Annotated in this window: 80 protein-coding genes (1 of these 80 running past the window's edge); 50 read left to right on the top strand and 30 right to left on the bottom strand. The window is 72.2% G+C overall.

The features are described 5' to 3' along the window. A protein-coding gene (gene eccCa, locus Aau02nite_RS08920) for a type VII secretion protein EccCa (RefSeq protein WP_212987837.1) crosses the window boundary here: on the bottom strand, positions 1-2,624 show its 5' portion. 1,354 nt of this gene lie to the left of the window's left edge; 2,624 of the gene's 3,978 nt are visible here — the first part of the coding sequence; the start codon lies at positions 2,622-2,624; the stop codon falls past the left edge of the window. 171 nt (positions 2,625-2,795) lie between these two features. Between eccCa and eccD the strand changes: the two genes are divergently transcribed. Further along, complete coding sequence (eccD, locus tag Aau02nite_RS08925; RefSeq protein ID WP_212987838.1) at positions 2,796-4,232, top strand: type VII secretion integral membrane protein EccD; 1,437 nt, start codon at positions 2,796-2,798, stop codon at positions 4,230-4,232. Positions 4,233-4,289: 57 nt separating this feature from the next. On the opposite strand, the gene Aau02nite_RS08930 is transcribed toward eccD, so the two are convergent. Beyond that, positions 4,290-4,793, bottom strand: coding sequence for an inorganic diphosphatase (locus Aau02nite_RS08930; protein ID WP_023562899.1), 504 nt, complete (start codon positions 4,791-4,793; stop codon positions 4,290-4,292). Between the two features lie 515 nt (positions 4,794-5,308). Between Aau02nite_RS08930 and dacB the strand changes: the two genes are divergently transcribed. From dacB to Aau02nite_RS08965, 7 genes are all read left to right on the top strand, one after another. Next, positions 5,309-6,742, top strand: a complete 1,434-nt coding sequence (gene dacB, locus Aau02nite_RS08935) for a D-alanyl-D-alanine carboxypeptidase/D-alanyl-D-alanine endopeptidase (protein WP_246595009.1) — start codon at positions 5,309-5,311, stop codon at positions 6,740-6,742. A gap of 60 nt (positions 6,743-6,802) precedes the next feature. Further along, positions 6,803-7,861, top strand: coding sequence for a zinc-dependent metalloprotease (locus tag Aau02nite_RS08940; RefSeq protein ID WP_212987840.1), 1,059 nt, complete (start codon positions 6,803-6,805; stop codon positions 7,859-7,861). A gap of 221 nt (positions 7,862-8,082) precedes the next feature. Next, positions 8,083-9,036 (top strand): tRNA lysidine(34) synthetase TilS, encoded by a 954-nt coding sequence (gene tilS / locus Aau02nite_RS08945; RefSeq protein ID WP_246595013.1) that lies wholly within the window; start codon positions 8,083-8,085, stop codon positions 9,034-9,036. Positions 9,037-9,163: 127 nt separating this feature from the next. Then, the gene (gene hpt / locus Aau02nite_RS08950; protein ID WP_212987841.1) at positions 9,164-9,739 is read left to right on the top strand and encodes a hypoxanthine phosphoribosyltransferase; all 576 of its coding nucleotides are present in this window, start codon (positions 9,164-9,166) and stop codon (positions 9,737-9,739) included. Between the two features lie 380 nt (positions 9,740-10,119). After that, the gene (ftsH, locus tag Aau02nite_RS08955) at positions 10,120-12,153 is read left to right on the top strand and encodes an ATP-dependent zinc metalloprotease FtsH (RefSeq protein WP_212987842.1); all 2,034 of its coding nucleotides are present in this window, start codon (positions 10,120-10,122) and stop codon (positions 12,151-12,153) included. After that, positions 12,150-12,821, top strand: coding sequence for a GTP cyclohydrolase I FolE (gene folE, locus Aau02nite_RS08960; RefSeq protein ID WP_438841115.1), 672 nt, complete (start codon positions 12,150-12,152; stop codon positions 12,819-12,821). The genes ftsH and folE overlap by 4 nt, the downstream gene beginning before the upstream one ends. 28 nt (positions 12,822-12,849) lie before the next feature. Then, on the top strand, positions 12,850-13,251 hold the full coding sequence (locus tag Aau02nite_RS08965) for a RidA family protein (RefSeq protein WP_212987843.1): 402 nt from the start codon (positions 12,850-12,852) through the stop codon (positions 13,249-13,251). A 120-nt stretch (positions 13,252-13,371) separates the two neighbouring features. Here the strand turns inward: Aau02nite_RS08965 and Aau02nite_RS08970 are convergent, their stop codons facing one another. The 3 genes from Aau02nite_RS08970 to Aau02nite_RS08980 are packed head-to-tail and all read right to left on the bottom strand — an operon-like array spanning position 13,372 to position 16,907. Further along, the gene (locus Aau02nite_RS08970) at positions 13,372-13,632 is read right to left on the bottom strand and encodes a hypothetical protein (protein WP_212987844.1); all 261 of its coding nucleotides are present in this window, start codon (positions 13,630-13,632) and stop codon (positions 13,372-13,374) included. A 12-nt stretch (positions 13,633-13,644) separates the two neighbouring features. Beyond that, complete coding sequence (locus Aau02nite_RS08975) at positions 13,645-14,325, bottom strand: hypothetical protein (protein ID WP_212987845.1); 681 nt, start codon at positions 14,323-14,325, stop codon at positions 13,645-13,647. Beyond that, the gene (locus tag Aau02nite_RS08980; RefSeq protein ID WP_212987846.1) at positions 14,322-16,907 is read right to left on the bottom strand and encodes an FtsK/SpoIIIE domain-containing protein; all 2,586 of its coding nucleotides are present in this window, start codon (positions 16,905-16,907) and stop codon (positions 14,322-14,324) included. Before Aau02nite_RS08980 ends, Aau02nite_RS08975 begins: the two co-directional genes overlap by 4 nt. Positions 16,908-17,062: 155 nt before the next feature. On the opposite strand from Aau02nite_RS08980, the gene Aau02nite_RS08985 reads away from it, so the two are divergent. After that, a complete protein-coding gene (locus tag Aau02nite_RS08985) occupies positions 17,063-17,599 on the top strand; it encodes a hypothetical protein (RefSeq protein WP_246595010.1) in 537 nt (178 codons plus the stop codon). A gap of 4 nt (positions 17,600-17,603) precedes the next feature. Here the strand turns inward: Aau02nite_RS08985 and Aau02nite_RS08990 are convergent, their stop codons facing one another. From Aau02nite_RS08990 to Aau02nite_RS09020, 7 genes are all read right to left on the bottom strand, one after another. Next, entirely contained in the window at positions 17,604-18,191 is a 588-nt protein-coding gene (locus Aau02nite_RS08990; protein WP_212987847.1) for a hypothetical protein, read from the bottom strand. Between the two features lie 11 nt (positions 18,192-18,202). After that, positions 18,203-19,354: a M23 family metallopeptidase gene (locus tag Aau02nite_RS08995; protein WP_212987848.1), complete on the bottom strand. Its 1,152-nt coding sequence runs from the start codon at positions 19,352-19,354 to the stop codon at positions 18,203-18,205. After that, a complete protein-coding gene (locus Aau02nite_RS09000) occupies positions 19,351-19,902 on the bottom strand; it encodes a hypothetical protein (RefSeq protein WP_212987849.1) in 552 nt (183 codons plus the stop codon). The genes Aau02nite_RS08995 and Aau02nite_RS09000 overlap by 4 nt, the downstream gene beginning before the upstream one ends. A 6-nt stretch (positions 19,903-19,908) precedes the next feature. After that, on the bottom strand, positions 19,909-21,873 hold the full coding sequence (locus Aau02nite_RS09005; RefSeq protein ID WP_212987850.1) for an MFS transporter: 1,965 nt from the start codon (positions 21,871-21,873) through the stop codon (positions 19,909-19,911). A 1-nt stretch (position 21,874) separates the two neighbouring features. Next, complete coding sequence (locus Aau02nite_RS09010; protein WP_246595014.1) at positions 21,875-25,492, bottom strand: ATP-binding protein; 3,618 nt, start codon at positions 25,490-25,492, stop codon at positions 21,875-21,877. 244 nt (positions 25,493-25,736) lie between these two features. Next, complete coding sequence (locus Aau02nite_RS09015) at positions 25,737-26,099, bottom strand: hypothetical protein (RefSeq protein WP_125811387.1); 363 nt, start codon at positions 26,097-26,099, stop codon at positions 25,737-25,739. 15 nt (positions 26,100-26,114) lie between these two features. Continuing rightward, positions 26,115-26,408, bottom strand: coding sequence for a hypothetical protein (locus Aau02nite_RS09020; protein ID WP_212987851.1), 294 nt, complete (start codon positions 26,406-26,408; stop codon positions 26,115-26,117). A gap of 389 nt (positions 26,409-26,797) precedes the next feature. Here Aau02nite_RS09020 and folP point away from each other — a divergent pair, with 389 nt between their 5' ends. The 7 genes from folP to Aau02nite_RS09055 all read left to right on the top strand — a co-directional run bounded on the left by folP (position 26,798) and on the right by Aau02nite_RS09055 (position 31,246). Next, positions 26,798-27,625 (top strand): dihydropteroate synthase, encoded by an 828-nt coding sequence (gene folP / locus Aau02nite_RS09025; protein WP_212987922.1) that lies wholly within the window; start codon positions 26,798-26,800, stop codon positions 27,623-27,625. Next, entirely contained in the window at positions 27,622-27,981 is a 360-nt protein-coding gene (folB, locus tag Aau02nite_RS09030) for a dihydroneopterin aldolase (RefSeq protein ID WP_212987852.1), read from the top strand. The genes folP and folB overlap by 4 nt, the downstream gene beginning before the upstream one ends. Next, positions 27,978-28,505 (top strand): 2-amino-4-hydroxy-6-hydroxymethyldihydropteridine diphosphokinase, encoded by a 528-nt coding sequence (gene folK, locus Aau02nite_RS09035; RefSeq protein WP_212987853.1) that lies wholly within the window; start codon positions 27,978-27,980, stop codon positions 28,503-28,505. The genes folB and folK overlap by 4 nt, the downstream gene beginning before the upstream one ends. Positions 28,506-28,540: 35 nt before the next feature. Further along, positions 28,541-29,020 (top strand): DUF3180 domain-containing protein, encoded by a 480-nt coding sequence (locus tag Aau02nite_RS09040; protein ID WP_212987923.1) that lies wholly within the window; start codon positions 28,541-28,543, stop codon positions 29,018-29,020. A 76-nt stretch (positions 29,021-29,096) separates the two neighbouring features. After that, complete coding sequence (locus tag Aau02nite_RS09045) at positions 29,097-30,359, top strand: ABC transporter permease (protein ID WP_212987854.1); 1,263 nt, start codon at positions 29,097-29,099, stop codon at positions 30,357-30,359. A gap of 31 nt (positions 30,360-30,390) precedes the next feature. Beyond that, positions 30,391-30,675, top strand: a complete 285-nt coding sequence (locus tag Aau02nite_RS09050) for a hypothetical protein (RefSeq protein WP_212987855.1) — start codon at positions 30,391-30,393, stop codon at positions 30,673-30,675. 79 nt (positions 30,676-30,754) lie between these two features. After that, on the top strand, positions 30,755-31,246 hold the full coding sequence (locus tag Aau02nite_RS09055; RefSeq protein WP_212987856.1) for a hypothetical protein: 492 nt from the start codon (positions 30,755-30,757) through the stop codon (positions 31,244-31,246). 160 nt (positions 31,247-31,406) lie between these two features. On the opposite strand, the gene Aau02nite_RS09060 is transcribed toward Aau02nite_RS09055, so the two are convergent. Next, positions 31,407-32,420, bottom strand: a complete 1,014-nt coding sequence (locus Aau02nite_RS09060) for an ABC transporter ATP-binding protein (protein WP_212987857.1) — start codon at positions 32,418-32,420, stop codon at positions 31,407-31,409. Positions 32,421-32,422: 2 nt separating this feature from the next. Between Aau02nite_RS09060 and Aau02nite_RS09065 the strand changes: the two genes are divergently transcribed. The 4 genes from Aau02nite_RS09065 to Aau02nite_RS09080 all read left to right on the top strand — a co-directional run bounded on the left by Aau02nite_RS09065 (position 32,423) and on the right by Aau02nite_RS09080 (position 36,936). After that, positions 32,423-33,163: an ABC transporter permease gene (locus Aau02nite_RS09065; protein WP_212987858.1), complete on the top strand. Its 741-nt coding sequence runs from the start codon at positions 32,423-32,425 to the stop codon at positions 33,161-33,163. After that, a complete protein-coding gene (locus Aau02nite_RS09070; RefSeq protein WP_212987859.1) occupies positions 33,160-33,876 on the top strand; it encodes an ABC transporter permease in 717 nt (238 codons plus the stop codon). The genes Aau02nite_RS09065 and Aau02nite_RS09070 overlap by 4 nt, the downstream gene beginning before the upstream one ends. 162 nt (positions 33,877-34,038) lie before the next feature. After that, entirely contained in the window at positions 34,039-35,037 is a 999-nt protein-coding gene (locus Aau02nite_RS09075) for a glycine betaine ABC transporter substrate-binding protein (protein WP_212987860.1), read from the top strand. A gap of 111 nt (positions 35,038-35,148) precedes the next feature. Then, positions 35,149-36,936 (top strand): hypothetical protein, encoded by a 1,788-nt coding sequence (locus tag Aau02nite_RS09080; protein ID WP_212987861.1) that lies wholly within the window; start codon positions 35,149-35,151, stop codon positions 36,934-36,936. A 7-nt stretch (positions 36,937-36,943) separates the two neighbouring features. Here the strand turns inward: Aau02nite_RS09080 and Aau02nite_RS09085 are convergent, their stop codons facing one another. Together Aau02nite_RS09085 and Aau02nite_RS09090 are read right to left on the bottom strand one after the other, a co-directional pair. Next, positions 36,944-38,086 (bottom strand): NADH-quinone oxidoreductase subunit D, encoded by a 1,143-nt coding sequence (locus Aau02nite_RS09085; RefSeq protein WP_212987862.1) that lies wholly within the window; start codon positions 38,084-38,086, stop codon positions 36,944-36,946. After that, complete coding sequence (locus Aau02nite_RS09090; protein WP_212987924.1) at positions 38,083-39,138, bottom strand: SAM-dependent methyltransferase; 1,056 nt, start codon at positions 39,136-39,138, stop codon at positions 38,083-38,085. Before Aau02nite_RS09090 ends, Aau02nite_RS09085 begins: the two co-directional genes overlap by 4 nt. 147 nt (positions 39,139-39,285) lie before the next feature. On the opposite strand from Aau02nite_RS09090, the gene Aau02nite_RS09095 reads away from it, so the two are divergent. The 11 genes from Aau02nite_RS09095 (at position 39,286) to Aau02nite_RS09145 (ending at position 51,499) form a co-directional block, all read left to right on the top strand. Next, positions 39,286-40,173, top strand: coding sequence for a Rossmann-like and DUF2520 domain-containing protein (locus Aau02nite_RS09095; protein ID WP_212987863.1), 888 nt, complete (start codon positions 39,286-39,288; stop codon positions 40,171-40,173). After that, on the top strand, positions 40,170-41,003 hold the full coding sequence (panC, locus tag Aau02nite_RS09100; RefSeq protein WP_212987864.1) for a pantoate--beta-alanine ligase: 834 nt from the start codon (positions 40,170-40,172) through the stop codon (positions 41,001-41,003). Before Aau02nite_RS09095 ends, panC begins: the two co-directional genes overlap by 4 nt. Next, entirely contained in the window at positions 41,003-41,431 is a 429-nt protein-coding gene (panD, locus tag Aau02nite_RS09105; protein WP_212987865.1) for an aspartate 1-decarboxylase, read from the top strand. The genes panC and panD overlap by 1 nt, the downstream gene beginning before the upstream one ends. 91 nt (positions 41,432-41,522) lie before the next feature. Then, positions 41,523-42,458 carry a septum formation family protein gene (locus Aau02nite_RS09110; protein ID WP_212987866.1) on the top strand — a complete coding sequence of 312 codons (936 nt, stop codon included), beginning with the start codon at positions 41,523-41,525 and terminating at the stop codon, positions 42,456-42,458. Between the two features lie 62 nt (positions 42,459-42,520). Further along, a complete protein-coding gene (locus tag Aau02nite_RS09115) occupies positions 42,521-44,167 on the top strand; it encodes an L-aspartate oxidase (RefSeq protein WP_212987867.1) in 1,647 nt (548 codons plus the stop codon). Further along, positions 44,164-45,018, top strand: coding sequence for a carboxylating nicotinate-nucleotide diphosphorylase (gene nadC / locus Aau02nite_RS09120; protein ID WP_212987868.1), 855 nt, complete (start codon positions 44,164-44,166; stop codon positions 45,016-45,018). The genes Aau02nite_RS09115 and nadC overlap by 4 nt, the downstream gene beginning before the upstream one ends. A gap of 117 nt (positions 45,019-45,135) precedes the next feature. Further along, the gene (locus Aau02nite_RS09125) at positions 45,136-45,894 is read left to right on the top strand and encodes a type III pantothenate kinase (protein ID WP_212987869.1); all 759 of its coding nucleotides are present in this window, start codon (positions 45,136-45,138) and stop codon (positions 45,892-45,894) included. 54 nt (positions 45,895-45,948) lie between these two features. Beyond that, positions 45,949-47,457, top strand: a complete 1,509-nt coding sequence (gene lysS, locus Aau02nite_RS09130; protein WP_212987870.1) for a lysine--tRNA ligase — start codon at positions 45,949-45,951, stop codon at positions 47,455-47,457. A gap of 132 nt (positions 47,458-47,589) precedes the next feature. Next, a complete protein-coding gene (locus Aau02nite_RS09135; protein WP_212987871.1) occupies positions 47,590-47,943 on the top strand; it encodes a histone-like nucleoid-structuring protein Lsr2 in 354 nt (117 codons plus the stop codon). A gap of 355 nt (positions 47,944-48,298) precedes the next feature. Next, positions 48,299-50,821: an ATP-dependent Clp protease ATP-binding subunit gene (locus tag Aau02nite_RS09140; protein ID WP_212987872.1), complete on the top strand. Its 2,523-nt coding sequence runs from the start codon at positions 48,299-48,301 to the stop codon at positions 50,819-50,821. Positions 50,822-50,926: 105 nt separating this feature from the next. Further along, positions 50,927-51,499, top strand: coding sequence for a DUF4291 domain-containing protein (locus Aau02nite_RS09145; protein WP_212987873.1), 573 nt, complete (start codon positions 50,927-50,929; stop codon positions 51,497-51,499). 46 nt (positions 51,500-51,545) lie between these two features. Here the strand turns inward: Aau02nite_RS09145 and Aau02nite_RS09150 are convergent, their stop codons facing one another. Further along, positions 51,546-52,448 carry an HhH-GPD family protein gene (locus Aau02nite_RS09150; RefSeq protein WP_212987874.1) on the bottom strand — a complete coding sequence of 301 codons (903 nt, stop codon included), beginning with the start codon at positions 52,446-52,448 and terminating at the stop codon, positions 51,546-51,548. A 25-nt stretch (positions 52,449-52,473) separates the two neighbouring features. Between Aau02nite_RS09150 and Aau02nite_RS09155 the strand changes: the two genes are divergently transcribed. The 3 genes from Aau02nite_RS09155 (at position 52,474) to Aau02nite_RS09165 (ending at position 54,386) form a co-directional block, all read left to right on the top strand. Then, on the top strand, positions 52,474-52,977 hold the full coding sequence (locus Aau02nite_RS09155) for a glycine cleavage system transcriptional repressor (protein WP_212987875.1): 504 nt from the start codon (positions 52,474-52,476) through the stop codon (positions 52,975-52,977). Further along, positions 52,974-53,525, top strand: coding sequence for a peptide deformylase (locus Aau02nite_RS09160; RefSeq protein ID WP_212987876.1), 552 nt, complete (start codon positions 52,974-52,976; stop codon positions 53,523-53,525). Before Aau02nite_RS09155 ends, Aau02nite_RS09160 begins: the two co-directional genes overlap by 4 nt. 81 nt (positions 53,526-53,606) lie before the next feature. After that, positions 53,607-54,386 (top strand): adhesin, encoded by a 780-nt coding sequence (locus tag Aau02nite_RS09165; RefSeq protein ID WP_212987877.1) that lies wholly within the window; start codon positions 53,607-53,609, stop codon positions 54,384-54,386. A 23-nt stretch (positions 54,387-54,409) separates the two neighbouring features. Here Aau02nite_RS09165 and Aau02nite_RS09170 read toward each other — a convergent pair whose 3' ends face one another. The 6 genes from Aau02nite_RS09170 to Aau02nite_RS09195 all read right to left on the bottom strand — a co-directional run bounded on the left by Aau02nite_RS09170 (position 54,410) and on the right by Aau02nite_RS09195 (position 59,810). Next, entirely contained in the window at positions 54,410-54,937 is a 528-nt protein-coding gene (locus Aau02nite_RS09170; protein ID WP_212987878.1) for a GNAT family N-acetyltransferase, read from the bottom strand. Continuing rightward, positions 54,934-55,365 (bottom strand): DUF6924 domain-containing protein, encoded by a 432-nt coding sequence (locus Aau02nite_RS09175; RefSeq protein ID WP_212987879.1) that lies wholly within the window; start codon positions 55,363-55,365, stop codon positions 54,934-54,936. The genes Aau02nite_RS09170 and Aau02nite_RS09175 overlap by 4 nt, the downstream gene beginning before the upstream one ends. A gap of 13 nt (positions 55,366-55,378) precedes the next feature. Next, the gene (gene disA, locus Aau02nite_RS09180) at positions 55,379-56,563 is read right to left on the bottom strand and encodes a DNA integrity scanning diadenylate cyclase DisA (protein ID WP_438841113.1); all 1,185 of its coding nucleotides are present in this window, start codon (positions 56,561-56,563) and stop codon (positions 55,379-55,381) included. A 100-nt stretch (positions 56,564-56,663) separates the two neighbouring features. After that, positions 56,664-58,085: a DNA repair protein RadA gene (radA, locus tag Aau02nite_RS09185; RefSeq protein ID WP_438841114.1), complete on the bottom strand. Its 1,422-nt coding sequence runs from the start codon at positions 58,083-58,085 to the stop codon at positions 56,664-56,666. Positions 58,086-58,124: 39 nt separating this feature from the next. Then, positions 58,125-58,892 carry a hypothetical protein gene (locus Aau02nite_RS09190; RefSeq protein WP_212987882.1) on the bottom strand — a complete coding sequence of 256 codons (768 nt, stop codon included), beginning with the start codon at positions 58,890-58,892 and terminating at the stop codon, positions 58,125-58,127. 81 nt (positions 58,893-58,973) lie between these two features. After that, positions 58,974-59,810 (bottom strand): UbiA family prenyltransferase, encoded by an 837-nt coding sequence (locus tag Aau02nite_RS09195; protein ID WP_212987883.1) that lies wholly within the window; start codon positions 59,808-59,810, stop codon positions 58,974-58,976. 46 nt (positions 59,811-59,856) lie between these two features. Here Aau02nite_RS09195 and Aau02nite_RS09200 point away from each other — a divergent pair, with 46 nt between their 5' ends. The 4 genes from Aau02nite_RS09200 (at position 59,857) to Aau02nite_RS09215 (ending at position 63,320) form a co-directional block, all read left to right on the top strand. Then, positions 59,857-60,582 carry a methyltransferase domain-containing protein gene (locus tag Aau02nite_RS09200; protein WP_212987884.1) on the top strand — a complete coding sequence of 242 codons (726 nt, stop codon included), beginning with the start codon at positions 59,857-59,859 and terminating at the stop codon, positions 60,580-60,582. After that, positions 60,579-61,739, top strand: a complete 1,161-nt coding sequence (locus Aau02nite_RS09205) for an acyl-CoA dehydrogenase family protein (RefSeq protein WP_212987885.1) — start codon at positions 60,579-60,581, stop codon at positions 61,737-61,739. Before Aau02nite_RS09200 ends, Aau02nite_RS09205 begins: the two co-directional genes overlap by 4 nt. Before the next feature lie 63 nt (positions 61,740-61,802). Beyond that, on the top strand, positions 61,803-62,855 hold the full coding sequence (locus Aau02nite_RS09210) for a type III polyketide synthase (protein ID WP_212987925.1): 1,053 nt from the start codon (positions 61,803-61,805) through the stop codon (positions 62,853-62,855). A gap of 9 nt (positions 62,856-62,864) precedes the next feature. Next, entirely contained in the window at positions 62,865-63,320 is a 456-nt protein-coding gene (locus tag Aau02nite_RS09215; RefSeq protein ID WP_212987886.1) for a DUF6023 family protein, read from the top strand. Positions 63,321-63,402: 82 nt separating this feature from the next. Here the strand turns inward: Aau02nite_RS09215 and Aau02nite_RS09220 are convergent, their stop codons facing one another. Next, positions 63,403-64,176, bottom strand: a complete 774-nt coding sequence (locus Aau02nite_RS09220) for a hypothetical protein (protein ID WP_212987887.1) — start codon at positions 64,174-64,176, stop codon at positions 63,403-63,405. Between the two features lie 332 nt (positions 64,177-64,508). On the opposite strand from Aau02nite_RS09220, the gene Aau02nite_RS09225 reads away from it, so the two are divergent. The 4 genes from Aau02nite_RS09225 to Aau02nite_RS09240 are packed head-to-tail and all read left to right on the top strand — an operon-like array spanning position 64,509 to position 67,402. Then, complete coding sequence (locus tag Aau02nite_RS09225) at positions 64,509-64,994, top strand: CarD family transcriptional regulator (protein WP_026206027.1); 486 nt, start codon at positions 64,509-64,511, stop codon at positions 64,992-64,994. A 57-nt stretch (positions 64,995-65,051) separates the two neighbouring features. Next, positions 65,052-65,774: a 2-C-methyl-D-erythritol 4-phosphate cytidylyltransferase gene (gene ispD / locus Aau02nite_RS09230; RefSeq protein ID WP_212987926.1), complete on the top strand. Its 723-nt coding sequence runs from the start codon at positions 65,052-65,054 to the stop codon at positions 65,772-65,774. A gap of 13 nt (positions 65,775-65,787) precedes the next feature. After that, a complete protein-coding gene (gene ispF, locus Aau02nite_RS09235; RefSeq protein ID WP_212987927.1) occupies positions 65,788-66,267 on the top strand; it encodes a 2-C-methyl-D-erythritol 2,4-cyclodiphosphate synthase in 480 nt (159 codons plus the stop codon). Between the two features lie 43 nt (positions 66,268-66,310). Beyond that, positions 66,311-67,402, top strand: a complete 1,092-nt coding sequence (locus Aau02nite_RS09240; protein WP_212987888.1) for a tetratricopeptide repeat protein — start codon at positions 66,311-66,313, stop codon at positions 67,400-67,402. 9 nt (positions 67,403-67,411) lie between these two features. Here the strand turns inward: Aau02nite_RS09240 and Aau02nite_RS09245 are convergent, their stop codons facing one another. Then, a complete protein-coding gene (locus Aau02nite_RS09245) occupies positions 67,412-68,599 on the bottom strand; it encodes an ROK family transcriptional regulator (RefSeq protein ID WP_212987889.1) in 1,188 nt (395 codons plus the stop codon). A 285-nt stretch (positions 68,600-68,884) separates the two neighbouring features. On the opposite strand from Aau02nite_RS09245, the gene Aau02nite_RS47285 reads away from it, so the two are divergent. Continuing rightward, complete coding sequence (locus Aau02nite_RS47285; RefSeq protein ID WP_212987890.1) at positions 68,885-70,120, top strand: chitosanase; 1,236 nt, start codon at positions 68,885-68,887, stop codon at positions 70,118-70,120. A gap of 57 nt (positions 70,121-70,177) precedes the next feature. Here Aau02nite_RS47285 and Aau02nite_RS09255 read toward each other — a convergent pair whose 3' ends face one another. Further along, positions 70,178-71,332 carry a homogentisate 1,2-dioxygenase gene (locus Aau02nite_RS09255; RefSeq protein WP_212987891.1) on the bottom strand — a complete coding sequence of 385 codons (1,155 nt, stop codon included), beginning with the start codon at positions 71,330-71,332 and terminating at the stop codon, positions 70,178-70,180. Between the two features lie 77 nt (positions 71,333-71,409). Here Aau02nite_RS09255 and Aau02nite_RS09260 point away from each other — a divergent pair, with 77 nt between their 5' ends. From Aau02nite_RS09260 to Aau02nite_RS09275, 4 genes are read left to right on the top strand one after another with little or no spacing between them, the layout of a single operon-like run. Beyond that, positions 71,410-72,255, top strand: a complete 846-nt coding sequence (locus Aau02nite_RS09260) for a hypothetical protein (RefSeq protein ID WP_212987893.1) — start codon at positions 71,410-71,412, stop codon at positions 72,253-72,255. Then, entirely contained in the window at positions 72,252-73,376 is a 1,125-nt protein-coding gene (gene fahA / locus Aau02nite_RS09265; RefSeq protein WP_212987894.1) for a fumarylacetoacetase, read from the top strand. Before Aau02nite_RS09260 ends, fahA begins: the two co-directional genes overlap by 4 nt. A gap of 38 nt (positions 73,377-73,414) precedes the next feature. Next, positions 73,415-73,873, top strand: a complete 459-nt coding sequence (locus Aau02nite_RS09270) for an SRPBCC family protein (RefSeq protein WP_212987895.1) — start codon at positions 73,415-73,417, stop codon at positions 73,871-73,873. Between the two features lie 15 nt (positions 73,874-73,888). Then, positions 73,889-75,013: an outer membrane protein assembly factor BamB family protein gene (locus Aau02nite_RS09275; protein ID WP_212987896.1), complete on the top strand. Its 1,125-nt coding sequence runs from the start codon at positions 73,889-73,891 to the stop codon at positions 75,011-75,013. 100 nt (positions 75,014-75,113) lie between these two features. Here the strand turns inward: Aau02nite_RS09275 and Aau02nite_RS09280 are convergent, their stop codons facing one another. Continuing rightward, on the bottom strand, positions 75,114-76,226 hold the full coding sequence (locus Aau02nite_RS09280) for an ROK family protein (protein WP_212987897.1): 1,113 nt from the start codon (positions 76,224-76,226) through the stop codon (positions 75,114-75,116). A gap of 46 nt (positions 76,227-76,272) precedes the next feature. Between Aau02nite_RS09280 and Aau02nite_RS09285 the strand changes: the two genes are divergently transcribed. Then, the gene (locus tag Aau02nite_RS09285; RefSeq protein ID WP_246595011.1) at positions 76,273-77,481 is read left to right on the top strand and encodes an MFS transporter; all 1,209 of its coding nucleotides are present in this window, start codon (positions 76,273-76,275) and stop codon (positions 77,479-77,481) included. Here the strand turns inward: Aau02nite_RS09285 and Aau02nite_RS09290 are convergent. Together Aau02nite_RS09290 and Aau02nite_RS09295 are read right to left on the bottom strand one after the other, a co-directional pair. Then, positions 77,384-78,145, bottom strand: coding sequence for a response regulator (locus Aau02nite_RS09290; protein ID WP_212987899.1), 762 nt, complete (start codon positions 78,143-78,145; stop codon positions 77,384-77,386). The genes Aau02nite_RS09285 and Aau02nite_RS09290 overlap by 98 nt on opposite strands. Then, a complete protein-coding gene (locus Aau02nite_RS09295; RefSeq protein WP_212987900.1) occupies positions 78,142-79,461 on the bottom strand; it encodes a sensor histidine kinase in 1,320 nt (439 codons plus the stop codon). The genes Aau02nite_RS09290 and Aau02nite_RS09295 overlap by 4 nt, the downstream gene beginning before the upstream one ends. A gap of 155 nt (positions 79,462-79,616) precedes the next feature. Here Aau02nite_RS09295 and Aau02nite_RS09300 point away from each other — a divergent pair, with 155 nt between their 5' ends. Together Aau02nite_RS09300 and Aau02nite_RS09305 are read left to right on the top strand one after the other, a co-directional pair. Then, a complete protein-coding gene (locus Aau02nite_RS09300; RefSeq protein ID WP_212987901.1) occupies positions 79,617-80,342 on the top strand; it encodes an ABC transporter ATP-binding protein in 726 nt (241 codons plus the stop codon). Continuing rightward, the gene (locus tag Aau02nite_RS09305; protein ID WP_212987902.1) at positions 80,336-82,597 is read left to right on the top strand and encodes an ABC transporter permease; all 2,262 of its coding nucleotides are present in this window, start codon (positions 80,336-80,338) and stop codon (positions 82,595-82,597) included. Before Aau02nite_RS09300 ends, Aau02nite_RS09305 begins: the two co-directional genes overlap by 7 nt. 92 nt (positions 82,598-82,689) lie before the next feature. On the opposite strand, the gene hisC is transcribed toward Aau02nite_RS09305, so the two are convergent. Both hisC and Aau02nite_RS09315 read right to left on the bottom strand, forming a co-directional pair. Further along, a complete protein-coding gene (hisC, locus tag Aau02nite_RS09310; protein ID WP_212987903.1) occupies positions 82,690-83,766 on the bottom strand; it encodes a histidinol-phosphate transaminase in 1,077 nt (358 codons plus the stop codon). Further along, positions 83,763-84,570, bottom strand: an 808-nt coding sequence (locus Aau02nite_RS09315; protein ID WP_212987904.1) for an RDD family protein, incomplete at its 5' end; no start/stop codon positions are given. The genes hisC and Aau02nite_RS09315, both read right to left, overlap by 4 nt.

An 84,570-nucleotide genomic window follows, 5' to 3' on the forward strand; every position in this document is an offset into this window, starting at 1 on the left:
CCCAGCGAGCCACCGCCGAAGTCCAGGCAGTAGACCTGCACCTCGGCCGGGGTGTGGGTGAGCGCCAGCCCGCAGATGAGCGAACGCAGCGCGGTCGACTTGCCGGACTGGGCGCCACCGACGACGGCCACGTGTCCGGCGCTGCCGCTCAGCTGCAGCCACATGACGTCGCGCAGCTGCTCGCGCGGCTTGTCGATCAGCGCGACGGGCACCTGCAGGGCGCCGTGCAGCTCGGGGTTGGCGAAGGCGAGGCCGCGGACCGGGTCCACGGTCACCGGGCCGAGCAGCTCGTCCAGCGCGGCCGACTGGTTCAGCGGCGGCAGCCACACCTGGTGGGCCGGCGGGCCCTGGCCGTTGAGCCGGGCCACCATGACGTCGAGCAGGCTCTCGCCGGCCGGGGTCTCCTCGGGCACCGGCTTGGCCGGCTCGACCGGCTTGGGGGCGGGCACGTAGTGCGTCGAGTAGGACAGCACCTGCGGCGCCGAGCCGTCGCGGGCCGCGCCGGGACCGCCGCTGCCGGCCTTGCGGAACGCTCCGGAGACGTACGCGGCCTTGAACCGCACCAGCGGCTCGGTGCCGAACTTCAGGTAGCCGTGGCCGGGCGAGCGCGGCAGCTCGTACGCGTCGGGCACGCCGAGCACGGCCCGCGACTCCAGCGCGGAGAAGGTCCGCAGACCGATCCGGTACGACAGGTGGGTGTCCAGCCCGCGCAGCCGGCCCTCCTCGAGCCGCTGGCTGGCCAGCAGCAGGTGCACGCCGAGCGAGCGGCCGAGCCGTCCGATCTGGACGAAGAGGTCGATGAAGTCCGGCTTGGCCGAGAGCAGCTCGGAGAACTCGTCACAGATGACCAGCAGCGACGGCAGCGGCGACAGCGCCGCACCGCCGGCCCGCGCCTTCTCGTAGTCGCGCAGGCTGGCGTAGTTGCCGGCCTTGCGCAGCAGCTCCTGGCGGCGCAGCAGCTCGCCGTCGATGGCGTCCACCATGCGGTCGACCAGCGGCAGCTCGTCGGCGAGGTTCGTGATCACGGCGGCGGTGTGCGGCAGCCGGTCCAGCGATGAGAAGGTCGCGCCGCCCTTGAAGTCGACGAGCACGAAGTTCAGCGTCTCGGAGGAGTGGGTGGCGGCCAGCGCCAGCACCAGCGTGCGCAGCAGCTCCGACTTGCCCGAGCCGGTGGCCCCGATGAGCAGGCCGTGCGGGCCCATGCCGTCCTGCGCGGACTCCTTGAGGTCCAGCTCGATGGCGCCGCCGTCGGCACCGAGGCCGATCGGCACCCGCAGCTTGTCCCGGTTCGGCCGGGGCAGCCAGGCCTGGGCGACGCTGAACGAGTCCGGGTCGCCCAGGTTGAGCAGCTCGGCCAGGCCCATCTCGGTGGCCATCGGGCTGTCGGTGGAACGCGACATGGCGGCGAGGCGCAACGGCGCCAGCCGGCGGGCGACGGCCTCGGCCTCCTCCTCGCTGAGCCGGTCCGGCGTGCCGACGTCGGCGGCGTGGTCCATCGCGTACGTGTGCAGCTCGTGCTTGCCGTTGCCCGGCTTGACCTCCAGCACCAGCAGCGAGCGGTCCAGCAGCCGGGGTGGCACGTCGTCGAGGTCCAGCACCGTGACGCCGTCGATGCCGTCGTCGAGCTGGGTCGCGCCCTTGAGGTCGGCGCCGTCGAGCACGATCACCACGTGCGGACCGTTGCCGCTGCTGCCGGCCGGGTTGAACCGCGGCCGGTTGCCGATCACGTCCTCGAGCAGCTTCTCCAGGTCGGGCCCGGCGCTGGCCACGAGCCGGACCTGGCCGAGCCGGTCGGTGCGCGACGGGTGCAGGTTGTGCGGCAGCCACTTGACCCATTCCCACATCGCGCGGCGCTCGGGGCCGGCGCAGACGGCGATGATCAGATCGTCCGGCGCGTGGAAGACCGCCAGCTGGGCCAGCACGGCGCGGGTCAGGGCGCGCGCGTCGGCCTCGCCGGTGGGACCGTGGCCGCGCATGAAGACCCTTGCGAAGCCGCGCAGGGACACCGCGACCGGCAGGTCCGGGACCACCGAGTACGCGTCCAGGAACCGGCGCAGCGCACCGGCGGTCATCGGCTCGAGGTCCTCCAGCGGCCGGGTGACCGGGGGGATCAGCGGCGTGGCCAGGGTCTGCGGGCCGACGGCGAGCCGCACGACACCGAAGTCCGGGTCGGCCGAGCGGCGTTCCCAGACCCGGTGGCTCTCGGCGGTCGACCAGAGCTGCTGCGGGTCGGGGTGGCGATAGAACAGGCCGAGGCGCTGCTTGCTCGCGGTGTCCCGGACCCGCCGGCGCAGACCGGACAGATGCCGCAGATACTCCCGGCGGGCGGCCATCATCTCGGCCTTCTTGGGCCCGCCGCTGCCGCCGAAGGAGGTGGCCAGCATGGCCAGCGACGAGATACCGAACAGGCCGCCGACCACATAGGAGAAGGCGCCGCCGCCACCGCGGCCCATCATCATGGCCATCGCCACCGAGCCGCCGAGCATCGGCAGCACCATCAGCGCCTGGGTCCACCGCCCGCCGACCGCCTGCGGGATCTCGGGGGGCGGATCGACGGCGAGCTCGCCGGTCGGGATCTCCGGCGCCGGCCGCCGGGCAGCCCGCTTGATCACCACCGTGCTCATACCGAGAGAGTCCCTTTCATTCGCAACCGCCCGCCTTGCGCACATCATCCACTTTGGCGAGTGGTGGCTGTGCCCCGTCCGCATGACCAGCGACCGGTCACCGCGCAGGGCTCATGGTAGGTAAAGTCCCCTCAGTTCCGCAGCCTCGTCACCATCGATGGGAAATACGGCATGAGTGTCGGCTTGGCCCGAGTCACGATCAGCGCGCCGCAGCGCCGGGTCGACGTGGCGCTGCCCGAGCACGTACCGCTGGCCGAGCTGCTGCCCGAGGTCCTCCGGCACGCCGGCGAGGGGCTGGCCGACGACGGCGAGAAGCACGGCGGCTGGCTGCTGCGCCGCACCGACGGCGTCGCCCTGGCCACCGCCCAGGGCCTGTTCCCGCAGGGTGTCCGGGACGGTGAGGTGCTGCACCTGGTGCCGGCCCGGGACAACTGGCCCGAGCTGGAGTACGACGACGTCGTCGAGGCCATCGCCGAGGGCGCCCGGCGCCGCGGCACCATCTGGTCGCCGGCCTCGACCCGCACGGCCACCCTGGCCGGGTGCGCGGTGCTGCTGGCGGTCGCCCTGCTCACGGTGGTCACGGCCGGTCCGGCCTGGGGCGGCGCGGCCTTCTTCGGGCTCGGCGTGGGCCTGCTGCTCGCGCTCGCCGGCATCACGGCCTCCCGGGCGTACGGGGACGCGCGGGCCGGGGCGGTCCTCGGTGGCTGCGCGCTGCCGTACGCGTTCGTCGGCGGAGCCGTGCTGATCGCCTCCGGTGACCCGGTCGGGGTCTTCGCGCTGCTGCCCTGGCTCGGCGGCCCCGAGCTGCTGACCGGCTCGGTGGCGCTGCTGCTGGTCGCCGCCCTGGGCGCGGCCGGCGTGGCCGCGTCCCTGCGGGTCTTCACCGCCGGCATCATGATCGGCCTGTTCGGGGCGCTGACCGCCCTCGCCGCCCTGCTCACCTCGGCCGCCGGCGCCGCGGCGATCCTGCTGTCCGCCCTGATCTGCGGGATCGGCGCGCTGCCGCTGCTGGCGATCCGGCTGGGCAAGATGCCCACCCCGCCGGTGACCCTGCCCACCGGCAGCGAGGCGGAGCAGACCTTCACCGGCGCCCCGGCCGGCGGTTCGGCCCTGGCCGCGGCGCGGGAGCGGCCGGACCGGGCCCGGGTCTTCGCCGCGGTCAGCCGCACCGAGGAGCTGCTCACCGGGCTGCTGCTCGGGCACGCGCTGCTCTGTGCGGGTGCCTTCGTGGTGCTGGCGTCCGCCGGCGGTCTGTCCGCGCAGATCCTGACCGGTCTCGCGGTGGCGGCGTTGCTGCTGCGCTGCCGGCTCTTCGTGACCCTGCGCCAGCGGCTGCCGCTGATCTCCGCCGGGCTGTTCGGCCTCTTCGTCCTGGGGGTGGACCTGCTGTGGGGTGCGGGCGAGGCGATGCTGCTCGGCCTGGGCGTCACCGTCCTGCTGGTGGCGCTGGCCGTGGTCGCCGCCGGAGCGACCTGGACCCGCCGGCCGCCGTCGCCGTATCTCGGGCGGGCCGCCGACCTGCTGGACACGCTGGCCGTGGTGGCGGTCATCCCGGTCGCCTGCGCGGTCCTCGGCCTCTACGGCATGGCCAGCAACCTCAGCATCTGACCCGGACACGAAGAACGCGGCGGCCGAGCTACCCGGCCGCCGCGTCCCGCTGTCGGATCAGTGACCCTCGTCGTGGTGCTCCGCGGCCTCCGCGCGCTTGAACGACGCCCGGATCTCCTCCTCGGCCTCGACGCGGCCGGTCCAGGTCGCGCCCTCGACCGACTTGCCGGGCTCGAGGTCCTTGTAGACCGTGAAGAAGTGCTGGATCTCCATCCGGTCGAACTCGCCCAGGTGGTGGATGTCGCGCAGGTGCTCCTGGCGCGGGTCCTCGTAGGGCACGCAGAGGACCTTGTCGTCGCGGCCCTTCTCGTCGGTCATCCGGTACATGCCGATCGCCCGGGCCCGCACGAGGCAGCCGGGGAACGTCGGCTCCTGGATGAGCACCAGGGCGTCCAGCGGGTCGCCGTCCTGCCCCAGAGTGCCCTCGATGAACCCGTAGTCAGCCGGATACTGCGTCGCGGTGAAGAGCGTCCGGTCCAGTCGGATCCGGCCGGTCTTGTGGTCGACCTCGTACTTGTTCCGCTGGCCCTTGGGGATCTCAACCAAGACGTCGAAATCCATCGTTCGCTCCCTTGTTAGCCCCGCATCGGACCCGGCAGGGCGTGGCGACGGAGCGGGAGCAGGAATCGGCCCCGAGGATCCGCGCGCACCGGTGTGCCGGATGTTTGTAGTCTCCCCTAAGTCTGACGCCACGTACGGAGGAGGGGCTCGTGGGGAGGCAAGATTCACAGAACACTCCTGAGTACGACGGCGTGTCGGGACCGGAGAACGGTCATCTGCCGGTAGGGCGCGCCAGTGTGCCGCCGGCCGGATCGCCGGTGACACCGCCCGCGCCACGTCCCGCGGGCACCACGTACGGTCGCGCCTCGGTCCCGCTCAACAGCGCTCAATCCCAGCCCCAGGCTGCTCAGGGGCCCTCTGCGCCCCAGCCTGTCCCGGGGTCCGCACCCGCGGTCCAGCCCCCGGCGGCCCCGACGGGTCAGCCCGGCGGTCCGGCACCGGGCCCGGCGGGTCCCCCAGCCGGGGGACCGGCAGCGGCGGAGCCGGGTACGGGCAAGTCGCGGCGTACCGTCGTCTTGTCGCTTCTTGCAGCCCTCGTGCTGGTCGTGGTGGCCGCGGCCGGAGTGCTGGTGGTCCGGCCCGGTCCGGTGGACGGCTGGCTGGCGGGCGACCCCACGTCGAGCCCCTCGGCGGCCGCCACCCCGGACCCGATGCCGACGCCCGTGCTGGCCGCGGCCGACACCTCGGGCACGGCGCCCACCGCGGCCGGGGTGAGCGCCGCGATCACCCCGCTGCTCAAGGCCGGCCCGCTCGGCCCGCGGGTCAACGTCTCGGTCGCCGACGCCGCGACCGGGGAGTCCCTGTTCGAGCAGAACGCGGACACCATGACCACCCCCGCCTCCACCACCAAGCTGCTCACCGCGGCCACCGTGCTCGCGGCCCGGGGCCCGGCCCACCGGCTGGCCACCCGCGCGGTGGCCGGCGCCGAGCCCGGCGAGGTCGTGCTGATCGGCGGCGGCGATGCCACCCTCTCGGCCGGCGCCAAGGGCCAGTTCCCCGGCGCGGCCCGGCTGGACAAGCTGGCCGGCCAGGTCGAGAAGGCGCTCGGTGGGCAGGCCCCGACCAAGGTCACCGTCGACATCTCGCTGTACGAGGGCCCGCTCACCGCGCTCGGCTGGGACGGTGACGTCATCGGCGGCGGTCAGGTGGCCAAGATCCAGTCGCTGATGACCAACGCCGGCCGGATCGAGCCGGTGCACAACGAGTTCGGCGGCGACCCGCGTTTCTCGGACCCGGCGCTGGCCGCGGGCCGGGCCTTCGCCGAACACCTCGGCGTCGCGACGGGCACGGTGAAGAAGGGCAAGGCGCCCGCCGCCGTGGAGTCGGGCGCCCCCTCGGCCGCGCCCTCCGCGGCGGCCGGCGCGGCTCCGGCCCCCGGCGCGGAGCTGGGCAAGGTCGAGTCGCCGCCGCTGGTGCACGTGGTCGACTGGATGCTGGAGCAGAGCGACAACGTGCTCGCCGAGGCGCTGGCCCGCGAGGTCGCGCTGGCGGCCGGCCAGGCGGCCTCCTTCGAAGGGGCGGCCCAGGCGATGATCGCCAAGCTGGGCGAGCTGGGTCTGCCGGCCGGCGAGGCCGAGCTGTCCGACGCCAGCGGCCTGTCCCGGCGCAACCGGATCAGCCCGAACCTGCTGACCGAGGTGCTCAAGCTCGCCGCGAGCGGCAAGCACGCAGAGCTCAGCGGCATGTTCGGCGGGCTGCCGGTGGCCGGCTGGTCCGGCACGCTGCGCACCCGCTTCGTGACCCCGGCGCCCAACCGGATCGGCCAGGGCCTGGTCCGGGCCAAGACCGGCACGCTGACCGGGGTCAACACGATCTCCGGCCAGCTGGTCACCGCCGACGGCCGGCTGCTGGTCTTCGCGATCATGGCGGACCGCACCGGCGAGTCGGTCGCCGCCCGCCAGGCGCTGGACCGGATCGCGGCCAAGCTGGTCACCTGCGGGTGCACCTAGGCCGGCCCTAGGGGATTTCTCAGGGCCGGCGGCTGGTCGGGCGCGGGTACGGTGGTCAGCATGGCGCAGTTCGTTGACTGGGATCTGGCCGCCGCCACCGCGGGCGCGCTGTCGAAATCCGGACCCGCGGTGTCCTACGAGGAAGCCACCCAGGTGGTGGCGCAGCTGCGCGATCTGACCGAGGAGGCCGCGGGACACGTCGCGGCGTACACCGGGCTGACCGCCCAGGTCGAGGCTCCACCGGTGCGGGTCGTCGACCGCAAGGACTGGGCGGCGGTCAACATCGCCGGCCTCAAGCACGTGATCATTCCGCTGGTCACCAGGCTCTCCGGGGACAAGCAGCCCGGAGCGGTGGCCGACGCGATCGGCTCCCGGGTCACCGGCGTGCAGGCCGGCACCGTGCTGGCCTACCTGTCCGGCCGGGTCCTCGGTCAGTACGAGGTCTTCTCCGCCGAGCCGGGCCAGCTGCTGCTCAACGCCCCGAACATCGTCGAGGTCGAGCGCAAGATCGGCGCCGACCCCCGCGACTTCCGGCTCTGGGTCTGCCTGCACGAGGTGACCCACCGCACCCAGTTCACGGCCGTGCCGTGGATGCGCGGCTACTTCCTCGGCGAGGTCCAGGCGTTCGTCGACGCCTCGCAGAACGGCGAGCACATCCTCGAGCGGATGCGCCGCGGGGTGGCCACGCTGTCGGACGCCCTGCGCGACCCGGACAGCCGGTCCTCGGTCATCGATCTGGTGCAGACCCCCGCGCAGAAGGCGGTCCTGGACCGGCTGACCGCGCTGATGACCCTGCTGGAGGGGCACGCCGAGTTCGTCATGGACGGGGTCGGCCCCGAGGTCATCCCGTCGGTCGAGTCCATCCGGGCCAAGTTCAACCAGCGCCGCGAGAGCGGCAACCCGCTGGAGAAGGCGATCCGCCGGCTGCTCGGCATCGAGGTCAAGATGCGGCAGTACGCGGAGGGCCACAAGTTCGTGCACGGCGTGGTCGAGCGGGTCGGCATGGCCGGCTTCAACAAGATCTTCGACTCGCCGCTGACCCTGCCCCGGCTGGACGAGCTGGGCGACCCGGACGCGTGGGTGGCCCGGGTGCACGGGCCGGTCGGACTGGCTTCCTAGCGGTCCCGGCCGTGGCCAGGATCGCGCCTTCGGTCGCGGCTGTCCGCAACGCGGTCCGCCGGGCGCTGCGCTCCGGCGTGGGGCTCGACGCGGCCGCTGCTGATGGCGCGGGACCGAGCGTGGCCGTAGCCGGCGGTGCGGGACCGAGCGTGGTCTCGGAAACGGCGGCCGGGACGGTCTCCGGGTCGGGCCTGACGTCGCTGCCCGAGCCCGGGTCGGGCGTGGCGTCGCTGGCTGAGTCCGGGCCGGGCGTGGCGTCGCAGCCGGCGCCCGGGCAGCTTGTTCTTGTCGCGTGTTCCGGTGGGGCCGACTCGCTGGCCCTCGCTGCCGCGACAGCTTTCGTCGCGCCCCGCCTCGGCCTGCGGGCCGGGCTGGTGACCGTCGATCACGGATTGCAGGAGGGCTCCCCGGCCCGGGCCGCTGCCGTCGCCGACTGGGCGCGGTCCGCCGGGCTGGGTCCCGTGGAGATCGCCACGGTCGACGTGACCGGCCGCCCCGGAGGACCCGAGGCCGCCGCCCGGGACGCCCGCTACCAGGCACTTTCCGCCGTCGCGGCACGAACCGGCGCGGTGGCGGTGCTGCTCGGGCACACCCGGGACGACCAGGCCGAGACCGTGCTGCTCGCGCTGGCCCGGGGCGCGGGGCCGCGCGGGCTGTCCGGGATGCCGTACCGGAAAGGGGTCCTGCTCCGGCCGCTGCTGGACGTCACCCGGGCCGAGACCCGCAAGGCCTGCGCCGCGCTGGGCCTCGCGGCCTGGGAGGACCCGCACAACACCGACCCGGCGTACACCCGCTCCCGGGTCCGGGCCGACGCCCTGCCCGCGCTGATCGCGGCGCTGGGGCCCGGGGTGGTCGCCAACCTGGCGCGGACCGCCTCGCTGCTCGCCGCGGACGCCGGCTATCTCGACGGGGTCGCCGCCGAGGCGCTCGGCGCGTGCCGGTCGGGCACCGGCCTCTCGGTGGGCGCGCTGGCCGCCCTGCCCGCGGCCATCCGCAGCCGGGTGCTGCACGCCTGGGCCCGCGAACTCGGTGCTCCCGGGGCCGCCCTCTCGCACCGGCACGTCCTCGCCCTGGACGCGCTGGTGACCGGCTGGCACGGCCAGGGGCCCGCGTCGCTGCCGGGCGGGATCGTCGTGGGTCGCCGAGCGGGTGACCTGGTGCCCGCCGGCTTGTGACAGTTGTCACTGACTGTGCTGCCGGGCCAGACGCCGTGGCCTGATTCGCCCCATAACCTGCGCTTGGACGGGCACGGACCGCTGCCCCCGGCCACGACCGGCCACGTTCATGCGGCACGCTAGGCGCATGGCAGACGGCTCCTGGTACGACGCCGACATCGACCGCGTGATCATCTCCGAGGAGCAGATCCGCGAGAAGACCGAAGAGCTGGCCAAGCAGGTCGCCGCGGACTACGCGGACGCAGAGGGCGGCATCCTGCTGGTCTGCGTGCTCAAGGGCGCGGTCATGTTCATGGCGGATTTCGCGCGTGCGCTGGGCCGGCAGGGCCCCTCCTCCGAGATGGAGTTCATGGCCGTCTCGTCCTACGGCTCCGGGACCGCGTCGTCGGGGGTGGTGCGCATCCTCAAGGACCTGGACCGCGACATCACCGGCCGGCACGTGGTCATCGTCGAGGACATCGTCGACTCCGGTCTGACCCTGTCCTGGCTGATGAAGTACCTGCAGTCCCGGCAGCCGGCGAGCGTCGAGGTGGTGGCGTTGTTCCGCAAGCCGGACGCGATCAAGGTGCCGGTGCCAACCAGGTACGTGGGTTTCGACATCCCCAGCGAGTTCGTGGTCGGCTACGGACTGGACTTCGCGGAGCGTTACCGCGAGGTCCCGTACGTCGGAGTGCTCAAGCCCGAGGTGTACGCCCGTAGCTGAACGTCTCCCAGCCGACTCTCAGGAATCGGCGGCATGGTCCGCAACCGGACTGTATTGTCCGATTCTGTGCCTGTTTAACCGGGGCTCCGGCATGAACAGGCGGTGACCGCAGGGGTCCCGGAGGCCGGGCTGGACCAGTCGCGGGAGGCAGCCACGGTGTACGGTCGAGTGACCGATGGCGCAGTGTCACAAGCGCCGGAGGGGTCGGATCGGTAGCGGTCGCACCGGTGGAGTTTGCCGGAGCGGCTTCAGGTTATCGATGCGGCGATGTCTCCACCGCGGGAAAGCCTTCACCGGCACCCGCCGGCGGAGGCAAGTCAACCCAGGTGACCAGGACGCCGATCAGGAGGGTCCGGGCGCGTCAGGCGCCCGACAACAGTATGGAACGTACGCGTTTCTTCCGCCGCCCGGTGGTCTGGATCATTCTGGTGATCATCGGTGCGATTGCGCTGAGCTCATTCTTCACCAGTGGTCCGAGCTACCAGCGAGTTGATACTTCCGTCGTCCTCGAGCGACTCAACCAGCCCGGCATCAAGAAGGTCATCCAGGAGGACAAGGAGCAGACGCTCCAGCTCGAACTGGCGACACCGGAGCGGTTCGACGGCAAGTCCACGGACAAGATCGAGACCCAGTATCCGTACGAGATCTCGGACGAGATCTGGGCCGACGTCCAGGAGGCCAAGGCCGCCGGCCGGATCACCGGCACTGTCGACGCCAAGGTCTCCGGCGACAGCATTCTGCTGAGCCTGCTGATCAACCTGCTGCCGATCGCCATCCTCGTCATCCTGCTGCTGCTGTTCATGTCGCAGATGCAGGGCGGCGGCTCCCGGGTGCTCAACTTCGGCAAGTCCAAGGCCAAGATGCTGACCAAGGACATGCCCAAGACGACCTTCGCCGACGTGGCGGGGGCCGACGAGGCCGTCGAGGAGCTCCACGAGATCAAGGACTTCCTGCAGAACCCGGCGAAGTACCAGGCGCTGGGGGCCAAGATCCCCAAGGGCGTGCTGCTCTTCGGCCAGCCCGGCACGGGTAAGACCCTGCTGGCGCGGGCCGTCGCGGGGGAGGCCGGGGTGCCGTTCTACTCGATCTCCGGGTCCGACTTCGTCGAGATGTTCGTCGGTGTCGGCGCGAGCCGGGTCCGCGACCTCTTCGAGCAGGCCAAGACGAACGCCCCGGCGATCGTCTTCGTCGACGAGATCGACGCGGTCGGCCGGCACCGTGGCGCCGGCATGGGTGGCGGTCACGACGAGCGCGAGCAGACGCTCAACCAGCTGCTCGTCGAGATGGACGGCTTCGACACCAAGGGTGGTGTCATCCTCATCGCCGCCACCAACCGGCCGGACATCCTCGACCCGGCGCTGCTGCGCCCGGGCCGGTTCGACCGGCAGATCCCGGTGGACAACCCGGACATGGAGGGTCGCAAGGCCATCCTGCGGGTGCACGCCAAGGGCAAGCCGTTCACGCCCGACGTCGACCTCGACTCGGTGGCCCGCCGCACGCCCGGCTTCTCGGGTGCCGACCTGGCCAATGTGATCAACGAGGCCGCGCTGCTCACCGCCCGTAACGAGAAGCGCGCGATCTCGAACCACTTCCTCGAGGAAGCGATCGACCGGGTCATCGCCGGCCCGGAGCGGCGCTCCCGCGCGATGAGCGACAACGAGAAGAAGATCACCGCCTACCACGAGGGCGGGCACGCGCTGGTGGCGTACGCGCTGCCGCACTCCGCGCCCGTGCACAAGGTGACGATCCTTCCCCGTGGCCGCTCGCTGGGGCACACCCTGGTCCTGCCGACCGAGGACAAGTACACCCAGACCCGGGCCGAGATGATCGACACGCTGGCGTACGCGCTGGGTGGCCGGGCGGCGGAGGAGCTCGTCTTCCACGAGCCCACCACCGGGGCCGGCAACGACATCGAGAAGGCCTCCGGCCTGGCCCGCGCCATGGTGACCCAGTACGGCATGAGCTCCAAGCTCGGCGCCGTCAAGTACGGCACCAGCGGCGACGAGCCGTTCATGGGCCGCAACATGGGTCACGAGAAGGACTACTCGGACGCGGTCGCCGCCGACATCGACTCCGAGGTCCGGGCCCTGATCGAGCTGGCCCACGACGAGGCCTGGGAGATCCTGGTCGAGTACCGCGACGTCCTGGACACGATGGTCCTCGAGCTCATCGAGAAGGAGACCATCACCCAGGAGGACATGAACCGCATCTGCGCCCGGGTGCAGAAGCGGCCGCCGATGGCCCCGTTCAACGGCTTCGGCAAGCGGCTCCCGTCCGAGGCGCCGCCGGTCCTCACTCCGGCTGAGCGGGACAAGCTCAAGGCCCAGGCGGAAGCCGACGGCCAGGTCGCCGTGGGTGGCGTCAACCCGAACGCGGGCAGCACGCCGAACGGCTCGGTGGAAGGCAACCACTGATCACCGACGGCAGCTCGACGGAGCCCAACGACTCCGACGAGCCTGACTACCTCGCCGCGCGTCTGGTCGACGGCAAGCTCACCGGTACCCCGGTCGAGCAGGCCGTCGACCTGGCCCGCATCGAGAAGGCGGTCCGGGAGATCCTCATCGCCATCGGTGAGGACCCGGACCGCGACGGTCTCCAGCGCACCCCGGCCCGGGTGGCCCGGGCCTACGCGGAGCTCTTCGCCGGTCTGCGGGTGGACCCGGCCAAGGTCCTCACCACGACCTTCGAGGCCAACCACGAGGAGCTCGTGCTCGTCCGCGACATCGAGCTGATGAGCCTGTGCGAGCACCACCTGCTGCCGTTCAAGGGCGTCGCGCACATCGGCTACATCCCCGGTGTCGACGGCCGGATCACCGGCCTGTCCAAGCTGGCCCGGCTCGTCGAGGTCTTCGCCCGCCGCCCCCAGGTGCAGGAACGGCTCACCTCGCAGATCGCCGACCTGCTGATGGAGAAACTCGCGCCCCGGGGCGTCATCGTGGTGCTCGAGTGCGAGCACATGTGCATGGAGATGCGCGGCATCCGCAAGGTCGGCGCCCGCACAGTCACCTCGGCCGTCCGCGGCGCGTGCCAGAGCGACGGCAAGGTCCGCGCCGAGGCGATGGCGCTGATAAACGCGCGCTGACCGCGGGCCGATTCGCGATACTGGCGCGATGCTCGAGAAGTTCAACCCCGCCGGTGTCCACGAGCCGCCCGGCTACAGCCACGTCACCATCACCTCGGCCGGCCGCCTGGCCCACCTGGCGGGCCAGTGCCCCCTCGACGTCACGGGCCGGATCGTCGGCCCGGGCGACTACGAAGCGCAGACCGACCAGGTCATCGCCAACTGCCTGGCCGTGCTGGCCGCGGCCGGCGCGAAGCCGGCGGACGTGGCCCGCTCGGTGATCTACGTGGTGAGCCCGGAATCGGCCGTGCTGGCCGGCGTATGGGACAGGCTGATGGCCTCAGAGCTGGCACCCGCCTTCACCACGGCGAGCACGCTGCTGGGCGTGGCGGCGCTCGGCTTCGGCGGCCAGCTCGTCGAGATCGATCTCACCGCGGCCCTGCCCGACTAGGCCGCGCCGGCGGCACTGGCCGCGCCGCGGGCACTGGCCGCGCCGGCGGCACCGGTCGCGCCGGCCGCGCCCGTGGGCGCGACGAGGCCGGGACGGCGCACGGCCGCCGCGACTGCCTCGCTAGACGATCATGCGGTAGGCGTCGGCGCTGTCCATCGCCGACCGGGCCAGGGTCTGGGCCTCGTCCAGGCGGGTCCGGGCCTGCTCCAGCTGGGCGATCGCGGTGGCGACCGACGGATGGAACGAGCCGATGGCCGTCATCCGCAGCAGCGCCAGCGCGTCGTCGAGCTGGTCCGTGACCTGCTGAATGCTCGCCACCGCCCGCTGCGTGCCGTCCACGGACGCCGCCACGTTGGCCTTGACCTCTTCGACGCTGGCCATGTCAGCCCCTTCTCACCGGATGAACGCGAGCAGACCGACACCCATGCAGGTCAGCAGCACGGGCGTCAGGCAGGCGATCGCGCCGACGATCGGCGTGCGGTCCACCTTCGCCGGGCCGCCGCCGTAGACGAAGCCGATCGTCAGCCAGCCCAGCCCGAACGCCAACAACGGCATGCTCAGCCCGCACAGCAGCGCGTACGTGGGCAGGGAGCCGGACGGTGCGATCAGGTAGAGCACGATCTGGACGATCAGCACGGCGGCGGCGAACGGGCCGTACACCAGCAGGTTGCGCGCCCACGGCCGCCACGGCGCCGCCGGTCCGGAACCGTTGAGCATGGCCGCGTCGGCCGCGTCCGCGGTGCCGCGAGCCTGCCGCAGCGCCACCAGGATCGCCTCCGGGCCGGCCGCGACGCTCTGTGCCGCCAGGGCACGTTCGCCGGGCTGGGCGGTCAGCGAGGCCACCGGGACGCCCAGGTCCTGCACCAGCCGCGCACGCTGCGGCGCCAGTCTCGCTCGGACCGACGCCAGCTCCTGCTGCGCGGCCTGCAGGGTGGCGGCCTGCTCGCCGGCGGTCGAGGCGGCGGCCCGCCGGACGGCGTCGAGTCGCTGCGCGGCCGCCACATAGGCAGCCCAGGGCCCGGGCTCACCGTGCGGATCCGGAACGGCGTCGAAGCCGTCGGTGCGCTCGGTCATGCCTGGTCACTCTCGGGCTCGACGAAGGGCACGATCGTCACCGTACGGTCCGCGTGCCGGTCGTGCAGCAGGGCGCGGTTCTCCCGCGGCTGCCAGTCCAGCGACTTGCCGACCATCATGCAGACGTCCTGCTGCGGCACGTTGAGGAAGATCAGGCCGGCCACGTCCTCCCGGCCCGCGCTGCCGCCCGTCTCCTCGCTGAACCGGCGCAACCCGCGCCACCACGACAGCAGGTGCACGCCCCGCCCCGGCCCCTCCCGCAGCACCCGGCGCAGCGACGGCAGCGTTCCCGGGCTGACCGCGTCCATGCCGAACACCACCCGGTAGCCGGGCCGCTCGAGATCCAGCTCCGCGGCCAGGCCGGCCGCGTCGACCACGACCACCTCCTGGCGGTGGCCGATCTCGACGGCGAGGGCCTTGGCGATCTCGTCGCCCTCGGCGACCAGCGAGGAGATGACAAACCTGGTGGTACGGGGTGAGTGGAACGCCGCGACACTGCGGGCCGCCGCCTCCAGCACCTCGGCACCGTCCGGCCGCGAGCCGAAGACCGCCAGGTGCCGCCCCGGCGACGAGTCCAGCGGGAACGCCGCGGTCGACAGGCCGACGTCGATGACCCGGCCGAGCAGCGCCGCGGGGCGTCCACCGCGGCCGGCCAGCGCGGCCCGGTAGGTGGGGTCGTCAGCCAGGTGCTGGCGGGCGTAACCGGCGAAGATGCGCGGCGGGGTGGCCTCCGGGTCGCGGGCACCCCACAGCTTGTGCCGCAGGTCGCTGAGCACGGCCCGGTCGGCGTGCGGATCCGGGAAGCGCACGATGCGTTCGTGGCCCCGGGTGGCGCCCCGGGGGCCGCCGAGCCCGCCGGCCGTGTTGACCACTGCTGTGCCCAGGGGCAGGCCGGCCGCGGAGTCGTTGGTGGGCTCCAGGACGTCGCCGCCGCCCGGGAGTGCGATCCGCACCGGGAACTGGCCGAAGATCGAGTCGCGTTTGGCGTACAGGGCCTCGACGCCGAGCACGGTCTGGCTGGCCAGGATGAGGTGGATGCCGTACGAGCGGCCCTTGCGGGCGAGCGACTCCAGCAGCTGGACCGCCTCGGCGGCCATCGGGTCGTTGCCGGCCAGCAGCACCTGGAACTCGTCGATGACGCAGAGGATGCGGGGCATGGGACGGCCCCGGCCCTCCTCGGCGGCGACCGCGCGCAGGTCCGCGAACCGGGTCACCCCGGCCCGCTTGTACGCCACCGAGCGGCGGGTCATCTCCGCGTCCAGCTCGCGCAGCACGGCCAGGCCGTACTCCCGGTCGGACTCGACGCCGACGGCCCGGGCGTGCGGCAGCCAGGTGCGGTCCCGCTGGGTGGGCACGAACTCGGCGAACGACACGCCCTCTTTGAAATCGAGCAGGTAGAGGCCCAGCTCGTCGGGGCTGTAACGGGTGCCGAGGCCGTACAGGACGTTGATCAGGAAGGCCGTCTTGCCGGCGCCGGACCGGCCGCCGACCATCCAGTGTGGAGTCAGATCGTTGAAACGCAACACCAGCGGCGTGTCGCCGTCGTGACCGACCGTGGTGCCGATCCCGTCGGCGGCGTCGCCGGTCCAGATCTCGTCACCCGGATCCGGCAGCAGGTCGGCCAGCGTCACCTGCGAAGCGGCGGCCGAGTGCGCGGCCAGCTCCCGGCACACCGCGTCGACCAGGTGCGGCGGCGGGTCGTCGTCGAGGAAGACCGGGGCGTTGAGCCACAGGGCCTCCGGGATGGACCCGAACGTCACGCCGGGCGGGTCGCCGACCACCGCGTACGGATTGCGGAGCGACACCTGGGTGGTGCGGGGCAGCGGCGCCTGGGTCGTCTCGGCGGTCAGCGGCGGCGGGGGCCAGCCGGCCACGATCAGGTGCAGGCCGGACTCCGGCCCCTGCTGCGCCAGCGCGGCGATCCGGACCAGGTCGGCGCCCTCGGTCAGCTCGGGCAGGCTGGCGATGACCAGGAGCATCATCCGGTCCCGCCGGCCCCGGCGGACCGCGCCACCCCGCACCGGACGCAGCCACTTCTCGGCCTCGGTGAGCACGTCCCGCAGCTGCGCGCGGTCGGTGGCGGTCGGGGACAGCAGACCCGCGTCGGCGAGTGCCGCAAAAGGGGAGAAGACGGTGCCTCCGCCCGTACCGTCAACGGCGCGGACCAGCAGCGACCCGGCAGGCGCAGCAGCCAGCAGGCGCAGCAGCAGGCAGCGCAACAGCCCGGCGACCCGCGGGTCGCGGGCGTCCGCGTCGACGGTGAGATGCCCGGTGCCGAGCAGCGGGATCACGGCCGGGAAGCGCGCGTCGTCGAGCGGCTGCGCCATCCCGAGCCGCACGAACTGCGGAGGATAGGAGCCACCCAGTGGAGTGGTCGCCGACTGCGCGTCCAGCGGCGCACCGAGCCAGCCGGGAGCCAGCTCACTCGCGGCGGCCCGCAACTCCTCGGCGAGATGATGCTGCTCGAGCGGGTCGGCAGCGGAAGGCGCCTGCGACTCCAGGGCCGCGGCAGCCGCCTCGGCGGTGGCCTCCGCCTGGCGGTGCATGGCAGCGGCCTGATCGATGCGCCGCGTCGACTCCACCGCCTCACCTCCGTCTGTGCGCTCAAACCGTACCTTGCACCGGCCGGGGGATGCCGTTGCGCAGCCGATGCGCAATTCTCCCAGTACGGGCAGAGCGACCCACCCGGCGGGCTGCCAACCGCACGTCCACAGCGGAACGCACTAACCTGATAGGGGTGCAGCCCCCGAACCCGACCCCGCCACCGGTGGTGCCACCGCCGGGTCCGGCACCCGCCGCGGGAAAGCCACGAAACCGGCGCCTCCGGCTGATCCTGGCGATGGCGGCGGGAATCATGGCACTGCTCTGCCTGGGCGGAATCGGCGTGTTCATCTCGTTCTACGACGAGGCCACCAAAATCGAACGGGCAGCCCCCGACGCAGTGGTCGACCAGTTCCTGAGGGCTTATCTGGTCAACCGTGATGATCAGGAGGCTGAGCTTTTCACCTGCAAGAACGGCTTGGACCTCGCGGCCATCTCCACACTGCGCACGGATCTGGTCGCGCGGGAGAAGGAGTTTGATGTCAACGTCAGCGTCAGTTGGAGCACACTGACGGTTTCCGGCTCCGAGGAGGGCCGTCGGACGGTCACCACTGACCTCCTCATCACCGGGTCCTCAGGCGGGACTGCGCGGAGCCGGAGCTCGGAGCCGTGGTCCTTCTCGCTGATCGATGATGACGGCTGGCGGGTTTGCAGCTCTGCCAAGCTGCCGTAGCGAGCTACTCGACCCAGAGCAGGTGCACCGGCACCTCGAGCGTCCGGGGCGCCCTGCCGCTCCACCCCCAGCGGTACCAGTCCAGTTCGGTCGTCACGCGCGCGCAGATGTCACCCTCGTCGCTGGTGTGCAACTCGGTGACCGCCCGCAGATCTCGCCGTTCACCACCGTCCTCCAGCAGCTGGACGACCCGCCGTCCGGTGAGAGCGGCTGCGTCCAGCGCGGCGACCGGATTCCGGCGCGGAGGCTCGTCGAGCGACACGAGGCGTGACACGACGTCGCCGGGTGCCGCGTTGAGGGCCGCCATCCCGAGCTCCTCGACCCACACCCGCTCGACCGGAACCAGCGGCGCGAAGACCTCTGTCTGCTCCGCCTCGGCGCGATACCACTCGGCCTCCGGCATCACCGGCACATAGGTCCTGCTGCCCTGCACGACCTTCTCATCGGCCCGCAGGTCACCACGCCAGCCGTGACCGGGCAGCCCGATGAGCACCCGACGGCCCCGCAGTTGGCCGGCCATGATCGCCGCCGTCGGCACGACCGGTCGTGGCGGGTCCGGAGTCCACTCCGAGCCGGTGAACGGGTCGGGCATCGCACCACCGGTCACTGCGACGCACCCAGGGGTGAGCCACGCTGGGCCATGAACTGCACCGGATCCACCGCACTGGCACTGGACCGGTCGTTGTTGAGGTGCACCTCGAAGTGCAGGTGCGGGCCCGAGGAGTTACCGCTGTTGCCGCTGGTCGCCACGACCTGACCGGCGACGACCTTCTCGCCCACCTGCACACTCGGCCGGCGGACCAGATGGCAGTAGCGGGTCATGATCTTGCCGGGATGCCGGATCTCCAGCATCCAGCCGCAGCCCCCCTTGCCGGGGTAGCCAGCCACATCACAGTCCTTCCTCCCGCTGAACGTCTCGTCGCACTTGATCCGGGACACGACCCCGCTGGCGACCGACCGCACCGGGTTGCCGGTGCCGATGATCAGGTCCACGCCCTGGTGGCGCGGCCGGCTCGCGGTGCGGAAGCCAGAACCCACAACCATCTTCTGACTTCGCTTCAAGCCTTTGCCGCTGGCCGCGAGCGGGCTGGTCCAGCCGGAAGCGGACACCTCGCCGATCTCGGGGCAGGTCATGGCGAGCGAGTTTCCGACCGCGTTCGCCGCGCCGTCGGCGAGCATGTTCACGATCTGAGTGGCGAGGGGCTCGTGCTTGGCATACGCACCGGGATAGGCGCTGATCTGCACCCGCTGGGCGGCCCGGGTCAGCGCCAGGTTGTCCCAGTTCTTGACCTTCCGCAGTTTGCCGTAGAACTTGGTCGCTGCGTAGACCGGGTCCGTAACCTGAGCCGGCGAGCCCCAGCCGCTGCTCGGCCGCTGCTGGAACAGGCCAAGTGAGTCATGGTCGTTCCGCTTGCCGAGGTGACCGAGGTTGCGCAGATTGGACTCCTGCATCGCCGTCGCCACCGCGATCACCCAGGCCCGCGGAGGCAGCTTCAGTTGCTTGCCGACGCTGATGATGATCGCCGCGTTCTTGACCTGCTCGGCGTTGTACGGCCCGATATCGGGCAGTTCGTCCTCCGGATCGATCGGACCGCCCGCGCCGCAGTTCGCACTGAGGAGACTGAGGTTCTCCTCCGCCGGGTCGTCGAACTCGCCCATCAGCAGCGCGCTGACGGCACCCCCACAGCAGAGCAGCGCGAGCGTGGCAGTCAGGGCGACGAGCAAAGCCACCCCACGCGGCCGCGGCAGGTTCACGAGCCCTCCCAATCGACGTCGTCCACCAGCCAGCGCCCGTCCGGGGCGACCAACTGCAGCGTCAGCTTTCCGGAGTTGACCGTCACGACCGCGTTGACGAGGCCGTCGCCGATCGGTACCAGGGTGGGCCGGCCGACGACCTTGTCGGCGGGCACGTCGGCCGGGTCGACCCCGTTCAGTTCGGCGGCGAGATCCTGAGTCGTGTTGGGCACGAGCCCGTCGTGCCAGGTCTCCGCGGAGACGTTCTTGTGGTCCACCCAGGCCGCAGCGAACGCGTACGCGACCGCTTCGGGCTCGGCGCTGCCCGGGCTGGTGGTGGGCGACGGCGGCGCGTCATCGTCGACGATGACGCCGTCATCGTCGTGGCTCGGGTCGATCGACGCCGTCGGGCCGGGCGGGACCCGGTCAGTGATTGGGGCAGCGGTATTGCCGTCGGAGAAGATCCGGCCGACCCCGACGATTGCCAGTACCAGCACGGCTATCACCAGGGCGACGCCCCACCGGGACCGGAAGAGTCCGGTGAGGCTTCGTTCCAGCAATCTCGGCATCGGCGGTCACTTCGCCTCGGTGCGTACCCGCGGGGACGCCGGTTCTTCCCGGGTCGTGCTCCCGGTCTCCGGCCGGTAGATGGCGAAGGAGGCGGGCCGCTCAGCCACATCCGGCTCGGTCCAGGTGGCCGACCGGCGCTGCCGCATCGCGGACGCGGTCACCGGGACCGGAGCACGGTCGCCCGGCTCAGTACTCTCGCGGATCGTCTCGTTGCCGTCCGGCCGCACCGTCGGAGCCGCGCTGCCGCGGTCCGGCACCAGCGTCTGGGCGCCACGCCCGGCCGAACCGTGCGAGGGATCTTCCAACCGGGCCTCGGGCCGCAGGTTGCTCTGGTCGACGTAGACGGTGCGGCCCTTACCGATGAGGGGTTCGTTCGTGCCGCCCGGTTCGGCCACGTCGAGCTTGGCGGCCTCCCGCATGTCCCGGAAGAACCGGCGATGCCACGAGCCGGCGGAGGTGATGGCGGCGGTGCCGTCCTTGCCGCCGAGCTGGGTGATCCGCCGGTACGGCCGCAGCAGCAGCCAGCCGACCACGCCGACCAGCCAGACCAGAACGACCTGCAACCAGCCTGCCAGGCTGGCGGTATTCATGATCAGGTCCACGGCGAAGAGGTAGATAGCGGCGCCGGTGCCGAAGATGGCGATGTTGAAGATGGCCGCGACGACGGCGTTGCCGAGGCGGCGGATGCCCGAGCTGGCCGGCCGCAGCAGGCCCACCGTGCCCAGAATCGGTGCGGCGATGACCGCCCAGCGGAAGATCAGGAAGCCGAGCAGGACCAGCAGCGACGCGGTCAGGTCGAACATGGCGAACATGAAGGCCGCCAGCACAGCGATGAACCCGGCACCGATCCGGTCCATGCCGTTGGCGCCCTGGAGGTACTCGTAGGCCTCCGGATCCTCGGTCTTGATCGTCTCGGCGACCTTCTCCCACTGCTCATTCTTTGCGGAGATGGTTGGCTGCCGGGTGTCCGGGTTGTCGCGCATCTTCTGCACTTCATCCCAGGTGAAGGAACGTGCGTCGTAGAGCGCCCGGCCGTACTTCTGCGCCGTGAGGCTGTCCGCGGAGCCGAGAACGCCGCGGAGCCAGTTGCGGTAGAGCATCGTCTCCGTGACGGTGTCGCTGGCGCGAACCGCCGGCGGCCGATTGTCGTCACATGCGCCAGGCGTGGGGTTGTCGCACTTGTCGGCGGGAAGGTTCTGGGCCCGTGGCCCGACGGCGTCGTGCACCACACCTAGGGTGGTGATCAAGCTCTGGTCGGCGATGTTCGCCGACTTGACCGGCCATGCGGCGATGGCAGTCACGGCGACCATGATCAGGATTGCCCAGCCGGCTGTCGTCGTTGCCGCGCCCATGTCGGCCTGCTGCGACCGCCAGATCAGGTAGAGACCGACCACAGCGAGGGTGATGACGCCGAAGACGCTGAAGACCTTCTCGTAGACCGCCTTGGTGGCCTGATCGACGAGCGGGTCCGCCCAGCCCCACAGAGCCTGGGGGTCCCATGCCCGTTCCCGCAGAGCGTTGGAAGCGCCGACGACCGCGGTGGCAATCATGAACTCGCCGTTGGCCACCGTGGTCTCGAACTTGCTCGCCGGTTCCACCAGTGCGGAGGCGCAACCACCGGCCTGGTCATAGGTCGAGAACGTGTAACCGGCGTAGCCGTACTGGCTGTAGATGCCCTGAGGACCATTCAGCTTGGACGAGGCGGGCCGCTCAGCGAACCAGCCGGCCAAGCCGGAGTTCGGGGCGCTCGGCGTGGGCGCCTTGAGACAGGTCGCGCCCTCCTCGACCTCGACGGTGAGCCGGGCGACGCACCCTTTGAGGTCGTTGCTCCATTCCTCGACGCTGCAGGCGCCGCCTGGGGCCTGTAGTGGCCCGGCGCTGGCAGGGGATGGTGCGGCGACCGCCCAGCCGATACTCGCCACCACCGCCACGAGCATCGTCAGCACCAGCGCGCATCCCCGCCGAACCATCTCAGACCTCCAGGTCGGACAAGGACGGAATCGCCGTCGGCGTCGCTTTCGCGGCCGCCGGGGTCGTGTCGAGGTAGTCCAGCAGGCCGTCGACGTACGACACGTCCACCCGGACCTTCTGCACCCGGCCGTCGACGTCGCGCATCACGAACTCGCGGAAGCCCAGGCGGGCCGACGACGAGGTGTCCGCCTGCGACAGGGAGGCCAGCGTCGCCTCGTAGCCGTCGTGGACCGGGACCCGGAGCAGGCGTAGCGCCTCCGAGGCGATTTCCTGGTCCTCGGCGATGCGGCCCACGAAGACCGTCGACACCAGGTTCTGCACGTCCAGGCCGAGGATGTCGCGGGGGTTCTGGGAGGCCACGAACGCCGCCAGGTTCCACTTTCGCGAGTCGCGGGCCAGGCGGACCAGGAACGACCGGCCTGAGCGCCAGCCCTCCATGAAGTGGGCCTCGTCCAGGCCGACCATCTTGCGTGAGGCCATCGAGCCGCCGTAGCAGCGCCGGACGGCCAGGCGGTGGGCCGTGTGCAGCATCGGCAGCGCCAGGGATTCCTCGGCCGACCAGTACTCGCGTTCGATCTTCATGTCCGGCAGGCGCAGGCCCGCCATCGTGATGACCGTCAGCGCCGAGTCCGCGCTGAGCAGATGCGCCGGGGGGCGGCCGAAGAACAGCAGCGCCAGGGGCATCTCGGCGGTGTCCAGGAGCAGGTTCGCCAGTTCCTTGCCGTCGTCGTCCAGGCCCTGCAGGCAGGCGATCACGTCGTCGAGGGTGGAGGTCTCCTCGGCCGGCACCTGGCGGACCGCGTGCCGCAGCAGCGTCGCGGTGGACGCCTCCTTGGCCACCTGCGGCGGGACCAGCATCGAGCAGATGTCCTGGACCAGCATGCGGCGCTCGGCCCGGGCGTTGGAGACAGCGATCTCGTACTCGCGGTCGCCGCCGGCGCCGGCCGCGAACTCGCTGCGGACCGGGGTCGGGATCAGCGCGTACGGCGCCAGCGTCCCCTGCTCCGAGCCGGTCAGGTTCAGCAGCCGCGAGTACGGCCGCAGCTCCGGCATCGCGCACAGCCGGGCCAGCGGGCCGGACGGGTCGAGCAGGGTCACCTGCACACCGCGGCGCGCGTTCAGGTAGCCCAGCGCGCCCATCAGCGTGGACTTGCCACCACCGGGCTCCGCGACCAGCACGCCCAGCCCGGAGCGTTCCCGGACCTCCATCGGGAAGTGCAGGTCCAGGAAGACCGGCCGGCGGCACGTTCCCGACGTACGCCCGATCAGGTCTCCCCGCCGGTCACCCACCGTCGACGCGGCCTGGGGCAGCGCCGCGGCCAGCAGCTTCACCGGCATCCGGCGCACGTAGCCGGTGTTGGCGATCGGCTCGCCCGGGATGAACTCGCGGGCCAGTTGGTCCTGGTTCTTCGGGTGCTGGAGCGAGATGCGCAGCTCGCGGGAGTAGAGCTGGATCAGGCGCCGGGCCCGTTCCAGGCACTCCTCGCGGGTGCGGCCGCCGACGGCGATCCGGTGCCAGCCGTGCGCGCGGGCCGACTCCACCGGCAGGCCGGTGGTCATCTCGTCGCCGATGACCAGCGCGCGCTTGGCCAGGCGTTCCAGCTCGGGCGGGGCGTCGATGCCGTGCTCGGCGTAGTCGAGCTGCTGCGAGCGGATCATCCGGAGCCGGTGCTCGAGGTTCTTGAAGGAACTGTTCGAGCCGAGGATGTCGATGCGCGAGGAGAGCTCCATCGGCCACGGCAGCCGCTCGTGGAAGTGCATCCACGGCTCGTGCTTCTCCGGGATCTCCAGCGGCTCCATCCGGCCGACGGACAGCACGGCGACGTGCCGTTCCTCGCCGGTCATCCGGTTGACCAGCTTGACCGTCGAGCCGTACGGGGTGCGGTAGCGCTCCACCTGCTCGGTCAGGGCGAGCAGGTCACCGCGCTCCCAGTGGCCGTTCGAGATCGGCGACAGCGGGCCGGGCGGGGACATGCAGAGCGCGACCGAGCGGAACAGCAGCCATTCCAGCTCCTGCGGAGTGACCCGCCGGCCACGCATACCGAACGCGTTCAGCACCTCGTCGAACTGCTCGACCGTGCGGCCGAGCTTGCGTCGTTCCCCGTCGGAGGTGCCCTTTCCGAACATCCGCAGGATGCGCTCGGAGAAGGTGTCGCCGAGCGAGCGGCGTGCGAACGTCACGCCCAGGTAGGTCTGGCCCTCGGCGTGGTTCACCGAGAGCAGGTGCCGCTGCGCCGCCACGAGGTGGTCCGACCAGGACGTGGCGCCGGCGACGTCGGGCAGCGGCTTGGCCGTGTGCGAGTCGACTGTGCGGGCCCACTCGTCGGCCGGGAAGGGCCGGTTGGTGCGCCGTAGGTGCAGCCGGAAGCCGGCCAGGCCCGCGTACTGCTCGGAGATGGCGGAGAGCAGCGCCTCGCGCTCGGCGTCGGGCCGGAAAGCCCAGCGGACCTCGGGCAGCGAATACCACGCCGTCACGGTGCTCTGGGTGAACGTCAGGTGCCCGGCGATCTCGCTGATCTCCAGCTCGATGGACGGGTCGCGGTCGCTGAACTTGAGCTTGTGCGGGCGCAGCGGCGCCGCCTTGACCTCGTTCTTCTTCGGCCGCACGGCCGGCAGGTTGGCCGGCTCCTTGCGGCGGCCGCGGCGCTTGGCCGGAGCCTTCTCCGGCATCGGCGCGGGCAGGTCGGCGCGGGCGTCGGCCTCGGCCGGCGCAGCCGGGTGGTACGCCTCGACGGCGGCCACGGGAGTCACTCCGGGAGCTGCCGTGGTCTGCCACAGGGGCGGGGACTGCACTGGCGCGGTCGCCGGGTAGGCGCCGGGCTGAATCTCCTCCGGCCAGTCCTCGAAGTCGGACTCGGGCGCCTGGCGTTCGTCGTAGAAATCGGCCTGCGGCCCGCTCGGCGCCCGCATGAAGGGCGAGACCGGCGCATCGGCCGGCGGAGTGCCGGGCCCGGCACCATTCGACGACGGAACGGGCGGCAACGCGATCGCCGAATCCCCACCGTGACCGGAAGACTGCCCGTTATGCCCGGACGGCTGCCCGTTGATGCCGGAGGCCGGCTCGGCGAATGCCGGCGCAGTCCCGTCAGGACCGGGGGCCGCACCCCGGGCGCCCGCCCCGAAACCCGTCAGAGCCGAAACAGAGCCGTTGGAAGCCGGCACGAACCCGTCAGAAGCCGCCGCAGACCCAGCAGCACCCGACACGCCCCCGGCGGAACCTGAGGCAGATCCAGCGGGACCGGAGACGGATCCACCGGGACCCGAGACGGACCCGGTAGAACCTGAGCCAGATGCAGCAGGGCGCGGCGTGGGTTCGCCAATGCCCGAATCCGGGCCGGCGGAAGCCGGTGAGGGGCCTGCTGAGGCCGACGTGGACCCAGCGGGAGCCGACGAGGTCCCGGCGGGCCCTGCGGCAAAGCTGGTGGGCGCCGAGGCCGGGCTGGTCGGTGCGGCCGGAGGTGCGGAGGTCTGCCGGTTCGCGTCCGCACCGTCGAAGTCGAACCCGAAGTCGAAGTCCACGTCCGGGTCGTCGGCGGGCGGCTCCGGCTCGGCGGCCGGTGCCGCCGGCTGGGCCGGTGTGCCGCCGAAGAGATCGAGGAACGGCGAATCGATGTCCATCGGGTCGACCGGCGGAGCGCCGTTGGTGCGCGGGCGTACCGGCTGCGGGGCCTGGAAGACCGCGACGGCACCGTGGCCCGGGCCCGGCACCTGCTCGAGACCTTCCTCCGGAGAGTGATTATCCGATCGCACAGCGTTACTCTGCCTGCCCGGAAGCGACGAGTCCGCGCGGGAATGCCCGGGCGGTGGGGTAGCGGTCATGAACGGGCCCCGTTCGGGCATGCGATGAGAGCGGCGAAACTGGTCATACCAACTCCTCCCGAACCCTGATGCGCGTGGCGACGAGTCTCGGGTCGCGCTGTTCGACGGCCGGCTCGCGGGTGCGGCGCCAGTCGGTGAGCGCGGTGCGGATGACCATCCGGGCCGGGCGGTCGGGGTCGACGTGCCGGAACACGTAGGAGGTGGTGACCATGGCCAGCGCGATCTCCCAGGCGGGGAAGGCGTCGATCTCGAACGTGATGAGGTAGTGCAGAAAAACGAACAAAGGCACTAGTAGGACGAACATCCCATACTGCGCATACGGCAGGTGCATGGGCAGCGTGTATCCGGGCGGGCCCAGATAGACAAGGCGTGCCCGGTAGATGTCGTCATCGGTGCGCAGCCGCATGTGTCCGCCCGCGGCTCAGGCGAAGATGAGGCTGATGAGGTAGTCGCCGACGAAGAACAACGTCGCGGCACCGGCGATGAACGCGAGGCCGACGATGGCGATCGCGGAGCTGGTGAGCACCTTCGAGATCTCGCCGCGGCTGGCGCGGCCGATGAAGATGATGCCCAGGACGGCGAGCAGGATCGGCGCGATGTTGCTCGCGAAGAAGGTGACGACGCCCTCGGTGTTGATGCCCTTGGGCTCGGGGGCGGCCAGGGTGCTCTGCTGCAGGGCCGCTGCGACCTGCGTGGCGATCTCTGTGGCGATCATCGGTAAACCTCCCGGGTGCCCGGCGTGAGGGCGCCGAGCACACTGCAGTTGTAAAGCCTCGCTGACGGCAACGCCCATATGGTGCTACTTCCAGCTCACCGCGTCGAGTGAGCTGGTCAGGGCGCTCCTGTCCTACCCAAAGCCCGTCTGCTCTCTTCGGTCCTTCAATGATGCCCAGTTCCGAAGAGTACGGGCCGTACTTCTTACCTACAAGCTGCCTGATTCGTTACCCAAGGTAAAGACATGACTGAAGATGAGTCACGTGGCATCGAACACATGTACTAAAGCGCGAGGCCCGGTACCTTCTTCTCGTGACTGAGCCGACCGGTAGCGCAACGACCGCGCAGGTCAGCGGCGATCCGCTGCTGCAGCAAGATCACCCGGTCGTGATGGGCGTCCTCAACGTGACCCCGGATTCCTTCTCCGACGGGGGCCGGTATGCCGATGTCGACGCCGCTGTCAAGCACGCCGTTGCGCTGCGCCGGGACGGAGCCGACATCATCGACATCGGCGGCGAATCCACCCGGCCGGGGGCCGACCGGGTGGACGGTCCGACCGAGATCGCCCGGGTGCTTCCGGTGATCAGGGCCCTGGCCGGCGCGGGCGTGCCGCTGAGCATCGACACCACCCGGGCCGAGGTGGCCGCCGCCGCCCTCGCCGCCGGGGCCGTGGTGGTCAACGACGTCTCCGGCGGGCTGGCCGACCCCGCCATGGCCGCCGTGGTGGCCGAGGCCGGCTGCCCGTGGATCCTCATGCACTGGCGCGGGCACTCCCGGCGGATGCTCGACCTGGCGCACTACGACGACGTCGTGGCCGAGGTCCGCGCCGAGCTGCTGCAGCGGGTGGACGCCGCGGTCGCCGCGGGCGTCGACCCCGGGCGGCTGATCCTCGACCCCGGCATCGGCTTCGCCAAGCGCCCCGAGCACAACTGGGCGCTCAGCGCGCACCTGGACGAGCTGATCGCTCTCGGTCATCCGGTGCTCTTCGCGGCCAGCCGCAAGACGTATCTCGGCCGGCTGCTCGCCGGGCCGGACGGCGAGCCGCGGCCGGTGGACGGCCGCGAAGCGGCGACGATCGCCACGTCGGTGCTCGCGGTGGCCGCCGGGGCGTGGGGGGTGCGGGTGCACGACGTACGCGCGACCGTCGACGCCCTGGCCGTGTGGCGCGCCACCGGCAGCCCGCGCATTTCAAGATCAACAACCGGGGGTACGCCGTGAGCGACCGCATCTCCCTGCACGGCCTGCGCGTCCGGGGCCACCACGGGGTCTTCGACTTCGAGCGCCGCGACGGCCAGGACTTCGTGGTCGACGTCGAGCTCGAGCTGGACCTCGCCAAGGCGGCGGCCGGCGACGATGTCACCGACACGGTCCACTACGGCGAGTTGGCCGGTCGCCTGGCCGAAGTGATCGCCGGCGAGCCGGTCAATTTGATCGAGACCCTGGCCGAGCGGCTCGCGGCGGTATGCCTGGCGGACGCCCGGGTCACCGCGGCCACGGTCACCGTGCACAAGCCCCAGGCGCCGATCCCGCTCGAGTTCGCCGACGTGGCGGTCACCGTACGGCGGACCCGATGACCCGGGCGATCCTCTCGCTGGGCAGCAACCTCGGCGACCGGTACGCATACCTCAGAGCCGCCGTGGAGCAGCTCGGCGAGAGCGTCGTCCTGGTCTCGGGGGTCTACGAGACGCCGCCCTGGGGTGACGTCGACCAGCCGGCGTACCTGAATGCCGCGGTCCTGGCCGTGGACCCGGCAGCGGATCCGTCCGGCTGGCTCACCCGGGTCCGCGCGGTCGAGGAGGCGGCGGGCCGCGTCCGCGATCCGGAGCGGCGCTTCGGCCCCCGCACGCTGGATGTGGACGTGATCGCGGTGTGGCACGACGACGGCACCCCCGTGCTCAGCGACGATCCCGAGCTGGCCCTGCCGCACCCCCGGGCGCACCAGCGGGCGTTCGTGCTCAAGCCGTGGCTGGATCTGCAGCCCTACGCCCAGCTGCCCGGGCACGGCTGGGTGACCGACCTGCTGAACGCCCCGGAGCTCACCGCCGACGCGAACGCGCTGACCCCGCGACCCGATCTGCCGTTAGAGTCACCAGAGTGAGCAGTAACCCCGGCGGTGGCGCACCCGATCCGTCGATGCGTCCGACCAGCCTGTCCGTCCTGGTGGTCGCCGGGCTGGCCGCCGCCGCGGTGGGCTGGCTGCTCCTGAGCGCCCTGTACGCGCAGATGCCCCGGCTGCCCTGGCTGCCGATCATCGTGCTCGGCGCGCTGGCCGTCATCGAGGCGACCCTCGCGCAGAACACGGCGGCCCGGATCCAGCGCAAGCCCGGCGCCGGCCGGGTCGACCCGCTGGCCGTCGCCCGGTTCGCGGTGCTGGCCAAGGCGTCGTCGCTGGCCGGCGCACTGTTCGGCGGCTTCTCGGCCGGGCTGCTGGCCTGGCTGGCGCTGGAGCCGACCCGGGCTGCCCGCGACGACGTCCCGGCTGCCACCGCCGGGGTGGCAGCGGCGCTCGCGCTCGTCGGCGCGGCGCTGTGGCTGGAACGCTCCTGCCGGGTGCCGGAGAAGCCCGATCACAAGGACGGCGGAGGGCCGGGACAGCAGGCCGGACGGTCCTGATCGAGTCCGATCCGGGACTTGAACCGAGGGCCTCTCGTTTCCGTATGCTGTGCCGGCGGCGAAGGAGGTGTGCGGGATGGCCTACGACGAGACCACATATCGGCGTAATGCCGGTGACCAGGGCGAAAGCGACCCGGCGGCGTACCGGGCCGGCCTCGCGGCCACCGACTTCCGGGCCCGGCGGCGCGACCTCGATCCGGACGAGAGCGAGGGCGCGCAGCTCGTCGAGCCGGCCGGTGACCCCGGTCGCCGCGGCGGGGACTTCGACGACGGCCGTGACCGGCTGGGCATCCACATCGGCTGGGAGATCGTCCTGCTGCTGGCGGTCGCCGCGATCGCGTACCTGCTCTACCGCCTCGACCCGGCCAGCCTGCGCCGGCCCGCGCTGGACACCCTGCTCATCACGGGTGCCTCGATCGGCCTGCTCGCCCTCGGCGCCGGCCTGACGCTGCGCGCCGGCGTGCCCAATCTCGCGGTCGGCCCGATCGCCCTGGGAGCCGCGCTGCACTTCGCCGAGAACGGCGACGAGGGCCTGGTCCAGGCGGCCGTGCCGGCGCTGATCATCGCCGCCGCGGGCGGCCTGGTCGTGGCCGTCCTCGTGCTCGTGCTGCACGTGCCCGGCTGGGCGGCGACACTCGCCGCCGCCATGGGCGTCGTCGTCTACGCCCAGCTGCGCACCGCGCCGGTCACCGTCCAGGCCGGCTACGACCCGGCCGACCAGGCGTTCTACCTCTTCGGCGGTTTCGCGCTGCTCGCCGTCATCGGCGGCGCGCTGGGCACCGTCATGCCGATCCGGCGGCTCGTCGGCCGGCAGCGACCGGCCGGCGACCCGGCCCTGCGGCGCGGGGTGGCCGCGGCGTTCCCGGTGGTCGCCGCGCTGGTGCTCTCGTCGGTCTTCGCGGTCGGCGCGGGCGTCCTCATGGCGGCCCAGTCCACCGCGCCGATCGCGCCCGGCACCGGCCTGGAGTGGACCGGTCTGGCCTTCGGCGCGGCGCTGCTCGCCGGCACCAGCGCGTACGGCCGGCGCGGCGGCATCTTCGGCACGCTGCTGGCGGTGGCCGGGCTGACGCTCTTCCTGGACTACGCGGCCCGCCGCGACTTCGACATCGCGCTGTTCGCGATCGCGGGCTGCGCGGTCGGCGGTGGCCTGATCGTCACCCGGCTGGTCGAGACGTACGGGCGCCCGCTGCCGATGCCCGCGACGGCGGACTGGAACGCCGCCGCGTCGGCCGGCACCACGTGGACCCCGAACATGCCGCAGACCTGGTCCACCTCGGCCGAGCCGCCGGACAGCAAGCCACTGCGCTGGGACGAGGGCCCATGGGGCAGTACCCGTTGAGGGTGCGCCGTTGCGCCCTATGCTGGCTGACATGACCGACTCGACCTTCGCCGAACTGGACGCCCTGCCCACCGAGGAGCTGCGTGAGCGGGCCTTCGCGAAGGCGCGGGAGCGCCGCGACCTGAGCTTCTTCTGGTCCGTGTTCAAGCACCTGCCGGACGCGGACGATGCGGCGACGCTGGACGGCGCGCCGAACACGGTGGGCCCGACGATCGAAGAAGCGGTCGCGCTGTGGCGTGAACTGACCGGACACGGGTACGGGGAGCAGGAGCCGTTGCTTCGGGCAGCCTTCATCGATTACCTGCAAAAGCACTGAGACCACCGCAAGGCATACATTCACGGATATCAGTCCCGACGCGTTTGGTGAGCGGAATCCGCTGGGAAATAGCGGGTTCATGGCTCTCACCAACCGCTACAAAACTGCGCCCGGCGCGGGCACGATAGCCGCGCTGATACTGGTCCTGGTCTTCGGCAGCCCGTGGTACTCCGACTGGGCCCAGGACAACACCAACCCGGAGACCGCCGGCGGCTGGTGGCTGCGCCTGCTGGCGTGGCCGCACTGGCGGTTCGACTCCGACGACTCGCTGCGCGCGATCGTGATCGGCGACCTCAAGGCGATCCTGGTGGTCGTGCTGACGCTGGTCTTCCTCTACCTGCTGCCCGGCTCGCAGCTGGCCCGGGCCCGCGGCACGATCAGCCAGTTCTTCGCCGGCTGGGCGTCCTACGTCTTCGCCGGTGGCTTCGCCGCCCTGCTGACCACGCTGTTCCTGGCCAACCCCTCGCTGCTGGGCGCGTTCCGCACCGCCGGGGAGGGCGCCACCTACGGCCTCTTCGTCGGCTGGATCATCGGCCTCGCGACCCTCGGTGGCCGGCGCGGCACCCGGTAGAGCCTTCCCCGGCCCGGCGTGCGGCGTACCGCGCCGCCGTACGACCCGGGCCCGCCGCGGCACCAGGTGACCGCCGCCCCCGCGGCCACCGCACCGCCGCGACACCCCGCGGCGTGACCGGACGGTTCCCCCCGTCATCCGGTCACGCCGCGGCTCGCTGTCAGGCCGGCGCCGCCGCTTCCGCGTTCGGCGCGTCGAAGAGGGCCGAACGGGACACCGCACCGACCGGCTTGCCGTCGGAGACCACCACGACGTTGAGCGAGTCGCTGGTCAGCATCGCGGCGAGCGCGTCGTAGAGCGTGCCGGACACGTCGACCGTGGGCAGGCGCCCGATCTCCTCGATCTGTCCGACCGGGCGCATGGCGTCGCGGACCGGCGTCACGGCCAGCCGCCGTACCCCCCGGTCGGTGCCGACGAACTCGCTCACCGTCGCCGACGCGGGCCTGCTGAGCAGGTCGGCCGGGGTCGCGTACTGCATGAGCCGGCCGCCCTCGGCCAGCACCGCGATCCGGTCGCCCAGCCGTACGGCTTCATCGATGTCGTGGGTGACCAGCACGATGGTCTTGCGGACCGCCGCCTGCAGCCGGAGGAACTCCTCCTGCAGCCGGCCGCGCACGATCGGGTCCACCGCGGAGAACGGCTCGTCCATGAGCAGCACCAACGGGTCGGCGGCGAGCGCCCGGGCCACGCCCACCCGCTGGCGCTGACCGCCGGAGAGCTCGTGCGGATAGCGGCCGCCGTAGCGCTTCGGGTCCAGCCCGACCAGCTCGAGCAACTCGTCCGCGCGGTCCTTGATCCGCTTGCGGTTCCAGCCCAGCAGCCGCGGCACCGTGCCGATGTTGGTGCGGATGCTCTGGTGCGGGAAGAGCCCGACGTTCTGGATCACGTAGCCGATCTGGCGGCGCAGCTCGACCGGGTCCTGCGCCGAGACGTCCGCGCCGTCGATCAGGATCCGGCCCTTGGACGGCTCGATCAATCTGTTGATCATGCGGAGCACGGTGGACTTGCCGCACCCCGACGGCCCGATCAGCACGGCCAGCTCACCCGCCCGCACCTCCAGGCTGATGTCGCCGACCGCCACGGTCCCGTCCGGATAGACCTTCCCGACGTTCTCGAGCGTGATAGACGCCGCGGTCCGGCCAGCGCCGGAGTCGTTGATCGCGGTAGCGTCCACGTATGTCCTTCCTGTCGGGGGTCCCGGTGCCGGCGTGGCCCCTCGCTGCTCCCGGGGAGCTGGCCGCACCCGCCGATGACGGGCCGGGAAATCCGTGGTTCTCGTGGCGCTATGTCCATGACAATGCCGGCGAGATCCTGTCCGCACTGCAGTTCCACGCGGGTCTCACCGCCCGTGCGGTGATCATCGCGCTGATCGTCGCGTTGCCGCTCGCGGTCGTCTCCTACTGGTGGCGACCACTGACCGGCCCGATTCTTGCACTCTCCGGCGTCCTCTACACGATCCCGTCGCTGGCACTTCTCGCCCTCGTCGCCCCGGCGGTCGGCACCACCAGCGACACATCGGTGCTGATCGCGCTGGTGCTGTACGCGCTGCTGGTGCTCACCCGCAACTCGCTGGCCGGGCTCACCCAGGTCCCGGCCGAGGTCCGCGACGCGGCCGCCGGCATGGGGTACGGGCGCCTCGGCCGGCTGTGGCGCATCGAACTGCCGCTGGCCCTGCCCGGCATCCTCACCGGCCTGCGGCTGGCCACCGTCTCGACCGTGGCGCTGGTCACAGTCGGCTCGCTGATCGGCAAGGGCGGCCTGGGCGAGATGATCCTCGGCGGCTTCCGGAACAACTTCTACAAAGCCGAGATCATGACCGGGACGCTGCTCTGCGTCGGCCTGGCGCTGGTCCTCGACCTGGCGCTGGCGGGAGTCGGCCGGCTGCTCACCCCGTGGACGAGGGAGCGCAGCTCGTGAACTACTTCCAAGAGGGCTTCGTCTGGCTCAACGACCCGCTCAACTGGACCAACCCCGGCGGGCTGTTCGACCGCCTCCAGGAGCACCTGCTGATCAGCCTGTGGGCGGTGCTGCTGGGCTGCGCCATCGGCTGGCCGCTGGGCATCTGGCTCGGGCACCGCGGGCGGGGCGGCGGCGCGGTGCTCACCTTCGCCAACCTGACGCTGGCCATCCCCACCCTGGCCCTGCTCACCATCCTGCCGCTGACCCCGCTCGGCTTCGGCCAGCCCCCGGTGGTCGTCGCGCTGGCCGTCTTCGCGGTGCCGCCGTTGCTGGCGAACGCGTACACCGGGCTGCGCCAGATCGACCCGGAGACGCGGGAGGCCGCCCGGGGGATGGGGCTCTCCGGCGGTCAGTTGCTCCGGCGGGTGGAGCTTCCGCTGTCGGTGCCGTACCTGGCGGCCGGGCTGCGCACCGCGGCCGTGCAGGTGGTGGCGACGGCCGCGCTGGCCGCGTTCGTCAACGGCGGTGGGCTCGGCGAGATCATCTCCGCCGGCTTCGGGATCGGGATGAGCAACGGCGGCGGCGGGCAGATCGTGGCCGGCGGCATCGTTGTGGCGCTGCTCGCATTGCTGGTGGAAGCGGTGCTCGCAGGCGTACAACGACTGGTGACACCGGCCGCGCTCCGGACGGACCGGCACCGCCGGCCGACCGCGGCGGCCCCGGCCGGGTAATGGTCTCGCATCGTTACGAAACTTGTCGCACCCTGCGAGTAGGAATGAACGTGGGTCGCTCAGCGCGCCCGGCAAACTGAAAAACACGGGCATCGGACACCGACTGCCCGTCGGACACGCGGCGCGGCCATCTGGCCGGGCCGGGACACAGAAGGCGGCAGTATGCGTCGACACCTGCTCTTGACGGCCGGCACCCTCATGACCGCCGCCGTCATCCTCGCCGGTTGCGGGGAGTCCGGATCCTCCGGCACGGAAGCCCCCGCGAGCTCCGCCGCGGGCAACGGCTGCGCCCCCGTCGCCGGCGACAAGCTGGTCGTCCTCACCGACGACAAGAACCTGCAGAACACCGACAACATCGTCCCCGCGATCAACAAGAAGGCCTCGTCGCCGCAGCTCATCGCCGCTCTCGACAAGGTCTCCGCGGCGCTCGACACGACCAAGCTGATCGAGCTCAACAAGGCGGTCGACATCGACCGCAAGTCGTCGAAGGCGGCGGCGGAGGAGTTCGCCACGGCGAACTCCATCACCACCGGCATCGAGAAGGGCTCCGGCGGCGACCTGACGGTCGGCGCGGCCAACTTCAGCGAGAACGCGACCCTCGGCGAGCTGTACAACATCGCGCTGACGGCCGCGGGCTACAAGGTCAAGGTCCAGCAGATCGGCAACCGCGAGCTGTACGAGCCGGCCCTGGAGAAGGGCGACATCGACGTCGTCCCGGAGTACGCCGCCACCCTGGCGACGTTCCTGTCCGGCAAGGTCGACGGCAAGGACGCCAAGGACCCGTCCTCGCCGCAGCTCGAGACCACGATGACCAACCTCACCGCCCTCGGCGAGAAGGTCGGCCTGGTCTTCGGCAAGCCCTCCACGGCGCAGGACCAGAACGCCTTCGCCACCACGGAGGCCTTCGCCACCAAGTACGGCGTCAAGACCCTGTCCGAACTGGCCGCCAAGTGCTCGGGCGCGGCGACCGTCCTGGGTGGTCCGCCGGAGTGCCCGCAGCGGCCCAAGTGCCAGCAGGGCCTCGTCGACACCTACAAGTTCCAGGCCGGCAAGTTCAGCTCGCTCGACGCGGGCGGACCGCTCACCAAGACCGGCCTCAAGCAGGGCACCATCAGCGTCGGCCTGGTCTTCAGCTCGGACGGCGCACTGGCCGCCGGCTGACACCCGGCCGATCAGCCCGGTCGAATCACCCCGGATGCGGGGCATCGCGTGAGCGATGTCCCGCATCTGCCCGTTTCGTGACGGGTGCCGCTCTGGGTAGCATCTGCGACCATGCCTGACCGGGACCCCGAGGGGCCGCACAACGCCCGCCTCCTCACGGTGCTGATCTGGGCCGGCGTCGGCCTGGCCCCGGTCGCCGCCCTCGTCGCCCTGCTCGGCGGCGACGGCTCGATCCGCTTCGCGGTGCTGCTCGTCGCGGTCTGCGTCGTGCTCATCGGCGCCGCGCTGCTGGTCCGCAACGACCCGGTGCTGCTGGAGATGGACGCCGAGGACCAGATCAAGGCGATGCGCGACGAGCTCCGGGAGGAGATCGCCGCGAACGCCCGGGGGACGGGTCAACGGGTCAAGGCCCTGCAGGACGAGATGACCCGGATGCGCGCGGCCGGCTCGCCGGCCACGGCTCTGGCTCCGGCGGGGGCACGGCCGATGGGTGCCGCGCCGGTGGGTGCCGCGCCGGTGGGTGCCGCGCCGGTGGGCGCAGGGTCGGCAGGTGTCCGGCCGATGGATGGTGGTCGGCCGGAGGCTGGGCATGCGACCGGTGGTCGGGCGTCGGCCGCCGTGCCGAGGCCGCCCGCTGCAGCTGGGCCGGGGCGGTCTGGTGGTCGGGTGCCGGAGGCGGGTCGGGAACCGGGAGTGGTCGGTGCCGGTGGGCGGGCGTCGGCCGCTGTGCCGGGGTCGCCGGCTGCGGCTGGGCCGGGGCGACCCGGCCGCCGGGTGCCCGATAGGGATCGTGAGTCCGGGCAGGTCAGCACGGACGGCCGGGCGCCCGGGAGGGGTCGTGAACCCGGGTTGGCCGGCGGCCGGGTACCGGACGGGGGACGTGCGCCCGGGCCGGTCAGTGCCGGAGCGCCGGTGGTGGCGACCGCGTCTGTCGCTCCGGCCACGAGCCCCACGTCGGCGGCCCGGGTCTCCGGAGCCGCTGCGGCCTCCGTGCCCGTAGCGGTGGCATCGGTCCGGCCCGCAGCAGCGGCCCCCCGTCAGCGCGGCGCCGCGATGGTGCCGCCGCCGACCGGTGGTGGCCATGCCGCCCCGGCGGGGCAGGGCGGCCCCTACGGCCCAGGACTGTCCGGATCGGCGTGGGCAGAGCGCGGCGCGGACGCCGAATACGACGCCCCCGACGCCGACGGCGCCTACGCGGCTGAAGCCCCGGCAGGGCGGCGGCCGTCCCGGCGGCACGCGGCGCCCGACACAGGCACGGACATCGCCCGCTACGGCCTGACCGAGTTGCCGACACCGGAGGCGCCCAGCTACGGCGCCGCGCCCTTCGGCAACGGCTACGACGTGCCAGGCTACGACGGACAAGCGGCCTTCGACGCTCAGCCGGGCTACGACGGACAAGCGGGCTACGACCCTCAGCTGGGCTACGACGAGCAGCTGGGCTACGACAAGCAGCTGGGCTACGACGCTCAGCTGGGCTACGACGCTCAGCTGGGCTACGACGCTCAGCTCGGCTACGACGAACAGACCGGCTACGACGGACAAACCGGCCATGGCGGCTACGGCCAGCCCGGTGCCGCGGCCTGGACCGCACCCGCCGACTACGACTACGCCGATCCCGCGGCCCAGGACCAGGCCGGAACCGGCGGCTACCACTACGCCGACCCCATCGCTGACGACCGGTCGAGATACGGCGGCGCGGACTCGCCCTTCTTCGCCCAGGACGCGTCCGGCGGTTTCCTGCTCGACAACGAGGACCCGCAGCCGGGGACGGAGGACGCGGAGCCCGGCCAGGCCAACACCTATGGCCGGCCGGTGAGCGACAACCAGTACGGCCCCGATCCCATGGCCCCGCAGCACGGCTGGGCGCCGCGCAGCCACGAGCCGCGGGGCAGGCGGTAGCAGCCGGCTACTTGTCGATGTCCCCGACCACGAAGAACATCGAGCCCAGGATCGCGATCAGGTCCGGCACCAGGCAGCCCGGGATCAGGGTCGCCAGCGCCTGGACGTTGGCGTACGACGCCGTGCGCAGCTTCATCCGCCACGGGGTCTTCTCGCCGCGGGACACCAGGTAGTAGCCGTTGACGCCGAGCGGGTTCTCGGTCCACGCGTACGTGTGGCCCTCGGGCGCCTTGACCACTTTGGGCAGGCGCACGTTGACCGGGCCGCTGATCTGGTCCACCCGGTCCAGGCAGGCCTGCGCCAGGTCCAGTGACACGTACGCCTGGTCCAGGAGCACCTCGAAGCGGGCGTGGCAGTCCCCGGTCGTGCGGGTCACCACGGGCACGTCGAGCTCGTCGTACGCCAGGTAGGGCTCGTCCCGCCGCAGGTCCATGTCCAGGCCGCTGGCCCGGGCCACCGGGCCGGAGGCGCCGTACGCCGCGGCCTGGTCGGCGGTCAGCACGCCGACGCCGACCGTGCGGGCCAGGAAGATGTCGTTGCGCCGGATCAGCCGGTCGATGTCCGGCATCCGGCGCCGGACCTCGTCGATCGCCGTGCGGGCCCGGGACGTCCAGCCCGCCGGGACCTCCTCCTTGAGGCCGCCGACCCGGTTGAACATGTAGTGGATCCGGCCGCCGGAGACCTCCTCCATGACCGCCTGCAGCGTCTCCCGCTCGCGGAACGCGTAGAACATCGGCGTGATCGCGCCGATCTCCAGCGGGTACGAGCCGAGGAACATCAGGTGGTTGAGCACCCGGTTCAGCTCGGCGAGGGCCATCCGCAGCCAGGTCGCGCGCTCGGGCACCTCGATGCCCATGAGCCGTTCCACGGCGAGCGCGACGCCCAGCTCGTTGGAGAACGCCGACAGCCAGTCGTGCCGGTTGGCCAGGACGATGATCTGCCGGTAGTCGCGCACCTCGAACAGCTTCTCGGCGCCGCGGTGCATGTAGCCGACGATCGGCTCGCAGGACACCACGCGTTCGCCGTCGAGGGTGAGCTTGAGCCGCAGCACGCCGTGGGTGGACGGGTGCTGGGGGCCGATGTTGAGCACCATGTCGGCCGTGTCCAGACCGGACCCCGTGCCGACCGTCATCTCCCGCAGGTCGCTCATGCCATCCCCTCCGCTGGCGCTCCGGTGATGACATTCGTCCGGCGCTGAGTTGATGATTCGCTCGCAAGCTCGCTCATTGCCAGCATCGTCCCACGGAGCTCGATGCCGACCTCGTGCAGCAGCCACCAGTGCGCGCCCAGCCCGGCCGGGTCGATGAGTTCGCCCGCGGCGCCGGCCGAGCTCAGCGCCCGCAGGTAGGCCGCCGGGTCGGTGCGGGCCAGCTCCAGCGGTGGCCGGCCGCCGCCGACCCCGAGGGCTCGCAGCGCGGCGCGCTGACTGATGATCCGGTACGCCGTACCGGCAGCCGCCGCGGCCGAGTCGACGGCCACGTGGGCGGTCACATCGGTGCTGCCGTCCGGCCGGGGCGGCACCTGGCGTCCCTGCCGGTAGCCGGTCAGCGTGCCCAGCGCCGGCCGCGCCGAGCGCAGGTGCCCGTAGTCGACCGCGAGCGCACAGCCGCGCCGCAGCGCCGCCACCGCGTCGGCCCACGCCACGTCGCGGGGCCAGCCGATCTCGATCCGGTCCCCGGGGCGCGCCGCCGGCCACCACCGGCTCAGCCAGAACCGGTCGGCCGGGTCCACGTCGGGGCCCAGCCGCTCCTGTCCGGTGGCCGGGTCCACGAGCACCCGCCGGGCCCGGCCCTCGGCGTCGACCTCGGCCACGTCGAGCGGCACGTTGTCCAGCCACTCGGTGGCCAGCAGCATCCCGGTGAGGTGCTCGGGCACGTACCGCTGCCAGGAGATGTCGGCCGGCAGACCCGCCGGCCGGGCGGCGACCTCGACCCCGGTGAAGCGGACCCGCCGGGCCAGGCCGGGCGCGGGATCGGTGTCGAGCAGAGCGTGCAGCGCGGCGAGCAGTTCACCCCGGCCGGCGCCCACGTCGACGACGTCGAGGGTGGCCGGGTGGCCCAGCGCCGCGTCGACGTCGCGGATCAGCCGCAGCAGCGCCCCGGCGAACAGCGGAGAGGCGTGCACGCTGGTGCGGAAGTGGTCCGCGGGGCCCTCGGCGGCGCGGGTGAAGAAGCCGTCCGGTCCGTACAGGGCGGTGGTCATCGCCGCTCGCCAACCCAGGCTCGTCACGCCTGCCAATCTAGGCGCAAACGCCCGGTGCAGTTGTTCACACGCTCTTGTCACGAGCGTGTTACGTCGGCGCATACTTGCGATCGACCGGTACCCCTTTCACGAGGACTGGATCTTTCTATGAGCGCTGTGCCGCGCGCCGGAAAGCGCGCTCGCCCCCTGGTCGTGGGTGTTGTCGGAGCCGGCCGGGTGGGCGCTGTGCTCGGCGCCGCCCTGGCGGAAGCCGGGCACCGGGTGGTGGCTACGGCCGCCGTCTCCGCCGCCTCACGGGAGCGGGCCGAGCGCCTCCTGCCGCAGGCCGCGATCCTGCCCGCCGACGAGGTCGCCCGGGCCGCCACCGATCTCCTGCTGCTCGCCGTCCCGGACGACCACCTCGCCGCCGTCGTCTCGGGCCTGGTCATGACCGGCTCGCTGGGTGCCCGTACGGTCGTCGCGCACACCTCAGGCGCGCACGGGCTCGCCGTCCTCGGCGACCGGGACGGCCTCGCGCTGCACCCGGCGATGACCTTCACGGGCGTCGACTCCGACCTGGACAGGTTGCCCGGCATCGCCTGGGGCGTCACCGCCCGCGACCGCGCGTTCGCCGCGCGGCTGGTCACCGACCTGGGCGGGGTGCCGGAGTGGATCGCGGAGGATGCCCGCCCGCTCTACCACGCCGCCCTCGCGCACGGCGCGAACCACCTGGTCACGCTGGTCAACGAGGCTGCCGACCTGCTGCGCGCGGCCGGGGTCGAGCGCCCCGAGGCGGTGCTGTCGCCGTTGCTGCACGCGGCCCTGGACAACGCGCTGAGCCTGGGCGATGCCGCGCTGACCGGCCCGGTGTCGCGAGGTGACGCGGGCACGGTCGGCAAGCACCTGAGCCGGATCGCGCCGGAGTCCGTACCCGCCTATCTCGCTCTGGCCCGGCGCACTGCCGACCGGGCCATCGCCGCTGGGCGGCTGCGACCGCAGGACGCGGCGCTGTTGATGGATGTTCTGGCCCAGGCGACCGTAGGGAGTCCCTCATGACCGCGCTCATCCACACCCGGGCCGAGCTGGCCGCCGCCCGGGCCGCCGCGTCCGGCCGGGTGGCCGTCGTGATGACCATGGGGGCCCTGCACGAGGGACACCGGCAGCTGATGCGCGTCGCCCGGGAGCGGGGCGACTTCGTCATCGTCACGGTCTTCGTGAACCCGCTGCAGTTCGGCCCGAACGAGGACTTCGACAAGTACCCGCGCACCCTGGCCGCCGACGTCGAGGCGTGCCGGGCCGAGCAGGTCGACGTGGTGTTCGCGCCGGACCGCGACGAGATGTACCCGGGTGGCACGCCGCAGGTGACGCTGAACGCCGGCGCGACGGGCGAGATCCTCGAGGGCGCCAGCCGCCCCGGGCACTTCTCCGGGATGCTCACCGTGGTCGCCAAGCTGCTCCTGCTGACCCGTGCCGACCTGGCGTTCTTCGGCGAGAAGGACTTCCAGCAGCTGGCCCTGATCACCCGGATGGTCAAGGACCTGGAGATCGGCGTCGAGATCGTCGGCGTGCCCACGGTCCGCGAGGCCGACGGCCTGGCGCTGTCCAGCCGCAACCGCTACCTGTCGGCCGACCAGCGGCCGGCGGCTCTGGCGCTGTCGCACGCGCTGCGGGAGGGGGCCGCGCAGACGGACGCGCAGAGCGTGCTGGAGGCGGCCGGCAAGATCCTCGCCGACGAGCCCGGCGTGCAGGTCGACTATCTGGCTCTCACCGACCCGCTGCTCGGCCCGGTGCCCACCGACGGACCCGCGCGGCTGCTCGTCGCGGCCAAGGTGGGCAGCACCCGGCTGATCGACAACGTTCCGGTCCTGCTGGGGAAGGCCGCCTGATGATCCGCACCATGCTCAAGTCCAAGATCCACCGGGCCACGGTCACCCAGGCCGACCTGCACTACGTGGGCTCGGTGACCGTGGACCTCGACCTGATGGAGGCGGCCGACCTGCTGGCCGGCGAGCAGGTCGCGATCGTGGACGTGACCAACGGCGCGCGGCTGGAGACGTACGTGATCCCGGGCGAACGCGGCACCGGCGTCATCGGCATCAACGGCGCTGCCGCGCACCTCGTGCACCCGGGTGACCTGGTCATCCTCATCGCGTACGGGCAGCTGACCGACGCCGAGGCGCGGTCGTACGAGCCGCGGATCGTGCACGTGGACGCGAGCAACAAGATCATCGAACTGGGCGCGGACCCGGCCGCGGCGGTGGCCGGCCTGGCCGGAGATCCGGTACGCGCGGACGGCGCGGTGCTGACCCGCTGAACGAGGTTCTCCTGAAGGCGCCGTGCCGGCCGAGTCGACTGCCCTATGATCGACAAATCGGACATCGGCTGGCGCTCGGGAGGCTCGGTTCATGCGACACCTGCCCCGGCTGCGCCGTGCGCGGCGGTGGCCGGTCGCGGCAGCGCTGAGCCTGCTCACGCTGGTCCTCGCCGCCGGGTGCGGCAATCCGGCCGGCGTCGACGGGGACCTCACCGACGGCTGGGCGGCGATCGGCGTACCGACCGGCTTCACCCCGGTCGCCGAGACCTGCCACCTGGCCAACTTCGCCACCTTCGGGCCCCGGTCGACGTACGAGGAAGTCGACTGCAAGCTCAGGCACCGCACCGAGACCGTGTACGTCGGCACCTATCCCAGCCCGGCCGCCGAGGCGTCCGATCCGCCGGCCCAGGACTCGGCCGGCGCGCGGGCGGCGTACCAGGTCTGCGACACCAAGACCACGGCGTACGTCGGTGGGCCGTGGCGGACGGCGCGGCTCTGGATCGGGGTGACCCAGCCGACCCGGGCGGCCTGGACCGGCGGGGCCCGCTGGTACCGCTGCGAGGTGCTGGTGAGCAGCTCGGTCGAGGACGACGGCGGCCTGGTGCAGCGGGTCGGCACCCTGCGCGGCGCGCTCGCGGAGCCGGCCTCGCCACTGTTGCTGACCTGCTACAACGTCCTGCTCGACCAGGACGGCAAGATCGGCACGATGCCGGCCCGGGAGTGCTCGGCCAAGCACAACGCCGAGTTCGTGGGCATCTGGGACGCCGGGAAGGCCGGTTACCCGCAGACCGCCCAGCAGTGGGACAGGTTCCACGACGGCTGCCGCAGCCGGATCGCCTCGTACGTCGGCGTGCCGGACGACGCCGACCTGCAGTTCCGCGCCGGGGTGATCTCGCTGCCGGGCGGGGACGACGTCTGGGAACTGGGCGACCGCGGCGTGCGCTGCTACCTGTGGCTGGACGCGACGACCCTGACGTCCTCACTGAAGGGCAAGGGCAGCAAGGCCATGCCGGTCCAGTACCAGTAACGCCCGGCACTTCTTGCCGCCCCGCCCGTGATTTCCCCGCCCCCGCGATGTTGACTGAGCGCATGTCGCATCTTGCCGACCTTCCGGCGCTACCCCGCCGCCTGGCCGCCGCCGAGCCCGGCTGGACCGAGACCACCGACGTGCTGGTGGTCGGCTCCGGCATCGCGGGCCTCACCGCCGCTCTGCACCTGCGCGAGGCGGGCCTGCACGTCACCGTCGTCACCAAGGTCAACATCGACGACGGGTCGACCCGCTGGGCCCAGGGCGGCATCGCGGCCGTGCTCGACCCGCTGGACACCCCCGAGGCGCACGCGTTCGACACCGAGATCGCCGGGGTCGGTCTCTGCGACCCCGCGGCGGTACGCGTCCTGGTCGAGGAGGGCCCGGCCCGGATCCGCGAGCTGATGCGGATGGGCGCCGAGTTCGACCGCAACGCCGACGGCTCGCTGATGCTGACCCGCGAGGGCGGGCACCGCGCCGACCGGATCGTGCACGCGGGCGGCGACGCCACCGGTGCCGAGGTGCAGCGGGCCCTGCACGAGGCGGTGCACCGCGACCCGTGGATCCGCCTGGTCGAGCACGCCCTGGTGCTGGACCTGCTGCGCGCCGCCGACGGCCGCGCCTGCGGCATCACCCTGCACGTGCTGGGCGAGGGCAGCGAGGACGGCGTCGGGGCGATCCTGGCCCGCGCGGTCGTGCTGGCCACCGGCGGTATGGGCCAGATCTTCGCCTCGACCACCAATCCGGCGGTCTCCACCGGCGACGGGGTCGCGCTCGCCCTGCGCGCCGGGGCCAAGGTCACCGACGTGGAGTTCGTCCAGTTCCACCCGACGTCGTTCATGACGGCCGGCGTGACCTCGGTGCAGCGGCCGCTGATCTCCGAGGCGCTGCGCGGCGAGGGCGCCCACCTGGTCGACGAGACCGGCAAGCGGTTCATGGTGGGACAGCACGAGCTGGCCGAGCTGGCACCGCGCGACGTGGTGGCCAAGGGCATCCACCGGGTGCTGCGGGCCACCGGCGCCGACCATGTCTTCCTGGACGCGCGCCACCTGGGCAAGGAGTTCCTGGAGCAGCGCTTCCCGACGATCGTGGCGTCGACCCGGGCGGCCGGTGTCGACCCGGCGACAGAGCTCATCCCGGTCGCCCCGGCGGCCCACTACGCGTCCGGCGGCGTCCGCACCGACCTGCACGGCCGCACCTCCATCCCGGGCCTGTACGCCTGCGGCGAGGTGGCCTGCACGGGCGTGCACGGCGCCAACCGGCTCGCCAGCAACTCGCTGCTGGAGGGCCTGGTCTTCTCCCGGCGCATCGCCGACGACATCGTGGCCGAACTGCCCCCGCAGGCCGACCCGGTGGCGCCGACCGGTGAGCCCGGCTGGGTCGTCGCCCCGGCGATCCGTGGCGACCTGCAGCGGGCCATGACGCGCGGGGCCGGTGTGCTGCGCTCGGCCGACTCGCTCGCCGCCACGGCGAAGGAGCTGGCCCGCCTCGGTGAGCAGCGCGGCGCCCCGCACAACGCGGCCTGGGAGGCCACCAACCTGCTGACCGTCGCGGCCACCCTGGTGGCCTCGGCGGCCGAACGCCGGGAGACGCGCGGCTGCCACTGGCGCGAGGACTACCCGAACGCCCTGGACGAGTGGCGCGGTCACCTGCTGAACGCCCTCGACGGCGGCGGAACGATCACCCAGACCTTCGAGGAGATGGCATGACGGTGGGCTTGGACCCGGCCGAGGTGGAGCGGGTCGTCTACACGGCGCTGGCCGAGGACCTGGGTGACCCGCCGCGCGACGTGACCAGTGAGGCGACCATCCCGGGCGACCAGGTCGACACGGCCGAGCTGGTGGCCCGCGCGCCCGGTGTGGTGGCCGGCCTGCCGGTCGCGGCCCAGGTCTTCGCGGCCACCTCGGGCGGCACCGCGACCTTCGACCAGCGGATCGAGGAGGGCACCCGGGTCGTCCGCGGCGACGTGCTGGCCGTGGTGACCGGTCCGACGCGCTCGCTGCTGACCGCGGAACGCACCGCCCTCAACCTGCTCTGCCGCATGTCCGGCGTGGCCACCCACACCCGCAGGTGGGCCGACGAGCTGGCGGACACCAAGGCGACGGTGCTGGACACCCGCAAGACCACGCCGGGTCTGCGCGCGCTGGAGAAGTACGCGGTCCGCGTCGGCGGTGGCACGAACAAGCGCATGGGCCTCTACGACGTGGCCATGATCAAGGACAACCACAAGCTCGCGGCCGGCAGCATCACGGCGGCCTACCGCCTGGTCCGCGCCACGTTCCCGGACGTCGCGGTGCAGGTCGAGGTGACCACGGTCGCCGAGGCCCGGGAGGCGGTGGAGGCCGGCGCGGACTTCCTGCTCTGCGACAACATGACCCCCGATCTGCTGCGCGAGGTGGTGGCCGCGGTCGGCGACCGGGCCGAGCTGGAGGCGACCGGCAACCTGACCCTGCACACCGTGCAGGAGTACGGCGCCACGGGCGTGGACTACCTCTCGGTGGGCGCGCTGACCCACTCGTCCCCGATCCTGGACATCGCCCTGGACCTCCGCCCTCGCTGAGAGCTCGGGCCACCCGGCGGGGCGGCCCGCCCGGCGTGACCAAGACTGGTGTGGTGTAGTCGCCGGTGCTGCGGTTGTGGAGCCCGACGCCCGTACCTTCGATTGATCGGGATTGTGATGCTTCTCTGCATTGACATCGGAAACACCAACACCGTCCTGGCCACGTTCGACGGGGACAAGCTCGTCCACAACTGGCGGATCAAGACCGATGCCCGGTCCACCGCCGACGAGCTCGGTCTGATGTTCCGGGGGCTCCTCGCCGGCGACGCGGTGGAGATCACCGGGGTCGCCGCCTGCTCGACCGTGCCGGCGGCGCTGCGGTCGCTGCGGACGATGCTCGGGCGCTACTACGGCGACCTGCCGAACGTCATCGTCGAGCCGGGCGTGAAGACCGGGGTGCAGCTGGCCATCGACAACCCCAAGGAGGTGGGCGCGGACCGGGTGGTCAACACGCTCGCCGCGCACGCCCTCTACGGGGGTCCCTCGATCGTGGTCGATTTCGGCACCACCACCAACTTCGACGTGATCAGCGCGCGCGGCGAGTTCCTGGGCGGGGCGTTCGCGCCCGGCATCGAGATCTCCTTCGACGCACTGGCCGCCCGGGCCGCCCAGCTGCGCAAGGTCGAGCCGGCCAAGCCGCGCTCGGTGATCGGCAAGAACACGGTGGAGTGCCTGCAGTCCGGCCTCTACTACGGCGTCGCCGGCCAGGTCGACCGGATCGTCGAGCTGATGACCGCCGAGATCGGGTCGGTACGCTCGGTCATCGCCACCGGCGGCCTGGCCTGGCTGGTGAAGGACGCCTGCCGGACGATCACCGCGCACGAGCCGATGATCACGCTGATCGGCCTGCGGATGGTATATGAGCGGAACGTCTGAACCGGCCTTAGTAGGCTTTTGCGCAACCTGGACCCCTTGACAGAGAGTCGTGCCGTGACCGAGCAGAACGTCCCCGCCGTTGACCCCGCCGAGGATCTCCCCGAACAGATGCGGGTCCGCCGGTCGAAGCGGGACCGGCTGCTGGCCGAGGGCGTCGAGCCGTACCCGGTCGGCTTCGAGCGCACCGCGACGCTGGCCGAGATCCGCGCGAAGTACGCCGACCTGGCCACCGACTCGGCTTCGGGCGACACGGTCGGGATCACCGGCCGGGTGATCTTCGTCCGCAACGGCGGCAAGCTCTGCTTCGCCACGCTGCGCGACGGTGACGGCACCGAGCTGCAGGCCATGCTGTCCCTGGACCAGGTCGGCGCCGAGGCCCTCGAGCAGTGGAAGCGCCTGGTCGACCTGGGTGACCTGGTCGGCATCACCGGCGAGGTGATCACCAGCCGCCGGGGTGAGCTCTCCGTGCTCGCCGGTTCCTGGACCATGACCGCCAAGGCCCTGCGCCCCCTGCCGGTCGCCCACCGCCCGCTGAGCGAGGAGACCCGGGTCCGGCAGCGCTACGTCGACCTGATCGTGCGCCCGCAGGCCCGGGAGATGGTCCGGACCCGGGCGACGGCGGTCCGCAGCCTGCGCGAGTCGCTGTTCGCGCGCAATTATCTCGAAGTGGAGACGCCGATGTTGCAGTTGCTGCACGGCGGGGCCACCGCGCGCCCGTTTGTGACGCACAGCAACGCACTCGACATAGATCTCTATCTGCGTATCGCCCCGGAACTCTTTTTGAAGCGGGCCGTGGTCGGCGGCATCGAACGCGTCTTCGAGATCAACCGCAACTTCCGCAATGAGGGCATGGATTCCACCCACTCGCCGGAGTTCGCGATGCTCGAGGCGTACCAGGCGTATGCGGACTACAACGTCATGCAGCAGCAGGTGCGCGAGTGGATTCAGGAGGCCGCGGACGCAACCGCCGGATCACACATCGTGACGCACTTCGACGGTACCGAGTTGGACCTCGGCGGCGAGTGGCGTTCGGTGACCCTCTTCGGTTCTCTGTCCGAGGCGCTCGGCGAAGAAGTGACCGTCCGCACCGATCTGGCGAGCCTGCAGCGGTATGCCGAAAAGCATGACCTATCCGTGGACCCGAAGTGGGGGCCGGGCAAGCTGGCCGAGGAACTCTTCGAGCACCTCGTGCAGCACACCCTGCAGCAGCCCACCTTCGTGCGCGACTATCCCGAGGAGACCACCCCGCTGACCCGGGCGCACCGCACCGAGCCCGGCCTGACCGAGAAGTGGGACCTCTACGTCCTGGGGTTCGAGCTGGCCACCGCGTACTCGGAGCTGGTCGACCCGGTGGTGCAGCGGGAGCGCCTGGTGGCGCAGTCGCTGCTGGCCGCCGGCGGCGACGCCGAGGCGATGCAGCTGGACGAGGATTTCCTGCGTGCCATGGAGTACGGAATGCCGCCCGCCGGTGGCATGGGAATGGGAATCGACCGGCTTCTGATGGCGCTCACCGGGCTGGGCATTCGGGAAACGATCCTGTTCCCCTTGGTGCGCCCGGAGTAGGACGTACCGGGACACGATTTGCTTGGCGCCGGTGCAATCGCCGACCCGCCATTGACGGATCACGCGGGCCGGGCGTTATTGTTCACGGGGATTGGGTGAACAGAGAACCTGTGTTCGGGAGGATAACGGCCCGTGGCCAAGCAGATCATTCACAAGCTCGTCGATGACCTCGACGGCGGTGACGCCGAGGAGACCGTCAAGTTCGCCCTCGACGGCATTCAGTACGAGATCGACCTGTCCGAGTCGAACGCCGCGAAATTGCGCGACATCTTCGCGCCGTACGTGGGCGCGGGGAGCAAGGTCGCGCGCGGCGGTGTCGTCGTCGGCGGCCGGGCGGCGCGCGGCCGTGGCGGCGCGACCGCCGACCGCGAGCAGAACAAGGCCATCCGGGAGTGGGCCAAGAAGGCCGGCAAGGACATCTCCGACCGGGGCCGGATCCCGCAGGAGATCGTGGACGAGTTCCACGCCAAGGGGCCCGGCCGCTGAGCCGGACGGCCTGACGAGGGGTCCGGGGCGCGCGAGCGTCACGGACCCTTCTGCTTTTCGCGCGTTCTTCGCCCGGCTTGCGTAAGTTATCCACAGGGGCGGACAGCGTTGTCCACAGGCTGTGGACGAAGTTCCCGGCGCGGGGGATTTCGCTGTGCGCGTACTCCGCAAGGGTGGGGAACAGCCGTTGAGCGTGCGAAGTTGGGGAGAACATCGGCGCAGGACGTCCCCAGAGGGCTCGAGGGCCCAGCAGAGTCTCCCGGCGGCGATAGAGTGAGAGAGCACAGGTATCACCGATACCCGTGCGCTGGCCCCGCCAGTTCATTGGCGCACGGCACGTGAGGAGCACGAGGGCATGTTCGAGCGGTTCACCGACCGAGCGCGACGGGTTGTCGTCCTGGCCCAAGAAGAGGCCCGGATGCTCAACCACAACTACATCGGGACAGAGCACATCCTGCTCGGTCTCATCCACGAGGGCGAAGGCGTTGCCGCGAAGGCTCTGGAGAGCCTCGGCATCTCCCTCGAGGGTGTCCGGCAGCAGGTCGAGGAGATCATCGGTCAGGGCCAGCAGGCGCCGAGCGGGCACATCCCGTTCACGCCGCGGGCCAAGAAGGTGCTGGAGCTCTCGCTGCGCGAGGCCCTGCAGCTCGGCCACAACTACATCGGCACGGAGCACATCCTGCTCGGGCTGATCCGTGAGGGCGAGGGCGTCGCCGCCCAGGTGCTGGTCAAGCTCGGTGCCGACCTCAACCGGGTCCGCCAGCAGGTCATCCAGCTGCTCTCGGGTTACCAGGGCAAGGAGCCGGCCGCCGCCGGAGCCGCCGCGGGCGAGGCCGCCCCGTCGACCTCGCTGGTGCTCGACCAGTTCGGACGCAACCTGACCCAGGCCGCCCGCGAGGGCAAGCTCGACCCGGTCATCGGCCGGGAGAAGGAAATCGAGCGGGTCATGCAGGTGCTCTCCCGCCGTACCAAGAACAACCCGGTGCTGATCGGCGAGCCCGGCGTCGGCAAGACCGCCGTCGTCGAAGGGCTGGCGCAGTCCATCATCAAGGGCGAGGTGCCCGAGACGCTGAAGGACAAGCAGCTCTACACGCTCGACCTCGGTGCGCTGGTCGCCGGTTCCCGCTACCGCGGTGACTTCGAGGAGCGCCTCAAGAAGGTGCTCAAGGAGATCCGCACCCGCGGCGACATCATCCTGTTCATCGACGAGATCCACACCCTGGTGGGTGCGGGTGCCGCCGAGGGCGCCATCGACGCCGCCTCGATCCTCAAGCCCATGCTCGCGCGTGGTGAGCTGCAGACCATCGGTGCGACCACCCTCGACGAGTACCGCAAGCACCTCGAGAAGGACGCCGCGCTCGAGCGCCGCTTCCAGCCGATCCAGGTGGGTGAGCCGTCACTGGCGCACACCATCGAGATCCTCAAGGGCCTGCGCGACCGTTACGAGGCGCACCACCGGATCAGCATCACCGACGCCGCCCTGGTGGCCGCGGCGACGCTGGCCGACCGCTACATCTCGGACCGCTTCCTGCCGGACAAGGCGATCGACCTGATCGACGAGGCCGGCGCCCGGATGCGTATCCGCCGGATGACCGCACCGCCGGACCTCCGCGACTTCGACGAGCGCATCGCCCAGGTCCGCCGCGACAAGGAGAGCGCGATCGACGCGCAGGACTTCGAGCGGGCCGCGCAGCTGCGCGACAAGGAGAAGCAGCTGCTGGGCCAGAAGGCGCAGCGGGAGAAGGAGTGGAAGGCGGGCGACCTCGACGTCGTCTCCGAGGTCGACGACGAGCAGATCGCCGAGGTCCTCGGCAACTGGACCGGCATCCCGGTCTACAAGCTGACCGAGGAGGAGACCTCCCGGCTGCTCCGCATGGAGGACGAGCTCCACAAGCGGGTCATCGGCCAGGAGGACGCGGTCAAGGCGGTCTCGAAGGCGATCCGGCGTACCCGTGCCGGCCTGAAGGACCCGAAGCGCCCCTCGGGCTCGTTCATCTTCGCCGGCCCCTCGGGTGTCGGTAAGACCGAGCTCTCCAAGGCGCTCGCGGAGTTCCTCTTCGGCTCCGAGGACGCGCTGATCCAGCTCGACATGTCCGAGTTCCACGACCGGTACACGGTGTCCCGCCTCGTCGGTGCCCCTCCCGGCTACGTGGGTTACGACGAGGGCGGCCAGCTGACCGAGAAGGTCCGCCGCAAGCCGTTCTCCGTGGTCCTCTTCGACGAGATCGAGAAGGCCCACCCGGACGTGTTCAACACGCTCCTTCAGATCCTGGAGGACGGCCGCCTCACCGACGGTCAGGGCCGCATCGTGGACTTCAAGAACACGGTGATCATCCTGACCACCAACCTCGGCACGCGTGACGTGGCCAAGGCGGTGTCGCTGGGCTTCCAGGCGTCCGAGGACGTGGAGAGCAACTACGACCGGATGAAGGTCAAGGTCAACGACGAGCTGAAGCAGCACTTCCGCCCGGAGTTCCTGAACCGCATCGACGACACGATCGTCTTCCACCAGCTGCGCCAGGACGAGATCCTGCACATCGTCGACATCTTCACCGCGCGGATCGAGACCCAGCTCAAGAACAAGGACATGGGTCTCGAGCTGACCGACAACGCGAAGAAGTACCTGGCGAAGAAGGGCTTCGACCCGGTCCTGGGCGCCCGGCCGCTGCGCCGGACGATCCAGCGCGACCTGGAGGACTCCCTGTCCGAGCAGATCCTCTTCAACGAGCTGCGCCCCGGCCAGATCGTGGTGGTGGACTGCGAGGGCGACCCGGAGAACATCGAGAAGTCGAAGCTGACCTTCACCGGCGCCGACCGCGGTGCCACGGTCCCCGACGCGGTGCCCGCCGACCTCGGCGCGGCCGCGACCGAGGAGTAGGCAGCACGCAGCACCGGACGGCCCGGCTCTTCCCGACAGGGAGGCGCCGGGCCGTTCCGCGTTAATCGCTCGCCGCGAGCGCCCGCCACCTCGATCATCAACCGCATGGAAACACCCCAGCGGCAGATCCGGGCCGTCCACACGGCCGAGACGATCACCGTCTACCAGGCGTACTCCGCCGAGATCGCCGAGCCGGCCGTGCGCGCCGGACGCTTCGTGGCACCGTTCAAACGGGACCGGATGACGTGGATCAAGCCGTCGTTCCTGTGGATGATGTACCGCTGCGGCTGGGGCACGAAGCCCGGCCAGGAACGCGTCCTCGCGGTGGAGATCACCCGGGCCGGGTTCGAGTGGGCGCTGGCGCACGCGTGCATCAGCCACTACGAGACCGGCGGCGGCGAGACGCGCGAAGAATGGTCGCGGCGGTTGCGGCGCAGTCCCGTCCGGGTGCAGTGGGACCCGGAGCGGACGATGCAGCTCGGTGCGCTGCCCTACCGCTCGCTGCAGCTGGGCCTGGGCGGCGAGGCCGTCCCGCGGTACGTGGACGAGTGGACGGTCGCCATCCGGGACGTGACCGACCTGGCCCACCGGGTGCAGTCCACCCGCGACCCGGCCCTGCTGCCACCGGAACGGCCCTACCCACTGCCGGCCGACCTGGCGACGGCCATCGCGGCGTGACATGGCCGGCCGCGGAGCGCTCAGCCGGGGAGGGTCCGGCCGCGGGCTAGGTCAATGGTGGGAAGCGGGGTGGATGGTCGCCGGCCAGCACGAACCGGTCCGCATCGGAGTCCAGCGGCTCGACCAGTCCGTCCGTGACGAGCCCGGACAGGGCCCGCGCACGCTGCACCTCGTCCGGCCACACCGCGTCCAGCCGCTGCCGGGGCACCGGCCCGGTGGTGTGCCGCAGCACTTCCAGCAGCAGCCCACGGACCTGCCGATCGGTGCCCGCGTACTTCTGCGGTCGCCGGGTCGGACCCACCGGCGCCGGCGCGCCGCTCTGCCGCCACGCGCAGACCGGCTCAAAGGGGCAGGCCGGGCAGCGCGGTGAGCGGGCCGTGCAGATCAGCGCCCCCAGCTCCATGAACGCGATGCTCGCCCGGGCCGCCCGGGCCGGCTCGATCGGCAGGAGCTCCGCCATCGCGGTCAGGTCAGCCGTCGTCGTGGTCGGACCGGCGTCCGGGTCACCGGCGACCGCCCGGGACACGACCCGGCGGACGTTGGTGTCCACGACCGGGTGACGCTGCCCGTACGCGAAGGTCGCCACCGCCCGGGCCGTGTACATCCCCACGCCCGGCAGCGCCAGCAACTGGTCCAGGTCGTCGGGCACCTGCCCGCCGTGCCGTTCCACGATGGCCACCGCGCACGCGTGCAGCCGCATGGCCCGGCGCGGATAGCCCAGCCGGCCCCACATCCGGATGGCCTCGGACGGAGGATCCTCGGCCAGCGCCGCCGGCTCCGGCCAGCGGGTCATCCAGGCGTGCCAGGCCGGCGTCACCCGGACCACCGGTGTCTGCTGCAGCATCACCTCGCTGACCAGCACCGCCCAGGCGCTGGTGCCGGGGACCCGCCAGGGCAGGTCGCGGGCGTTGGCGTCGTACCACTTGATGACCGAGTCGGCGAGCGTCATAACCGCACCAGCTTAGGATGCCGGAGTGAACGAGCTTGCCATCACCGTCATCGGTCCCGACCGGACCGGCATCGTCGCCGACGTCTCCGAGGCGCTCGCCGGGCTCGGGGCCAACCTGTCCGACTCCACCATGACCCGGTTGCGCGGGCACTTCGCGATGACCCTGATCTGCACCGGCGCCGCGGCCGACGACGTGGAGAAGGCGCTGGCGCCGATCAGCGGCCTGCTGGCGACCGTCCGGGCGGTGGCTCCGGAGGCGGACACCGACGCGGCGGGGGAGCCGTACCTGGTGAGCGTGCACGGCGCCGACCGGCTCGGCATCGTCGCGGCCGTCACCCGGGTGGTCGCCGCCGCCGGCGGCAACATCACCGACCTCACCACCCGGCTGACCGGCCCGCTCTACGTGCTGATCGCCGAGGTCGACGTGCCGCCGGGCAGCGCCGACGACCTGGCCGTACGCCTGGCCGTGGCCGCGCAGGAGCTGGGCGTCGAAGTGACCCTGCGCCGGGCCGAGTCGGACGTCCTGTGAGCGACGCCCTGGCGGACTGGAAGCCGGACGTGCTCGGCGTCGAGGGTCAGGTGCTGCCCGTGGTCACCGCCCCGGCCGGCGTGCTCAGCAGCGCCGGGGCCGAGGTGGACCCGGCCGACCCGGCGATCGTGCAGCTGGCCGCCGACCTGGTCGCCACCATGCGGGTCTCGCCCGGCTGTGTCGGGCTGGCCGCGCCGCAGGTCGGGGTGGGTGCGCAGGTGTTCGTCGTGGACGTGACCGAGCATCCGAAGACGGTGACCGCGCACGGCACGTTCGTGCTGTGCAACGCCCGGGTCGTCGAGGCGAGCCGGTGGCGGCCGGGCCGGGAGGGCTGCATGTCCGTGCCGGACCTGACCGGCGATGTGAAACGGGCCGGCCGCGTCGTGGTCGAGGCTGTCCTTCCGGGTACGGGTGAGCCGGTGCGGCTGACCACGGACGCGTTCGAGGCGCGGGCGCTGCAACACGAGATCGACCACTGCGCCGGAAAACTATTCCTCGACCGCGTCGCCGGCGCGCACGCCGTCTACCAGCGCAAGGTCTATCTCTAACGATCAGCGTGCGAGACGGTGTCGCACTATCGGCGCGTCGCGTCGGTCATGCCCCCTTCGCGGGGATACCGTGCACCCATCATGCGTTCGACGGTCGGTCCCCTTCCTTCCGCCGTGTACTGGCGGCGTCGTGCGGTGGTGCTCGGAGCACTGCTGCTCGGCGTCATCGTGCTGTTCGTGTCCTGCTCCGGCGGGGACGACAAGGACAGCAATCGCGGCAAGGGCGCTTCCTCGCAAGCGCCGCTCACGCCCGCCTCGGCGTCGCAGACCCCCGAGGATGAGCCGTCCTTCACCGATCCGGGACCGGGCGCGGGTAACCCGTCGCTGCCGGATCCCGGCGAGCTGACCGCCAGTGGCGCGGCCGCCGACCCGTCGGCCGGTGCCGGGGCGAACCCGGGCGACGGCACCCAGGGCGGCGTCCAGGGCGGTACGCAGGGCGGCGACACGAACGTGGCCGCGGGCAGCGGCACGTGCACCGACGCGGAGATGTCCGTGACGCCGGTGCCGGCCGTGACGACGGTCCGCCGCGGTGCCCCCGTGGCGGTCCGCCTCAAGATCAAGAACATCTCGGCCCGTACGTGCACCCGCGACGTGGGCGCCGACCTGCAGGAGCTCTACATCGGGCAGGGCGCCGGCCGGGTCTGGTCCTCGGATACGTGCAGCACGGTCAAGGGCTCCGAGGTCCGCACCTTCCCGCCGAACAGCGAGCGCGAGTACAACGTGACCTGGAACGGCAAGCAGGCGAACAAGTGCGCGGGCGGGCTGGCCACGGGCACGGCGCCGGCCGCGGGCCAGTACGAGATGCGGTTCCGGCTGGGCGCCAAGATCAGCGCGCCGGTCGCCCTCACCATCACCGCCTGAGCGGCCCCGGAACCGGCTGAGCGTTACGCCGGCCGGGCCGGGCGTTCGTACAGGTATTCCGTGCCGTCCTCTTCGTCCCACTGCTCGCCGACGTGGGCGAAGCCGAAGCCTGCGATGGTGGCGAGCGACGCGACGTTCTGCGGGCTGATGCTGGCCCGTACGGTCGTCACCGACTGCTCCCCGGCTGCCCAGCGCAGCAACTCGGTCACCATCGCCTTGGCGAAGCCGCGCCTGCGGTACGCCGGGTCCGTGCTGTAGCCCATCTCCACCATGCCCGCGCTGTCCGGCGGTCCGTGGAAGCCGCCCGCCCCGACCACTGTGCCGTCGGGGACGGAGACGGCCGCGCGGACGATCCAGTCGGCGGCCGCCGGGTCCTTCGCGATCTGGTCGAGGCGCATGCGCCACAGCCAGGTGACCTCGTCACTGAGGAACCACCCCGTGAGCGGGACACCGGTCGCCGTGCGGGCAGCGGTCAGGTCACCGCTCAGCAGGGCTTCGAGGACCGGGGGTGGCAGGCGTACGAAACGCACCGCGGCCGGACCGGCGGTCATGCGGTGCCGTGGTAGGTGCCCGAGTCGTCGGTGGCGTCGGCGAAGTCGGCGAAGTCCATGTTGCCGACGGCCAGGCTCGCCGAGACGTCGGTGAACGAGGCCGGCCGTACCCGGAAGGTCCGGCCCGGCTCCTCCGCCAGGTCGATCGCCAGCAGCGGGTGCTCGTCGTCGGTGAGGGCGACCTGGTCGGCGAGGAAGAGGTACGCCAGCTTGTCGTCCTCGTTCGCGGCGGCGTCCGCCTCCACCAGCGCCTGGATCGTCACTCCGGCATAAGCGGGGTCGCTCACGTAGGTGGCGCTGCGGTGGGCTCCCTCGCTGCGCATCACGGCCCGCAGCTCGTCCCAGGCCGCATCGTCGCTGAAGTCCGCGCGCAGGACCAGGGAGGTGAGGTCGCCGGGCGCCGGCAGAGGTGTGGGGATAGCAGTCATGGTGCAGGGAAGCCTAGACGTAGCGCTCGAGGATCGAGGCCTCGGCCAGGCGGGACAGGCCCTCGCGGACGCCCCGGGCGCGGGCGTCGCCGACGCCCTCCACCGCTTGCAGGTCCTCCACCGTGGCGCCGAGCAGGCGCTGCAGGCTGCCGAAGTGGTCGACCAGCCGCTCCACGATCTGGGCCGGCAGGCGGGGCACCTTGGCCAGCAGCCGGAAGCCGCGGGGGCTCACCGCCGCGTCCAGCGCGTCGGAGGCACCCGCGTAGCCGATCGCCTTGGCCACCGCGACCAGGTCGATCATCTCGGTGGCGGTCAGCAGGTCGAGCTCGACCAGCGCCTCGTCCAGCGTGCGGGCCTTGCGCCCGGTCGGCAGGTAGTCGCGGATGACCAGCGTGCGGTCGGAGTCGACACCGGCCATCAGCTCGTCGAGCTGCAGGGCGAGCAGGCGGCCGTCGGTGCCCAGCTCGACCACGTAACCGGAGATCTCGTCGGCGATGCGGCGCACCATCTCGAGGCGCTGCACGACCGCGACCGCGTCGCGGACCGTGACCAGGTCCTCGATCTCCAGCGCGGAGAGCGTGCCGGAGACCTCGTCGAGGCGCAGCTTGTAGCGCTCGAGGGTGGCCAGGGCCTGGTTGGCCCGGGAGAGGATGGCGGCGGAGTCGTCCAGGACGTGCCGCTGGCCGTTCACGTACAGCCCGATGATGTGCATGGACTGGCTGACCGAGATGACCGGGAAGCCGGACTGCTTGGCGACCCGCTCGGCGGTGCGGTGCCGGGTGCCCGACTCCTCCGAGTGGATGCCCGGGTCGGGCATCAGGTGCACGGCCGCGCGGACGATGCGGGTGCCGTCGCTGGAGAGCACCACCGCGCCGTCCATCTTGCACAGCTCGCGCAGGCGGGTCGCGGAGAACTCCACGTCGAGCGGGAAACCGCCGGTGCAGATCTGCTCGACCACCGCGTCGTAGCCGAGCACGATCAACGCGCCGGTGCGGCCGCGCAGGATGCGCTCGAGGCCGTCGCGCAGGGCGGTGCCGGGGGCCATCAGGGCGAGGTTGGCGCGCAGCGGGTCACCGCTGACTCCACCGCCGGTCAGGCCGGGCGTCGTCGGGGTCATCGGACGGGCTGCCGAACCGTTGACGCCGGCAGCAGCGCCATGGGTATGGCGGTTTGATGAGGCATCGCGGTCGAGCGGCACCTGTACATTCTACGGACTCGTATCCAGGTCAACGAGCCGCGGTTGGGCCGGGGCTCCAGAGCGTGATCGACTGTCACTGCCGGTGAGCGTGCGGCGCGGCTCATTCGGCCGACGCCCGGGCTGCCCACTGCACCGCGGTCTGCAGGTCGCCCACCTCGACGACGCGCATCCCCTTGGGCGGGCTGTCGCCCTCGCCGGTGCCGTACCCGGGTGGGACCAGGGCGAAGCGGAAGCCCAGCCGGGCCGCCTCGGCCAGCCGCCGCCCGATCGCGCCGACCCGGCGCACCTCGCCGGTCAGCCCCACCTCGCCGATGGCCACCAGGTGCGGGGCCATGGCCAGATTGAGCGCGCCGGAGGCCACCGCCAGGGCCATCGCCAGGTCGGCCGAGGGCTCGGTGACCCGGATGCCGCCGACCGTGGCCGCGAAGACCTCCCGGTCGTGCAGCTTGATCTTCTCCATCCGGCGCTGCAGCACCGCCAGCACCATGGCCAGCCGGGCGCTGTCGAGGCCGGAGACGGTGCGCCGGGGCGAGCCCTGCACCTGGGCGCCGATCAGGGCCTGCACCTCGGTGACCATCGCCCGGCGGCCCTCCATCGCCACGGTGACGCAGGTGCCCGGCACCGGCTCGTTGTAGCGGGTGAGGAACAGCCCGGACGGGTCGGCCAGGCTCACGATGCCGGTCTCGTGCATCTCGAAGCAGCCGACCTCGTCGGCCGGGCCGTAGCGGTTCTTCACGCCGCGGACCAGGCGCAGCGACGAGTGCTTGTCACCCTCGAAGTGCAGCACCACGTCGACCAGGTGCTCGAGCACCCGCGGGCCGGCGACCGAACCGTCCTTGGTGACGTGCCCGACCAGGACGGTGGCCACGCCGCGCTCCTTGGCGATGCTCACCAGTGCCGCGGTGACGGCGCGGACCTGGGTGACACCGCCGGGCACGCCCTCGGTGCCCGGGGCGGAGATGGTCTGCACCGAGTCGATGATCAGCAGGCCGGGCTTGACCGCGTCGAGGTGGCCGAGGACCGCGCCGAGGTCGCTCTCGGAGGCGAGATAGAGATTGTCGTGCAGGGCGCCGAGCCGCTCGGCGCGCAGCCGGACCTGGCTGACCGACTCCTCGCCGCTGACCACGAGCGACGGCGTGCTGGTGCCCGCGGCCCACTGCTGGGCGACGTCGAGCAGCAGGGTCGACTTGCCGACGCCGGGCTCACCGGCCAGCAGCACCACCGCGCCGGGGACCAGGCCGCCGCCGAGCACCCGGTCGAGCTCGGTCACGCCGCTGGGCACCGCCTTGGCCGGGGCGGCACTGATGGTCTTGATCGGACGGGCCGGCTCGGACGGCATCCGCGAGCTGACCACCCGGCCGGACACCACGGGACCGGTCAAGGTGGACTCGATGATCGAGCCCCACTCGTTGCACTCCGGGCAGCGGCCCAGCCACTTGGGCGGCTGATGCCCGCACGCGTCGCACTGATAGGCAGGACGCGGCTCAGAGCGGGCACGGGACGGAGTGCGGGAAGTCGTCACACCCGTCACGCTAGCCCGCCGGTACGACAAACCGGGGACTTACTCCCCTTCGCCGAGATTCTCCTCGGCATCGATGCCGGGGGCCCGCGAGGCCGGGCTCAGCGGGATGGCCATCGGGGCCTGCAGGACCAGCGGCGGCGCGCCGTTGCTGAACTCGAACACCAGGTTGACCGACTGGCCCGGCAGCAGCTTGCCGCTGAGCCCGACGGCCTGCAGCTTCTCCGCGTCCTCGGGCAGGAAGGTGGCCGCGCCGAGCGGTCCGATCTCGATCCGGGCCGGCCGGGTCTCGGCGCCCGCCGGGGTGGGCGCGGTCGAGGGCGCCTCGCCCGGGCTGGGGTTGGTGCTCGGGTCCGGGCTGGGGATCTGGTTGCTGTTCTGGTCGTCCTGGGTGTCCGAGGGGCGGCTGCCGGAGGGCTCCGGGATGGCCGTCGAGGGCGCGGAGGGCGTCGTCGAGGCGCCGCCGACCAGGCCGACGGACCGCGCGGAGACCACGCCTTCCTTCTCCGTCGTGCCGGTGGCCGGCTGGCTGCTGATCAGGACGGTGATGGCCTGCCTGGTCTGGTTGTAGAGGCCCAGCTGCAGCGGCGCGGAGCCACCGGCCGGGTAACCGGTGGTGCCGTCGTAGGCGACCGCGAGGTTGCGGACGTAGACCGAGGCGTCGGAGCTCTGCGCGTTCACGCCGTAGACCGACGGGTTCTTGAGGGCCGTCTCGGCGACCTGACCGGCGCTGCAGCCGGCGAGCGCGATCGCGGCCAGCGTGGCGACACCCGTGGCCACGGCGGCGCGGCGGGTTCCGGGCGAGCGCATCACAGTCCTCCAAGAAACTCGAGAATGCTCCGCGGATCAGCCTAGAGGGCGAGGATCCGGCGCGTACGGCGACCCGTCCATTCACACCACCCGGCCGCTGGACACGAGCAGCACGACGTCCAGGAGTGCCACCACGATGACCGATCGAAACATCGCAACCTGCCGGGTGCCGCGGCGGAGGGCCCGCTGACCCGCGTACCAGCCCAGCGGCAGGACCACGGCGGCGGCCGCGGCGACCGCGAGGCCCGGCCACGACGGCGCCCCGTCGGGTCCGAAGACCAGGGTGAGGGTCGCGGCCAGCAGCAGACCGGCCGCGGCGAACTGCGATCCGGTCGCGCCCAGGCGGTGCGGCAGCCCGACCACGCCGGTCGCGGCGTCGTCGGCCAGGTCCGGCAGCACGTTGGCGAAGTGCGCCCCGCCGCCCAGCAGCGCGCCGGCGGCGACCAGCCAGGCCGGTGGCCAGGGGTGCCCGGGCAGAGCGAGGACCACGAAGGCGGGCATCAGCCCGAACGCCACCAGGTAGGGCAGCACCGACAGCGGCGTGGACTTGAGCGGCCAGTCGTAGAGCAGCGCGAAGATCCCGACCAGCGTGACGCAGATCGCGGCGGCCGGGCCGAAGGGCAACCCGAGCAGGGGCACGGCCAGCGAGGCGACCAGGCCGGCGAGGCCGACGGTACGGCGGGAGACCACCCCCGAGGCCACGGGTTTGTCGGTCCGCCCGGCCACCCGGTCCCGGTCGGCGTCCAGCCAGTCGTTCACCCAGCCCACGGAGAGCTGGGTGGCCCCGATGGCGGCGGCGACGCCGAGCACGCTCCAGCCGCGATGCCCCACCCCGAGGGCGAGCAGAGTCATGGCCAGCGTGACCGCACCGCCGGGTTCGGGGTGGGAGGCCTTGAGCAGAGCGACGGGTCCGACCATGAAAGCAGTGTGGTGGTTGTGCCCCACTCGTGCCACGCTCGATCACATGCCCCCGCTTCCCCGCAACGATCCTCGTCAGTACGACGACCTCGCCGGTGAGTGGTGGCGCCCCGGTGGTGGCTTCGAGATCCTGCACTGGCTGGCCCGGTCCCGCGGCGCGCTGGTGCCGCCCGCGCAGCGCCCGGCGGCGATCCTGGTCGACGCCGGTTGTGGCGGCGGCCTGCTGGCCCCGCACGTCGAGCGGCTCGGTTACCGGCATGTCGGTGTCGATCTGCGCCGCGCGGGGCTGGAGCAGTCCGCGGCGCGGGGCGTGACCCCGGTGACCGGTGACGTGACGGCGCTGCCGCTGGCGGACGGCTCGGCCGACGTGGTGGTGGCCGGCGAGATCCTGGAGCACGTCCCGGATCTGCCGGCCGCGGTGGCCGAGCTGTGCCGGGTGCTGCGGCCGGGCGGGCTGCTGGTGCTGGACACGGTCAACGGCACCCGGATCGGCCGGTTCCTGACGGTGACTCTGGGCGAGCGCTTCGGCGTGGCGCCGGTCGGCCTGCACGATCCGGAGCTGTTCGTCGACCCGGGCGAGCTGACCGTGGAGTGCGCCAAGCACGGTGTCAAGCTGCTGGTCCGCGGCCTGCGCCCGAGCGTGACCGGGTTGATCCGCTGGCTGTTCCTGCCCACCGGTCCGGGGCCGGGTCCGCTGGGCCGGATGATCCCGACCCGTTCCACGGCAGTGGTCTACCAGGGCATGGGCCGCAAACAGGGGGAGATGGCATGACGACTGTCGAGGAGGCGCGCCGGCTCGCGCCGCGGTTCGCGGCCCGCGCCGCGGAGCACGACCGGGAGGGTGTGTTTCCGGCGGCCGACTTCGCCGACCTGCGCCGCTCCGGCATGTTCGGGCTGATGGTGCCCGAGCGGCTGGGTGGCGCCGGAGCGGGGTTCGCCGACTATGCGGCGGTCGCCTACGAGCTGGCCCGGGGCAACGGCGCCACGGCGCTGATCTTCAACATGCACGCCTCGGTCACCGGCGCGCTCGGCGGCGTCACGAACGAGCTGGCCGAGGCGCTCGGCCTGCCGCCCGAGGCGCTGGAGGCCCGCGATCGCTACCTGCGCGCCGCCGCCGAGGGCAGCTGGTACGCGGTGGCGATGAGCGAGCGGGGCGCCGGGTCCCGGCTCTCCCAGATGACCACCAACTACGAGGAGACCGACGAGGGTTTCCACATCAAGGGGGCCAAGACGTTCTGCTCCGGCGCCGGGCACGCGGACGCGTACCTGGTGGCGGCGCGCAGTGCGGCCGACCCGGACAAGGTCTCGCAGTTCCTGGTGCCGCCGGGCGAGGGGCTGACCGTCGAGCAGACCTGGGACGCCCTGGGCATGCGCGCCACCGGCTCCAACGACGTACACATCGACGTCACCGTCCCGTCCACGGCTCTGCTCGGCGGCGTGGAGGGGCTGGCGCTCGTGGTCGCCCAGCTCGCCCCGCACTGGATGGTGGCCAGCTACGCGGCGGTCTACGTGGGGGTCGCCCGGGCGGCGGTGGACGCGGCGGTCGAGCACGTCACCGCCCGGGGGCTGGGGCACCTGCCGGCCGTACGCGGGCGCATCGGCCGGGCCGACGCGGCCGTCGCGGCAGCGCACCTGGCCGTCATGGAGGCCGCCCGCCGGGTCGACGAGGCGCCGGGCGACGCGGAGACCAACCGCTGGGTGTGGCGGGCCAAGCTGCTGGCCGGCACGACGGCGGCCGAGGTGGCCGCCTCGATGCTGGAGGCGGCGGGCACCTCGGCGATGCGGCGCGGTCATCCGCTGGAACGTCTCTACCGCGACGCCCGGGCCGGATCACTGCAGCCCGCGACGTCGGACGTGTGCGCGGACTGGCTGGGCGTCGAGGCGCTCGGCGGCGATCCGGACTCGCAAGGCTCCGCCCCGCGGTGGTGAACGCTTTTCGCGGGTAAGGCACCAGTCGGCGGGGTTCGGCCTGGGGAGGCACAAGTGAACAGAATTGGTCAGGCAGTGATCGCCGGCCTGGGTACCGCGCTGCCACCGGCGGCGGCACAGGACGACCTGTGGGAGGGCTTCTTCTCGCAGCACTACACCGGCGGTCGCCGTGGGCTGGCGAAGCGGATCTTCGCCAACTCCGGGGTCCGCACCCGGCAGGCGGCCGTCAGCCCGCTGCTGGAGGACGTCTCCGGCTGGTCCACCGAGCGCCGGATGCGCCGCTACCAGGTGGAGGCCATGCCGCTGGCCAAGGAGGCGGTGGGCCGGGCGCTCACCGAGGCCGGCGTCGCCGCCGACGAGCTCGGCCTGTTCGCCGTCTGCTCCTGCACCGGCTACGCGACGCCCGGCCTGGACATCCTGCTGGCCCGGGACATGGGCATGGCGCCGTCCCTGCAGCGGCTCTTCATCGGGCACATGGGCTGCTACGCCGCGCTGCCGGGTCTCGGCACGACCGCCGACTTCGTCGCGGCCCGTGGCCGCCCGGCGCTGCTGCTCTGCGCCGAGCTCACCAGCCTGCACATCCAGCCCGCGGATTCGCGGGCGGACATCCAGCAGATCGTCTCGCACGCGCTCTTCTCGGACGCCGCGGTCGCCGTCGTGCTCACCCCGCAGAGCAGACCCGGGGGGTACGTCGTCAGCGACGTCACCGCGCTCACGGACACCACCACGGCCGGCCACATGACCTGGGACGTCACCGACCTGGGTTTCCGGATGGGGCTGTCGCCGCAGGTCCCCGACGTACTGGCGGTGCACGTCCGGAACATGGTGGACGACCTGCTGACCCGTAACGGCCTGACGATCGCGGACGTGGACGACTGGGCGGTGCATCCCGGCGGCCCGAAGATCCTGGACGTGGTGCAGGAGCAGCTCGGGTTGCCGGCCGAAGCGATGGCGGCGTCCCGGGAGGTGCTGGCGACGTACGGGAATTGCTCCTCCCCGACGGTATTGCTGGCCCTGGACGCGCTGCGGCGGCGGCCGCAGCCGCCGCGCCGGGTGGTGATGCTGGCCTTCGGGCCGGGCCTGACGCTCTATGGCGTCCTGCTCGACACGCCCTAGGGTGGTCGGGTGAGAGGGGACCGGGCTGCGGGCGCGACGCTCTACGGGCTCGCCCTGGTCCTGCTGCTCGCGGGCGGAGTGTGGTTCGTCCGGGCCGCGCCGGACGTCGGCGAGGACCCCGCCGTGGTGGCGGGCCGGGCCACCGTCGAACGCCTGCTGCCCGACCTGCCGCGGCAGGCGGGGGCGGAGACGATGGTGCTGGGCGCCGGCGGACGCCAGGAGCGCAACACGGCAGTGCTCGGCGGTTCCTACTCCCTGACGATGCTCTGCGTGGGCGACGGCCAGGTCCGGGTGCGGCTCAGCGCCACGGGTGAGGATTCAGGCCGGGCAGTGCCGTGCGCCGCGGAGCCGGAGCCGGTGGAGCTGACGGTGGGACTGGCCGACGACCTCTTCATGGCGGTGTCGGCGGAGACCCGGGGAGAGGCGGTCTTCCGCTGGCGCGTCACCCGGGCCCGGTCCTACTGATCCGCTCTCGCATTTGCTGAGTCTCATGACAAGCGTCACTTACCGGTCGGATCTTGCCCGACCGGCCGGCTGTCACGCAGCGTCAGAGACGGGCCAGGTCGGGCCGGAAGTCCTCGACCGAGAACGTGCGGGCGATCTTGCGGACGATTTCACCCCCGCGGTTGACCAGCAGGACCGCCGCGGTGCCGTCGGGTGTGCCGAGGTCGAGCCCGGCGCGGAGCTCACCGGTGGGGTCGCGCAGCGCACGCACCGGCTTGGCTTGAGCCGGCGGCGCGGCGTTCGTGGGCGGGGCGGCACCGGTCTGCCCGGCGGCGGCCCCGGCGACGACCGTCACGACGGCGATCCCGGGCGGCGCCGCGGCGCTGGTGTCGGTCACCAGGCCGGCGCAGTCGCAACCGTCGGTGAGCAGGACAACCGCCGGCAACTGGGCACGCAGCGGGACGGTCGTGCCGTCGACGCCCATCAGCTCCAGGGCGGGCAGGGTGTCACCGCGGTCGTCGGTCGTGGTGGCGGTGCGCTGAGTGGCCGGCGAACGGGACGGCCCGGGCCAGGCCGAGGCGAAGAGGCTGGCCACGGTGACCAGGACGGCCATCGAGATGATCAGCACCGGGGCGCGCAGGCACGCGGCACCGGCCCGACGGAGCGCGCGCATGCCGGGACGCTCGGTGAAGCTCTGCCAGCGGGTGCGCTCCGGCGACCGGTGCAGCTCGGCCTGGACGGCCTCGACCTCGTCGGACAGCTCGGAGAGGTCGTCCGGAATGACGATGAGGCCCCACTCCTCGGGGAAGTCCGGCAGACCGTCAGGGGAGCCGCCATCGGGCGGCCAGTTGCCGCCGTTGTCGCTCTTACTGCCCACGATTCACCCTCCCCCCTGCCGACGAGTCTCGCGTGGCCGGGGACCTCCGTCCAGCCTCCCCTACGCACGCCCCCGGCCGCCAGTAGTGGGCGGTTCGGGTCGCTAGCGATAAGCTTGACCTCGCAAACGCTTCAGGTCCGGAATATCCGACTCGCTGAGTCAAGTGGTCACGACGTAGTCACCCTCCGTTACTGAGGCAGCTCTTTGCCCGCATGTCAAGCGGTAGAAAGACGGCTCACAGGGCCTCTGAGCTGCACTAACAGTCACGGCCAGGGTAGGACATCGCTGCCTGAGCGTGTTACCCTAGACACAGCGAAAGGGGTTTCGAACCTATGGTTTTCAGTGTCGGCGAGACCGTTGTTTACCCCCACCACGGGGCCGCACTCATCGAGGCAATCGAGACTAGGGTCATCAAGGGCGAGCCGAAGCAATATCTCGTTCTGCGAGTCGCCCAGGGCGACCTTACTGTCCGGGTGCCCGCTGAGAACGCCGAGATCGTCGGCGTGCGTGAAGTGGTCGGCGAGGAGGGCCTGGGCAAGGTCTTCGACGTCCTCCGCGCACCGCACACCGAGGAGCCGACCAACTGGTCGCGGCGTTACAAGGCCAACCTCGAGAAGCTCGCCAGCGGTAACCCGCTGAAGGTCGCCGAGGTCGTCCGTGACCTCTGGCGTCGTGAGCGCGAGCGTGGACTCTCGGCCGGGGAGAAGCGCATGCTCGCCAAGGCCCGCGACATCCTCGTCGGTGAGGTGGCCCTCGCCGAGAAGAGCACCAAGGACGAGGCGGAAGTCCTCCTCGACAAGGTGCTCACCGAGGCCTGAGGTTCCCACCACCTCAGCACCACCCCCACGGTGACAGCAGCCGAACAGGACCGCGACGTGACCGCGCAGCTCCACGCTCGCGGTGACGTCGCGGTCCTCGTTCCGGCCGCCGGCGCCGGTCTCCGGTTGGGCCCGGGCGGTCCGAAAGCCCTCCGCCTGCTCGCCGGTGAGCCCCTTCTCGTGCACGCGGTCCGGCGCATCGCGGCAGCCCCGTCGGTGCGCCTGATCGTCGTGGCCGCCCCGGCCGCCGAGGTCGACGCGGTCCGGGCCCTGCTCGCCCCGGTCGCCGCGGTGATCGTGGTCCCGGGCGGCGCGGAACGGCAGGATTCGGTCGCGGCCGCGCTTGCGGTCGTGCCGGCGGACGTGGGCATCGTGCTGGTGCACGACGCGGCCCGGGCTCTCACTCCGCCGGAGCTGATCGAGTCGGTTGCGGCTGCGGTCCGCAGCGGCCGGCCGGCGGTGATTCCGGTCCTGCCCGTGGTCGACACCATCAAAGAGGTCGGTCCCGCGGAGCCCGCCCGTCCTGACCACGCGCCTGTTGACGTTGTGCTGGGGACCGTTGACCGGTCTGTTCTGCGGAGCGTGCAGACGCCGCAGGGGTTCCGGCGGGATGTGCTCGCTGCCGCGCATGCCTCCGGGCTCGGTGCCCATACCGATGATGCCGGGATGGTGGAAAAGGCCGGGGTGCCCGTCACCTGCGTGCCCGGCTCCGAGCTCGCCATGAAGATCACCCGTCCGCTGGACCTGGTGATCGCCGAGGCGCTGCTGCACGTAACCTGACGCGGTGAGTCCTGTGAATCCGCCCAGCCAGCGTGTCGGGATCGGCACCGACGTGCACGCCTTCGACCCCGGGCGGGTGTGCTGGGTCGCCGGCCTCATGTGGCCCGGCGAGTCCGGGCTGGCCGGGCATTCCGATGCCGACGTCGCCGCCCACGCCGCCTGCGATGCGATGCTCAGCGCCGCCGGCCTCGGCGACCTCGGCAGCAATTTCGGCACCGCCGAGCCCGAGTGGGCCGGCGCTCCCGGGGTCACGTTGCTGGCCGAGACCGTCCGGCGGCTCGCTCAGCACGGCTACGCGGTCGGCAACGTGTCGATCCAGGTCATCGGGAACCGGCCCAAGATCGGTAAGCGCCGCGAGGAGGCCCAGCAGGTGCTGTCCGCAGCGGTCGGCGCGCCGGTGACCGTCTCCGGCACCACTACTGACGGGCTCGGGCTCACCGGGCGTGGTGAGGGACTCGCCGCAGTCGCCACCGCGCTGATCTATCCGGCGTGACCCGGACAGAGTGATCTCGGGGGAGAAGACCTACGCTCGACAGGTGTCGAGCGAGCCCACGTCCCAGTCCGAGCCGGAAACCACCCCCGAGGAGTACCGGCAGCGGGCCCTTCTGATGGCCGATCTCGGCCGCTACGACGAGGCGGCCGGCGAGATCGCCAGTGGTCTGGCCGTCGCGCCCGATGACGCGGCGCTGCTGACCACCCTGGCCCGGGTGCACCTCGCCGCGGCCCAGCCGGTGGACGCGCTGACTGCCGCGGACCGGGCTGCCGCGGCGGCGCCGGGGACAGTCGGGCCGCTGGTCGTGCGGGCCATGGCCTTGTCGGACGAGCGGCGGTTCGGCGAGGCCGCCGAGGTGGCGGCTTCGATCCTGGCGGGCTGGCCGGCTGACCCGTACGCGCAGCGCACCGGGGCGGCCCTGCTCAGCGAGACGCGCAACGGCCAGGACGCGCTCAATGCCGCGTGGAACGGAGTACGGCTGACCCCCACCGACGCCGAGGCGCACCTGGTGCTGGCCGTCGTGGCGGCCCGGCTGCGGTTGTTCGACCTGGCGCAGCGGGCGTACGGGGAAGCCCTCGATCTCGACGCCACGATCGGCGACGCGCAGCGGGACGTCGGCGTGGTCCGGCTGGAACGCCGCCGGTGGGCGCTGGCTCTCGAGAGTCTGGCCGACGCCGCTCTGCCCGTTCCCGAGCCGGTCGCCGAGGAGGTGCCGGCCCCGCCCCCGCCCGCGGTGACCCGCCCGGCCGGACCGGTGCTGGACCGCTCCGCCATGGTCGCGGACATCTTCCGGCAGGCGGTGCTGTACGGCAGCAACGGTGTGCTGATCGCCGCCGTGCTCGCCGCGGTGATGACCACCGTCAGCACCGGAGTGGCCCGGACGTGGGGCGGCGTCATCGGCGTGGTGGTCGTGGTGGCCATCCTGATCTGGCTCAAGCGCGCGCTGCCGGTGCCGGTCGGCGTGGCCCTCGGCGAGATCCGCGGCTCCCGGCGGGTGGTCGTGGCGGCCTACGCGACGGCGCTGGCCCCGCTGGGCCTGCTGGCGTTCGCGGTGCTGGGCAGCGTCGTCCCGCTGATCGTCGCGATGCTGCTCGCCGCCTCCGCCGAGCTCGCCATCCTGACCCAGCGCCGATGAGCCGGGGGGTCAGGCCTGGTTGTCGCGGATCGAGGCGATCAGCGCCTCGCGGACGGCGGTGAGCCCGGCGTCGAGGGCGCCGAGCAGGACCGCGTCGTCGTCGATCGTGGTGACGGCGATGGTGCTCTCCAGGGGAGCGGCCCGGCGCAGGGCGCCCTTGACCGCGGTGAGCAGCGTCTGGCCGCCGGCCTGGGCGACCGGGCCGGCGAGCACGACCAGCGAGGGGTCCAGCACGGCGATCACGGCGGCCAGGCCGACCGCGATCCGGTCCGCCAGGTGCGTGAAGAACTCGCCGGAGGCGTCCGGGGCGGCGGCCGCGGCGGCCACGATCTCGTACGGGGTCCCGCCGGTGATGCCGTGGTCCCGGCCGAGGGCGAGGATGGCCGCGCCGCCGAACAGGTCCTGCAGGTCGACCTTGCGATGGGTGGAATCCGGGGAGTAGAGCGGCATGTAACCGATCTCACCCGCGCCGCCGCGGGCACCGCGGATCAGCGTGCCGGCGATGTCGATGGCCAGACCGAGGCCCTCCTGGCCGAGCCAGAGCAGAGCGAAGCCGTCCACCTCGCGGGCGACGCCGCGACGGCGCTCGGCCACGGCGGCGAGGTTGACGTCGTTGTCGACGCCCACGCGGGTGCCCAGGGCCGCGGCGATCTCCGGGACCAGGCCCGGACGGTTGAGGCCCGGCACGTCCACGTGCCGGATCGTCGCGGTGCCGCTGTCGTACGAGCCGGGGACGCCGAGCTGCACGTGGTGGACCCGATCGGCCGGGACGCCGGCCGCGCCGCTCAGCTCGGCGACGACGTCCACCAGGGCGGTGCGGGGGTCGGTGTGCAGGAAGTCGACCGGGTTCTCGATCCGGGCGCGGACGGCACCGGTCAGGTCGCAGAGCGCGGCCACGACCGACGGGGCCCCGCTGGGACCGATGTCGCGGACGGAGACGGCGGCGGCGTACGCTGCGTCCGGATCAGCCGCATAGATCTCCGCGTTCGGCCCCGGGCGGCCGCTGTTGTAGCCGACGACGGTCACCAAGCCGGCATCGGTGAGCCGGCGCAGCACCTCGGAGATGGTCGGGGTGGAGAGCTCGGTCAGCCGGCGCAGATCGGCCCGGGTGAGCATGCCCGGCTCCAGCAGGTGGGCGAGCGCCGCGCTCTCGTTCATGGCGCGCAGCAGCTTGGACGATCCCGCCAGTCGCGGCACGGAGCCCCCTCGATCGATTGGCAACCCAGTTAACAATTAGCTGGACCGTAGGGCTGTGGCTCTGAACTGTCAATACTTCGTCGCGCTGCGTTCCCTCCCGTGCGGCAGGTCGGCTCGATGTATCGCCGCGAGGGCGGGCAAAAGTGATTAATCGACGGGGATTGATTAATCAACTTAACTGACCTAGCGTGACCAGTCATCGCCTCGGCGACGGACACCCCCCAACGTCCGTCATCGATGGCTCGACCCTGCGCGCCACCCGCCTCCACCCCCACGAGGAGCGCCATGACCATCCCCTCACGCCCGCACCGCCGCAAGAAGCTCATCGCGTACGCCCTCGGCGGTGTGCTGATCCCCGCCGCGGGGATCGCCTACAGCCTCATGCCGGCCAGCGCGGCCACCGCGGGAGCCATCAAGGGCCTCGGCGGCAAATGTGTCGACGTCGCCGCCGCCAACAGCGCGAACGGAACAGCCGTGCAGCTCTACGACTGCAACAGCACCGGCGCTCAGACCTGGAGCGTCGGCAACACCGACAACTCGATCCGGGCGCTGGGCAAGTGCCTCGACGTGACCGCCGCAGGCACGGCCAATGGCACCCGGATCCAGCTCTACGACTGCAACGGTACGGCCGCCCAGAAGTGGACCGCGGGCACCGGCGGCACGCTCATCAACACCGGCTCGGGTAAGTGTCTCGACGTGCCCGACAACAACTCCGCCAACGGCAACCAGCTGCAGATCTGGACCTGCGGCACGGGCGCCAACCAGAAGTGGACCCTGCCCGGCGGCACCACCACGCCACCCACCACGACTCCGCCGAACAGCGGCGTCCACCTGGACAACCCGGCGAAGAAGGACGTGGCGATGCAGATCGTCTCGGCCGCCGAGAACTCCTCGCTCAACTGGCGCGCCCAGTTCTCCTACATCGAGGACATCAAGGACGGCCGGGGCTACACCGCCGGGATCATCGGCTTCTGCTCCGGCACCGGCGACATGCTGGAGCTGGTCGAGGCGTACACGGCCACGAAGCCGGGCAACGTGCTGGCCAAGTACCTGCCGGCGCTGCGCAGCGTCAACGGCACGTCGTCGCACGCGGGCCTGGACCCGAACTTCACCAGCGACTGGCGGGCCGCCGCGGCGGACCCGGTGTTCCAGGCCGCGCAGGAGTCCGAGCGGGACCGGGTGTACTTCAACCCGTCCGTGCGCGACGGCAAGGCCGACGGGGTACGGGCGCTGGGCCAGTTCGCCTACTACGACGCCGCGGTGGTGCACGGCTACAGCGGCATGCGGTCGATCCGCAGCCGGGCGCTGCAGAAGGCCAAGCCGCCGGCCCAGGGCGGCAACGAGACCACCTGGCTGAACGCGTTCCTCGACGAGCGGGTGATCGAGATGAAGAAGGAAGCCGCACACGACGACGTCACGCGGATCGACACCGCCCAGCGCGTGTTCCTGCGCAACGGCAACCTCGACCTCAACACCCCCCTCGACTTCGCCGTCTACGGCGACCAGTTCCGTATCGGATAGTCGAACCACGCCGGGGAAAGGGAGGGCGGGGGAGCCACAAGCTCCCCCGCCCTTGCCTCATCTGTTCCAGGTCCAGGCGTAGGCCGTGTCCTCGACGGCCAGGGCGGCGTCGCACAGGTCGAGGGGCCGGAAGGTGTCGACCATGACGGCGAGCTCGTCGAACGCCTCGGCGCCGATCGCGCGTTCCACCGCGCCCGGCTGCGGGCCGTGGGTGAAGCCCGACGGGTGCAGGGAGATCGAGCCCTGCTCGATGCCCGAGCCCCGGCGGGCCTCGTAGTTGCCGCCGGTGTAGAACATCATCTCGTCCGAGTCGACGTTGTGGTGGTTGTACGGGACCGGGATCGCCAGCGGGTGGTAGTCGACCTTGCGCGGCACGAACGAGCACACCACGAAGTTCGGTCCCTCGAACGTCTGGTGCACCGGCGGCGGCTGGTGCACGCGCCCGGTGATCGGCTCGAAGTCGTGGATCGAGAAGGCCCACGGGTACAGGCAGCCGTCCCAGCCGACCACGTCGAAGGGGTGGTGGGCGTACACGTGCCGGGTCCAGCCCGCGCGGTGCTTGACGTACACCTCGACGTCCGTGCCCTCAGTCTGCAGTGGCTCGTCCGGGCCGCGGACGTCGCGCTCGCAGTACGGCGAGTGTTCCAGGAACTGCCCGCGCACCGACAGGTAGCGCTTCGGGGGCCCGATGTGCCCGGTCGCCTCGATGGTCAGCATCCGCACCTGGCCGTCCGGCACGATCCGGTGCACCACCGAGGTCGGGATGATCACGTAGTCGCCGGCCCCGACGCGCAGCGCGCCGAAGGTCGTCTCGATCGTGGCCGCGCCGTCCTCGACGTACAGGCATTCGTCGCCGACGGCGTCCCGGTAGAGCGGCGACGGACGGTCGGCGACCACGTAGCCGATCCGGACGTCGCCGTTGGCCAGCAGCGGGCGGCGGCCCAGGACCGCGTCGCCCGGCCCGGCGTCGAGCTTGTGGGTACGCAGGTGGCGCGGCTTGAGCGGCAGGTTCGGCGACTGGCTGGTGGCCGGTGGCTCGTGCACCTCCGCCGAGCTGATCGCGGTCGGTGCGTACCGGTGATAGAGCAGCGAGGAGTCGGAGGAGAAGCCCTCCTGGCCCATCAACTCCTCCGCGTAGAGCCCGCCGTCGGGTCGACGGAACTGGGTGTGCCGCTTACGGGGGATCTCCCCGACGCTGCGGTAGTACGGCATCGTTGCCACCACCCCTTGAAAACTGACATTACGGACGGTGTTGTCCGCCTCTCGAAGCGTCCATTAGGTTCAGTTTCGTGTCAACGCTGGTGCCGCCGCTGTTCGCAGGACTCGTCGATGACGCGTCCCTGCTGCCGCCGGGCATCATCGGGACCTCCGAGGCCCTCGCCGCGCACACCAAACACCGCGACTCGTGGTATTCGGGACTGATCGGGGCATTGCTCGTACCCTCGTCGCTGGTCAAGCTTGATCTCTCCCCGCGCGGTCTCGCCGTCGGCGTCGTCAACGACGCCGCGATCGGCGCCCTGCCCGCCGTGGTCGCCAAGCTGCGGGCCGCGGGCAGCGACGTGGCCCGGGTCGAGGCGGCCGTCGCCCGCCGCGGCGAGGACCCGCAACCCGGCCTGAGCGCGCTCGGCGCGCTCGCCGTCGAGACCCCCGACCTGGACGTGTACGCGGAGATCCCGCTCAGCTGGGGCCTGCTGGCGGGTCTGGACACGGTGGCCGCCCAGCGCGCCGACGGGCTGCGGATCGCGCCCAAGTTCCGGGTCGGCGGGCTCGCCTCCGAGCTGTTCCCCACCCCGGTGGAGCTGGCCGCGGTCATCTGCGCCTGCCGGGACCGCAACCTGCCGTTCAAGCTCGCCGCCGGGCTGCGGCACGCGCTGCGGCACACCGACCCCGAGACCGGATTCACCCACCACGGCTTCCTGAACGTGCTGGTCGCGTCGGCCGCCGCGAGCGACGGCGGCGAAGTGGCCGAGGTCGCCGAGGCGCTGGCCGCCACGCACCCGGTGCCGCTGGTCGAGCCGGCCCGGTCGCGCCGGAGCGAGCCACGGCCGCTGTGGGTCGGCTTCGGGGCCTTCAACGTGCTGGAGCCGCTGACGGAGCTCATCCGTCTCGGCCTGATCAACGGCGGCTACGAGTGACCCTCTTCGACCTGCGCAATCTCCCGTACGGCGTGTTCAGCACCGGCGACGGGGTGCGGCGGATCGGCGTCCGGCTGGGCGACGCGGTGCTGGACCTGTCCCGGGCCGAGGAGCAGGACCTGATCCTGGCCGGAGGCGCGCTGCGGCAGCCGACGCTCAACGTGCTGATGGCGCTGGGGCGTCCGCTGTGGAGCGCGATCCGGGCCCGGGTCGTCCAGCTGGCCCCCACGCTGCCGGCCGTCCCGCTGGCCGACGTCGAGCTGCACCTGCCGTTCGAGGTGGCCGACTACACCGACTTCTACTCCTCCGAGCACCACGCCACCCAGGTCAGCCGGATCCTGCGGCCCGAGCGGCCGGGGCTGCAGCCGAACTGGAAACACCTCCCGATCGGCTACCACGGGCGCGCCGGCACGGTCGTGGTCTCCGGCACCCCGGTCGAGCGGCCGGCCGGACAGCTGGGCCCCGGCGAGTTCGGGCCCTCCCGGCGGCTCGACGTCGAGGCCGAGGTCGGTTTCGTGGTGGGGGTGCCGGGCCGGCGGATCAGCACCGCCGACTTCGCCGAGCACGTCTTCGGCGTGGTCCTGGTCAACGACTGGTCGGCCCGCGACATCCAGGCGTTCGAGTACCAGCCGCTCGGGCCGTTCCTGGGCAAGTCGTTCGCCACCTCGGTGTCCCCGTGGGTCGTGCCGCTCGAGGCGCTGTCCGGGGCGCTCGTGCCGGCGATCGCGCAGGACCCGGTCCCGGCGGAGTACCTGACGCCGTCCGGCGACGGCCTGGACCTGAGCCTGACGGTCGACTGGAACGGGACCACGGTCAGCTCACCGCCGTTCGCCCAGATGTACTGGACGCCCGCCCAGCAGCTCGCCCACCTGACCGTCAACGGCGCCAGCGTCCGCACCGGTGACCTCTTCGCCTCCGGGACGGTCTCCGGCCCGGAACGCGCGCAGGCCGGCTCGTTCCTGGAGCTGACTTGGAACGGTACCGAGCCGGTGCCGCTCGACGACGGCTCGACCAGGGGATTCCTGCTCGACGGCGACACGGTCACCATCAGCGCGACCGCACCCGGCGTGGACGGCGCGCCGATCGGGCTGGGGTCCGTAACCGGAACTGTCTGTCGCTGAGGGACGACTCGCCGTACCTTGTAGGCGGGAGGTCGGGGATGTCCACGGTTGCGGTGACACGGCTGGTCGAGGCACCGGTGGCTGCCGTGTGGCGGGTCTTCACCGATCTGCCGAGCCGGTGCGAGCGGCTGTCCACGGTCATCGCCGTCGAACTGCTCACCCAGGGACCGTTCGGCGACGGCACCGAATGGCGCGAGACCCGCACGATGGCCGACGGCGCGGAGATCACCGAGGAGTTCCGCGTCGACGAGTGCGTGAGCCCGGAACGCTTCGTGGTGACCTCGCCGGGGATCGGCGCGGAATACAAGATGACGTACACGTTCGTGCCGGTGCTCGAGGGCCGGCACCGCGGCGGCACGATGGTCACCGTGGTGCAGGACGGGACCCCGACCGCGCCGGCGGGCCGGTTCCTGGCGCTGGTCTTCGGCGGGTTGGCTGCCCGTACGGTCGAAGGCGCGCTCCGGCGTGACCTGGAGGACCTGGCCGCCGCGGCCTGACCTATCGTCCCTGTGGTGACCGGGAAGCTGCTGCGCGTGCCGGCCGCCGTCGTCATCCTGGCGGCCGCGGTCCTGATCGGCTGGCGCGTGCTGGCCCCCGCCGAGGTCCTCGAACCGGCCACCGGTGCCCTGCCGGTAGCCGTGACCCTGCCGCCCGGCGTCACCGGCAAGACCACGATGGCGCCGCTGATCGTCGCCGGCAGCGTCCGGGTCTACGCGGGCAAGCGTTTGGTCAAGGCCGACGGCCCGGTCGAGGCGAAGACCATGTACACCGCGCGGTGGTCGTTCCGCCGCTGGCCCGAGCAGCTCACCGGGATCGTCGCGGTGGCGGCCACGGTGGTCACCCGGTGGTCGGACGGTGCGCTCGTGGCGCTCGACGGGCGTACCGGGGAGCAGGTCTGGCGCTCCGCCGGGCCCGCCGCCGAACCCTTCACCGGACGCACCGGCTCCGCGGCGGTCTGGGCGCCGCCGGGCCTGCACACCGCGGGGACCAGCGTGCTGGTCACCGACGGCCGGCAGCTGATCGCCCGGGCCGCCACGGACGGCACCCAACGCTGGGCGGTGACCCTGCCGCCCGGCTGCGGCGACGGCTTCGTGACCGCGGGCGGCCGGTACGTGTGCAGCTCGGGCGCATGGGACGTGCTCTCGGGCACCGTGGTCCGGGGCTGGCCGACCGGGCCGTTCACCGCGGTCGGATGCGACGTGGCCCGCTCGGACTGCGCCGGCCTGCGCGACGGGGCCGGGCAGGGCTGGCTGACCGGCGCGCGGCGACCGGAGCGGGCTCCGGCCCTGGACGCACCGGCCGCCACGGCCGGCGGTGACCTGGTGCTGAGCGCCTCGGCCGACGCTGTAGTGGCCTCCCGGGCGGACGGCGAGGTGTGGCGGTGGGCCGGCGCGGCGCAGGTGCTCGGCGTCCGTGCCGGGCGGGCCGTGCTGCTCACGCCGGACCGGCGGCTGATCGTGCTGGACGCTGCGACGGGCGCGCAGCGGGCGGTGTTCCCGCTGTACGTACCCGACGAGCGCGTCGAGCCGTGGCAACCGGACGGATGGCAGCTGACGGACGGCTATCTGGCGGTGCAGCGGCTGGAGCCGGATGGGAGCTTCTACACGACGGACCCGGTGGTCATCGCGGCGCTCTAGGGTGGACGGCGCCGGGCGGAGTGGTCCCGAGGGACATCGCGGTCGACACCTTTCCCCGGCGCGGAGCCGGTCCGTCGGGCCGGCTCATTGCCGTGGCCGTTCAGACCAGGCGGGTCAGTAGGGCCGTCCAAGCCTCCTCCGCCGCGCCCGCGATCGGGCCGTCGTCGCCCAGCAGCGCCGGCACGACCGGTGGCGGGGCCGCGCGCCGGAAACTCATCAGGCCCGCCTCGTAAGCGGTCAGCAGCTGCTCCGGGGCCGCGGCGAGCAGGTCGACACCGAGGCCGCCCAGCGTGACCAGGTCCGCGTCCAGGCCGTTGACCAGGCCCGCGATGCCCCGGCCGAGGGCTGTTGCCACGGTGGCGGCGGCAGCGGCCGGTTCGGGCTCGGGCGAGGTGATGATCCGCCGGGCGTACGTGATCAGGTCGCGCGGCGGCTCGTGCCCCAGCAGGCGGGCCAGTGCCGAGCCGTCCACGGCGGTGCCCCAGCAGCCGTACGCGCCGCACGGGCAGCGCACCGCGGGGTCACCGAACGGCATGTGCCCGAACTCGCCGGCCGCACCCAGCGCACCGATCAGCACCTTGCCGCCGTCCACCACCGCGCCGCCCAGGCCGGCCTCGATGCGCAGGTGCAGGGCGACCGCCGCGCCGACGGCCATCCCGCGCCGGGACTCGGCCGAGGCGGCCAGCGTGGCGTCGTTGCCCGCCACGAAGATCTCGGCCCGGGGCCAGGCCGCGGCCAGGTCGACGTCGTGCCAGCCGAGGTTGCTGGCGTCCAGCATCAGGTCGCGCGAGACGGTGCCCGGGACGGCGATACCGATGCCGCGGATCCGGTCGCCGTACTCGTGCCGGAGCCGGCGTACCGCCGCGCCCAGCGCCGCGACCACCTCGTCGCCGCCGCGGCCCGCGAGCTCCTCGCCCGCGGTGGCCAGGATGCTGCCGCCCAGCTCGACCACGTCGACCCGCCACGATTCGTGGGTGATCGAGGCGGCCGCGATCAGCGGCCCGCGCGGGTGCGGGATGAGGGCGGTCGTCGGGCGGCCCCGGGCCCCGCTCGGTGCGGTCGGGCCTTCAGCGAGCAGTTCGGCCTGGCCGAGGCGGCCGACCAGTTCGGTGGTCGCGCCGGTGCCGACGCCGATCAGCCGGGCGGCGTCCGCCCGGGTGACGCCGGGACGGGCGTGCACCACCCGCAGCAACTCCGTTGCGCGCGTCGGCACAGCGTTCCCCCTTCATTTACTCGGATCAAGAGCATATTGTCGTGTGGTGAGTCAGCACCGAGGTGGACTGGTCGTGCTCAGCGCTGCCTGCTTCGTCTACGTCACCGCGGAAACGCTCCCGGTCGGATTGCTCCCGCAGATCGCCGACGGCCTGGCGGTCAGCGAGGCAGACGTGGGCCTGCTGCTGACCAGCTACGCCGTTGTGGCGGCGCTGACCACCATCCCGCTGACCGCGCTCACCATGCGGATCCCGCGGCATCTGCTCATCGCCGCGACCGTGGCGATATTTGCAATCTCCCAGCTCATCGCCGCTTTCGCGGGTTCGTTGCTCATCCTCACCCTGTCGCGTCTGATCTGTGCGGTGGCACACGGCGTCTTCTGGTCGACGATCGCGCCGGTGGCAGCCCGGCTCGTCCCGCCGGACCGGGCCGGGCGGGCCACCGCGCTGGTCTTCCTCGGCAACTCGCTGGCCATCGTGCTGGGCGTGCCGCTGAGCACGGCTCTGGGCCAGTGGCTGGGCTGGCGGGTCGCGCTGGCCGTGCTGGCGGTGGCCGGCGCGGCGTGCGTCGTGGCGCTGCTGATCGTGCTGCCCAAGCTGCCGGCGCTGCCGCAGGACCTGGCGGTACGGGCGGGGGCCCGACTGAAGGCGTCGGTCCGGATCATCCGCAACGGGCCGGTCGCGGCGGTCTGCCTGAGCACGGTGGTGCTGGTGATCGGGCACTTCGCGGCGTACACCTACATCGCCCCGCTGGTGCGGCGCGACGGCGGACTGGAGGGTTTCGGCCTGAGCGCGCTGCTGCTGGGCTACGGCGCGGCCGGCCTGATCGGCAACGCGATCGTGGGCCGCTTCGTGGACCGGCGGCCCGGACCGCTGCTCGTCACCCTCATCGCACTCATGGCCCTCTCGCTAGTCCTGCTCGTGCCCGTCCTCGGTGCCGCACCGACCGTGCTGGCGGCGCTGGTCTGGGGCGGCACGTTCACGGCGATCCCGGTCGTGCTCCAGGCAGCGATCCTGCGGGTCGCACCGCTGGCCCGGGACGCCGCCTCGGCCGTCTACGTCGTCGCCTTCCAGATCGGCATCGGCGGCGGCGCCCTGCTCGGCGAACGCTTCGTCTCCGCGGATCGGCTGGGCTGGCTGCCGGCGCTGGCCGCGGTGCTCACCGGGATCGCCGCCCTGACTGTCCTGGCGGCTCGAGGGGCCTTCCCGGTGCGGGCCCCTGCCCCAGCCCCGGAGCAGGCGCCGGCAGCGGTCTGACCAGGCCGGTCTCGTAGGCCACGATGACCAGCTGGGCCCGGTCCCGGGCCTGCAGCTTGGCCAGCAACCGCCCGATGTACGTCTTGACCGTGGCCAGGCTCAGCCGCAGATGCTCGGCGATCTCCCCGTTCGACAGGCCCCGGCCGACCAGCTCGAGCACGTCACGCTCGCGGTCCGTGACACCGGTCAGCGAACCGGCGGGCTCGCTCGCCGGCTCCCCCTGCCCGGCGAAGTGCGTGATCAGCCGCCGGGTGACCGTGGGCGCCAGCAATGCCTCACCCGCGGCGACGATCCGGACGGCCGCCACCAGATCGGCGGGCATGACGTCCTTGAGCAGGAAGCCGCTGGCCCCGGCGCGCAACGCGGCGAAGACGTACTCGTCGAGGTCGAAGGTGGTCAGGATCAGCACCCTGGTGTCCGGGGTCGCGGGCGAGCCGGTGATCAGCCGGGTCGCCTGGATGCCGTCGAGCTCGGGCATCCGGATGTCCATCAGCACGACGTCGGGCTGCTCGCGCCGGGCGAGGGCCACCGCCTCGGTGCCGTCGGCGGCCTCGCCCACCGCGACCAGGTCGGGGGTGACGTCGATGAGCAGCCGGAAACCGGCGCGCACGAGGGCCTGGTCGTCCGCGATGAGAACGCGGATCGGCTCGCTCGGGGCGCTCATGCGGGCCGCTCGTAGGGCAGGGTCGCCCGGACGCGGAAGCCACCGTGGTCCTGCGGGCCGACGGTCAGCGCCCCCGCATGCAGAGCGACCCGCTCACGCATGCCGGTCAGGCCCGCACCGTCGACGGCCGGCCGACGGGCCGGGACGCCGTCGTTGGTCACTTCCACGCGGAGCTCGCCCGGCACACCCACGACGTCGACCCGGCAGCTGGTCCGACCCGCATGCTTGACGACGTTGGTCAGGGACTCCTGCACGATGCGAACAGCCGTCAGCGCGACACCCTCCGGCACCTCGCAGTCGCCGCGCACGTCCAGCCGCACGTCGACACCCGCCTCCGCGGCCCTGTCGACCAGCCGTCCCAGCTCGGCCAGGGTCGGTGCCGGGGCGAAGCCGGGCTCGGGGCTCCGGTCGGCCAGCCGTCCCAGCAGGGTGGGTGGCGGGGTGAAGCCGGGCTCGGCGGCCCGGTCGGCCAGCCGTCCCAGCAGGGTGGGTGGCGGGGTGAAGCCGGGCTCGGCGGCCCGGTCGGCCAGCCCTCCCAGCAGGGTGGGTGGCGGGGTGAAGTCGGGCTCGGTGCGCAGCGCACCCACCGCGCGGCGTAACTCCGTGAGGGCGCTGCGGCTGGTCGCCGCGATGACGTCCAGGGCGGCGCTCGCCTCCGCCGGCCGTTCGGCGGCGACGTGGCTGCCGATCGCCGACTTCACCGCGATCACGGTGAGGCTGTGCCCGATGATGTCGTGAATCTCGCGGGCGATCCGCAACCGCTCCTCGGTCACCGCCTGCGTGGTCGCCTGCGCGGCCGTCCGGGCCGCGTGGGCCCGGCGTTCGCGCAGCGTCCAGCCGAGCAGCCAGCAGACGCCGAACACCAGGACCACGAGGGCCACCTCGAGGGACCCCGGCCCGTCGGCGGAGTCGCCGGCGATCACTGTCGCCGTGGCCACGACGACGGCACCGGCCGTCAGGGTGACGACTGCGCGGCGGCCGGGAACCTTCGCACCGACCGAATACAGCGCGATGCCCGCGGCGAGCACCGGCCCGGGGAACGCGAAGTCGGGGACCAGGCCGGTGGCCAGGCAGACCGCCGCCGCGCCCAGCACGACCGCCGCGGCACCCAGCGGCAGGAGCCGGCGGACCGCGAGTGGTGTCCCCATGGCCAGACTGGCCACGAGGGTGACCCAGGCGGGCTCGCGGGGACCCGCAGCCGGCGACTCGGCGGCCGACAGCAGGCACACGAGCGTGACCGCGGCGGCCAGAGCGGCGTCGAAGATCCGCTGCTGGACCGGGCCGGGTCGCCAGAGCAGGACGGGTGGGACGGGCACGTTCCCGACCCTAGCGGCGCCGGGCCGCGGGGTCGTCGTCCCTGAGTCGTCATCCCTGGGGATGAAGCGGCGCCCGGCCGTCCTCTCCAAGGTGGACTCCAGGTGTCGCCCTGAGCCTGACGACAATCCGAGGCGGAGCCGACATCGTCTCGGGCATGGCTGTTTCCCTCCGCGACGTGCGGATGATCTACCGCTCGGGCACCCGGCAGGTGCTCGCCCTCGACGATGTGAGCGTGGACTTCCCGCCCGGGACGTTCAGCGCCGTGATGGGCCCGTCCGGGTCCGGGAAGTCGACGCTGCTGCACTGCGCCGCGGGGCTGGACCGCCCGACCGGAGGTGTCGTCTCGATCGCCGGCACACCGCTCGGCGACCTGGACGAGACAGCTCTGACCCGCCTGCGCCGCGACCGGGTCGGGTTCGTCTTCCAGGCGTTCAATCTGGTCTCGTCGCTCAGCGCGGCGCAGAACGTCGCCCTGCCGCTGCGCCTGGCCGGCCGCCGCCCGGCCGCCGGTGAGGTGACCGCCGCGCTGGCCGCGGTGGGGCTCGCCGACCGGGCCCGGCACCGCCCGAGCGAGCTCTCCGGCGGTGAGCAGCAGCGGGTGGCGATCGCCCGCGCGCTGATCACCCGCCCGGCCGTGGTCTTCGCCGACGAACCGACCGGCGCGCTCGACACCCGCACGTCCCGTCAGGTGCTCGACCTGCTGCGCGCACTGGTGGACGAGCACGGCCAGACGATCGTCATGGTGACCCACGACCCGGTCGCGGCGGCGATGGCCGACCGGGTGCTGCTGCTGGCCGACGGCCGGCTCGCCGGCGAGCTCACCGGGGCCGACGCGGGGGCCATCGCGGCCCGGATGACCACGCTGGAGGCGGCGTGCTGACCCGCGACCGGCTGGGCACGTTCATCGCCGTCGTGCTCAGCACGGCGGTCGTGGCGGCGGCGCTGCTGCTCTGGGCGTCCTCCCAGCCCCGGGTTCCGGACAGGTTCGAGGATCTGAGCGTCGTGGTGCAGAGCCCGGCCGCGGCGAATCCGGCCGAGTTCTTCGCCGAGACGGTGCCGTGGCCGGCTGCCGCCGCCCGGGAGCTGGCCGACCGGCTGGGCGAGCTGCCGGGTGTGACGGCCGTCGTGCAGGACCGGCCGTTCTATGCGCAGCCGATCCGCTCCGGGCGGCCGGTCCCCGGCCTGACCACCGGGTACGGCTGGCGCGCGGGCGTGGCCCGGCTGGTCGCGGGCGCACCGCCGAGCGGCGAGCGGGACGTGGTCGTCGGCCGCGATCTGGGGGTGCCGGTCGGCCAGGACATCATCCTGCTGACCGGGACGGGCCCGGCCCCGTGGCGGGTCACCGGCCATGTCGAGGGCTCGGCGGTGCTCGTGGCTGAACCCGTCGCGGCCCGGCTGCAACCGGGCGTCCGGGCGATCGGGCTCGTCGGCGATCCCGACCCGGCCGCTGTGCGAGCCGTCGTCGGAAGCGCCGGGACGGTGCTGACCGGCGCCGGGCGTGGGGCTCTGGAGCCACGTGCCGATGCCCGCCTGCGCTGGATCGGCACGCAGGTGCTGTCCGCGACCGTGGCGCTGGCCGGATTCGCCTGTGTCTTCCTGGTCGCCTCGACCTCGGCCTTCGCGGTCAACCAGCGCCGCCGCGAGATCGGGCTGCTGCGGGCGGTCGGGGCGACGCCGCGGCAGATCCGATCCACTTTGTACCGGTCGGCGCTGCTGGTGGGCGGGGCGGCCGCAACAGTCGGCGTGGCGCTGGGCGCGGTGCTCGCGGTGTCGCTGGACGGCTTCCTCGTCGACGCGCACTTCCAGCCGGTCGGTTTCTCCGTGCGCTGGGAGCCGTGGGCGCCGGCAGTGGCGTTCCTGGCCGGGCCGTTGGTGTCGCTGCTCGGTGCGGCGGCTTCCGCCCGCCGGGCATCACGCATCGGCCCGTTGGAGGCTCTGCGGGTGGCCGAGGTCGAGGACCGGCCGATGTCCCGCCCGCGCTGGATCGCCGGCCTCACCGCGGCCGCGGTCGGTGCTGCCGCCGGCGTCTACACGGCGACCGCGGCGAGCGTCACCGACATGGCGCAGTTCGCCCTGCTCGGCGCCATGGCTCTGGTCGTGGCTGCGGCCCTGCTGGCTCCCGCGGTCGTTCCGTGGCTGGTCCGGCTGTTGCTGTGGCCGGTCAGCGGCATCACCGGATCGCTGGTCCGCGAGAGTGCCCTGGCCGGGGTCCGGCGCACGGCGTCGACCGCCGCGCCGGTGCTGCTCACCGTGGCGTTCGGGGTCTTCATCACCGGTACGGTCCAGACCTCGACGGCGGCCTACGCAGCCCGCCGGGCCGCCGCCGTGGACACCAGGACGGTGCTGATCCCGAACGGCACGCCGGGCCTGACCGACGCCGCGGCGCCCGCCGCGCCGCTACCGACCCAGGTGTACGTGGCCGGTGCGTCGGTCGCCGCCGTCGGATTGCCCACCCAGCCGCCGGGCACCGCCCTGGTGAGCCCGGACTCAGCCGACCGCTTCGGCGACAGTGTCACGGTCACCTATGGGGACGGGGTGCAGGAAACACTCCGGATAACCGGCACAGCACCGGCGGGCACAGTCCCCGCAGGCCCGGTCCCGGCCGAGCTCTTGCTGGCCCGTGACGTGGTCCGCGACCACGACAGATCGGCGCTGGCCCCGGCTGCCTTCAGTGCCGCAGCAGCCGCCACACCGGGCGCGGAGGTGGTCTCCGTGGCGACGTACGCCAGTCGCGCCGACGCCGAAGAGGACCGACTGGTCTGGTCGTTCACGCTGCTGCTGCTCGGCATGTCCGCCGGCGCGGGAGCCCTGGCCGTGGGAAACACGCTGCTCATGGCGACCAGGCACCGCATCCGCGACTACCGCGTCCTGCGGCTGGCCGGAGCGACACCACGTCAGGTCGCCCTGACGGTGGCGCTCGAATCGGCCCTGGTCGTGGCGATCGGATCCATCCTGGGCGGCGCGACCGCGATGCTGGCGCTGCTCGGCTCGGCGGGCTCGCTGAGTGCCCAGGTCGGCACCGAGATCAGCGTGATCGTCCCCTGGTCGCTGATCTCGTTGATCGTCGGTGGGTGTCTCGTGCTGGCGTTGGGGGCGAGCACGCCGTCGGCTTTGCGCGCCCGGCCCACGCGATGAAGCCCGCCGGAGCGGTGGGCTCGCGCCGACCGGCGGGCTTGCGTTGGGCGGCAGGCTTGCGCCGGGCGCAGGGCTCGCGCCCGGCCGGCAAGCTAGAGGGCCGCCTCGGCGGCCGCCAGGAGAGCGTCGTTCTCCTCCGGCTTGCCGATCGTGATGCGGACGCCGTCACCCGGGAACGGCCGGACGATCACCCCGCGCTTCTCGCACGCCGCGCCGAAGGCCGTCGCCCGGTCGCCGAGCGGGAGCCAGACGAAGTTCGCCTGGCTGGCCGGGACGTCGGGGTGCAGCTTGCGCAGCGCCTCGGTGACCCTTTCCCGCTCGCTGATCACCAGCGCGCAGCGGCGGAAGACTTCCTGCTCGGCGTCCAGGGCCGCCAGCGCGGCCGCCTGGGCCACCAGGCTGGTGGAGAAGGGCGTCAGCACCTTGCGGATCGCCGCCGCCACCTCCGGCTGGGCCACCAGGTAGCCGACCCGCAGCCCGGCCAGGCCCCAGGCCTTGGACAGCGTGCGGAGCACGACCACGTTCGGCCGGTCGCCGTAGGTCACCAGGCCGTCCGGGACCTCGTCGTCCGTGACGAACTCGCGGTACGCCTCGTCCAGGACCACGAGCACGTCCGACGGTACGGCGTCCAGGAACCGGTCCAGTTCCGCCTTGCGCACGCTCGTACCGGTGGGGTTGTTGGGGTTGCAGACCAGCACCAGCCGGGTGCGCTCGGTGATCGCCTCGGCCATCGCCGTCAGGTCGTGGCCGTGGCCCGGGGTGTTCGGCACGCGGATGCTGGTCGCGCCCACGCCCGCCGAGATGATCGGGTACGCCTCGAACGAGCGCCACGCGTACACGATCTCGTCGCCCGGCAGGCACGTCGCCTTGGCCAGGTGCTCGGCCAGCGCCACCGAGCCGCAGCCGGTGACGATGCGGTCGGGGCTGACGCCGTAGCGTTCGGCCAGGCGGTCCCGCAGCTGCATGACGCCCATGTCGGGGTAGCGGTGCGACTGGGTCATCGCCGCCGCCACCGCCTCCGGCACACCCGGCAGCGGCCCGAAGGGCACCTCGTTGCTGGCCAGCTTGATCGCCTCGGCGATGCCCAGCTCGCGGGTCAGGTCGGCGACGCTCTTGCCCGGCACGTACGCCGGCAGCGCCTCCAGGTCGGCGCGGGTCAGCCTGGTCATCTCTTCCCTCCGGTGGAGTCGTCGGCGTTCTCGGGCGCCTTCACGGGCTGCTCGCGGTGGCCGGGTGGCACGGCGACGACCACTGTCCCGGCCGACTTGTCGTGCAGGGCCCGACGGAGTTGCTGATCGAAGAGCACGGAGCCGGAGTCGACCAGCTGCGCCAGGAAGCCCAGTCCGTAACAGCTCCACAGCGGTGTCCACATGCCGAGCCGGGCCCAGCGGCCGAACGCGCGACCGAAGCCGAGCGGTTCCGTGTTCTCCAGTTTCACGACCTTGACCTGCAGTAGTCGCTTGCCCAGGGTCTGGCCGCTGTTCGCCAGCGCCGGCACCTCGTAGGCGAACCACAGGGCGGTGGCGATGACGAGCATCGTCAGGATCAGATAGCTGGAGCGGGCGGAGGCGGGCTGCGGGCTGGTGAACGGGTCGGCCATGGTGGCGCGGAAGATCGGCTCGACCTCGAGCCACCACTGGTACGCCAGCCAGCCGTTGACCAGCACGTTGAGGATCAGCACGGCCATGATGTCGATCAGCCGGGCGACCAGGCGGCGGCCCAGGCCGGCGAGCGGCTGGCCGTGCGGGCGGGCCTGCACCTGGTAGGCGTAGGCGTGCGGGGGCACCCAACCGGGGGGTGGGGCCCAGCCCGGGGGCGGGGTCCAGCCGGGCGGCGGCGTCCAGCCGGGCGGGGGAGCCCAGCCCTGCGGCGGGGGCGCCCAGCCCGGTGGGGGCTGGCCGTAGCCCGCAGGCGGCGTCCATCCGGGCGGCGGCTGGCCATACCCCGGCGGTGGTGTCCATCCGGGCGGCGGC

This window comes from Actinoplanes auranticolor, from assembly GCF_018332655.1.
Classification (GTDB): domain Bacteria; phylum Actinomycetota; class Actinomycetes; order Mycobacteriales; family Micromonosporaceae; genus Actinoplanes; species Actinoplanes auranticolor.

Coding starts and splice junctions, on each gene's coding strand:
- eccD (WP_212987838.1), top strand. CDS start 2,796: ATGAGTGTCGGCTTGGCCCGAGTCACGATCAGCGCGCCGCAGCGCCGG.
- Aau02nite_RS08930 (WP_023562899.1), bottom strand. CDS start 4,793: ATGGATTTCGACGTCTTGGTTGAGATCCCCAAGGGCCAGCGGAACAAG.
- Aau02nite_RS08940 (WP_212987840.1), top strand. CDS start 6,803: ATGGCGCAGTTCGTTGACTGGGATCTGGCCGCCGCCACCGCGGGCGCG.
- hpt (WP_212987841.1), top strand. CDS start 9,164: ATGGCAGACGGCTCCTGGTACGACGCCGACATCGACCGCGTGATCATC.
- ftsH (WP_212987842.1), top strand. CDS start 10,120: ATGGAACGTACGCGTTTCTTCCGCCGCCCGGTGGTCTGGATCATTCTG.
- Aau02nite_RS08965 (WP_212987843.1), top strand. CDS start 12,850: ATGCTCGAGAAGTTCAACCCCGCCGGTGTCCACGAGCCGCCCGGCTAC.
- Aau02nite_RS08970 (WP_212987844.1), bottom strand. CDS start 13,632: ATGGCCAGCGTCGAAGAGGTCAAGGCCAACGTGGCGGCGTCCGTGGAC.
- Aau02nite_RS08975 (WP_212987845.1), bottom strand. CDS start 14,325: ATGACCGAGCGCACCGACGGCTTCGACGCCGTTCCGGATCCGCACGGT.
- Aau02nite_RS08990 (WP_212987847.1), bottom strand. CDS start 18,191: ATGCCCGACCCGTTCACCGGCTCGGAGTGGACTCCGGACCCGCCACGA.
- Aau02nite_RS09000 (WP_212987849.1), bottom strand. CDS start 19,902: ATGCCGAGATTGCTGGAACGAAGCCTCACCGGACTCTTCCGGTCCCGG.
- Aau02nite_RS09005 (WP_212987850.1), bottom strand. CDS start 21,873: ATGGTTCGGCGGGGATGCGCGCTGGTGCTGACGATGCTCGTGGCGGTG.
- Aau02nite_RS09010 (WP_246595014.1), bottom strand. CDS start 25,492: ATGGACATCGATTCGCCGTTCCTCGATCTCTTCGGCGGCACACCGGCC.
- Aau02nite_RS09015 (WP_125811387.1), bottom strand. CDS start 26,099: ATGCGGCTGCGCACCGATGACGACATCTACCGGGCACGCCTTGTCTAT.
- Aau02nite_RS09020 (WP_212987851.1), bottom strand. CDS start 26,408: ATGATCGCCACAGAGATCGCCACGCAGGTCGCAGCGGCCCTGCAGCAG.
- folP (WP_212987922.1), top strand. CDS start 26,798: ATGGGCGTCCTCAACGTGACCCCGGATTCCTTCTCCGACGGGGGCCGG.
- folK (WP_212987853.1), top strand. CDS start 27,978: ATGACCCGGGCGATCCTCTCGCTGGGCAGCAACCTCGGCGACCGGTAC.
- Aau02nite_RS09040 (WP_212987923.1), top strand. CDS start 28,541: ATGCGTCCGACCAGCCTGTCCGTCCTGGTGGTCGCCGGGCTGGCCGCC.
- Aau02nite_RS09045 (WP_212987854.1), top strand. CDS start 29,097: ATGGCCTACGACGAGACCACATATCGGCGTAATGCCGGTGACCAGGGC.
- Aau02nite_RS09050 (WP_212987855.1), top strand. CDS start 30,391: ATGACCGACTCGACCTTCGCCGAACTGGACGCCCTGCCCACCGAGGAG.
- Aau02nite_RS09055 (WP_212987856.1), top strand. CDS start 30,755: ATGGCTCTCACCAACCGCTACAAAACTGCGCCCGGCGCGGGCACGATA.
- Aau02nite_RS09065 (WP_212987858.1), top strand. CDS start 32,423: ATGTCCTTCCTGTCGGGGGTCCCGGTGCCGGCGTGGCCCCTCGCTGCT.
- Aau02nite_RS09075 (WP_212987860.1), top strand. CDS start 34,039: ATGCGTCGACACCTGCTCTTGACGGCCGGCACCCTCATGACCGCCGCC.
- Aau02nite_RS09080 (WP_212987861.1), top strand. CDS start 35,149: ATGCCTGACCGGGACCCCGAGGGGCCGCACAACGCCCGCCTCCTCACG.
- Aau02nite_RS09085 (WP_212987862.1), bottom strand. CDS start 38,086: ATGAGCGACCTGCGGGAGATGACGGTCGGCACGGGGTCCGGTCTGGAC.
- Aau02nite_RS09090 (WP_212987924.1), bottom strand. CDS start 39,138: ATGACCACCGCCCTGTACGGACCGGACGGCTTCTTCACCCGCGCCGCC.
- Aau02nite_RS09095 (WP_212987863.1), top strand. CDS start 39,286: ATGAGCGCTGTGCCGCGCGCCGGAAAGCGCGCTCGCCCCCTGGTCGTG.
- panC (WP_212987864.1), top strand. CDS start 40,170: ATGACCGCGCTCATCCACACCCGGGCCGAGCTGGCCGCCGCCCGGGCC.
- panD (WP_212987865.1), top strand. CDS start 41,003: ATGATCCGCACCATGCTCAAGTCCAAGATCCACCGGGCCACGGTCACC.
- Aau02nite_RS09110 (WP_212987866.1), top strand. CDS start 41,523: ATGCGACACCTGCCCCGGCTGCGCCGTGCGCGGCGGTGGCCGGTCGCG.
- Aau02nite_RS09115 (WP_212987867.1), top strand. CDS start 42,521: ATGTCGCATCTTGCCGACCTTCCGGCGCTACCCCGCCGCCTGGCCGCC.
- nadC (WP_212987868.1), top strand. CDS start 44,164: ATGACGGTGGGCTTGGACCCGGCCGAGGTGGAGCGGGTCGTCTACACG.
- Aau02nite_RS09125 (WP_212987869.1), top strand. CDS start 45,136: ATGCTTCTCTGCATTGACATCGGAAACACCAACACCGTCCTGGCCACG.
- Aau02nite_RS09140 (WP_212987872.1), top strand. CDS start 48,299: ATGTTCGAGCGGTTCACCGACCGAGCGCGACGGGTTGTCGTCCTGGCC.
- Aau02nite_RS09145 (WP_212987873.1), top strand. CDS start 50,927: ATGGAAACACCCCAGCGGCAGATCCGGGCCGTCCACACGGCCGAGACG.
- Aau02nite_RS09150 (WP_212987874.1), bottom strand. CDS start 52,448: ATGACGCTCGCCGACTCGGTCATCAAGTGGTACGACGCCAACGCCCGC.
- Aau02nite_RS09165 (WP_212987877.1), top strand. CDS start 53,607: ATGCGTTCGACGGTCGGTCCCCTTCCTTCCGCCGTGTACTGGCGGCGT.
- Aau02nite_RS09170 (WP_212987878.1), bottom strand. CDS start 54,937: ATGACCGCCGGTCCGGCCGCGGTGCGTTTCGTACGCCTGCCACCCCCG.
- Aau02nite_RS09175 (WP_212987879.1), bottom strand. CDS start 55,365: ATGACTGCTATCCCCACACCTCTGCCGGCGCCCGGCGACCTCACCTCC.
- Aau02nite_RS09190 (WP_212987882.1), bottom strand. CDS start 58,892: ATGCGCTCGCCCGGAACCCGCCGCGCCGCCGTGGCCACGGGTGTCGCC.
- Aau02nite_RS09195 (WP_212987883.1), bottom strand. CDS start 59,810: ATGGTCGGACCCGTCGCTCTGCTCAAGGCCTCCCACCCCGAACCCGGC.
- Aau02nite_RS09200 (WP_212987884.1), top strand. CDS start 59,857: ATGCCCCCGCTTCCCCGCAACGATCCTCGTCAGTACGACGACCTCGCC.
- Aau02nite_RS09205 (WP_212987885.1), top strand. CDS start 60,579: ATGACGACTGTCGAGGAGGCGCGCCGGCTCGCGCCGCGGTTCGCGGCC.
- Aau02nite_RS09225 (WP_026206027.1), top strand. CDS start 64,509: ATGGTTTTCAGTGTCGGCGAGACCGTTGTTTACCCCCACCACGGGGCC.
- Aau02nite_RS47285 (WP_212987890.1), top strand. CDS start 68,885: ATGACCATCCCCTCACGCCCGCACCGCCGCAAGAAGCTCATCGCGTAC.
- Aau02nite_RS09255 (WP_212987891.1), bottom strand. CDS start 71,332: ATGCCGTACTACCGCAGCGTCGGGGAGATCCCCCGTAAGCGGCACACC.
- Aau02nite_RS09270 (WP_212987895.1), top strand. CDS start 73,415: ATGTCCACGGTTGCGGTGACACGGCTGGTCGAGGCACCGGTGGCTGCC.
- Aau02nite_RS09290 (WP_212987899.1), bottom strand. CDS start 78,145: ATGAGCGCCCCGAGCGAGCCGATCCGCGTTCTCATCGCGGACGACCAG.
- Aau02nite_RS09300 (WP_212987901.1), top strand. CDS start 79,617: ATGGCTGTTTCCCTCCGCGACGTGCGGATGATCTACCGCTCGGGCACC.
- hisC (WP_212987903.1), bottom strand. CDS start 83,766: ATGACCAGGCTGACCCGCGCCGACCTGGAGGCGCTGCCGGCGTACGTG.